This window comes from Rhizobium sp. No.120 (assembly GCF_054558365.1).
This window is the reverse complement of record NZ_BAAJNQ010000002.1, coordinates 279,475-390,638: the sequence shown is the minus strand read 5'-3', so window position 1 is coordinate 390,638 and position 111,164 is coordinate 279,475. Positions and strand designations below refer to the sequence as shown.

At 59.9% G+C, this 111,164-nt stretch carries 112 protein-coding genes and 1 tRNA gene; 43 read left to right on the top strand and 70 right to left on the bottom strand.

Translation table 11 applies throughout. From position 1 onward, the window contains the following. The first annotated feature begins 51 nt into the window (after window positions 1-51). Entirely contained in the window at window positions 52-447 is a 396-nt protein-coding gene (locus ACYJRZ_RS07625; protein WP_459457649.1) for a VOC family protein, read from the top strand. Window positions 448-504: 57 nt separating this feature from the next. Here the strand turns inward: ACYJRZ_RS07625 and ACYJRZ_RS07620 are convergent, their stop codons facing one another. Continuing rightward, window positions 505-897 carry a PRC-barrel domain-containing protein gene (locus tag ACYJRZ_RS07620; RefSeq protein ID WP_015338697.1) on the bottom strand — a complete coding sequence of 131 codons (393 nt, stop codon included), beginning with the start codon at window positions 895-897 and terminating at the stop codon, window positions 505-507. 346 nt (window positions 898-1,243) lie between these two features. Here ACYJRZ_RS07620 and ACYJRZ_RS07615 point away from each other — a divergent pair, with 346 nt between their 5' ends. Beyond that, window positions 1,244-2,941, top strand: a complete 1,698-nt coding sequence (locus ACYJRZ_RS07615; protein ID WP_459457646.1) for a long-chain-fatty-acid--CoA ligase — start codon at window positions 1,244-1,246, stop codon at window positions 2,939-2,941. 175 nt (window positions 2,942-3,116) lie between these two features. Then, entirely contained in the window at window positions 3,117-4,742 is a 1,626-nt protein-coding gene (pgi, locus tag ACYJRZ_RS07610) for a glucose-6-phosphate isomerase (protein WP_459457644.1), read from the top strand. An 81-nt stretch (window positions 4,743-4,823) separates the two neighbouring features. Here the strand turns inward: pgi and ACYJRZ_RS07605 are convergent, their stop codons facing one another. From ACYJRZ_RS07605 to ACYJRZ_RS07595, 3 genes are all read right to left on the bottom strand, one after another. Continuing rightward, the gene (locus tag ACYJRZ_RS07605; protein ID WP_459457642.1) at window positions 4,824-5,750 is read right to left on the bottom strand and encodes a carbohydrate kinase family protein; all 927 of its coding nucleotides are present in this window, start codon (window positions 5,748-5,750) and stop codon (window positions 4,824-4,826) included. 76 nt (window positions 5,751-5,826) lie between these two features. Beyond that, the gene (locus ACYJRZ_RS07600) at window positions 5,827-6,525 is read right to left on the bottom strand and encodes an orotate phosphoribosyltransferase (RefSeq protein WP_459457640.1); all 699 of its coding nucleotides are present in this window, start codon (window positions 6,523-6,525) and stop codon (window positions 5,827-5,829) included. Between the two features lie 125 nt (window positions 6,526-6,650). Continuing rightward, window positions 6,651-7,301 carry a TetR family transcriptional regulator gene (locus ACYJRZ_RS07595; RefSeq protein ID WP_459457638.1) on the bottom strand — a complete coding sequence of 217 codons (651 nt, stop codon included), beginning with the start codon at window positions 7,299-7,301 and terminating at the stop codon, window positions 6,651-6,653. 99 nt (window positions 7,302-7,400) lie between these two features. On the opposite strand from ACYJRZ_RS07595, the gene ACYJRZ_RS07590 reads away from it, so the two are divergent. Continuing rightward, on the top strand, window positions 7,401-8,231 hold the full coding sequence (locus tag ACYJRZ_RS07590; protein WP_459457636.1) for an NmrA family NAD(P)-binding protein: 831 nt from the start codon (window positions 7,401-7,403) through the stop codon (window positions 8,229-8,231). Then, on the top strand, window positions 8,228-8,707 hold the full coding sequence (locus tag ACYJRZ_RS07585; RefSeq protein WP_459457634.1) for an anthrone oxygenase family protein: 480 nt from the start codon (window positions 8,228-8,230) through the stop codon (window positions 8,705-8,707). Before ACYJRZ_RS07590 ends, ACYJRZ_RS07585 begins: the two co-directional genes overlap by 4 nt. Window positions 8,708-8,745: 38 nt before the next feature. On the opposite strand, the gene ACYJRZ_RS07580 is transcribed toward ACYJRZ_RS07585, so the two are convergent. The 6 genes from ACYJRZ_RS07580 to ACYJRZ_RS07555 form a co-directional block, all read right to left on the bottom strand. Next, window positions 8,746-9,897 carry a GGDEF domain-containing protein gene (locus ACYJRZ_RS07580; protein WP_459458685.1) on the bottom strand — a complete coding sequence of 384 codons (1,152 nt, stop codon included), beginning with the start codon at window positions 9,895-9,897 and terminating at the stop codon, window positions 8,746-8,748. 191 nt (window positions 9,898-10,088) lie between these two features. Continuing rightward, window positions 10,089-11,129, bottom strand: a complete 1,041-nt coding sequence (gene pyrC / locus ACYJRZ_RS07575; RefSeq protein ID WP_459457632.1) for a dihydroorotase — start codon at window positions 11,127-11,129, stop codon at window positions 10,089-10,091. 143 nt (window positions 11,130-11,272) lie between these two features. Then, entirely contained in the window at window positions 11,273-11,905 is a 633-nt protein-coding gene (locus ACYJRZ_RS07570) for a nucleoside triphosphate hydrolase (protein WP_459457630.1), read from the bottom strand. Beyond that, window positions 11,902-12,711 (bottom strand): ATP-binding cassette domain-containing protein, encoded by an 810-nt coding sequence (locus ACYJRZ_RS07565; RefSeq protein ID WP_459457628.1) that lies wholly within the window; start codon window positions 12,709-12,711, stop codon window positions 11,902-11,904. Before ACYJRZ_RS07565 ends, ACYJRZ_RS07570 begins: the two co-directional genes overlap by 4 nt. Next, on the bottom strand, window positions 12,687-13,751 hold the full coding sequence (locus ACYJRZ_RS07560; RefSeq protein ID WP_459457626.1) for an ABC transporter permease: 1,065 nt from the start codon (window positions 13,749-13,751) through the stop codon (window positions 12,687-12,689). Before ACYJRZ_RS07560 ends, ACYJRZ_RS07565 begins: the two co-directional genes overlap by 25 nt. A gap of 170 nt (window positions 13,752-13,921) precedes the next feature. Further along, window positions 13,922-14,947 carry a substrate-binding domain-containing protein gene (locus ACYJRZ_RS07555; RefSeq protein WP_459457624.1) on the bottom strand — a complete coding sequence of 342 codons (1,026 nt, stop codon included), beginning with the start codon at window positions 14,945-14,947 and terminating at the stop codon, window positions 13,922-13,924. Between the two features lie 245 nt (window positions 14,948-15,192). Between ACYJRZ_RS07555 and ACYJRZ_RS07550 the strand changes: the two genes are divergently transcribed. Then, window positions 15,193-16,440 (top strand): ROK family transcriptional regulator, encoded by a 1,248-nt coding sequence (locus ACYJRZ_RS07550; RefSeq protein ID WP_459457622.1) that lies wholly within the window; start codon window positions 15,193-15,195, stop codon window positions 16,438-16,440. Next, window positions 16,424-16,858 (top strand): RbsD/FucU family protein, encoded by a 435-nt coding sequence (locus ACYJRZ_RS07545; RefSeq protein WP_459457620.1) that lies wholly within the window; start codon window positions 16,424-16,426, stop codon window positions 16,856-16,858. Before ACYJRZ_RS07550 ends, ACYJRZ_RS07545 begins: the two co-directional genes overlap by 17 nt. Before the next feature lie 136 nt (window positions 16,859-16,994). Here the strand turns inward: ACYJRZ_RS07545 and ACYJRZ_RS07540 are convergent, their stop codons facing one another. The 5 genes from ACYJRZ_RS07540 to ACYJRZ_RS07520 all read right to left on the bottom strand — a co-directional run bounded on the left by ACYJRZ_RS07540 (window position 16,995) and on the right by ACYJRZ_RS07520 (window position 22,508). Beyond that, complete coding sequence (locus ACYJRZ_RS07540) at window positions 16,995-18,032, bottom strand: 4-hydroxyproline epimerase (RefSeq protein ID WP_459457618.1); 1,038 nt, start codon at window positions 18,030-18,032, stop codon at window positions 16,995-16,997. A gap of 175 nt (window positions 18,033-18,207) precedes the next feature. Further along, window positions 18,208-19,500, bottom strand: coding sequence for an alpha/beta hydrolase (locus ACYJRZ_RS07535; protein ID WP_459458683.1), 1,293 nt, complete (start codon window positions 19,498-19,500; stop codon window positions 18,208-18,210). A 562-nt stretch (window positions 19,501-20,062) separates the two neighbouring features. After that, window positions 20,063-20,944: an aldo/keto reductase gene (locus tag ACYJRZ_RS07530; RefSeq protein ID WP_459457616.1), complete on the bottom strand. Its 882-nt coding sequence runs from the start codon at window positions 20,942-20,944 to the stop codon at window positions 20,063-20,065. A 212-nt stretch (window positions 20,945-21,156) separates the two neighbouring features. After that, entirely contained in the window at window positions 21,157-21,801 is a 645-nt protein-coding gene (locus ACYJRZ_RS07525; protein WP_459457614.1) for a TetR family transcriptional regulator, read from the bottom strand. 59 nt (window positions 21,802-21,860) lie between these two features. Then, a complete protein-coding gene (locus ACYJRZ_RS07520; protein WP_459457612.1) occupies window positions 21,861-22,508 on the bottom strand; it encodes a class I SAM-dependent methyltransferase in 648 nt (215 codons plus the stop codon). 210 nt (window positions 22,509-22,718) lie between these two features. Between ACYJRZ_RS07520 and ACYJRZ_RS07515 the strand changes: the two genes are divergently transcribed. Next, complete coding sequence (locus tag ACYJRZ_RS07515) at window positions 22,719-23,639, top strand: oxidoreductase (RefSeq protein WP_459457610.1); 921 nt, start codon at window positions 22,719-22,721, stop codon at window positions 23,637-23,639. Between the two features lie 65 nt (window positions 23,640-23,704). Here the strand turns inward: ACYJRZ_RS07515 and ACYJRZ_RS07510 are convergent, their stop codons facing one another. Then, window positions 23,705-24,154 carry a BA14K family protein gene (locus tag ACYJRZ_RS07510; RefSeq protein ID WP_459457608.1) on the bottom strand — a complete coding sequence of 150 codons (450 nt, stop codon included), beginning with the start codon at window positions 24,152-24,154 and terminating at the stop codon, window positions 23,705-23,707. 147 nt (window positions 24,155-24,301) lie between these two features. Here ACYJRZ_RS07510 and ACYJRZ_RS07505 point away from each other — a divergent pair, with 147 nt between their 5' ends. Together ACYJRZ_RS07505 and ACYJRZ_RS07500 are read left to right on the top strand one after the other, a co-directional pair. Beyond that, the gene (locus ACYJRZ_RS07505; protein WP_459457606.1) at window positions 24,302-24,751 is read left to right on the top strand and encodes a MarR family winged helix-turn-helix transcriptional regulator; all 450 of its coding nucleotides are present in this window, start codon (window positions 24,302-24,304) and stop codon (window positions 24,749-24,751) included. Beyond that, window positions 24,748-26,304 (top strand): MDR family MFS transporter, encoded by a 1,557-nt coding sequence (locus ACYJRZ_RS07500; RefSeq protein WP_459457604.1) that lies wholly within the window; start codon window positions 24,748-24,750, stop codon window positions 26,302-26,304. Before ACYJRZ_RS07505 ends, ACYJRZ_RS07500 begins: the two co-directional genes overlap by 4 nt. Before the next feature lie 107 nt (window positions 26,305-26,411). Here the strand turns inward: ACYJRZ_RS07500 and ACYJRZ_RS07495 are convergent. From ACYJRZ_RS07495 to ACYJRZ_RS07485, 3 genes are all read right to left on the bottom strand, one after another. Beyond that, window positions 26,412-26,488, bottom strand: a tRNA-Arg gene (locus ACYJRZ_RS07495). Window positions 26,489-26,613: 125 nt separating this feature from the next. Continuing rightward, a complete protein-coding gene (locus ACYJRZ_RS07490) occupies window positions 26,614-28,134 on the bottom strand; it encodes an ATP-binding protein (RefSeq protein WP_459457602.1) in 1,521 nt (506 codons plus the stop codon). Window positions 28,135-28,292: 158 nt separating this feature from the next. Next, window positions 28,293-30,302 carry a methyl-accepting chemotaxis protein gene (locus tag ACYJRZ_RS07485; RefSeq protein WP_459457600.1) on the bottom strand — a complete coding sequence of 670 codons (2,010 nt, stop codon included), beginning with the start codon at window positions 30,300-30,302 and terminating at the stop codon, window positions 28,293-28,295. Between the two features lie 399 nt (window positions 30,303-30,701). On the opposite strand from ACYJRZ_RS07485, the gene rpmH reads away from it, so the two are divergent. From rpmH to yidC, 3 genes are read left to right on the top strand one after another with little or no spacing between them, the layout of a single operon-like run. Beyond that, a complete protein-coding gene (rpmH, locus tag ACYJRZ_RS07480; protein WP_041677194.1) occupies window positions 30,702-30,836 on the top strand; it encodes a 50S ribosomal protein L34 in 135 nt (44 codons plus the stop codon). Between the two features lie 25 nt (window positions 30,837-30,861). Continuing rightward, a complete protein-coding gene (gene rnpA / locus ACYJRZ_RS07475; RefSeq protein WP_015338668.1) occupies window positions 30,862-31,263 on the top strand; it encodes a ribonuclease P protein component in 402 nt (133 codons plus the stop codon). Continuing rightward, the gene (yidC, locus tag ACYJRZ_RS07470) at window positions 31,263-33,065 is read left to right on the top strand and encodes a membrane protein insertase YidC (RefSeq protein WP_459458681.1); all 1,803 of its coding nucleotides are present in this window, start codon (window positions 31,263-31,265) and stop codon (window positions 33,063-33,065) included. The genes rnpA and yidC overlap by 1 nt, the downstream gene beginning before the upstream one ends. Before the next feature lie 92 nt (window positions 33,066-33,157). On the opposite strand, the gene arsK is transcribed toward yidC, so the two are convergent. Genes arsK through ACYJRZ_RS07450 form a run of 4 tightly spaced genes read right to left on the bottom strand, consistent with a single transcriptional unit; the run spans window position 33,158 to window position 35,831 of the window. Then, window positions 33,158-34,369 (bottom strand): arsenite efflux MFS transporter ArsK, encoded by a 1,212-nt coding sequence (arsK, locus tag ACYJRZ_RS07465; RefSeq protein WP_459457597.1) that lies wholly within the window; start codon window positions 34,367-34,369, stop codon window positions 33,158-33,160. Beyond that, entirely contained in the window at window positions 34,326-34,754 is a 429-nt protein-coding gene (arsC, locus tag ACYJRZ_RS07460) for an arsenate reductase (glutaredoxin) (RefSeq protein WP_459457595.1), read from the bottom strand. The genes arsK and arsC (ACYJRZ_RS07460) overlap by 44 nt, the downstream gene beginning before the upstream one ends. Beyond that, a complete protein-coding gene (locus ACYJRZ_RS07455) occupies window positions 34,751-35,452 on the bottom strand; it encodes an aquaporin (RefSeq protein ID WP_459457593.1) in 702 nt (233 codons plus the stop codon). Before ACYJRZ_RS07455 ends, arsC (ACYJRZ_RS07460) begins: the two co-directional genes overlap by 4 nt. Window positions 35,453-35,477: 25 nt before the next feature. Continuing rightward, complete coding sequence (locus ACYJRZ_RS07450; RefSeq protein ID WP_459457591.1) at window positions 35,478-35,831, bottom strand: ArsR/SmtB family transcription factor; 354 nt, start codon at window positions 35,829-35,831, stop codon at window positions 35,478-35,480. A gap of 42 nt (window positions 35,832-35,873) precedes the next feature. Here ACYJRZ_RS07450 and ACYJRZ_RS07445 point away from each other — a divergent pair, with 42 nt between their 5' ends. Both ACYJRZ_RS07445 and yihA read left to right on the top strand, forming a co-directional pair. Then, a complete protein-coding gene (locus ACYJRZ_RS07445) occupies window positions 35,874-36,386 on the top strand; it encodes a DUF6428 family protein (RefSeq protein WP_459457589.1) in 513 nt (170 codons plus the stop codon). Window positions 36,387-36,510: 124 nt separating this feature from the next. Continuing rightward, complete coding sequence (gene yihA / locus ACYJRZ_RS07440; protein ID WP_459457587.1) at window positions 36,511-37,170, top strand: ribosome biogenesis GTP-binding protein YihA/YsxC; 660 nt, start codon at window positions 36,511-36,513, stop codon at window positions 37,168-37,170. A gap of 75 nt (window positions 37,171-37,245) precedes the next feature. Here yihA and ACYJRZ_RS07435 read toward each other — a convergent pair whose 3' ends face one another. From ACYJRZ_RS07435 to ACYJRZ_RS07425, 3 genes are all read right to left on the bottom strand, one after another. Continuing rightward, on the bottom strand, window positions 37,246-37,803 hold the full coding sequence (locus tag ACYJRZ_RS07435; RefSeq protein WP_459457585.1) for a fasciclin domain-containing protein: 558 nt from the start codon (window positions 37,801-37,803) through the stop codon (window positions 37,246-37,248). Between the two features lie 109 nt (window positions 37,804-37,912). After that, window positions 37,913-38,626 carry an anti-sigma factor gene (locus ACYJRZ_RS07430; protein WP_459457583.1) on the bottom strand — a complete coding sequence of 238 codons (714 nt, stop codon included), beginning with the start codon at window positions 38,624-38,626 and terminating at the stop codon, window positions 37,913-37,915. Beyond that, the gene (locus tag ACYJRZ_RS07425) at window positions 38,623-39,165 is read right to left on the bottom strand and encodes a sigma-70 family RNA polymerase sigma factor (RefSeq protein ID WP_459457581.1); all 543 of its coding nucleotides are present in this window, start codon (window positions 39,163-39,165) and stop codon (window positions 38,623-38,625) included. Before ACYJRZ_RS07425 ends, ACYJRZ_RS07430 begins: the two co-directional genes overlap by 4 nt. Window positions 39,166-39,345: 180 nt before the next feature. On the opposite strand from ACYJRZ_RS07425, the gene argB reads away from it, so the two are divergent. After that, window positions 39,346-40,233 carry an acetylglutamate kinase gene (argB, locus tag ACYJRZ_RS07420; RefSeq protein ID WP_095433831.1) on the top strand — a complete coding sequence of 296 codons (888 nt, stop codon included), beginning with the start codon at window positions 39,346-39,348 and terminating at the stop codon, window positions 40,231-40,233. A gap of 66 nt (window positions 40,234-40,299) precedes the next feature. On the opposite strand, the gene ACYJRZ_RS07415 is transcribed toward argB, so the two are convergent. After that, the gene (locus ACYJRZ_RS07415; RefSeq protein WP_459457579.1) at window positions 40,300-41,070 is read right to left on the bottom strand and encodes an isocitrate lyase/PEP mutase family protein; all 771 of its coding nucleotides are present in this window, start codon (window positions 41,068-41,070) and stop codon (window positions 40,300-40,302) included. Window positions 41,071-41,285: 215 nt separating this feature from the next. Here ACYJRZ_RS07415 and ACYJRZ_RS07410 point away from each other — a divergent pair, with 215 nt between their 5' ends. Beyond that, complete coding sequence (locus ACYJRZ_RS07410) at window positions 41,286-41,990, top strand: pyrimidine 5'-nucleotidase (RefSeq protein ID WP_459457577.1); 705 nt, start codon at window positions 41,286-41,288, stop codon at window positions 41,988-41,990. Window positions 41,991-42,103: 113 nt separating this feature from the next. Continuing rightward, the gene (locus ACYJRZ_RS07405; RefSeq protein ID WP_459457575.1) at window positions 42,104-42,766 is read left to right on the top strand and encodes an EF-hand domain-containing protein; all 663 of its coding nucleotides are present in this window, start codon (window positions 42,104-42,106) and stop codon (window positions 42,764-42,766) included. A gap of 72 nt (window positions 42,767-42,838) precedes the next feature. On the opposite strand, the gene ACYJRZ_RS07400 is transcribed toward ACYJRZ_RS07405, so the two are convergent. After that, entirely contained in the window at window positions 42,839-43,726 is an 888-nt protein-coding gene (locus tag ACYJRZ_RS07400) for an LOG family protein (RefSeq protein ID WP_459457574.1), read from the bottom strand. 215 nt (window positions 43,727-43,941) lie between these two features. Between ACYJRZ_RS07400 and dapD the strand changes: the two genes are divergently transcribed. The 3 genes from dapD to ACYJRZ_RS07385 all read left to right on the top strand — a co-directional run bounded on the left by dapD (window position 43,942) and on the right by ACYJRZ_RS07385 (window position 46,737). Next, the gene (dapD, locus tag ACYJRZ_RS07395) at window positions 43,942-44,799 is read left to right on the top strand and encodes a 2,3,4,5-tetrahydropyridine-2,6-dicarboxylate N-succinyltransferase (protein WP_459457572.1); all 858 of its coding nucleotides are present in this window, start codon (window positions 43,942-43,944) and stop codon (window positions 44,797-44,799) included. 158 nt (window positions 44,800-44,957) lie between these two features. After that, window positions 44,958-46,151 (top strand): succinyl-diaminopimelate desuccinylase, encoded by a 1,194-nt coding sequence (gene dapE, locus ACYJRZ_RS07390; RefSeq protein ID WP_459457570.1) that lies wholly within the window; start codon window positions 44,958-44,960, stop codon window positions 46,149-46,151. Further along, a complete protein-coding gene (locus tag ACYJRZ_RS07385) occupies window positions 46,138-46,737 on the top strand; it encodes a hypothetical protein (protein ID WP_459457568.1) in 600 nt (199 codons plus the stop codon). Before dapE ends, ACYJRZ_RS07385 begins: the two co-directional genes overlap by 14 nt. A 9-nt stretch (window positions 46,738-46,746) precedes the next feature. Here ACYJRZ_RS07385 and arsC (ACYJRZ_RS07380) read toward each other — a convergent pair whose 3' ends face one another. The 6 genes from arsC (ACYJRZ_RS07380) to def form a co-directional block, all read right to left on the bottom strand. Next, window positions 46,747-47,148, bottom strand: a complete 402-nt coding sequence (gene arsC / locus ACYJRZ_RS07380; RefSeq protein WP_459457566.1) for an arsenate reductase (glutaredoxin) — start codon at window positions 47,146-47,148, stop codon at window positions 46,747-46,749. Further along, the gene (gene truA, locus ACYJRZ_RS07375) at window positions 47,126-47,932 is read right to left on the bottom strand and encodes a tRNA pseudouridine(38-40) synthase TruA (RefSeq protein ID WP_459457564.1); all 807 of its coding nucleotides are present in this window, start codon (window positions 47,930-47,932) and stop codon (window positions 47,126-47,128) included. The genes arsC (ACYJRZ_RS07380) and truA overlap by 23 nt, the downstream gene beginning before the upstream one ends. Further along, window positions 47,932-48,879, bottom strand: a complete 948-nt coding sequence (fmt, locus tag ACYJRZ_RS07370) for a methionyl-tRNA formyltransferase (protein ID WP_459457562.1) — start codon at window positions 48,877-48,879, stop codon at window positions 47,932-47,934. Before fmt ends, truA begins: the two co-directional genes overlap by 1 nt. Before the next feature lie 71 nt (window positions 48,880-48,950). Beyond that, window positions 48,951-49,361, bottom strand: coding sequence for a PIN domain-containing protein (locus tag ACYJRZ_RS07365; RefSeq protein WP_459457560.1), 411 nt, complete (start codon window positions 49,359-49,361; stop codon window positions 48,951-48,953). Continuing rightward, window positions 49,358-49,660, bottom strand: a complete 303-nt coding sequence (locus ACYJRZ_RS07360; RefSeq protein ID WP_374429984.1) for a FitA-like ribbon-helix-helix domain-containing protein — start codon at window positions 49,658-49,660, stop codon at window positions 49,358-49,360. The genes ACYJRZ_RS07365 and ACYJRZ_RS07360 overlap by 4 nt, the downstream gene beginning before the upstream one ends. 53 nt (window positions 49,661-49,713) lie before the next feature. Continuing rightward, window positions 49,714-50,229, bottom strand: coding sequence for a peptide deformylase (gene def, locus ACYJRZ_RS07355; RefSeq protein ID WP_459457558.1), 516 nt, complete (start codon window positions 50,227-50,229; stop codon window positions 49,714-49,716). Between the two features lie 186 nt (window positions 50,230-50,415). Here def and ACYJRZ_RS07350 point away from each other — a divergent pair, with 186 nt between their 5' ends. The 3 genes from ACYJRZ_RS07350 to ACYJRZ_RS07340 all read left to right on the top strand — a co-directional run bounded on the left by ACYJRZ_RS07350 (window position 50,416) and on the right by ACYJRZ_RS07340 (window position 55,134). Next, complete coding sequence (locus ACYJRZ_RS07350) at window positions 50,416-51,594, top strand: DNA recombination protein RmuC (protein ID WP_459457556.1); 1,179 nt, start codon at window positions 50,416-50,418, stop codon at window positions 51,592-51,594. A 101-nt stretch (window positions 51,595-51,695) separates the two neighbouring features. Further along, window positions 51,696-52,595 carry a ribokinase gene (locus tag ACYJRZ_RS07345; protein ID WP_459457554.1) on the top strand — a complete coding sequence of 300 codons (900 nt, stop codon included), beginning with the start codon at window positions 51,696-51,698 and terminating at the stop codon, window positions 52,593-52,595. 193 nt (window positions 52,596-52,788) lie between these two features. After that, complete coding sequence (locus tag ACYJRZ_RS07340; RefSeq protein ID WP_459458679.1) at window positions 52,789-55,134, top strand: methyl-accepting chemotaxis protein; 2,346 nt, start codon at window positions 52,789-52,791, stop codon at window positions 55,132-55,134. Window positions 55,135-55,202: 68 nt separating this feature from the next. Here the strand turns inward: ACYJRZ_RS07340 and ACYJRZ_RS07335 are convergent, their stop codons facing one another. After that, entirely contained in the window at window positions 55,203-56,147 is a 945-nt protein-coding gene (locus ACYJRZ_RS07335) for a nucleoside hydrolase (RefSeq protein WP_459457552.1), read from the bottom strand. Window positions 56,148-56,377: 230 nt separating this feature from the next. Between ACYJRZ_RS07335 and ACYJRZ_RS07330 the strand changes: the two genes are divergently transcribed. Together ACYJRZ_RS07330 and ACYJRZ_RS07325 are read left to right on the top strand one after the other, a co-directional pair. Further along, a complete protein-coding gene (locus tag ACYJRZ_RS07330; protein WP_459457551.1) occupies window positions 56,378-56,809 on the top strand; it encodes an Hsp20 family protein in 432 nt (143 codons plus the stop codon). A 158-nt stretch (window positions 56,810-56,967) separates the two neighbouring features. Next, window positions 56,968-57,225 carry a BQ00720 family protein gene (locus ACYJRZ_RS07325; RefSeq protein ID WP_015338639.1) on the top strand — a complete coding sequence of 86 codons (258 nt, stop codon included), beginning with the start codon at window positions 56,968-56,970 and terminating at the stop codon, window positions 57,223-57,225. Between the two features lie 162 nt (window positions 57,226-57,387). On the opposite strand, the gene trmB is transcribed toward ACYJRZ_RS07325, so the two are convergent. The 20 genes from trmB to mutS all read right to left on the bottom strand — a co-directional run bounded on the left by trmB (window position 57,388) and on the right by mutS (window position 79,315). Further along, window positions 57,388-58,089, bottom strand: a complete 702-nt coding sequence (gene trmB, locus ACYJRZ_RS07320; protein WP_459457548.1) for a tRNA (guanine(46)-N(7))-methyltransferase TrmB — start codon at window positions 58,087-58,089, stop codon at window positions 57,388-57,390. Continuing rightward, window positions 58,086-59,339 (bottom strand): methionine adenosyltransferase, encoded by a 1,254-nt coding sequence (gene metK, locus ACYJRZ_RS07315; RefSeq protein WP_459457546.1) that lies wholly within the window; start codon window positions 59,337-59,339, stop codon window positions 58,086-58,088. The genes trmB and metK overlap by 4 nt, the downstream gene beginning before the upstream one ends. Window positions 59,340-59,531: 192 nt before the next feature. Continuing rightward, the gene (locus tag ACYJRZ_RS07310; RefSeq protein WP_047628819.1) at window positions 59,532-59,951 is read right to left on the bottom strand and encodes a helix-turn-helix domain-containing protein; all 420 of its coding nucleotides are present in this window, start codon (window positions 59,949-59,951) and stop codon (window positions 59,532-59,534) included. Between the two features lie 151 nt (window positions 59,952-60,102). Continuing rightward, window positions 60,103-61,704 (bottom strand): apolipoprotein N-acyltransferase, encoded by a 1,602-nt coding sequence (gene lnt / locus ACYJRZ_RS07305; RefSeq protein ID WP_459457544.1) that lies wholly within the window; start codon window positions 61,702-61,704, stop codon window positions 60,103-60,105. 78 nt (window positions 61,705-61,782) lie between these two features. Beyond that, entirely contained in the window at window positions 61,783-62,955 is a 1,173-nt protein-coding gene (locus ACYJRZ_RS07300) for a hemolysin family protein (RefSeq protein ID WP_459457542.1), read from the bottom strand. A 25-nt stretch (window positions 62,956-62,980) separates the two neighbouring features. Next, window positions 62,981-63,487, bottom strand: a complete 507-nt coding sequence (gene ybeY / locus ACYJRZ_RS07295; protein ID WP_459457540.1) for an rRNA maturation RNase YbeY — start codon at window positions 63,485-63,487, stop codon at window positions 62,981-62,983. An 18-nt stretch (window positions 63,488-63,505) separates the two neighbouring features. Continuing rightward, complete coding sequence (locus ACYJRZ_RS07290; protein WP_459457538.1) at window positions 63,506-64,558, bottom strand: PhoH family protein; 1,053 nt, start codon at window positions 64,556-64,558, stop codon at window positions 63,506-63,508. A 30-nt stretch (window positions 64,559-64,588) separates the two neighbouring features. After that, on the bottom strand, window positions 64,589-66,001 hold the full coding sequence (miaB, locus tag ACYJRZ_RS07285) for a tRNA (N6-isopentenyl adenosine(37)-C2)-methylthiotransferase MiaB (RefSeq protein ID WP_459457536.1): 1,413 nt from the start codon (window positions 65,999-66,001) through the stop codon (window positions 64,589-64,591). Window positions 66,002-66,062: 61 nt separating this feature from the next. Continuing rightward, window positions 66,063-66,860 (bottom strand): lyso-ornithine lipid O-acyltransferase, encoded by a 798-nt coding sequence (gene olsA, locus ACYJRZ_RS07280; protein WP_459457534.1) that lies wholly within the window; start codon window positions 66,858-66,860, stop codon window positions 66,063-66,065. A 30-nt stretch (window positions 66,861-66,890) separates the two neighbouring features. Continuing rightward, window positions 66,891-67,319 carry a Fur family transcriptional regulator gene (locus ACYJRZ_RS07275; RefSeq protein WP_459457532.1) on the bottom strand — a complete coding sequence of 143 codons (429 nt, stop codon included), beginning with the start codon at window positions 67,317-67,319 and terminating at the stop codon, window positions 66,891-66,893. 120 nt (window positions 67,320-67,439) lie between these two features. Next, complete coding sequence (locus ACYJRZ_RS07270) at window positions 67,440-67,934, bottom strand: GNAT family N-acetyltransferase (protein ID WP_459457530.1); 495 nt, start codon at window positions 67,932-67,934, stop codon at window positions 67,440-67,442. A gap of 2 nt (window positions 67,935-67,936) precedes the next feature. Next, window positions 67,937-68,593: a tRNA (adenosine(37)-N6)-threonylcarbamoyltransferase complex dimerization subunit type 1 TsaB gene (gene tsaB, locus ACYJRZ_RS07265; RefSeq protein ID WP_459457528.1), complete on the bottom strand. Its 657-nt coding sequence runs from the start codon at window positions 68,591-68,593 to the stop codon at window positions 67,937-67,939. Window positions 68,594-68,619: 26 nt separating this feature from the next. Further along, window positions 68,620-69,186, bottom strand: coding sequence for a NifU family protein (locus ACYJRZ_RS07260; protein ID WP_459457526.1), 567 nt, complete (start codon window positions 69,184-69,186; stop codon window positions 68,620-68,622). 117 nt (window positions 69,187-69,303) lie between these two features. Next, window positions 69,304-69,795 (bottom strand): universal stress protein, encoded by a 492-nt coding sequence (locus ACYJRZ_RS07255; RefSeq protein ID WP_459457524.1) that lies wholly within the window; start codon window positions 69,793-69,795, stop codon window positions 69,304-69,306. A 72-nt stretch (window positions 69,796-69,867) separates the two neighbouring features. Continuing rightward, a complete protein-coding gene (gene trpS, locus ACYJRZ_RS07250) occupies window positions 69,868-70,932 on the bottom strand; it encodes a tryptophan--tRNA ligase (protein ID WP_459457522.1) in 1,065 nt (354 codons plus the stop codon). A gap of 223 nt (window positions 70,933-71,155) precedes the next feature. Beyond that, window positions 71,156-71,548 (bottom strand): VOC family protein, encoded by a 393-nt coding sequence (locus ACYJRZ_RS07245; protein ID WP_459457520.1) that lies wholly within the window; start codon window positions 71,546-71,548, stop codon window positions 71,156-71,158. Between the two features lie 115 nt (window positions 71,549-71,663). Further along, window positions 71,664-73,265, bottom strand: a complete 1,602-nt coding sequence (murJ, locus tag ACYJRZ_RS07240; RefSeq protein ID WP_459457518.1) for a murein biosynthesis integral membrane protein MurJ — start codon at window positions 73,263-73,265, stop codon at window positions 71,664-71,666. Beyond that, window positions 73,262-76,177 (bottom strand): [protein-PII] uridylyltransferase, encoded by a 2,916-nt coding sequence (locus tag ACYJRZ_RS07235; RefSeq protein WP_459457516.1) that lies wholly within the window; start codon window positions 76,175-76,177, stop codon window positions 73,262-73,264. Before ACYJRZ_RS07235 ends, murJ begins: the two co-directional genes overlap by 4 nt. A gap of 158 nt (window positions 76,178-76,335) precedes the next feature. Beyond that, entirely contained in the window at window positions 76,336-76,632 is a 297-nt protein-coding gene (locus ACYJRZ_RS07230; protein WP_459457514.1) for a hypothetical protein, read from the bottom strand. Window positions 76,633-76,657: 25 nt separating this feature from the next. Next, entirely contained in the window at window positions 76,658-79,315 is a 2,658-nt protein-coding gene (mutS, locus tag ACYJRZ_RS07225) for a DNA mismatch repair protein MutS (RefSeq protein WP_459458677.1), read from the bottom strand. A 196-nt stretch (window positions 79,316-79,511) separates the two neighbouring features. On the opposite strand from mutS, the gene ACYJRZ_RS07220 reads away from it, so the two are divergent. Together ACYJRZ_RS07220 and ACYJRZ_RS07215 are read left to right on the top strand one after the other, a co-directional pair. Next, complete coding sequence (locus ACYJRZ_RS07220) at window positions 79,512-81,800, top strand: NADP-dependent malic enzyme (RefSeq protein ID WP_459457512.1); 2,289 nt, start codon at window positions 79,512-79,514, stop codon at window positions 81,798-81,800. Between the two features lie 77 nt (window positions 81,801-81,877). After that, window positions 81,878-83,287, top strand: coding sequence for a DUF5939 domain-containing protein (locus tag ACYJRZ_RS07215; protein WP_459457510.1), 1,410 nt, complete (start codon window positions 81,878-81,880; stop codon window positions 83,285-83,287). A 5-nt stretch (window positions 83,288-83,292) separates the two neighbouring features. On the opposite strand, the gene olsB is transcribed toward ACYJRZ_RS07215, so the two are convergent. From olsB to ACYJRZ_RS07190, 5 genes are all read right to left on the bottom strand, one after another. Further along, window positions 83,293-84,171 (bottom strand): l-ornithine N(alpha)-acyltransferase, encoded by an 879-nt coding sequence (gene olsB / locus ACYJRZ_RS07210; RefSeq protein ID WP_459457508.1) that lies wholly within the window; start codon window positions 84,169-84,171, stop codon window positions 83,293-83,295. Between the two features lie 232 nt (window positions 84,172-84,403). Next, on the bottom strand, window positions 84,404-86,686 hold the full coding sequence (locus ACYJRZ_RS07205; RefSeq protein ID WP_459457506.1) for a hybrid sensor histidine kinase/response regulator: 2,283 nt from the start codon (window positions 86,684-86,686) through the stop codon (window positions 84,404-84,406). Window positions 86,687-86,741: 55 nt separating this feature from the next. Then, window positions 86,742-87,260 carry a signal peptidase II gene (gene lspA / locus ACYJRZ_RS07200; RefSeq protein ID WP_459457504.1) on the bottom strand — a complete coding sequence of 173 codons (519 nt, stop codon included), beginning with the start codon at window positions 87,258-87,260 and terminating at the stop codon, window positions 86,742-86,744. Beyond that, window positions 87,257-88,117 carry a TrmH family RNA methyltransferase gene (locus ACYJRZ_RS07195; protein ID WP_459457502.1) on the bottom strand — a complete coding sequence of 287 codons (861 nt, stop codon included), beginning with the start codon at window positions 88,115-88,117 and terminating at the stop codon, window positions 87,257-87,259. Before ACYJRZ_RS07195 ends, lspA begins: the two co-directional genes overlap by 4 nt. Continuing rightward, complete coding sequence (locus tag ACYJRZ_RS07190) at window positions 88,114-89,241, bottom strand: class I SAM-dependent methyltransferase (protein WP_459458675.1); 1,128 nt, start codon at window positions 89,239-89,241, stop codon at window positions 88,114-88,116. Before ACYJRZ_RS07190 ends, ACYJRZ_RS07195 begins: the two co-directional genes overlap by 4 nt. 115 nt (window positions 89,242-89,356) lie before the next feature. Between ACYJRZ_RS07190 and ACYJRZ_RS07185 the strand changes: the two genes are divergently transcribed. Next, complete coding sequence (locus ACYJRZ_RS07185; protein ID WP_459457500.1) at window positions 89,357-89,809, top strand: SRPBCC family protein; 453 nt, start codon at window positions 89,357-89,359, stop codon at window positions 89,807-89,809. An 87-nt stretch (window positions 89,810-89,896) separates the two neighbouring features. Further along, entirely contained in the window at window positions 89,897-90,304 is a 408-nt protein-coding gene (locus tag ACYJRZ_RS07180) for a GNAT family N-acetyltransferase (protein ID WP_459457498.1), read from the top strand. Here the strand turns inward: ACYJRZ_RS07180 and ACYJRZ_RS07175 are convergent. The 3 genes from ACYJRZ_RS07175 to sppA all read right to left on the bottom strand — a co-directional run bounded on the left by ACYJRZ_RS07175 (window position 90,296) and on the right by sppA (window position 92,086). Then, entirely contained in the window at window positions 90,296-90,628 is a 333-nt protein-coding gene (locus tag ACYJRZ_RS07175) for a LapA family protein (protein WP_459457497.1), read from the bottom strand. The two genes, ACYJRZ_RS07180 and ACYJRZ_RS07175, sit on opposite strands and share 9 nt — an antisense overlap. A 169-nt stretch (window positions 90,629-90,797) precedes the next feature. Then, entirely contained in the window at window positions 90,798-91,103 is a 306-nt protein-coding gene (locus tag ACYJRZ_RS07170) for an integration host factor subunit beta (RefSeq protein WP_004120746.1), read from the bottom strand. 26 nt (window positions 91,104-91,129) lie between these two features. After that, complete coding sequence (gene sppA, locus ACYJRZ_RS07165) at window positions 91,130-92,086, bottom strand: signal peptide peptidase SppA (RefSeq protein WP_459457494.1); 957 nt, start codon at window positions 92,084-92,086, stop codon at window positions 91,130-91,132. 324 nt (window positions 92,087-92,410) lie between these two features. Here sppA and lptC point away from each other — a divergent pair, with 324 nt between their 5' ends. The 6 genes from lptC to ptsN all read left to right on the top strand — a co-directional run bounded on the left by lptC (window position 92,411) and on the right by ptsN (window position 97,704). Beyond that, window positions 92,411-93,097, top strand: a complete 687-nt coding sequence (gene lptC / locus ACYJRZ_RS07160) for an LPS export ABC transporter periplasmic protein LptC (protein WP_459457492.1) — start codon at window positions 92,411-92,413, stop codon at window positions 93,095-93,097. After that, window positions 93,094-93,744, top strand: coding sequence for an LptA/OstA family protein (locus ACYJRZ_RS07155; protein WP_459457490.1), 651 nt, complete (start codon window positions 93,094-93,096; stop codon window positions 93,742-93,744). Before lptC ends, ACYJRZ_RS07155 begins: the two co-directional genes overlap by 4 nt. Then, entirely contained in the window at window positions 93,674-94,570 is an 897-nt protein-coding gene (gene lptB, locus ACYJRZ_RS07150) for an LPS export ABC transporter ATP-binding protein (RefSeq protein WP_459457488.1), read from the top strand. Before ACYJRZ_RS07155 ends, lptB begins: the two co-directional genes overlap by 71 nt. Before the next feature lie 195 nt (window positions 94,571-94,765). Then, window positions 94,766-96,325, top strand: coding sequence for an RNA polymerase factor sigma-54 (gene rpoN, locus ACYJRZ_RS07145; RefSeq protein ID WP_459457486.1), 1,560 nt, complete (start codon window positions 94,766-94,768; stop codon window positions 96,323-96,325). 250 nt (window positions 96,326-96,575) lie between these two features. Next, the gene (gene hpf, locus ACYJRZ_RS07140; RefSeq protein ID WP_106996445.1) at window positions 96,576-97,151 is read left to right on the top strand and encodes a ribosome hibernation-promoting factor, HPF/YfiA family; all 576 of its coding nucleotides are present in this window, start codon (window positions 96,576-96,578) and stop codon (window positions 97,149-97,151) included. Between the two features lie 88 nt (window positions 97,152-97,239). Beyond that, entirely contained in the window at window positions 97,240-97,704 is a 465-nt protein-coding gene (gene ptsN / locus ACYJRZ_RS07135) for a PTS IIA-like nitrogen regulatory protein PtsN (RefSeq protein ID WP_015338601.1), read from the top strand. A 90-nt stretch (window positions 97,705-97,794) separates the two neighbouring features. Here ptsN and grpE read toward each other — a convergent pair whose 3' ends face one another. Further along, window positions 97,795-98,436: a nucleotide exchange factor GrpE gene (gene grpE / locus ACYJRZ_RS07130; RefSeq protein ID WP_459457483.1), complete on the bottom strand. Its 642-nt coding sequence runs from the start codon at window positions 98,434-98,436 to the stop codon at window positions 97,795-97,797. A gap of 215 nt (window positions 98,437-98,651) precedes the next feature. On the opposite strand from grpE, the gene ACYJRZ_RS07125 reads away from it, so the two are divergent. Then, window positions 98,652-99,086 carry a GFA family protein gene (locus tag ACYJRZ_RS07125; RefSeq protein ID WP_459457481.1) on the top strand — a complete coding sequence of 145 codons (435 nt, stop codon included), beginning with the start codon at window positions 98,652-98,654 and terminating at the stop codon, window positions 99,084-99,086. Between the two features lie 124 nt (window positions 99,087-99,210). Here the strand turns inward: ACYJRZ_RS07125 and hrcA are convergent, their stop codons facing one another. Next, a complete protein-coding gene (hrcA, locus tag ACYJRZ_RS07120; protein WP_459457479.1) occupies window positions 99,211-100,299 on the bottom strand; it encodes a heat-inducible transcriptional repressor HrcA in 1,089 nt (362 codons plus the stop codon). Between the two features lie 172 nt (window positions 100,300-100,471). Between hrcA and rph the strand changes: the two genes are divergently transcribed. The 4 genes from rph to hemW are packed head-to-tail and all read left to right on the top strand — an operon-like array spanning window position 100,472 to window position 103,484. Then, window positions 100,472-101,188 (top strand): ribonuclease PH, encoded by a 717-nt coding sequence (rph, locus tag ACYJRZ_RS07115; protein ID WP_015338597.1) that lies wholly within the window; start codon window positions 100,472-100,474, stop codon window positions 101,186-101,188. An 11-nt stretch (window positions 101,189-101,199) separates the two neighbouring features. Beyond that, the gene (locus ACYJRZ_RS07110) at window positions 101,200-101,616 is read left to right on the top strand and encodes a VOC family protein (protein WP_459457477.1); all 417 of its coding nucleotides are present in this window, start codon (window positions 101,200-101,202) and stop codon (window positions 101,614-101,616) included. A gap of 11 nt (window positions 101,617-101,627) precedes the next feature. Next, window positions 101,628-102,272 (top strand): RdgB/HAM1 family non-canonical purine NTP pyrophosphatase, encoded by a 645-nt coding sequence (gene rdgB / locus ACYJRZ_RS07105; RefSeq protein WP_459457475.1) that lies wholly within the window; start codon window positions 101,628-101,630, stop codon window positions 102,270-102,272. A gap of 36 nt (window positions 102,273-102,308) precedes the next feature. Beyond that, complete coding sequence (gene hemW / locus ACYJRZ_RS07100; protein ID WP_459458673.1) at window positions 102,309-103,484, top strand: radical SAM family heme chaperone HemW; 1,176 nt, start codon at window positions 102,309-102,311, stop codon at window positions 103,482-103,484. A 102-nt stretch (window positions 103,485-103,586) separates the two neighbouring features. Here the strand turns inward: hemW and ACYJRZ_RS07095 are convergent, their stop codons facing one another. Next, window positions 103,587-104,510, bottom strand: a complete 924-nt coding sequence (locus tag ACYJRZ_RS07095; protein WP_459457473.1) for a DMT family transporter — start codon at window positions 104,508-104,510, stop codon at window positions 103,587-103,589. 155 nt (window positions 104,511-104,665) lie between these two features. On the opposite strand from ACYJRZ_RS07095, the gene gcvA reads away from it, so the two are divergent. Then, on the top strand, window positions 104,666-105,562 hold the full coding sequence (gene gcvA, locus ACYJRZ_RS07090; RefSeq protein ID WP_459457471.1) for a transcriptional regulator GcvA: 897 nt from the start codon (window positions 104,666-104,668) through the stop codon (window positions 105,560-105,562). A gap of 78 nt (window positions 105,563-105,640) precedes the next feature. Here the strand turns inward: gcvA and dnaA are convergent, their stop codons facing one another. The 4 genes from dnaA to mutM all read right to left on the bottom strand — a co-directional run bounded on the left by dnaA (window position 105,641) and on the right by mutM (window position 110,228). Beyond that, the gene (gene dnaA / locus ACYJRZ_RS07085; protein WP_459457469.1) at window positions 105,641-107,191 is read right to left on the bottom strand and encodes a chromosomal replication initiator protein DnaA; all 1,551 of its coding nucleotides are present in this window, start codon (window positions 107,189-107,191) and stop codon (window positions 105,641-105,643) included. An 874-nt stretch (window positions 107,192-108,065) separates the two neighbouring features. After that, on the bottom strand, window positions 108,066-108,341 hold the full coding sequence (rpsT, locus tag ACYJRZ_RS07080; RefSeq protein ID WP_004108374.1) for a 30S ribosomal protein S20: 276 nt from the start codon (window positions 108,339-108,341) through the stop codon (window positions 108,066-108,068). A 193-nt stretch (window positions 108,342-108,534) separates the two neighbouring features. Next, window positions 108,535-109,308, bottom strand: a complete 774-nt coding sequence (locus ACYJRZ_RS07075; protein WP_459457467.1) for an enoyl-CoA hydratase — start codon at window positions 109,306-109,308, stop codon at window positions 108,535-108,537. Window positions 109,309-109,337: 29 nt separating this feature from the next. Beyond that, complete coding sequence (mutM, locus tag ACYJRZ_RS07070) at window positions 109,338-110,228, bottom strand: bifunctional DNA-formamidopyrimidine glycosylase/DNA-(apurinic or apyrimidinic site) lyase (RefSeq protein ID WP_459457465.1); 891 nt, start codon at window positions 110,226-110,228, stop codon at window positions 109,338-109,340. A gap of 142 nt (window positions 110,229-110,370) precedes the next feature. Between mutM and ubiE the strand changes: the two genes are divergently transcribed. Further along, window positions 110,371-111,147: a bifunctional demethylmenaquinone methyltransferase/2-methoxy-6-polyprenyl-1,4-benzoquinol methylase UbiE gene (ubiE, locus tag ACYJRZ_RS07065; protein ID WP_459457463.1), complete on the top strand. Its 777-nt coding sequence runs from the start codon at window positions 110,371-110,373 to the stop codon at window positions 111,145-111,147. The last annotated feature ends 17 nt before the right edge of the window (window positions 111,148-111,164 follow it).

Genomic DNA, 111,164 nt, shown 5'->3' with positions numbered 1-111,164 from the left:
GCCGATGGCATTGGCTACAACGACATGCCCTGACGATTTATGGAGATGCCGATGGCCAAGATGATTCACTCGATGATCCGCGTGCTGGACGAGGCGCGCTCGATAGAGTTCTACGACAAGGCTTTCGGCCTGAAGGTCGCCGACCGGATTGCCTTCGAAACCTTCGCCCTAATTTATCTCAGTAATGCCGAAACCGGGTTCGAACTGGAATTGACCGTCAATCAGGGCCGCATCGAGCCTTATGCGCAAGGGGATGCCTACGGCCACCTCGCGGTTTCGGTTTCAGAACTGAAGGACGAGCATGCGCGCATGACCAAGCTCGGGCTCAACCCTGGCAAGATCATCGAACTCAATCGTGATGGGAAGCTTTTTGCATTGCTGTTCTTCGTCACCGACCCCGATGGTTACAAGATCGAGGTAGTGCAAAGGCTTGGGCGGTTCAGCTAGCCCAAGCAAGGCGCCAGCCCCGCATCGGCGGGGCATCCGGCAGTTCCGCCAGCGCGTTCACATCCAATAGGGCGGCACGCCAAAATAATCGTGACTCTTGTGGCCATGATTCTTATGATCGTGATCGTCCTTGGCAGCGAAGCGGCACGCCTTTTCGATGTCGTTCTTGGTCATGCTGACGCGATAGCCGTCAATGCGAGCATCGTAGCGCAGCTTCTCCCACGGCAGCCGGTAGTGCTCCTGGCCAATGCCGAAGAAACCGCCGAAGCTCAGAATGACGAAAGCGATGCGTCCATCACTTTTTTCCATCATCAGCCGCTCGATATGACCAATCTGCTTGCCGTCCGAGCCGTACACTCTGGACCCTTCGACGCGGTCGCAGGCGACCAGCATCGACATGTCCTTGATATAAAGATCACGACCCGAGAAATCGGCACTCTCTTTATGCATATGCGCACCTCCTTTTGGATACGCGTCACATAAACTATGGAGCGTCCGATCTGCGTTTCAGGCAGCACGATGCTCCGATGGGTCTAAGCCCATGGCGCTATTAACGCTCCGTTGTCATAAAAGTTCCAGTACTTTTTTAAGGATTGTAAAAAAACGTGAGCGCACGACAAATATTGACGTTTACGTCAAGGTTATTGTAGCTTCTTTTATGCTCCAGTGATTTAATTGAGAGCAAGAAGGCGGCGATGCGAAAAGCGGGAGACTTTTTGATCGTCCAATGACACTCTGCAAAGCCGCCGCATATGACGGCGGAGCGTAGTGATGGTGCGTAGAGGAGGAAATGCGCATGAATTCAGTCTCCGCTCCTTCGGATAGACCGCAGGTCAAGAAAATATGGCTCGCTTCTTACCCGGATATCGTACCGGCGGAGCTGCCGCCGCTGGAGCATGCGTCGCTTGCCGAACTGCTGGAGGAAAGCTGCGCGCGCTATGCCGACAGACCCGCTTTCACCAGCATGGGCAAATCCATCATCTATCGGGATCTTGACCTGCAGACGCGCAAGATTGCCGCCTGGCTGCAGAGCCTCGGCCTGCAGAAGGGTGATCGCGTTGCCGTCATGATGCCGAACGTGCTGCAAAATCCGATCGCGGTTTACGGCATTCTTCGCGCCGGGCTCGTTGTCGTCAACGTCAACCCGCTCTACACGCCGCGCGAACTCGAGCACCAATTACGCGACTGCGGCGCTAAAGCGATCTTCGTTCTGGAAAACTTCGCCCATACGGTGGAGCAGGTTCTGGCCCATACGGATGTACGCCATGTCGTCGTAACCGCGCTCGGCGACATGCTGGGCGTCAAGGGCCACATCGTCAATCTGATCGTCCGTAAGGTGAAGAAGCTCGTTCCAGCCTGGTCCATTCCCGGCCACCGTCGCTTCAAAAGCGTGATCGCCGAGGGCTCGCGTCTGCCTTTGAAGCTGTCGGAGCTCACCGGCAGCGACATCGCCTTCCTGCAATATACCGGCGGCACGACCGGCGTTGCCAAAGGCGCGATCCTCACCCATGCCAACCTGCTCGCCAATCAGCTGCAATTGCTGCTCTGGCTGCAATCCGCCTATATCAACAAGCCGCGCCCGGAACAGCTAACCTTCGTCTGCGCGCTGCCGCTCTATCATATCTTCGCGCTGACGGTGAATTCTCTCATGGGCATGTCACTCGGCGGCCATAATGTGCTGATCGCCAATCCACGCGACATACCCGCCTTCATCAAGGAGCTCGGCAAATACAAGTTCGACATGTTCCCCGGCCTGAACACCCTCTTCAACGCGCTGATGAACAATCCGGATTTCGTCAAGCTCGACCTGTCCAATACGGCAACGCTCGCCGGCGGCATGGCGGTGCAACGGCCCGTCGCCGAGCGGTGGCAAAAGATGACGGGGGCCTGGATCACCGAGGGCTACGGTCTTTCCGAAACGTCTCCGGTGGCAAGCGCCAATCGTTTCGACAGCCCGGAATTTACCGGCACGATCGGTCTGCCGATCACCGGCACCGATTTCGATATTCGCGATGAGAACGGCAACTCCCTGCCGCTCGGCGAAGTCGGTGAAATCTGCATTCGCGGGCCGCAGGTCATGGCTGGCTATTGGAAGCAGCCGGCCGAAACGGCGCGCGTGATGACGCCGGACGGTTTCTTCCGTAGCGGCGACATGGGCTTCATGGACGAGCGCGGCTACACCAAGATCGTCGACCGCAAGAAGGACATGATCCTGGTCTCGGGCTTCAACGTCTATCCGAACGAGATCGAGGAAGTCGCCGTCATGCATCCGGGCGTTCTCGAGGCCGCGGCAATCGGGGTGCCCGACCCGCATTCCGGCGAAGCGGTGAAGCTCTTCATCGTCAAGAAGGACTCGGCTTTGACGGAGGCTGACGTCAAGGCCCATTGCGCTGAAAACCTGACCAATTACAAACGCCCGCGCTTCATCGAATTCCGCACCGAACTGCCGAAATCGAATGTCGGCAAGATCCTGCGTAAGGAGTTGCGCGGCTGACATAATTCCGTGTCATGGAGGAAGCCGCTCGTGCTTGTTTCACGAGCGGCTTTTTTCGTTTTGGGCGATAGGTGAACTTGATTTACGCCCTACATAGGGAATAGTTTTCGCGACCAAACTCAAAGCGCTTGGCCCGGTCTTGAAGGCCAGCAGCGCGAACCGCAAGGAGCCTCCCATGAACGCCCTCGTCGATCAACTGAAGAGCACCGCATCGGCAACGAAGGCCACGGATATTCGCGCCGCCTTCGCCGCCGATTCCAAACGCTTTTCCCGCTTCAGCGCCTCGTTCGACGACCTGCTGATGGATTACTCCAAGACGGCAGTTAACGACGACATTCTTGCTCTGCTCGAGAAGCTCGCAGCCGAGGGCGGCGTTGCCGCCAAGCGCGAGGAAATGTTCTCCGGCGTCGCGATCAACTTCACCGAAAACCGCGCCGTCCTGCACACCGCGCTGCGCAACCGCTCCAACAAGCCGGTGCTCGTCGAAGGCAAGGATGTCATGCTCGACGTCAATGCGGTTCTGGCCGCCATGGGCAAGTTTGCCGACGGCATCCGCTCGGGCGCACTGAAGGGCTCGACGGGCAAGACGATCACCGATGTCATCAACATCGGCATCGGCGGCTCCGATCTCGGACCGGTCATGGCGACGCTGGCACTCGCCCCCTATCACGACGGCCCGCGCTCGCATTTCATCTCCAACATCGACGGCGCCCATATCGCCGATATCCTGAAGCTGGTTAAGCCGGAAACGACGCTCTTCATCGTCGCTTCCAAGACCTTCACGACCATCGAAACGATGACGAACGCCCAGACTGCGCGCAAGTTCATCGCCGATGCACTCGGCGAAGCCGCCGTGCAACATCACTTCGCCGCCGTATCGACGGCGCTCGACAAGGTTGCCGCCTTCGGCATCGACAGCGAGCGCGTCTTCGGCTTCTGGGATTGGGTCGGCGGCCGCTACTCGATCTGGTCGGCCATCGGCCTGCCGCTGATGATCGCGATCGGCCCGGAAAACTTCGGCAAGTTCCTCGATGGCGCGCATGCGATGGACAATCATTTCCGCCAGGCGCCCTTCAAGGAAAACCTGCCGATGCTGCTCGGCCTCATCGGCTTCTATCACCGCAACGTGCTCGGCTATCCGACACGCGCGATCCTGCCCTATGACCAGCGCCTGTCGCGCTTCCCGGCCTATCTGCAGCAGCTGGATATGGAGTCGAACGGTAAGGGTGTCACCATCGACGGCACGCCGGTTGAAGGCAATTCCGGCCCGGTCGTCTGGGGCGAGCCAGGCACCAACGGCCAGCACGCCTTCTATCAGCTCATCCACCAGGGTACGAGCATCATCCCGGCCGAATTCATGATCGCCGCCAACGGCTTCGAGCCGGAGCTGCGCCACCAGCACGACCTGCTGATGGCCAACTGCCTGGCGCAGTCGGAAGCGCTGATGAAGGGCCGCACCTTCGAGGAAGCCAAGGCTCAGCTCACCTCCAAGGGCATGGACGACAAGAAGGCTGAATTCATCGCGCCGCACCGCGTCTTTACCGGCAACCGCCCGTCGATCACCTTCGTCTATGACAAGCTGACGCCCTTTGCGCTGGGACGCCTGATCGCGCTTTACGAACATCGCGTCTTCGTCGAGGGCGTGCTCTTCCGCATCAACTCCTTCGATCAATGGGGTGTCGAACTCGGCAAGGAACTGGCAACGGGTCTGCTGCCCGTCATCGAAGGCAAGGAAAGCGCCGCCGGCCACGACTCCTCGACGCAAGGGCTTGTGGCTGCGCTGGCAAGCCGCGCGAAGTAAAATACCCTCATCGGAAATGAAAAAATCCCGCCTGGCACGTCAGGCGGGATTTTTTATTGGAAGCGTTAAAAGTCGATCTGCTTAAAGACCGATCTCATGCGCCCAGGGCGGATTTGCACCCGCACGCGACACAGTCACCGCCGCAGCCTTGGCGCCCAGAGCCAGCGCATCTTGCAACGCCTTCTCGTTCAGCGAAGCTACCTGCGCCTTGGTCAGCAGATTGCTCATCTTCAACGATGCAAGAATGCCCGCATCGAAGGTATCGCCAGCCCCTACAGTATCGACGACGGTGACGCGCTCGCTCGGTACCGAGACCTTCAGCGACTTGGTGTAGCCGGTTGCGCCTTCCGCACCCTTGGTGATGACGACGAGCTTCGCGCCTTGGTTCAGCCAATGGGCGGCGAGTTCGTCGTGATTGCCTGCAATGCCGAACCATTCCAGATCCTCATCGGAGAATTTGAGAATGTCGGACATGGCAGCCATCCGGCTGATGCGGCCCATATGAGCCGCCTTGTCCTTGATGAAGCCTGGGCGGATGTTCGGATCGAGCGAGATGACGCGGCTCTGATGCTCGCGCTTCATCAGCGCCTCGTAGGTCGCGCCGCAGGGATCGGGGATGAGGCTGATCGCGCCGAAATGCAGAGCTTCGCAATCAGTACTGAGCGTCGGGAGATCCGCCTCGGTAATCATACGGCCAGCCGTGCCTTCATCGTAGAAGGCATAGGTCGCCTGACCATTGACGAGCTTGACGAAAGCAATCGTGCTTGGACGCGGCGTGATGGCGCAATAGCTGAAATCCACCTTGGCGGCCGCCAATGTGTCGCGCAGGATTTCGCCCATCATGTCGTCGGCAATGCCGGTGAAGAAGCCCGTGGGAATGCCAAGGCGGCCAAGCGCGATCGCGGTATTGAAAATCGCGCCGCCGGCATAGGGGGCAAAGCCCTTTTCACCCAGCGTCGTATCCCGCGGCAGCATGTCGATCAAAGCCTCGCCACAGCACAAAATCATTCCGGCCTCCCAAAGAGCGCGTCCATCGTGTCCATTACATAAATCGATTAGATAGATTCAGTGCAAAAGCAAAGCGTCAGTTTGTGGGCAGCTCCGAAATACCGCCGTTCCGGCCGGACCAGGCGAGCGGCGCATTGAGAAACGCCTCGACTTCCTCCAGCGTCTTGTCGTCGAACAGCTTCTGTTGCTTGGCGACTGCGAGCACTTCGCGCCAGGTCGTGATGTACTGCAGGTTCACCTTCCGGTTGGCAAAGCGTTCCACCGCCTCGGAGAAAATGCCGTAGTAGAACAGCGCCATGCCGTGATCGACGATGCCGCCGGCCGCGCGGATCGCGTCGATGAAGGTGAACATGCTGCCGCCGGCCGTCGTCAGATCCTCGATGACGAGCACGCGGGCGCCCTCCTTCATGTCGCCTTCGATCTGGGCATTGCGTCCGTGGCCCTTCGGCTGCTTGCGCACATAGATCATCGGCAGGTTCAGGCGCTCGGCCAGGAAGGCGGCGAAGGGGATGCCCGCCGTCTCGCCGCCGGCGACGCAATCGAACTGTTCGAAGCCGACATTGCGAACGATGAGGCTTGCGGCGAAATCCATGACCGTCGAGCGGATGCGCGGATAGGAAATCAGCTTGCGGCAATCGATATAGACCGGGCTCGCCATTCCGGACGCGAACTTATAGGGCTTGTCGGCGTTGAAGTGGACCGCCTTGATCTCCCAAAGCATCCTGGCCATCAGCTCAGCCATGACAGTGCGATCGGTGAATATCATCTGGGTCATGCGAGGCCTCCTTCGCGAGCGCTAATGTTCCAGCGGCAATAGCAGCAAGCGGCCCGAGTTTCCAGACGTATGAAAGCTTTTGCCGATATCCTCTCGGCGGCTCCCTGCAAGGTGACCGGAAGCAATCAGCGCAGTACTCCAAGATCGGCAGGGAGCATGGTCTTGAACAGCTCGATGACCTTATCGCCCTCTTCCCGCTCGATCGAAATCGCGTAGCGCACCGCAGCCGCAACAAGCTGCATGGTCAATCGGGCCGTTCTTGCAAGTTCGGAATCGTCGCGCTCCGGCCATAGGCGTTTTAGGACGGTCAGAAACGCCAGCGAATGCCATTCCATGTCTTCAGCATCGACCTGCTGCAGCAGCTTGTCGGCCTGAGTGGCATGCCAGATGTCGCGCATGACGGGCTCTTCCCGAAACATGGCGTAGTAGCCATCGACAATGCGGCCAAGAGCGGATTGGAGCTGATCGCGACTTTTGATTGCCGACAGCTCGTCTTCGACGCATTGCCGGCCCTGCTCGTTAAAGCGCTCGGCCAGTACGCGGATGATCGCCGTCTTGTCGGGGAAATATTGGTACAGCGAACCGAAGGAAACGCCCGCCTTTTCGACGATCTCGCCCATGCGTAGCGCATCGCTACCGTTTTTCGCAATCAGCTCCGATGCCACCGAAAGGATGAGGTCGACGCGCTCGCGACCACGCTGCTGACTGGGTATGCGTCGTGGTGTGCCCGCCTCATCCTTGCTGCGCCTGCGTCTCGCAATCGATTCTTGCGCCATGTCATTCCCTGCCTTGTGACTGTTGACAAGCAATATAAGAGAGTTTATCACATTTCGCAAATGAGAGAATTTATCACATTTTGAACGGAGGAGCTTGAAATGCAGACCTCGACAATTGCCATTATCGGTGGATTAGGAAAAACCGGCGGTCGGATCGCCGAGCGGCTGAAGAAGCGCGGCATCACGGCTCGCGCAGCCTCTCGCTCAACGACACCACGCTTCGATTGGCAGGATCGCAGTACCTGGCGGGAGGCACTGGACGGCGCTTCCACCGCTTACGTCACGTTCCAGCCGGACCTTTCAGTTGACTGGGCGGCGGAGACCATCGGCGCTCTAACAAAAACCGCTATCGAGGCGGGTGTGGAACACATCGTGCTGCTTTCCGGGCGCGGTGAAGAGGGAGCCGTTCGTAGCGAGGAAACCCTCAAGGCCACCGGCATCGGCTACACTGTGCTGCGCGCCAGCTGGTTCAACCAAAATTTCAGCGAGGGCGCCTTCGTGGACAGCCTTTTGCAGGGCAAGCTCGCTCTGCCGGCCGGCGATGTCCCTGAGCCTTTCATCAACGCAGACGACATCGCGGATGCGGCCGTCGAATGTCTTATCGATCCGCATCACCGCAACCAAACGTACGAACTGACGGGACCCCGCGCTTTAACCTTCCGCCAGGCGGTTTCCGAAATCGCGACGGCTTCGAACAGACCCATCGAATACGAACCGGTTCCGATCGACGTTTTCATCGCCGAGATGACGGCTTATGGCCTGCCACAGGAAACCACCGACCTCCTGCGTGAGCTTTTCACGCAGGTTCTTGACGGCCGCAATTCACCTGTCATGCACGGCATAAGCCAGATCCTCGGCAGGCAGCCTAAAGATTTTTCCAATTATGCACGTGAAACCGCCGCAACCGGCATCTGGAGTGTCCAGTCATGACCTTTCCGATCACGAATATCGCTCTCATCATCGCCGCGCTCAGCAGCGGCCTTCTCGCCGGCGTCTATTTCGCCTTCTCGACGTTCGTTATGCAGTCCCTTGCCCGCCTTCCGGTCGATCAAGGGATTGCTGCCATGCAATCGATCAACGTTACGATCGTGCGTTCGCCCTTCATCGTGCTGTTCCTGCTGACGGCCGCGCTGTCGCTCTTCATCGCCGTTATGGCCACCATCGATTGGCGGGGCAGCGTGAGCGTGATGATGCTGACAGGCGCCGCGCTCTATATCGGCGCGAGCTTTCTTTCGACCATGGTGTTCAACGTGCCCCTGAACGATGCACTCGATAAGGTCGACGGCCATTCACCCGAGGCGACACAATTTTGGTCGACCTATCTCAGCGACTGGATGCGATGGAACCATGTGCGCACGGTCGCCTCGCTGCTCGCCGCATGCGCCTTCGTGAAGGCCATGTTCTGAAAGCCTGGAAATGATGGGGCACCAGCCAAAACGGCCGGCTAGACCGCCCGCAGATAGGCCGCGACCTCCACACGGTTGCGGCCATTTCGCTTTGCCGCATAAAGCGCCTTGTCGGCGGCGCGTAGCACATCGTCGAAACCGAGCCCTTTGGCGGTACCGGTCGCGATACCGGCACTGACGGTGCAGGCGAAAGATTTGCCTTCGATGCTGATCTCACGTGCGGCAAAGGCATCACGCACCCGCTCTGCAACCTGCTCCGCGCGACCTGGTAGCACGTTGTCTAGAACAAGCGCAAATTCCTCGCCTCCCAGACGCGCCACCGTGTCGGAAGGCCGCAAACCGAAGGCGAGTTCCCGGCCGAAAAGCTTGAGCACGAGATCGCCGGCGGCATGGCCGTGCTGATCGTTGATCGCTTTGAAGCGATCGATATCGAAGATGATGACGGCCATCGAGGGACCGAAGGTCCGGCGGCCGTAGAGATCGAACAGCGCGCGGCGATTGAGTAGCCCGGTCAGGGAGTCGGTAATCGCCTCCCGTCGATGCAACGCAGCTTGGCGCCACTGGTGCAAAGCAAGCGATAGAGCCCCTATCCCGGTCATTCCAGCGATACAGACGGCGAGACTGACATCCTCCGCCCAGTTATCCGGCGCATGACCGAGCACGAGCCTGCCATCGACGATCAGCACGGCCGCGCACAAGGCAAAGGAAATCGCCGTCAGTGTGTAGAGCGCGGTAATGCCGTAAAGCGGCGTCGGCGCTTCGCGCCGGCTGAGCCAATATTCGCGCGCCGTCAGAAGCAGCAGCACGCAGATGACTAGGTTATCGGCGATGAAAGCCAGACCGTCATAACCGACAAGCATCGGTCCGATCGATGCTGTTATGCCAGACAAGCAACCAAGGGCAAAGCGGATCTTGGAAAGGCGACCCGTGCGAAACTGATAACCCGCCACCCAAATCGTCGCGAAGCCGAGGAAGAATAAGACGAACGTCAAAATGGCGAAAATCGGCCTGGGATGGTCAACATAGGCGCCATAGGTGAAGATTCCGCCGACGATAGGCACAAGGCCAGCGGAACACGTCAGGAGAAACGTATCGGGCCGACGTGAAAACCAGCTTCCGACCAACGTGACCGCAAGGCATGATGCGGAAACACCGAGGGCTAGAAGAAGCGAGTTGTAATCGACCAGCATCATGCTCTTTCGACGGTTTGGTTTCTACCGCAAGGTGTCACCGGCACACTAGGCCTTCAGGCGTATCAAATTAGTTACGGCAAATAATAAAGAAAATATATTTCAACAAAATATACGTTTCATATCGCGGCAAACACCAATTGGTTGCCGCAATATAGTTTTGTATTTGAATTTACTTATGTATGATCCTACTAAATCTCGACATCCCAATGCAATGGGAACATCGGATCGAAAACAGTGACCGGGCCGGCGCCGGTCTCGATCTTAGCCGGGAAAGTCACGGCCTCAGCCCGGCGTACAAGCGTGATGCTATCCTTATTGACGGGCAGGCCGTACCAGGCCGGGCCATTCAGCGACGCAAAAGCTTCAAGCTTATCCAATGCACCTTCCTGCTCGAAGACATGGGCAAGGCAGCTCATAGTATTGATCGACGTATAAATGCCCGCGCAACCGCAAGCACATTCCTTCAGCGGATCGACATGCGGAGCCGAATCCGTGCCCAGGAAGAACCTGGCGTCGCCGCTGGTTGCAGCCGCACGCAAGGCCAAACGATGGCTTTCGCGCTTGGCGACCGGCAAGCAGTAATAATGCGGGCGAATGCCGCCGACCAGTATGGCATTGCGATTGATGATCAGGTGATGCGTAGTGATCGAGCCGGCGAGGTTGGCCTTTGCCGATTTGATGTAGTTGACGCCATCCGACGTGGTCACATGTTCCATCGTGACCTTCAGTTCCGGTAGGCGCTGGCGCAAGGGATCGAGCACGGTTTCGATGAACACGGCCTCGCGATCGAAAATATCCACCTCCGGCGTGGTGACCTCACCATGAACGCAGAGCGGCAAGCCGATCTTCGCCATGCGCTCCAGCACGGGCATTGCCTTATTCAGATCGCGCACGCCGCCATGGGAGTTGGTCGTCGCACCGGCCGGATAGAGTTTGACGGCGGTAATGAGGCCGCTCTTCCTGCCCTCTTCGACATCGTCCGCGCTGGTGTGCTCGGTGAGATAGAGCGTCATTAATGGCTGGAAGCGATCGCCTGGTGGCAATGCCTTCAGAATACGCTCACGATAGGCAGCCGCATCTGCCGTCGTTACGACGGGCGGCACGAGATTGGGCATGATGATGGCCCGGGCGAAATGCCTGGAGGTATCGGCTATCACGCCTTCCAGCATGGCCCCGTCACGCAAATGCAGATGCCAGTCGTCAGGACGGCGGATGGTGAGCTTTTGCATGGGCGCGACCTCTGGAAATGTGAGCGCGATCTCTTCAGAAGGCTACTTCAGCCTTTTCGGGACCGTACTTCTGCTATCGCGCTTCGATAGCACCATCCGCCCCGGCAAAACAATCCGCGACGGCGGTTAAATGATGGGCGAGGTCAATCCTGTACGATATCGATAGTGACGTCTGCGCCGCGGCGGTTCTCAAGGATCAGCCGGCCGTTCGGCAGATCATTGCCATAGACCTTGGCCCGGGCGGCTTCTTCATCGAGATCATAGCCTCTCCAGCGCGCCCAAAGGCGCTCCTCGAGTACCTCCATCGGCGGCGCGAGCATGATCGAATAATCGAACATGCCTTCCAGCTCAGCCCATTTTCCCTGGCTGAACAGCAGATAATTGCCCTCGATCACGATGAAGCGGTGCTCGGCCGAGACGATGCGGGCAGACGCGATGGCAATCTCTCTCGAACGGTCGAAGACCGGAACCAGAACCTCCTGGTCGGCTGCGCGCACCGCTTTGACGATATCGAGAAAGGCGCGCACATCGAAGCTCTCAGGCACGCCCTTCCGCCTCAAAAGCCCCTTTTCAATGAGAACGGCGTTATCCATGTGGAAGCCGTCCATCGGCAGGACTTCGGCGCTTTCGCCTCTCGCCTTCAATGCCTTGGCGACATTATCGGCCAGGGTGGATTTGCCGGCGCCTGGCGGGCCGGCAATCGCAATCAGGAAGCGTTTCACGTTGCCGGCGCGCGCAATAATCTCGCCGGCAACATCGTCAAGGGATACACTCATGCAGCGACATTCTCGACCGGCGGAGCCTTGGCGCCGGTCATGAAGGCAACGGCGTCGGACATCGAATAATCCTTGGGATTGATGACGGTCAGGCGTCGTCCAAGGCGATGGATATGGATACGGTCCGCAACCTCGAAGACGTGCGGCATATTGTGCGAGATCAGCACGATCGGCAAGCCGCGGGCACGCACATCGAGGATAAGCTCCAGAACCTTGCGACTTTCCTTGACGCCGAGTGCGGCGGTCGGCTCGTCCATAATGACGACCTTGGAGCCGAAGGCGGCGGCACGGGCAACGGCAACACCCTGACGCTGACCGCCAGAGAGCGTTTCCACCGCCTGATTGATGTTCTGGATCGTCATCAGGCCGAGTTCTGAGAGCTTATCGCGGGCGCGCTTTTCCATGGCCGGCCGGTCGAGCATGCGGAAAACGGATCCGAGAATGCCGGGCCTGCGCACTTCGCGGCCGAGGAACATGTTGTCGGCGATCGAGAGCGCCGGCGACAGTGCCAGGTTCTGGTAGACCGTTTCGATACCGGCTTCCCGCGCTTCCATCGGCGAGCGGAAGTGGACGGCCTTGCCTTCCAGCTTGATCTCGCCTTCATCGGGCGTGACCGCACCGGAGATCGCCTTGATCAGCGAGGATTTTCCGGCGCCGTTGTCGCCGATGACGGCAAGGATCTCGCCGGGATAAAGATCGAAATCGGCGTTGTCGAGCGCGGTCACGCGGCCATAACGCTTGACGAGACCGCGGGCAGTGAGGATGGGTTCGACGGTTGTGGTCATGCCGATACCTTTCTGATCCATTGATCGATCGCGACGGCGCCGATGATGAGCACGCCGGTCAGAAGCACCTTCCATTGCGGGTCGGCGCCGAGCATGTTGAGGCCCATGGAGACGACGCCGACGATCATGGCGCCGAAGAGCGTGCCGAGGATCGAGCCACGGCCACCGAAGAGCGAGATGCCGCCGATCACGGTCGCGGTGATCGCCTGAAGATTGAAATCGGTCACCGCAGAAGACGGCGAGACCGAGCCGTTACGGCCGATGGAGACCCAGGCGGCAAGCGCGGCGATCAGCCCCGATACGCCATAGACCGCGAGAAGAACCTTCTTGGTCTGGATACCGGCGAGTTTCGCCGCTTCCGGATCGTCGCCGACGGCATAGACATGCCTACCCCCGGCCGTATGGTTAAGCACGTACCAGAGACCGATGACGAGGAGCACCATGGCGATAACGCCTAGGGTGAGCACCGCGCCACCGACACGGAAACTGGCGGCGAACAGATGCAGCAGCGGCGCCTTTTCATCGACATCGGTATCGCGGATGGTTTCGTTGGCGGAATAAATGAAGTTCGTCGCCATGACGATATTCCAAGTGCCGAGCGTCACGATGAACGGCGGCAGCTTCATATTGGCGACGAGGAAGCCGTTGAGCAGTCCGCAGAGGCCGCCCACCACCATGCCGGCCGCGATGGCAATCGGCGTCGGCAGGCCGTATGTCACGGCGACATTTCCCATGACGACCGAGGAGATGACCATGATGACGCCGATCGAGAGATCGATGCCCGCGGTCAGGATGACCAGTGTCTGGGCCGCGCCGAGAATACCGACGATGGCGATCTGCTGCAGGATGAGCGTCAGCGTATAGGCGGAAAAGAACCGCCCGCCGATCGCGATACCGAAGATCACGATGGCCATTACCAAGACGATGAGCGGCACCGCCGCCGGCGTCGAATGAAGGAAGTGCTGCACGCGCTTCAAAAGAGAGACATCGTTGTGCTCAAACGAAGCGACATTCTTATCGCTGCCGTCGAGAACACGTTCGAATTCCTGTGCTCCGGACATAATTATTCCTCCGCCACCGCGCACATGCGCGGAAACCGCCGGCTGTTGGGGGCCAGCCAGGATCTGAACCCGACCGACGTGACTGTTTCGATTGTCTGCTCCCTGCAAGAGAGCCGCGCCAGCAGGCGCATGACGCGGCTCCCGAAGGGACTATATCACTTGTGAGGGGCTTAGCCCCAGCACTTGTTCAGGCCTTCCTTGGTGTCGATGGACTTGAGACCGGAGACCGGCTTGTCAGTCACCAGAGAAACGCCAGTGTCGAAGAAGCTCTTGCCTTCGGTCGGCTTCGGCTTTTCGCCGCTATCGGCGAATTTCTTGATCGCCTCGACGCCGAGAGCCGCCATCATCAGCGGATACTGCTGAGCAGTTGCGCCGATCACGCCATCCTTGACCGACTTAACGCCGGGGCAGCCGCCGTCGATCGATACGATCAGGACCTGCTTTTCGAGGCCGACGGCCTTCAGAGCCTGATAGGCGCCGGTTGCAGCCGGCTCATTGATCGTGTGAATGACGTTGATGCTGGAGTCCTTCTGCAGAAGGTTTTCCATGGCCTTGCGACCGCCCTCTTCGTTGCCGTTGGTGACGTCATGGCCGACGATACGCGGATCGGTTTCGTCGCCGATCTTGTTCGGATCCTTCGGGTCGATGCCGAAGCCCATCATGAAGCCCTGGTCGCGCAGAACGTCGACGGAGGGCTGCGACGGCGTCAGATCGAGGAAGCCGATCTTCGCATCCTTGGCCTTGTCGCCCAGCGTTTCCTTGGCCCACTGTCCGACGAGCTTGCCAGCAAGGAGATTGTCCGTGGCGAAAGTGGCGTCAGCCGCATTGGCCGGCTCGAGCGGCGTGTCGAGCGCGATCACAAGCAGGCCGGCATCGCGTGCCTTCTTGACCGAAGGGACGATGCCCTTGGTGTCGGATGCGGTGATCAGGATACCCTTGGCGCCATCGGCGATACAGCTTTCGATCGCGGCAACCTGGCTTTCGCTGTCACCATCGATCTTGCCGGCGTAGGACTTCAGCGTCACGCCGAGTTCCTTGGCCTTGGCGGTCGCGCCTTCCTTCATCTTGACGAAGAAGGGGTTGGTATCGGTCTTGGTGATGAGGCAGGCGGATACGCCGGCGGCCTTAGCCGGAGCGGCAAACGCAACGCCGATCGCCAGAGCGGCGACTGCTGCGGAAATAACAGATTTCTTCATTCAATCCTCCCGATGTTTAAAAAGCCGGACCGTCCGGCAGCCCCGGGCCTCAACCCGGCTTGAAGGCGCGCCATGCCTGTCGGATTATTTCCAGTGGACCTCCTCCACGGCCATATGCGCATCTCCTACCCCATATCTGAGCTTAAAGATTTCCGGCTGTCAATAAATAAATCGGATTGAATTATTAATTCGATGTGGCATTCTGCAGCAAAATAGGGCATGGCCATGATGGAAGGAGCAGGCCCATGTCTCTCGTGCATGACCCGGAGGACACACCCACAACGCCAGCGATTCTCGACCCCTCCGGGGGCGCGAACCAGCTTGGCGTGCGCGCCCATAACGAACGGCTAGTGCTGTCGCTCGTGCGCCGCCACGGAGCGCTTTCAAAGGCCGATATTGCGCGGCGGAGCGGCCTTTCGGCGCAAACAGTATCCGTCATCATGCGGGAACTGGAAAAGGACGGGCTGCTATCGCGCGATGCCCCGGTCCGCGGACGCGTCGGTCAGCCTTCCATTCCAATGCGGCTCAATCCGGACGCCGTACTCTCCTTTGGCGTCAAGATCGGCCGACGCAGCGCCGACCTCGTGCTGATGGATTTCGTCGGCGGCATCCGGATGCAGCTTCATCAGATCTATCCCTATCCGCTGCCACAGGACATCATCGCCTTCATTGCGGCCGGCATCAAGGAACTGGAAGGGCGACTCAGTGAAGAGCAGCGCCGCAAGATCGCAGGAATGGGCGTTGCCGCCCCCTTCGAGCTCTGGAACTGGGCCGAGCAGGTGGGCGCGCCGCCAGGAGCGATGGATGCCTGGCGCGGCTTCGATCTAAGAGCCGAAATCGCCTCGCGCGTGGCTTACCCCGTCTTCCTGCAGAACGACGCTACCAGCGCCTGCGGTGCCGAACTGGTCTTCGGCGTCGGGCCGCATTATCCGGATTTCGTCTATTTCTTCATCGGCTCGTTCCTCGGCGGCGGCATCGTCCTGAATTCGTCCGTCTTCGTTGGCCGAACGGGGACAGCAGGGGCGCTCGGCCCCTTGCCCGTGCGCGGCCGCAACGGCGAGAACCGCCAGCTTCTTGAGATCGCTTCGATCTTCGTGCTGGAAAATCTATTGCGGGATTATGGTTTCGACCCTCGCCCCCTCTGGTACTCGGCCGACAACTGGATCGATTTCGGCGAACCGCTGGAGATCTGGATCCAAGATACGGCCAAGGCTCTCGCACAGGCGATCGTCGCCTCTGCATCCGTTCTTGATTTCAGCGCCGCCGTCATAGATGGCGGCTTTCCCGGCTGGGTACGGGAGCGCGTAGTGCGAGCAACGATCAAAGCAGCGGCGGAACTGGATCTTCAGGGTGTCGTCATGCCCGAGATCGTCGAGGGCGCCGTGGGGCCGCAGGCACGCGCCATCGGCGGCGCCAGCCTGCCGATCTTCGCGCGCTACCTCATCGACCAAAACGTTCTTTTCAAGGAGATTGAGCATGCTGAAGGGCATTGACCCGCTGTTGAGCCCGGAACTTCTGGCGACACTGCGCGCTATGGGACATGGCGACGAGATCGCCCTCGTGGACGGCAATTATCCCGGCCTTGAGCACGGCCGTCGCCTTATCCGCCTCGACGGGCACGGCGTTATCCCAGTACTCGATGCTGTGCTGAGCGTGCTGCCGATCGACGATTTCGTGCCGCAGGCGATATTCCGGGCGACCGTCAAGCAGGATCGCGATGCCGTCGATCCCGTTCATGCAGAGATGATCGAGTGCTGTGCCCGGCATGTGCCCGAAACCAAGGTCGTGCCGTTGCTGCCGGCGGAATTCTACGAGCGGGTGCAGCAGGCGCATGCGCTGATCCAGACCAGCGAGCCCCGGCTCTATGGAAACATCATCCTGCGCAAGGGTGTGATTTATCCGAAGGGATAGACCAGACCGCACCCAAAAGCCCCAGCCTTCCTTCCAAAAATTGCTCAGACGAGATCGAGAGATAGACCCCTCTCGCCGGCTGCGGGGAGAGGGGCTAAGCTGAAAACGCAGGCAATAGCTGCCGATACTCTGCCCCTCAAATCTCCCCAGCCGACGGCCCCCAGACATCCGTCATGGCAAAACCTTCCGCCATCGGGTCGAATGGATCGAGTGCCACCTGGCTCAAGCCGAAGGTGAAGCCGCGGCCGGTGATCGTCGGAATGATGGCTAGCTTGCCGGCGACTTCGGTCTCCGCCTGCAGTCCCACTTCGAACTCCGAACCAATGATCGAACGGGATTTGAAGACATCACCGACCTTGGCCATGCCGCGAGCATGCAGCGTTGCCAGATTGGCGGAATTGCCTGTGCCGCACGGCGAGCGGTCGGCGCGGCCCGGCCACATGGTCGTGCAGGTGCGGATGGCGCCATCGGCGTCGATATCGCGGAACATCACATAGGCGACGCCCGAGATGGCCGGAATTTCCGGATGAACCACGGTCATCGCCCGGTTGATCGCTTCTTTGATCACCATGCCGGCCTGGACAAGGGCGGCCGCATTTGCCTTTTCGATCTTCAAGCCGATCTGGGCAACGTCAACGAGTGCATAGAAGATGCCGCCATAGCAGAGATCGAGCTTGATCCTGCCCCATTGCGGCGTGTCGAGACCGACATCCAGCTCATGCACAAAGGACGGCACCATGGTCAGCCGCACCTTTTCGCAGCGGCCGTCACGGCAGGTCGCAGTGGCGCGGACGAGGCCAGCGGCTGTATCGAGCGTGACGACGGTTTCCGGCTCCTTCATTTCGACGATACCGGATTCGAGCAGTGCCGTGGTCACGCAGATGGAGTTCGACCCAGAGCTCGCATGCGCCTGATCGGGCTGCAGGATGATGAAACCGGCATCCGCCTCAGGATGCTTGGCCGGCAGCAGCAGATTGACGGAGCCGATCGGCGCACCGCGCGGCTCCAGCACGAGGAAACGGCGCAGCTCCTGGCCCTTCGGATCCGTGTTCAGCCAATGCAGCTGCTCGGCAATGCTGTTGCCGGGGATCTTTGGGACGCCGCCAATAGCAACCTTGCCGATTTCACCTTCGCAGTGAACATCCAGCAACTGGATCGTGCGCTTCCATCTCATTTCACAGGCTCCCATCGGACGTGTTGCGTCATGTCATCGCCAACGCGGGCATTCTGGCGGGTAAACCGAGCCAGCGCCATCCACATTTACCTGATATATCAGATCGAGCGGCGTGACTATGGCGTTTTGCGGCGGCGCCTGAAACGCCTCCGCTGAGGGACATGCCGTGAAAGCGCTATTGCTTCAAAGCGTCGCCGACATTGTTACCCGTCGCCTCGACGCTATCGCCGAGCGAGCCGACGGTATTGTTCGCCGATGCGCCGACGCGGCGCCATTGTTCGCCGTAATTCGCGCGGGTGCGAGGATCGAAAATGGCAATCGGGGCGCTGACGGCGGCACCCGCGACACTGCCGACCGTCTGGGCGGCTCCCATGGCGACCGCGCCGACGGCATCGCCGATGCCGACATCGGAATCAGTGATCGTCTGGCCGGCAATCAGCCGCGCACCGATCAGTTTCACCACTTCCGGGCTCTCGGCGAACTTACCGTGATTGAGGCCATCGCCGGTCTTGAGCTTGGTGAGATCGAGCACGGTGATCCCCTGCTTTTCCAGTTCGCTGCGATAGGGCTCCGCTGTCGGATCGATCTGACCAAGCCGGTCAATATTACCGGAAATGCGACGTGAGAGCGAGAGAGCGCGATCATCCCGCGAGACGAAGAGCGTGAAATGCGGCTTATCCTTGCCGAGCGCCGCAAACTGTCTTCCGAAAACATCGACGTCGAGATCCGGCGAAGCCAGGATGACATTGTTGATCTTCGGCGCGACGCCGCCGTGGCGGATCGCCATTTGCCGAAGCGATTCGACTGCGAGCCAGCTGCCCATCGAATGCGCCATGACAGTGATATCGCCCACAGCCGGATCGGCGGCGACGCGGCGCAACAATTCCTCAAGCGAGTCGCGGGAATAGTTGGTGCTTTCCTTGTCATAAGCATAGTCGAAAATGCTGGCGCGCGATGGCCAGGTAAAGACGATCGGTGCGACGTCGGCATGAGAATCGTGAACGATCTGCGCAAAGCGGTAGACGGCATCCTCATAGCGGTTGTTGAAACCGTGCACGAAGATCAGCACCCGCTTGTTTTTCGGCAGTTCCCCATGGAGCCAGGCGCGCCCGTCCGCCTCCGTTGCCAAAGGCTTGACGGCCGTCGTGACGAAATTCTTCAGCGGATTGCCTGGAAGGCGGCTCGGCCACTGCACCTGGCCAACCTTGCGATTGGCCTCCGGCGGAATGGAGACGCTGACGGCATCCACCTTGAGTCCGGGACCACGCTCGCCCGAAAACAGGATGGCCGGATCCTTGTCCGGTAGGCGGGTCGTGGCAACGAGCAGATCGACTTTGGATGTGCCAGGCACGTTTTCACTGATAGGCTGCATAACCCCGATGGGACGGCCACATGCGGCGAGCGACAATGTCGCAACGACGGCCATAGTTCGGAGAAACAGATTTCCCCACCGGCCCGAACCCGCCATGCGCTGCATCATGCAACCCTTCCTTACCGCCGTAACGTCGCGCCACTCTACGCATGCATGTCCACGGCGCAAGCGACTCCAGCGGTTCTTTGGCTCATGACGCAATGCTAATTCGCGACAGCATTGCAAAGGCGCAACGCAATCGTCCAACACCGCTAACGGATGATCCGGCTGAAAATAAAAAAAGAGCCCGATGCGGGAGGAGGATGCATCGGGCCCTTGATCCGGATTGGCAACTGGGAGGAGGAGGAGTGTTGCCAATCATTGAAGGAACGCTGGGAGGAGGAGTGCGCTGCCTTCGAGGGAGTAGATATAACGAGCGGATGGCGATGAACAGACCGGCTTTCGCAATGCAGCAATGCGCTGAGCGCATCGCTTTCTTCTCAGACGCCGAAAATATCGCATGCTGCTGGCGTTCTGAGCGTTTCGGCGCCTATTTTGCAGTCGTTATCGACCCTAATCCTCAGATTCACATGATTGTGATCGGCGTTTCTGCATGGGAAAGCGCCCGCGCCGACGCTTGTCCGGTTGGCTACAGCCCGCCGGACAAGCGAATTTCTGTTCAGGCCGCCTTGAACGCTTTCTTGCCTTCGGCATCGAGCGCAGCAAACTCCTCGTCGGACAGAACGATATCGACCGCTGCGGTGTTTTCTTCGAGGTGCCTGACCTTACCCGTTCCAGGAATCGGCAGCATCACAGGGCTGCGCTTCAACACCCATGCAAGCGCGATCTGGCTCGGAGCGGCATTGTGCTTCTTCGCGATGGTATCGAGCAGCGATCCTTCCCTGGCGAGATCACCGGCGGCCAGCGGGAACCAGGGGATGAAGCCGATACCGTGCTTTTCGCAATAGTCGAGCACGTCTTCGCTGGTGCGATCGACCAGATTGTAGCGGTTCTGCACCGTTACGACCTTGAAATGCTTCGAAGCGGCTTCGATATCGGCAACGGAGACTTCGCTCAAGCCCGCATGACGGATGATGCCGTCACTTAACAGCGACTTCACGGCATCGAATTGCTCGGCCGCCGGCACCTTGGGATCGATCCGATGCAGCTGCCAGAGATCGATGCGATGGACGCCGAGGTTGCGCAGGCTCTTGTGCGCCTGCTGGATCAGATATTCGGGGCGCCCCACAGGCACCCAGACATTCGGGCCGGTGCGGGTAAGACCGCCCTTGGTCGCGACCACGAGACCGTGGCCATAGGGATGGAGTGCTTCTTTGATCAGACGTTCGGAAACATCCGGACCATAGGAATCGGCGGTATCGATGAAATTGATGCCAAGTTCCGGCAGACGCCTCAGCGTGCGGACGGCTTCGTCATGATCCTCCGGCTCACCCCATATACCGGCGCCGGTAATGCGCATAGCGCCGAAACCCAGACGATGAACGGGAAGGTCACCACCGATCTTGAACTGACCGGACTTGGCTGCGTCGAATTCTGACATGGTTATAGTCCCTTTTGCTGATCTGAAATGTAGCTGACGTTTCCGGCATCCGAGGGGAGCCGAGATTCGAGGGGCAAATCGAGCGTTTCGCGAGGAGAGATACAGTCGCGACCCGATACTAAATGGGTCTGCATCGCGGCATATGCAATGCGTCGATTACGCGATGCGTCGCGACCGATGAGGGCGGTTTACCTTAGTCTAGTCTGGCGCCGTCATGTAGGCCGCTGCACCTGTTTGCCGAGATCGGCAAGCGTGGCCCAAAGCTCATCGAAGAGGTTGCGAGCGAACTGCTCGACGGAAACATCCTGCGGAGATTGCATCCAGCGCTCGCTGCCGATGCGCAGCATCGTGACGACCGCGGCCGCAAGCATTGCAAGACGAAGACGCTCCTCCTGGCTGCCGCTGCCACGGGCAGACAGCGCGTCCGTGAGCTTCTTCTCCAGTTTGGCGTATTTCAGCTGGTCGCGGGCTTGAAGCGTTGGCGTATTGTGAATCAAGGCAGCCAGAGCAAGGCTCTGCGGATCGGCGATCGCAGCACGAAGAGCAGAGTTAACAGCCGCCTCGATAACGTCGATGATCGAAGCATCTTCGGGCTGGACGGCGACCGCGTCGATCAGCTCGCGGGCAAAACCATCCTGCCAAGCGGCAACGACCTCCTCCTTGCTTGGGAAGTAATCGAAGAAACTCCGCTTGGAAACGTCGGCCGCCTCAGTGATGTCTTCGATTGTGGTGGCATCAAAGCCGCGCTCGAGGAAAAGCTTCAGCGCGGCGGCTTCGATGCGTTCGCGGGTTTGACGGCGCTTACGCTCGCGCCGGCCTTCCTTCACCGCGCTATCAACATCCGGCTTTTTCGCCATCCGCAACCCCCGGAACTCACTTTGGGCCGCCCCAAATCGGCCTTGCCGGCTTCGGGCGCCTAAGCGCTGATTCCGGCATTCTCTCCGGTGCTACGATATTTGGAGCCAGCAATCGAGAGCTCCAGAGGATTTTGCCGTGATATCCTGTAGACGCCGGCCGGTGGAATGTTGCGCACCGTACCGCCGATGCGCTTTGCCGTAAGCCCAAGGCTTTCGAGAATAGCTTTTTGCACCGGACAGCGGGGGCCGTAGGTGAACTGATAGAAAGCTCCCCCCGGCTTCATCGTTTCAAAGGCGCCACCGACAATGGCCACGACCTTGGAAGGCGGCATGGACAGCAGCGGCAGGCCGCTGATGACGGCGCCGAAAGGCGCGTCATCGAAAAGACCGCATTGGCCGAGCTGTGCCGCATCCATATGCACCACCCGCGCCGCCGGAAAACGCCCACGCAGGCGAACGGCAAATTCCTCACCGAATTCGACGAGCGTCAGCGCGCTTTCAGGAATGCCTCGCGCCAGCAGCGCCCGCGTGAATACGCCGGTGCCCGGACCGAGTTCGAGGATTGGACCATCGAACGGCTCGATCTCCTGGGTCATCAGCCTTGCCAGCCTCTCACCGGAGGGCGCCACGGCCGCAACGCGTAGCGGATCGCTGACCCAGGAGCGGAAGAACTGCACAAAATCAGCACATGAGGTCTTTGTCGTCATTCCGCAAATCCAATCTTCGGCCACAAAGCATGATGAGGGCCGAACAGCATGGCGATTCAAAGGCGCACCACGCCATTCGACCGTTGAAAGTCCCTGATACGCAAGCATTGTCGCGTATTTTCCGCTTATAAATTTTCATTTACTGCAAACTTGCATTTAGTATAGAAATTACCAGATACAAGGGGCAATGCCAAAGAGGAGCCCCCCGCAATGCCAGACTGGACAGTGAAAGATATTCCGCCGCAGACGGGCCGCATAGCAGTCATTACCGGTGCCAATAGCGGTATCGGCTATGAGGCGGCAAAGGCCCTCGCAAGCGCCGGTGCAAAGGTGGTCATCGCCTCACGGAACGAGGCCAGGGCCAAGGAGGCGATCACCAAGATTCGTGCAACGACACCCGGGGCAGACGCGACGTTCGAGGCACTCGACCTTGCCAGCCTCGATTCCGTCGCGCGCACGGCAACCCGTATCGCCGATAGGCTGCCACATATCGACCTGCTCATCAACAATGCCGGTGTCATGGCCATTCCGAACAGGCACGAGACCGAAGATGGTTTCGAGATGCAGATGGGCGCCAATTATATCGGCCATTTCGCCTGGACGATGCGGCTGCTGCCGAAGGTTTCTGCGGCCGAAAATCCACGGGTGGTCACGGTTAGCAGCCTGGCGCACCGCAGCGGCCGGATCAATTTCGACGACCTACAGTGGCGCAAACGCTATCGGCCCTGGCCCGCCTATTGCCAATCGAAGCTGGCAACGCTGCTCTTCAGCCTGGAACTCGATCGCATCGCACGCGCCGAAGGCTGGAAGCTTAAAAGCATTGCCGCCCATCCCGGCTATGCCGTCACGGGCCTGCAAACCACTGGTCCCCGCATGGGCAGAAACCGGCCAAGCCTATCCGAACTCGCCATGAAGTGGATGGAGCCGCTTGCCTCGCAATCGGCAGCGGCCGGCGCCCTGCCAACGCTCTTTGCCGCGACAGCGCCGGAAGCGGAAGGCGGCGCCATGTATGGCCCGAACGGTTTCTATGAACTCAAAGGTCCGCCGGTGCGGGCCAAGATTGCCGCTCATGCCCGTGATCAGGCGATCTGGCGGCGGTTGTGGGACGTCTCCGAACAATTGACCGGTTGAAGACAACCCTTCCCGCGACGGTCTGAAAAGAAATCCCCCTCCGCGAAACGGAGAGGGATTTCGTATTACGGGCTAACGCACTGCCGACGCGGACCATTGGTCGGCTGATAGGTATTGTCCGACGCACGATAGGTCTTGTAGCGGCTTGCACACCAGCGGACATGCGCACTGCCGCGCGGCGGCTGTGATACGGCCCCGCCGATGATTGCTCCGGCGGTAAAGGCGGCCATCGGATACCACCAGCCATCATGACGCCGATAGCCGGGACGATGATACCGATAGCCGCGATGGCCATGCCAATAACCCGGACGATAATGCGGACGGTGACGCCCGCGATAGTGCCTGTTGTGATGCCGATATTGAACTTCCGTCAGGCCGGCGGGCTGTTCACCCGTCTGCTGGATGGCCGGCTGGATCAGCGGCTGAATTGGCGCGGCCGCCGCCGGATCGAAAGAGGTGACGGCAAGCAACGCACTCAAGACGGTCACTGTTACGGTTGTCAGAAATCGTTTCACAGCTCTTCTCCTCCCGTCGAGTCGTAATACTGATGAACAACGCGCAATGATAGAAAACCTTTCACAATATTATTGCTTGCGCAAGTACATGCCGCGCGATAGGCCTATAGATAGGAAGCCTATCTATCTATTACCGAGCGAGACGCAATGAATGAAGCCGACCACCATCATGGCAGCGAAGATGCCTACGCGCTTGCCGAAGCGCTACGGCCTGCCCTTCATCGTCTCTATCGACAATTGCGACGCGAGAGCGACGAGGCCGAGTTGTCGCCGCTACATGCCCTGCTGCTGGTCACCATCATTAGCCGACCGGGCATCGGCGTTGCCGAACTGGCACGGATGGAGAGGCTGCGCGGACCGACAATATCAGGGCACGTGAAGGCGATGGAGCGGGACGGCCTTATTGCGCGCGCAGACCCCGATCCGAACGATCGGCGCCGCAATGGCCTGATTGCCACCGAGAAAGGGCAGGAATTCATTCGCCGCCTGAAACAACGGCGAACCGACTGGCTCGCCTCCGAACTCACCAAGCTGTCGCCGCAGCAGCGCGATGCCATTCGCGCCGCCATTGAACCGCTCATGGAGATCGGACGATGAATACCGCTCGCCCGAATGTTGTCCCACCATCCGCTCCGGCAGCAGATGCCCCGCCCGATCGTCGCGAGATCCGCGCCGTCATCCTCGGGCTGATGATCGTTCTCGGCCTCGGCGCCATAGACCAGAGCATCGTCGCGACGGCGCTGCCGCGTATCGTCAGCGATCTCGGCGGGCTGACGCACCTCTCCTGGGTGGTCAGCGCCTATGTGCTCGCCTCAACCAGCACCATGCCGCTCTACGGCAAGCTCAGCGACCAATATGGCCGCAAGCCGATGATCTATGCGGCAATCCTCATCTTTCTTCTCGGCTCAGTGCTGAGCGGCATGGCGCAGACGCTGATGCAGCTGATCATCTTCCGGGCGATCCAGGGCATCGGTGCAGGCGGATTGCTGCCGCTGGCGCAGATCATCATCGGCGACCTGGTGCCGCCGGCGAAACGCGGTCGCAATCAGGGTTCGATCGCCGCCGTCTTTGCGGTTTGCAGCGTCATCGGCCCGGTCGTCGGCGGCGTCATTACCGATCTACTGTCATGGCACTGGATCTTCTACGTCAACCTGCCGATCGGCGCCGTCGCCCTCGTCATGATCGGCCGGGCGCTTAAGCGGCCGCATCAGGCACGCAGCCGCCACATCGACTATCTCGGCGCGGCGCTGCTGACCGGCTGCACGACGAGCTTCCTGCTGGTGCTGGCGCTCGGCGGCAATGAATGGGCCTGGAACTCGCCCGAGATTTTCGGCCTTTCCGCCCTCGCATTGGTTCTCTTCATCTTTTTCATTCTGCATATCCGGCGTGAACCCGAGCCAGTGCTGCCGCCCGATCTCTTCCGCAACCGGCTCTTCGTCGTCGCCTGCATCGTGCTCGCCCTCACCTTCATGGGCATGCTGGGCGCAAGCCTTTTCTTTCCGTTGTTCTTTCAGATGGTCATGGGGGTCAGCGCCTCGCATTCCGGCCTGCTTACCGGCCCGCTGATGATCGGCGTCGTCATCTCCTCTATGGTCAACGGGCGCGTCCTGCTGCATCGCGTCGGGCGCTACAAGCCGGCGCAGCTCTGCGGCCTCAGCGTCGCGACCGCTGCCTTCGCCGTGCTCGCCTGGGCGGCCGCCACCAGCCAGGACTTCTGGATCATCGAGCCGACGATATTTGCTCTCGGTCTCGGCCTTGGCCTCGTCATGCCCACAATGACGATCGCGGTACAGAATGCCCTGCCCTTTGCCCATCGCGGCGTGGGAACGGCGACGCTCGCCTTCTTCCGCTCGCTCGGCGGCCTCATCGGCGTCACCGGCTCGGGGGCCATTCTTGCCTATCGCGTTCAGAATGCCGGCGGCGTCCTCGACGGGATGCGTGGTTCGTCATTGACGGAAGCCGGCATGAAGCAGCTCGCCACCGCCTCCCCCGAAGCGCATGCCGCCGCGATAGCGCTCTATCGTCACGCGATCGCCATGACCTTTGCGACGGGCACGGCGATTGTAGCGCTGGCACTGATCGTGCTGTTGTTTCTACCGGAATTGCCGCTGAAGATGGATCATGGGCCGGAAACGAAGCGGCAGGGTTGAGCGACGCAAAGCGACGTCAAGCCCCTCAATACTTGCCGCGATTATCCGACGGCAGGTCCATGGGGCACAAACATCATGCCATCAGTCAAAAATATAAATGGAAAAAATGGCGCACCCGAAGAGATTCGAACTCCTGACCCCCAGATTCGTAGTCTGGTGCTCTATCCAGCTGAGCTACGGGTGCGTGGCCGAAACGGAAGAAACCGTTGGCGTGGGCGGTTCTCTAAAGCGTCCCTCGAGGGAATGCAAGTGGATTTCTGAAAAAGATCGCAATTTTCGTGCATAGCGATCTCAAGCAACTGAAAACAATCAGTTTTCTTGCAAGCTTCTGCTGCGGTAATCATCGAGGGAAACCGGGCGGTCGGGAATCTCGATGCGAAACTGCGTGCCGGGCGCCGGTTTTTCGACGAGCGCAATGGTGCCGCCATGGGCGAGGACGAGTTCGCGGGCGATCGCCAGGCCAAGGCCGGTGCCGCCGGAGCGGGCCGAACCACGGAAGGCCGTAAACAAATTCTCCCTCGCCTTTTGCGGCATGCCCGGACCGGTGTCGTCGACGGTGATGCTGACGACGCTGCCGATCCGATGCGCCGAAACCGTGATCCGCCTGACACTGTCGGTCTCCGCCTCGCCGAAAGCGATCAGCGCCTGATGGGCATTGCGGCAGAGATTGTGGATGACACGGAAGAGTTGCTCGCTATCGGCATCGACCTCCAGATCCGGGCTGAGCTGTTCGATGAACTCGATGCCGCTATCCGGATCGATCGCCAGAATATCGCGAACCTCTTCGATCAGCTCGAATATGCGAATCTTGCGCCGGCGCGGCGCCGATTCGGAGGTCTGGCCAAAGGAAAGAACCTCGGTCGTATAGCCGACGGCGCGATCGATGGTGCGCAGCAGCTTCGGCGCGAAGCGCTTGACCATTGGATCGTCGACATCGACCAAACGGTCCGACATAAGCTGCGCGGCCGAGAGAATATTGCGCATGTCGTGGTTGATCTTCGACACGGCCAGCCCAAGCGCTGCCAAGTTCTTCTGCTGCTTCAAGGTCTTCTGCAATTGCGACTGCATCGCGGCGAGATGTCGCCCGGCGACGGCCAGCTCGTCGCGGCCCTTCTCCGGTACGAGAATACGGCCGGGATCCTCCGGATCGTCGGAATAGGACTGCATGCTATCCGTCAGACGGCGGATAGGACGGATCATCATGCGATTGATCGCAAAGAAGATCAGTGTCGCAGTGAACAGCGAGATGAGGATGGAGACGAAGAAGACGCTGGTCGAATAGGCAAGCATCGCATTGCGCAGCCGGGTATCCTTCAGCACCACCTCAATACCCGTATTGGCATCGCCGCCGACCGGACCGAAAACGCGGATGATGCGATTGCCACCGAACAGCAGCGTATCGAGCGCATCCTTGATGGCGGTGAGTTGGGACACGTCGCTCAGATCGTACTTCTCATCGACGGCGGCCGGCATCTCGGCTGTTGCCAGCAGCCGTGACGTGCCGTCCTTGCGCAGAACGATGGCCCGCGTGCCCGTCGCCATCAGCGTCTCCTTTTGCAGAGCGCGAGGCAGTTCGGCCGGCTGCAGGCCGTCGATCACGATAGCGGCGGCGGCGGCGGTGTTCAGCCGGTCCTGCAGCCAGCGTAGTCGCATATTGGCGACCGACGGCACGAAAATCAGCACTTCCGCCAACGAGATGAAAACAATGGTGAGGATGAGGAGCTTGCCGGAAAGGCCGCCGAAAATGCCTGTGGGTCGGCAAAGCTGTGACAGGCGGCCTTTTTCGACCTTGCCGTTCTTTACGGCATCCTTGTCCTGTCCACTGTCCATTTCAATTATCCCGCTCGCTGCAAAGCGATCCGATGCGACCTGATCGATACAAGATAATAGGCGATTGTGGAGTTTTTTCCAATCGGCTCGGGATTTCCGCAAAAGGCGAAAACCGGCAGCGACGCTTAGGCGCCGCAGCCGACCTCATATCTGACGGATCAGAACTCTTCCCAGCCCTGCGCCGCGGTGGCCGGAGCAAGCGCCCCGCCGCCGCCAAAGGCAGTCGCGACCCTGTCGATCATGCGGCGCGCCGGCGAGGCGGCCGGACGATGCGTATCGGCGCGGGCCGCAACGGGAGCGGAAGCATTGATTGCATCGACCTTGAAGCGGGAGACGAGTTGAACAAGCCCATCCGCCTCGGCCGCCAGCCGATGGGTTGCGGCTGAAGTCTCTTCGACCATGGCGGCATTGCGTTGCGTAACCTCATCCATCTGGTTGACGGCATTGTTCACCTCGGACAGGCCCGTTGCCTGCTCGCGCGCCGCCGTTGCGATCGAATGAATGTGATCGTTGATCTTGAGCACCCGGGCCTCAATGGACGACAGTGCCTCGCCGGTCGCCTGCACCAGCTTGACGCCGACCTGTACCTCGTTACCCGATTTGCCGATCAGCGCCTTGATGTCCTTGGCGGCAGTCGCAGAGCGCTGAGCAAGCTCACGCACTTCCTGGGCAACGACGGCAAAACCTTTGCCCGCCTCGCCGGCGCGCGCGGCCTCGACGCCCGCATTCAACGCCAGAAGATTGGTCTGGAAGGCGATGTCGTCGATCACACCGATGATCTGGCTGATCTCGCCGGATGCCTGCTCGATGCGCCCCATGGCGTCGATGGCGTTGCGCACGACCGTGCCGGAACGAGCCGCATCGTCCTTGGCCTCGCTCACCATGACGCTGGCTTCGCGCGCCCGCTCAGTGGAGTTCTGCACGACGGAGGTGATCTCGTCGAGCGCTGCCGAGGTCTCTTCCAGAGCTGCCGCCTGCTGTTCGGTACGCTTGGAAAGGTCGTCGCTGGCGTGACGGAGCTCGTTGGTATTGGAATTGATCGATCCTGTGGTCTCGCGCACTTCGCGCATTGTGGTTTTGAGCGTCTCGAACGTCGCATTGACATTCTGCTGCAGCTCGGCGAAGGCGCCCTGGAAATTGCCCTTCATCGCCTGGGTCAAGTCTCCCTCAGCCAAGCTCGCGATGACGCGGCGGACTTCGCCGATACCCGTGTCGACGCTCACAAGCAGCTCGTTCACATTGCCGGCGAAACGATTGAGGTTGACGTCGCCATAGTCCTTAGCGATACGCTGGCTGAAATCACCGGCCGCCGCGGCAGAGACTGCGAGAGACATGCTCGACTGAAGCTCATCGCTTTTTGCGCGCAAAGCAGCTTCTTCGGCGTTCATGCGGCGCACGGCCTTGCCGTTTTCCTTGAAGACATCGACGGCCGCCGCCATCTCGCCGATTTCGTCCTCGCGGCCGGCAAATGGCACTTCGATATCGAAATGGCCATCGGCGACATTCTTTATTGCATCGGTCACCTTACGGATCGGGCGGCTCAAATGGACTGTTCCAATATAGGCGCCGAGGCCGACACCCGCTACGATGCCGGCAATCATGATTCCGAGGACGACCCACAGGACGCTGCTGTGAAAGGCTGCAATCTCGGTCTCTGCCTTTGCAAGCTCCGCCTTGTCGGTTTGGACGATCGCATCGATCTCTGCCTGGAAAGCCTTGCGATTGGCGCGGTTGGCTTCATTGTTGCCCTGCTTGCCGGCGGCATCCGGGCCATCGGTCACGCCGAGCCTTGCCGTTTCCGTACGAAAGCCACGAAACTCCTGGGCACGGGCCTGCAGCTTGGTGAATTCTGCCTTTTGTGTCTCCGGCACCAACGGCGCCCAGCTTGCAAGCACCTTGTCGATTTCGTCGAGATCGGCCATCAATCCATCGGCAAAGGGCTTGGCATCCTTGGCTGCGGCGGCGGCATAAATGCCGCGCGCTTCCATGACCACCGCGGTCACGTAACGATTCAGGCGCTCGCCCATGAAGGCACGGCTCGCCGTCTGCTCATAGCTCTGTAATTTCTGGTCATATTGATGCAATGCATAGAGGGCAGTGACGCCAATCAGAAGCGCCGCTCCGGCCATGACAGATACAAGCAGATTTATTTTGCCGCGAATTCTCACAATACCCCTCCGACGCCGCCCCACCCCCAAAAATCGATGGGTTTCCGACTTTGACTAGATATCGACTAAATTAATTAACGTTCGCTTGAAGTACTTTTGGCGTATTCACAGATTGATTTTATGATGTATTTCAGGGCCCACTTAAATTCTTCTGGCGAATTATTCGGTCTGCAGCGACATGCAGCAACCGATCTTCCAAGGCCTTCAGCAGTGCGAATTTGCCTGATTTCAAGGAATCTGCGCTCCTATAATTGACTTCCGGGGCCTTGATCCGTATAAGCCCGCGCACGTCCGGTCATGGTGCCTGCATTTGCGGGCTAAGTCCGTTCGCCATAATCAACAGCGCTCGTTGCTCAAAGCAAAGCTCAAGAAGGGCCGCACTCCGCGGTGTTTAAATAAATGAAGCGTACCTACCAACCATCCAAGCTTGTCCGCAAGCGTCGTCACGGCTTCCGTGCGCGCATGGCCACCAAGGGCGGCCGTGCGGTTCTTTCCGCTCGCCGTAATCGCGGCCGCAAGCGTCTTTCGGCCTAAGGGCCGAAGTGCCCGATAATCCAGGATGGCGGGCAAATTGACGAATGAACGACCAAAAAAGACTGTCGGGCGGCTGAAAAGCCGGCCGCAGTTTCTTGCAGTCCGTGAAGGCGAGAAGCGCAGAGGCAGCTTCTTCCTCATTGAAATGCTGGACCGCAAGACCGCCGACGCCGAACCCCGCGTCGGTTTTACCGTTACCAAAAAACATGGCAACGCGGTGGAGCGCAACCGCATGCGGCGCAGGCTGAAAGAAGCCGTGCGGCTTCACGCCGGATTTGCAATGCAGCCCGGACACGACTATGTGGTTGTCGCGCGACGCGAGGTGCTGACAGCGCCTTTCGAAAAACTGGCGAGCGAACTCGTAAGCCGCATCGAAACCAGGCCGAAACACCGGCGGTCGGAAAAGGACCGCTCCAGGAAAGTATGATGGAAAACAACCGCAATTACTTCATTGCAATTGCACTGTCCGTGCTGATTGTTCTCGGCTGGCAGTTTTTCTACATGAACCCGCGCCTCGAAGCGCAGCGTCAGGCCGAGCAGGCCGCCAAGCAGCACCAGCAGGCGCAGCAGGCCCAGACGACGCAGCCAGCTCCTGCGGGCACTGCGGTCAACGGTTCGCTGCCGGCAAACGGCCAGACGACCTCGGCGGTCCTCACCCGTGACCAGTCGGTCGAAAAGACCGCATCCGCGCGCGTTGTCATCGATACGCCGGCCCTTGCCGGCTCCATCAACCTGGAAGGCGCCCGCCTCGACGATCTCCGTCTGAAGGCCTATCACGAGACTGTCGACAAGAGCAGCCCGATCATAACGTTGTTCAGCCCGGCCGACACCAAGGATGGCTATTTCACCGAACTCGGCTACGTCGGCAGCGACGCGACCGGTGCAGTCCCCGGCCCTTCGACGCTTTGGAAGCTCGCAAGCGGCGACAAGCTGACCGACAAGACGCCGGTGACGCTCTCCTACACCAATGACAAGGGCATCACCTTCAGCCGCACGATCTCCGTCGACGATCGCTATATGTTCACGATCACCGACAAGATCGCCAACGCCAGCCAGGCGCCGATTGCACTGTCGAGCTATGGCCGCGTCACCCGCTATAACAAGCCCGAGACGCCTTCCGCCTACGTCCTGCATGAAGGTTTCATCGGCGTTATCGGCGATGACGGCCTGATCGAGACCAAATATGCGTCTACCGAAAAGGAAGCCACGACGCCCGCCAAGGCGACCGGCGGCTGGCTCGGCATGACGGACAAGTATTGGGCCGCAACCATCGTGCCGCCGCAGTCGACCGCTTATGACGCCCGCTTCTCGCACTTCGCTGATGGCACGCCGCGTTATCAGGCAGATTACAAGCAGGATGCGATCACGGTAGCCCCCGGCCAGTCGATCGACCTGAAGAACCTCGTCTTCGCCGGCGCCAAGGAAGTTCCGGTCATCGACCGCTATGAGACCAGCTATTCGATCCCGCGCTTCGACCGCCTGATCGACTGGGGCTGGTTCTATTTCATCACCAAGCCGATGTTCAAGCTGATGGATTTCTTCTTCCGCTACTTCGGCAATTTCGGCGTCGCCATCCTCTGCACCACTATCGTCGTCAAGGCGCTCTTCTTCCCGCTCGCCAGCCGGCAATATGCCTCCATGGCGAACATGAAGCGCGTGCAGCCGAAGATGGAGGAACTGAAGGCCAAGTTTGGCGACGACCGCATGGCCCTGCAGCAGGCGACCATGCAGCTCTACAAGGAAGAGAAGATCAATCCGATCGCGGGCTGCTGGCCGGTGCTCTTGCAGATCCCGATCTTCTTCTCGCTCTACAAGGTGATCTACATCACCATCGAGATGCGCCACGCGCCGTTCTTCGGCTGGATCCAGGATCTTTCCGCGCCGGATCCGACCTCGATCGTCAACCTGTTCGGCCTGCTGCCCTTTGCGGCTCCGACCTTCCTGCATCTCGGCATCTGGCCGCTGATCATGGGCGTCACCATGTTCTTCCAGATGCGTATGAACCCGACGCCCCCCGATCCGACCCAGGCGATGATCTTCAACTGGATGCCGCTGGTCTTCATGTTCATGCTGGCAAGCTTCCCAGCCGGCCTTGTGATCTACTGGGCCTGGAACAACACGCTCTCGGTCATCCAGCAGTCGATCATCATGAAGCGCCACGGCGTGAAGGTGGAACTCTTCGACAATCTGAAGAGCCTCTTCAAACGAAAACCGGCGCCATCGAAATGACGACAAAAGCCTCGCTCCGGCGGGGCTTTTCTTTTTCCGGCGGCAGGTGCGTTCGACGCGACCTCCAGCACCGATGCGCCGCCCATCATGGCTCATCGCAATGCTGCGATGGAAGATAGCGCAACGATGGAAAGCCCGCCGAGAGCGGCCGTGATGGCGAGTGACGGCGTGATGCCGATATTCTCCATCGCGAAGGCCAGAGCGAACGGGGCAAGAGCTGAAAGCATCAGCCGCGCCGCCATCATCTTCCCCTGAAGCTTCCCGTAGCCGTCACTGCCGAAAAGATGCAGAGGCAACGTCCCGGTGACGATGCTGAGGAGGCCGTTGCCCATGCCGAAGATCATCGCGAAGGCCATGGCGCCGGGCAAGGAGGGAGCCGAAAGCATAAGCACCAGCACACCTGCCGGAATCAGCATCGAAGCGATCACGGCCAGATGGAGTGCTGGCAGGTTCTTGCCGAAAACCATATTGGTGAGGCGGCTGCCGACCTGCGATGGGCCGAAGAGCGTCCCTACGAGAGCGGCGGTCGCACTAAGACCGAGGCCGGATAGCAGTGGCACCAGATGCACCAGAACGGCCGAACTGACCAGCGACATCAGCGAAAAACCCGTAACCATGATTGCAAAGCCAAGGCGACGGCGAGCAGGTGGCAACACACCCTCTACGCGCCGAGCTACGGTCGATGCCTTCGCACCGCGCGAGACTCCCTGACGCGACAACCAGGCGTGGATTGGTAGGCAGATACTAAGGTTGAGCGCGGCGAAAGCCAAATAGACGTTCTGCCATGTGAGATGCGCATGAAGTGCCGTGGTCATCGGCCAGAAGATTGTCGAGGCGAATCCGCCGATCAGCGTCAGATAGGTAATGCTGCGGGAGGCGACCTGCGGTCGGATTTGCACGAGCAGCGCAAAGGCCGCGCCATACTGGACCAGGTTGGCGGAAGCTTCGATCGCAACAAGTGCGGCGACATAGGCTGCCTTGTTGGGCGCAAAGGCACAGGCGGCCAGGGCGACAGCCGCTATGAGGGAGCCGATCGTCATCACTCGGGCGGCGCCGATCCTGTCGAACAGCACGCCGAGCCATGGTGCGGTGAGGCCGCCGATCAGAAGCGCGGCTGACAGCGCGCCGAAAACCCATTCGCTCGACCACGCGAACTGCGCAGCCATATCGGGCGCGAGGATGCTGAAACTGTAGTAGAGAGTGCCGTACCCGATAATCTGCGTGATGCCGAGCGCAAGCACGGCAAGAAGAGGCACCCGTTCAGACAAGGCGCTTGCCGTCAGCATCGAGAACCTGCTCGCCATCTTCCTTTACGAACGGGCCTTTATGCGTATCTGGCAAGATATCCAGGACGACTTCCGAAGGCCGGGCCAGGCGCGTGCCTATGGGCGTGACGACGAACGGGCGGTTGATCAGGATCGGATCCTTCAACATGGCTTCGAGCAACTGGGCATCGGTCAGGTCCGGATTGTCGAGGTGGAGTTCGGCATAGGGCGTGCCATTTTGGCGGATCGCCTGCCGGACAGTCAAACCCGCATCGGCAATCATCTTGATGAGATCATCGCGACTTGGTGGATTGCTCAGATATTCGATGACGATGGGCTCGATGCCGGCATTGCGGATCATCGCCAGCGTATTGCGCGATGTGCCGCAGTCGGGATTGTGGTAGATCGTGACATCCATGGTCATGGGGCAAGTTCCGTTTCAGCGAGAGTTTGAGGATTGCGGGCTTCCATCAGTAGCCAGCTCGCGAGCAACACCGCCAGCAATGCGCCGAGGACTTCCGCGACGATGAAACCCGGCAGATCGACAGGGCGGATGCCGGCGAAGGTGTTCGTCAGCGAGCGGGCGATTGCGACAGCCGGATTGGCGAAAGAGGTGGAAGCGGTGAACCAGTACGCAGCCGTGATGTAGAGGCCGACCAGCCATGCCACGGCGTCGGCGCGAAACCGCAGCCCGGCGAGGATGACGAAGACAAGGCCGAAGGTGGCCGTCACCTCGGCCAGCCATTGCGCGCCGCCGCTGCGAATGGTCGTCGAGGCCTGCAGCAACGGCAGTTCGAACATGGCATGCGCAAGGATCGTTCCGAAAATCCCGCCAAGGATCTGGGCGACGACATAGCCCAAAGCCGACATCGAGGTCAGCTCGCGGCGTATCGCAAAGACCAACGACACGACCGGGTTGAAGTGAGCGCCGGATATCGGCCCCAGGACGGTGATCAGCACGACGAGGATCGCACCCGTAGGCAGCGTATTGGCGAGCAGCGCAAGCGCCGTATCGGTTGTCAGCCTGTCCGCCATGATGCCCGAACCGACCACCGTCGTGACCAGAAGACCCGTGCCCAAGGCCTCCGAGAAAAGACGGCGCGAAAGCGGAAAAGATGTCATGGTTTCAGGCCCCAGATCAGCATATTCAAGGAACGTTTCTCGCAGCTGGTACGCAGCAGGCAGCGACTTGTGTCGCCGGCGCGCAGACCTCCGGGTGCCCCGCGCAGCAGTCCTCCATCAGGAAGCGGACGAGACCTCCGAGCACATGGTAGTTGGCGGTGTAGACGATAGAGCGGGATTCCCGTTGCTGGCCCACGAGTCCGGCCCGATCCAGTTCCTTCAGATGGAACGAGACATTCGAGGGCGACACGTCGAGCTTTTCTGCAATCGCGCCCGCAGCCATGCCGTCAGGACCGGCAACGACGAGCATGCGGACGATCTGCAGGCGGGTCTCCTGAGAGAGAGCGCCGAACGAAGCGAGGGCTTGACCTTCATCCATATTTCAATAATCCTTGAAACGTTGAAATATGGAGTACCTCAAATGAACACGATCGACAAGACCCCAGCTTCGGATATCAGCATCGGCCTTCTGCTTGAGACCTTGGCCGCTTCCCGCGATCTGCCCCTTATATTCCGCTATGACGGACGGCCGGTGAGGCCGGGCTATCATGTCACAGAAGTCAAAGCCGGGCAGTTTTCGGCACTGGACTGCGGGGCCAATCCGGAAACATGGGCGGAGATTTTCGTGCAGCTTTGGGATATCGACGAAGGCAACCGCACGCATATGCCAGCGGGCAAATTCGCCGCTATCATCGGCAAAGTTTCCGAGCACGTGCAGCTCGACGGTTCCGCAAGGCTGACCTTTGAAGTAAGCGACGGGGTGCAGCCGATGCAGCTCTACTGTGCATCGACTCCCGCTATCGGTAACGGTGCGGTGCATGTCAACCTCATTCCCCGCGCAGCTAGCTGCAAGCCGCGTGACCGGTGGCTGGTCGGGCAAGCTCAAGCGGCCGCTTGCTGTGGCCCAGCAAATGCCGTCACGTGTTGCGGTTAGCCATTACCGACTCTTTGAGGCGGCATCGAAGCTCGGCGGCACGAAGCCAAATGCCGATCAAAACTTGACTTTCTTGAGCAAAACCTCGAAGCCAGACCATCAACGCAAGCAAAAGACTGAGCAAATGGCAGATCAGACGACAAAAGACGACAAGCCGCTTTTCGGGCGTCCGTGGATTTTCATTCGCGGCGTGCCGTCGATGAAATTTCTGCCGCCGGAAGGGCCGCCGGAAATCGCTTTTGCCGGCCGCTCCAATGTCGGCAAGTCGTCGCTGATCAATGCCCTGGTCGGGCATAAGGGGCTGGCGCGTACCTCGAATACGCCGGGGCGCACCCAGGAACTCAACTATTTCGTTCCCGATGGTTTTTCCGGCGAGAGCGGCGACCTGCCACCGATGGCTCTGGTTGACATGCCGGGTTACGGCTATGCCGAAGCACCGAAGGATCAGGTGGATGCCTGGACGAAACTGGTATTCGACTATCTGCGCGGACGCACGACGCTGAAGCGCGTCTATGTACTGATCGACAGCCGGCATGGTATCAAGAAGAACGATGCGGAGGTTCTGGACCTTCTCGACAAGGCGGCAGTTTCCTATCAGATCGTGCTGACCAAGACCGACAAGATCAAAGAGGCGGGCATACCGAAGCTGCTCGCCGATACCGCTGAAAAAATTCGTAAGCGCGCCGCCGCCTATCCCGGCATCCTTGCCACGTCATCGGAAAAGGGCGTTGGTCTTCAGGAGTTGCGCGAGGCCATTGGCGTGACGGTCGGCATCCAGGTTTGAGGATGGCATCGATCTAACGCAGCCGCCGCCCCCTGACCTCGTATCAGGAGACGACGACCGTGTTGCCGATGGGGATTACATCTTCGGCAACAACACTTTGTCGACGACATGGATTACGCCGTTCGACTGTTTGACGTCGGCGATGGTGATGTGAGCGGTGCCGCCCGCTTCGTCGGTCAACGTCAGCTTGCTGCCCTTGGCCATAGCCTTGATCGTGCAGCCACCGACGGTCTTCAGATCGTATTCACCGCCTTTGCTCTTTGCCCATTTATCGATGGCGGCCGCCATGTCGTCACCGGCCACGACATGGCAGGTCAGGATCTTGACCAACTTCTCCTTGTTCTCAGGCTTCAGCAATGTTTCGACCGTGCCCGCCGGCAATTGTTTGAACGCTTCATTGGTCGGCGCGAAGACGGTGAATGGGCCCTTGCCCTCAAGCGTATCGACGAGGCCAGCCGCCTTAACGGCTGCGACCAGGGTCGTGTGGTCCTTGGAGTTCACGGCATTCTGGATGATGTTCTTGCTGGCATACATCGCAGCGCCGCCGACCATCGGGTCCTTGGCATAGGCAAGACTGCTTGCAGCGGAGAGCATTGCAGCTGCGGCAGCAATGCGAAATACGGTCTTGATCATAACGTCTCCTCTTCCTCTATATTGCCCCGATCGGGCGGGGTCGGAAGAAGATACGGAGCGCGCTGGCAAACAGTTTCAGCGTCGATCGCTTTTCGCGAGCAGAAATTCCTCAGGGCAAATGGATAGTACCGGAAGCGACGACATCGCCCGTCGGTTTGCCGGTCGGCGAACCGCCAAAGGGCTCGACGCTGACGGCGATGATTGCGCCCTCCGTCAATTTAGCGTGAAGTTCCGACGGGAGGATGATTTCACCATCGCCGCCCTGCGGCAGAACGCCCAGCGCCTCGGCCGGATCGCTGCCGCGAATCAGCCAAAGCTCAAGCGACTTTTCTTCCGGTTTGCCGGCAGCGACCGGCGTCACCTTCAAGCGCCCATTGGCAGCGTCATAATTGGCGAGGAGCGTGATCGGGCTGTTCTGGCCGGAGAGGGATGCGGTCAATTGCTTGCCCGATGTCCCGCGCGGGACGCCCTCATTCGTGATCGCAAAGACGAGAACGCCGGCCGCCAAGAACAGCGAACCGAAGGCCACCGAACGCCAGATCAAAAGGGAATTCCAGAGCTGGGCACCGAATGCCACGTCACCGAAAATCCGCTTCTCGATCTTCGGATAGACCGAAGAAGAGGGCGTCACCGTTTCATATTCCTCGTTGAATTCCGAGAGGTTCTGCTCCCAGCGGCTGACGATGGCGGCAAACTGGCGGTCGCTGCGCATCCGGCGCTCGACCTTCTGCCGGTCCTCCAGGGAGAGCACGCCAAGCACATATTCTCCGGCCAGGACTTCATCGCGGGAGCGGCCTCCCTTGCTTTGATCGGGCGTACTCATCTGTCCATGCACTCTCTCAGTCTGATCAGGCTTCGACGCAGCCAGGTGCGCATCGTGTTCAATGGTACAGCGTGTTGGTCGGCGAGCTCCTGGTAGCTCAAGCCCTCGACATAGGCGCTGCGAACTGCCCGCGCGCGATCAGCTTCCAACTCTTCCATGCACCTGTCAATCCGCCTTCCCTCCCCCTTCACGATTGCTTGCTCTTCGGGGCCGGGTTCCAGGTCGGCGAGATCGTAGGCGCTATCTATTTCATCGGCTATCGGCTTGCGGGCACGAACGAAATCGATGGCTCGATTGCGCGCGATTGCCGTCAGCCAGGGCATCGCAGGCCCTTCCGCAACAGCAAATTGTTCGGCTCGCTGCCAGACCTTGATATAGACCTCCTGCAAAACCTCTTCCGCATCCGTTTTGTTGCCGACGATACGCAGGCAAACACCGAGAAGTTTCGGGCTGGTACGCTTGTAAAGCGCAGCAAAGGCTTTCTGATCACGCATGGCGACGCGGCCGATCAGCGCTTCCGTCTCCTCGCTCGCCGTCATCCAACACCCCACCCAGACGCCTGGCTCAACATTAAGACAAAAGTACGCCCAGGCAAGCTCACCGACGCGATCAATTTTGACAGCGCTATTGTGACACAGCATCAACTTATGCCGACATCATTATTCCCTCTGTCAAAAACTTGAGATAAAAGGCCCGCGAACAATTCCGAAGGGTGCACCATGTCCGAAGCCCAAAGCGAACTCCAAGCCAACCTGCTCGCACAGGCGCTGCCCTATATGCAGCGTTACGAAAACAAGACCATCGTCGTGAAATATGGTGGTCATGCCATGGGCAACGTCGAACTTGGCAAGGCCTTTGCGGCCGATATCGCTCTCCTGAAGCAGTCCGGCGTCAACCCGATCGTCGTCCATGGCGGTGGCCCGCAGATCGGCGCCATGCTGACGAAGATGGGCATCGAATCGAAGTTCGAAGGCGGGTTGCGCGTCACTGACCAGAAGACGGTCGAGATCGTCGAAATGGTGCTCGCCGGCTCGATCAACAAGGAAATCGTCGCGCTGATCAACCAGACCGGCGAATGGGCGATCGGCCTTTGCGGCAAGGACGGCAACATGGTCTTCGCCGAAAAGGCGCGCAAGACCATCAAGGACCCAGATTCCAACATCGAGCGCGTGCTCGATCTCGGTTTCGTGGGCGAAGTGGTCGAAGTCGACCGCACGCTGCTCGATCTGCTTGCCAAGTCCGAGATGATCCCGGTCATCGCCCCGGTTGCCCCCGGCCGCGACGGCGCGACCTACAACATCAACGCCGATACCTTTGCCGGCGCGATCGCCGGAGCGCTGAGCGCCACGCGCCTGCTTTTCCTCACGGATGTTCCGGGCGTCCTCGACAAGCAGGGCCAGCTCATCAAGGAATTGTCCGTCGCCCAGGCGCATGCCCTGATCGCCGACGGCACGATTTCCGGCGGCATGATCCCAAAGGTCGAGACCTGCATCGACGCCATCAAGGCCGGTGTTCAGGGCGTGGTTATCCTCAACGGCAAGACAGCCCATTCCGTGCTGCTCGAAATCTTCACCGAGCACGGCGCGGGCACGCTGATCGTTCCGTAAGGCAGCTTGGCCTGCAATGTCTCAAAGACGCTCCGCACATGCGATTGCGAAGCGTCGACAGGCGCGTCAGGACGGCCGATAGATCGCTTCGGCCTCGCTTTTCAGCATTCCCATGACCGAACGGTAAGGGGCCGGTCCATAGCTGATGCGGCTGACACCCAGCCTTGCCATGGTTTCATTGTCCGGCGTCGTCGGGCGCACCATGATGTTAACAGGCAGGGGCGAGCGTTCGCAGAGGGCGCCGATCAACTCCGGTTCCACCAGGCCCGGCGCGAAGAAACCGCTGGCACCAGCCTCGGCAAAAGCATCGGCGCGCTGATAGGCTTCATCCAGCAGGAGCTGATGATGTGCCGTATCGCTTTCCTGCAGGAAAAGATCGGTGCGGGCGTTGATGAACAAGGGCATTTCCCGGCGATCGGCCATTTCGCGGATGGCGCGGATGCGGGCCGCCTGCACCTCGATAGGATGAACGCCGTGGCCGCCGATCACCTGGTCTTCGAAATTGATGCCGATGGCGCCGTGGTCCATGATCTTTTCGACATTGGCGGCGACTTCATCGGGTTCGACTGCATAACCGCCCTCGAAATCGACCGACAGAGGCAACGGGCTCGTCACGGAAATTAGCCTGGCGGTTACCGCCAGCAGCGATAGCGGAATTGCCTGGCCATCCCCGAAACCATTGGCGGCGGCGACCGACCAACTCCCCGTTGCCAGCGCTTTGGCGCCGGCTTCGGTGACAGCCTTGGCAGAGCCAGCATCCCAGATATTGAAAAGGATCAGCGGCTCGCCCTTCTTGTGCAGCCGCGCGAATTCCTGCGCCTTTTCCACCTGACTCATCGCATCCCCTCCGAAAAGCCCTGACGGGTGATTTCCGCTCCTCGACCCGAAGAGCTTAAGCCCTCCCTCACACGGCAGATAGAGTAAAACCCGGGAAATCAATAGTAAAATCATAGCCGGCATTGAATCATCCGGCAATCTCGCCATCGTGACCTGCATGCTGCAGCATGAATATTTTCCTTCCCCTTTCAGGAAAGGGCATGCGATAAGGCCCTATGAACCAGACAAAAACTTTATCCGAACCATCCGATTTCTCTGATATCCGCGATTGGGTGTTCGATCTCGACAATACGCTCTATCCGCATCATGTCGATCTCTTCGCGCAGATCGACAAAAACATGACGGCCTATGTTTCGGCGCTGCTGCAGATGGAGCGCGAAGACGCTCGCAAGCTGCAGAAGCAATATTATCTCGATCACGGCACGACCCTGCAGGGATTGATGATCCACCACGGCATCGACCCTAACGACTTCCTGGAGAAGGCGCACGCAATCGACTATTCGGCGCTGGCGCCGCAGCCGGAGCTCGCCGCCGCCATCAAGGCATTGCCGGGCCGCAAGTTCATCTTCACCAACGGCAGCGTCAAACACGCCCAGGCGACGGCCGGCGCACTCGGCATCCTCGATGGCTTCGACGATATTTTCGATATCGTCGCGGCCGACTACGTGCCGAAACCCGCCGGCAGCACCTATGACAAGTTCATGAGCCTTCATCGCGTCGATACGACGAGAGCGGCCATGTTCGAGGACCTGCCGCGTAATCTTACTGTACCGAAGGCGCTCGGCATGAAGACGGTGCTTCTCGTGCCGCAAAATCTTGAGACGACGGTCGTCGAATGGTGGGAACGGACCACCGGTGAAGACGACCACATCGACTACGTGACCGACGACCTCACTACCTTCCTGAAGGCGCTGGTTTAACTCTCCATCAGGACCTGGTTACGAAAGTTTCATGCGCCTTACAGAGGTTTAATTGGTCGTTTTCGACCGCCAACCCTATCGTTTGACCATTCCTCGACACGAAAGGAAAAGCGATGAACGGGAAAAAACTTCTTCTGGCCGGACTTTCCGCAACCCTGCTTCTCGGCGGTGCCGCACAGGTGGCGCTCGCCGCTTCGCATGGTGGCGACCGTGGGGGCAGGCACCATCATCACGAAGGCCGGTGGCACAGACCGCATTTTTCACCTGAAGTCCTTTACGTGCGCATGCTGAAGGAATTCGGCAATCCCGGCGATACGAAGCTCACCAAGGATGAAGTGAAGGCCGGCGTCGACAAGATCTTCGACAAGGTCGACGTCGATCATGACGGTGAGATCACTCCCGGCGAATATCGCGCCTATCGCCAGGAGCAGATGAAGCAGTGGCAGGCCGAACACGCAAAGGCCGATGGCGATCAGGCTCCAAACGGCCAGGCGCAAAGCAATCAGGCCCAGGATAATCAGGCCCAGGATAATCAGGCTCCGGCCGACCAGGCTAAAAACGACAATGACACGGGCGGCGAAGGCCATCGCCATCACAGACCGCATGGCCGCTTCATGCATGAGGCGATGATCTTCCGCTTTGCCGATACCGATCAAAGCGGCCAGATCAGTAAGAAGGAGGCCGAAGACGCCATGAACAAAGTCTTCGACCGGCTGGACCGCAACCACGATGGTGTCGTCAACCTCGACGACATGCCGGGCCGCCCGCTGCTCTAAGCCCATCGCCCCGGCGATAGTCCGATGAATGAAAGCCCGCCCTCACCTAAGCGACGGCGGGCTTTCCATTTTTCAGTGACCGTTGTCGTGGTTACCGTTGTCGTGCTCGTAGAAATCGGCGACGATCTTCCAGGCTTCGTCGGCGGTATCGACAAAGCTGATAAGGTTCACATCGTCGGGCGCGATGGTGCCGAACTCCGCCAGCGCCTCGAAATTGATGATGTTGCGCCAGAATTTTTCGCCGAAGAGAATAAGCGGCAGGCGCTCCATGCGGCCGGTCTGGATGAGCGTCAGGCATTCGAACAGCTCGTCCATCGTGCCGAAGCCACCGGGGAACACAGCGATCGCCTTGGCGCGCACCATGAAGTGCATCTTGCGGATTGCGAAATAATGGAAGTTGAAGCTGAGTTCCGGCGTCACATAGGCGTTTGGCGCCTGCTCATGCGGCAGGACGATATTGAGGCCGATAGAGGGAGCCCCCTCTTCGGCCGCACCGCGATTGCCCGCTTCCATCACGCCAGGGCCACCGCCGGTGACGACGACATATTCATGGAAGCCGAAGCCGGCGGAATAGCGCGAGCAAAGCCGGGCGAACTTGCGTGCCTCTTCGTAATAAACCGATGCCGCCTCGAGATTGGCGCGCTGCACGTCGTTGCGGGCAGCCCAGGCATTGGTGCCGGGGGCGGGAATGCGCGCGCCACCGAACATGACGACGGTCGATTTGATGCCGCGCTCGGTAAGCGACATTTCGGTCTTCAGCAGTTCCAACTGCAGGCGGATCGGCCGTAGTTCCTCGCGGCACAGGAAATCTTCGTCCGCATAGGCAAGGCGGTAGGACGGCGACATCGACTGCGGCGTGCGCGGCACCGACTCGGCTCGCTGCTTGTCCGCCGAGCTCGTCTTCAACGGGTCCCAAACCCCGTCCTTGCGCCTCAGCCTGCCGTTCTTCCCCTTGCTCATCTACTGATGCCTTTCAAATCGATCATGACGGGCCGTTTCCGTCCGCGAACGGAAATAGCCAAGCTCTTGCATATGCCCCTACAACGCCTTGAATCCAAGCTCAATCGGCGCGGAAAAGACATTCCATTTTCGGCATCCATGCTATAGGACCAATCGACCGCATCCGGACCTTTCTCCGGAAATCACGATAGGCCCCGACGTTGTAAGGAATTCCCATGAGCGCTACCGACCTCGCCTCCCTCGAAAAGTCCATCGAGGCTGCCTTCGACAATCGCGACAATGTGAACACGTCGACGCGCGGCGAAGTCCGCGATGCCGTCGAAACGGCGCTCAATCTCCTCGATAGCGGCAAGGTCCGTGTGGCCGAGCGTGGGGCCGATGGGAGCTGGACTGTCAACCAGTGGCTTAAGAAAGCGGTTCTGCTCTCCTTTCGCCTGAACGACATGAAGATCGTCGAAGGCGGCTCCGGCGGCGCCACCTGGTGGGACAAGGTTCCCTCGAAGTTTGAAGGCTGGGGTGAAAACCGCTTCCGCGAAGCGGGTTTCCGCGCCGTACCGAACGCCGTCGTGCGTCATTCCGCCTATATCGCCCCCAATGCCATCCTGATGCCGTCCTTCGTCAATCTCGGCGCCTATGTCGGTGAAGGCACCATGGTCGACACCTGGGCGACGGTCGGCTCCTGCGCCCAGATCGGCAAGCATGTGCATCTTTCCGGTGGCGTCGGCATCGGCGGCGTGCTGGAGCCGATGCAGGCCGGCCCGACCATTATCGAAGACAATTGCTTCATCGGCGCCCGCTCCGAAGTCGTCGAAGGCTGCATCATCCGCGAAGGCTCCGTGCTCGGCATGGGCGTGTTCATCGGCAAATCCACCAAGATCGTCGATCGCGCCACCGGCGAGATCACCTATGGCGAAGTTCCGCCCTACTCGGTCGTCGTCGCCGGCGCGCTGCCGAGCGGCAACACCATGGCGAACGGCCAGCCAGCTCCGAGCCTCTATTGCGCCGTCATCGTCAAGCGCGTCGATGAGAAGACCCGCTCGAAGACCGGCATCAACGAGCTGCTGCGCGACTGATTTTGAAATTTTCGGAAGCGCGGTTGCCATATCGCGCTTCCCTCATGCTTGCCGGGTGAGCATGCCTGTGCGATTGCTGGAATCGCGGCAAAGATTTTCGAGTCGCCACTGATCCTTTGCCATCGCTTTGCCATTTCCCGCCGGATAAATTGCCTCCGATGACTGTTACCAATCCCATCACGAACCTGCAGACTCTGATCCGCTGCGCCTCCGTCACCCCGGCCGAAGGCGGCGCGCTGACCGCGCTTGCCGATATGCTGCAGCCACTCGGCTTCAAGATCGAGCGCATGACGGCGAGCGAGCCGGGAACGCCCGATATCGAAAATCTCTATGCGCGGCTCGGCACGGACGGACCGCATCTGATGTTTGCCGGCCATACGGATGTCGTGCCGGTCGGCGATGCCGCTTCCTGGAGCCATCCGCCTTTTGCTGCCGAAATCGCCAATGGCGAGCTTTTCGGCCGTGGCGCCGTCGACATGAAGGGCGGCATCGCCTGCTTCGTGGCAGCGGTTGCGCGTCACATCGAGAAGCATGGCAAACCCGCCGGCTCGATCTCCTTCCTGATCACCGGCGACGAAGAAGGACCCGCGATCAACGGCACGGTGAAGCTGCTGCAATGGGCGGCCGAGCGCGGCGAGACATGGGATGCCTCGCTCGTCGGCGAACCGACCAACCCTGACCGACTCGGCGACATGATCAAGATCGGTCGCCGCGGCTCGATCTCCGGTACCATCACGGTCCACGGGATTCAAGGCCACGCCGCCTATCCGCACCTTGCCGACAATCCCGTGCGCAGCATCATCAAGCTAACGGAAGCGCTGCTCGATCCACCCTTCGATGCCGGCACGGACAATTTCCAGCCGTCGAACCTCGAAGTGACGACGATCGACGTCGGCAATACCGCAACCAATGTCATTCCCGCCAAGGCGACTGCTGCCTTCAACATCCGATTCAACGACACCTGGACCGCCGATACGCTGAAGGCGGAAATCCTGGCACGCCTGGATGCGGCCGCCGCCGATGAGACGCTGCGGCCCGGGCGTCCGCCGGCGAAATACGAGATCGTCTGGTCGGAGCGCCCGAGCCAGGTCTTCCTGACGCGCAACAATGCGCTCATCGCCTCGCTCTCGTCCGCCATCGAAAACATCACCGGTCAAAGGCCGGCGCTGTCGACCACCGGCGGCACGTCCGATGCCCGCTTCATCAAGGACTACTGCCCCGTCGTGGAATTCGGGCTTGTCGGCCAGACCATGCATATGGTCGACGAACGCGTGGCGCTCTCAGATCTCGAAACGCTGACCGAGATCTACCGGGCCTTCATCCAACGCTGGTTCGAGAATGCCGAGCTTTAAGGAAGTCCAATACTACCTGTCCGGCCTGTGGCTGCTGATCCGGATGGACGCACGCGGATTCCAATATCTGGACATTTCGGATCGCGGCATGCTGCGCTCCTTCTGGGCGATTTTCTGGAGCCTTCCATCGATTGGCATTTCCTGGCTGTGGTGGCAGCAGGCCTATCTGCGTGCCATGCCGCCCGAAACAGCGACCGGCCTGGCCTTTTTCCTGAGGCTGGCGCTGGTCGAGGCGGCGAATTGGCTGATTCCGCTGGTTCTTGCCGGCGTATTGCTGCTGTTTTTCCGTTTTGGCGAGAAGTTCACGCCGATCGTTGTGGTGGTGAACTGGCTTGGCGTGCCGACATCCTATCTTAATGCACTGCTCATCGCTCTGATCGCCTTCGTTCCAGGTTCCAGTGGATTGGCGGCGCTGCTATGGCTCGTCCTGATGATCGCGATCATATTTTCGCTGGCCCGGATGCTTCGAATGATCTGCGGCACGCATCCGCTCTTCATCGGCGCGCTGACACTCGTGCTGCTGATCCCTACCATTCTGCTGACGGATTTTCTGCAACGCTTCCTCGGCGTCTATCCGCCGATCTGACGCCAACGTCTAACGAATGACGACTTCGCCGTCTTCCTTGATGAAGGGGCCGATATCGGGGTTCGGCAGAATATCGAGCACGAGTTCGGAGGGGCGGCAGAGGCGTACGCCTTTCTCGGTCACGACGATCGTGCGGTTGATCAGGATCGGGTGTTCGATCATCCGGTCAAGCAGTTGATCCTCAGTGAGATCAGGGTTGCTAAAGCCGAGTTCGTCATAGGGCGTCCCTTTCTGCCTGAGAATATCGCGAACGGTCAGGCCGATGGCTGCAAGGAGCGCCACCAGTTGTTCGCGGCTCGGCGGGGTCTTCAGATACTCGATGACAACGGGTTCCTCACCCGATTGGCGGATCATCGCCGGCGTATTGCGCGATGTGCCGCAAGCCGGATTATGATAGATCGTCACCGTCATCGATAGTCTCTCCTTCGCTGCCGGCCGAACCGGCACCGTCACGATAATCCACTTGCATGAAATAGAGCCCATCCGGCGGGGCGACAGGGCCGCAGGCCTTGCGATCTTTTGCTTCGAGCGCAGCACGCACATCGTCCGGCGACCATTTACCCTCGCCCGCGAGCTTCAATGTGCCGGCGAAGGAGCGGATCTGATTGTGCAGGAAGCTTTGCGCCGTGGCGCGGATCTCGATCAGCTCGCCGCTGCGCGTCACATCCAGCCGATCGAGCGTGCGCACCGGGCTGTTTGCCTGGCAATGCGCCGAGCGGAAGGTGGTGAAATCGTGCCGGCCCACAAGGGTCTGGGCCGCAGCATGCATGGCCTCGTGGTCCATATCCTTCGGCACCCACCAGGCGCGTCCAGCTTCCAGCGCAAGCGGCGCACGGCGCGCGATGATACGATAGAGATAGTGGCGGCGGATGGCTGAAAAGCGCGCATCGAAGCTTTGGTCGACCTCGACGATATCGAGAATGGCGATACGGTTACCGGCAAGCTTCAGGTGGGCGTTCAGGGCATTGCGCAGGGTATAGACCTTCCATTCCTTGGAAAGGTCGGCATGCATAACCTGCCCCATAGCATGGACGCCGGAATCGGTGCGCCCAGCGCCCCGGATCGAAACCGTTTCGCCGGTCAAGGACAGAATTGCGCCTTCGATCGCACCCTGCACAGAGGGACCGTTTTCCTGGCGCTGCCAGCCGACATAGGGGATGCCGTCATATTCGACGATCATCTTGTAACGCGGCATCAGGCTTGCTCCGAGGCGAGCACGGTGCCCGGCGAGATCGGCGTGCCACGCAGGAAATCAGCAGCAGCCAAGGGCTTGCCGCCGGCCTTCTGCAGCTTCGTCAATTTGACGGCGCCAGAAGCGCAGGCGATGACGAGATCATCCGTCAGGACCTGACCGGAGGCTCCGTTGCCCTCTGTCAATTCCGAACCCAAAACCTTGATGCGTTCGGGGCGGCCGGCAATGTCGGCCTCGAACCAGGCGCCGGGAAAAGGCGACAGGCCGCGAATGTGATTATGGACATCGGCTGCCGGCCTGCCGAAATCGATGCGCGTTTCGCCTTTGCCGATCTTTGCGGCATAAAGAACGCCTTCGGATGGCTGCACGGTCAATGGCAGCTCATCGTGCTCCAGCTTGTTCATGACCTCGGCCATGGCCTTTGCACCCACGAGCATCAGCTTGTCATGCAGTTCACCCGCGGTCATGGTGTCGCCGATCTCAACTTCGCGTGCCAGCGCGACCGGACCGGTATCGAGCCCCTTGTCCATCTTCATCACCATCATGCCGGTTTTTTTGTCGCCGGCCATGATCGCTCGCTGGATCGGTGCAGCGCCGCGCCAGCGCGGCAGCAGTGAGGCGTGACCGTTGTAGCAGCCGAGGCGCGTACCGGTCAGGATCGCTTCCGGTAGCAGCAGGCCATAAGCGACGACGACGGCGACATCGGCATTCAGATCGCGAAAACGCTGACGCTCGTCCGGATCCTTGAAGTTGATGGGCGTGAAAACCGGCAGGCCCAGCAATTCGGCCGCCTGATGCACCGGCGATTTCTGCAGGTCGAGCCCTCGCCGGCCGCCGGGACGTGGCGGCTGCGTATAAACGGCACGAATCTTGTGACCGGCATCGATCAGGGACCGCAATGTCGGCACGGAGAATTCGGGCGTTCCCATAAAGATGATGTTGAGCGACATGCGATCCATCCGGCTAAGATATCAGGTTTCGAATGACCCACCGGCGGAGACACGTGCCATCGGGTCCAACACTAGCCGCCTTCAAACGGGTTTACGAGCTTGAGATCAAGCCCCTCGAAGTCTTTTGTATTACGCGTCGCCAATGTCGCGCCATTCGCAAGGCAGATAGCGGCGATCATGGCGTCTTGTATGGAAATCTGATGTCCCGAACGTGCGCGAATGCGTCCTGTTTCAATAGCGGACTTTTGATCGAACCGAAGTATCCTACCTTGGAACGACGCAAGCAATGCATTGAAAATTTGCGCATAACGATCCGATCCGGTGCGGAGTAAGAAGCGCTCCGCACCGTAGGACTGCTCCATCACGACAACATCGCAAAGATAGAATTCCGTGCTGGATCGAGCCTTCATCCAAACACCAACATTTTGATCGGGTGCAGGTTTTTGCAATTCCGAAATGACATTTGTGTCGAGCAGGATCATTCAAAATCTTCCACCGGGCGGCCGAAGTCCTTCTTTCTCTCTGCTTCGATCTCATCCATGATACGGGCATATTCCGTTGCCGCCGCGTCATCGCCATCGTAGAGAATTGGCCGAAGAAAGTCCCAGGCAGACAATCGAGGGCTCTCCGTCGCGGCTTTCTCCGCGATCAGCGCCTTTTGCAAAAGCTCTTTTGCTTCTTCTGAGAGGCTGCGCCCCGCCTGCTTTGCCCGTTCTGCAATATCCTGCTTCATCGGTTCGGAAATATCGCGAATCAAAAGATCGCTCACTTGCGCCTCCATTTGATATCAATGATATCATAGGCATCGCAACTCGATCTTTCAATAGCCGGGGATCACAGAGCCTTGGACTTCGCGGCCTTGGTGAACTTCTTGATCACCATCTCGCGCTTCAAGCGCGAGATATAGTCGATGAAGAGCACGCCGTTCAGGTGGTCGATCTCATGCTGCACGCAGGTCGCCAGCAGACCATCCGCCTCGGTGAGCTGCTCCTTGCCGTTGCGGTCCAGATGCTTGACGGTGACGCGCGCCGGGCGCTCCACCTCGGCGTAATAATCCGGAATGGAGAGGCAGCCTTCCTCATAGACCGAACGATCGTCCGAAGACGCGACGATTTCCGGATTGATGAAAACCAGCGGCTTCTTCTCTTCGCCTTCGCGCGCGACATCGATGACGAGCATGCGGCGGGGGACGCCGATCTGGATCGCTGCAAGGCCAATGCCCGGCGCGTCATACATGGTTTCCAGCATGTCGTCGGCGAGGCGCTGAATTTCGGTATCGATCTGCTCGACGGGCTTGGAAGCCTGGCGGAGCAGCGGATCGGGCAAAATGATGAGTGGCTTGATCGTCATGACGTTTCCCATAACGCATCTTGTTGTGCGATGGAATCGCCAAGATGGCGGTGAGGCGGTGTTTTTTCAACGGCCGCCATTTCGATCTGCGTAACTGGTCTGGAAGTTATGTTCACGTTTTGATCTAGATATTCATATCATTTTTGCTATGGTGTCGATGAGAACTTCACCAGTGCGCCAGGTTTCATGTCTTTCATCATCTTCGGCCAAGCCATTTCCACGGTCCAGCTTCTGACCGGCCTCGTTATCCTGCTTGCGATGGCAGTCATCGTCCTTTTCGTCCGCGGCAGGGCACGGGCCGAGGACGATGAGCTCGATACCGAGCATACGATGGCGGCGCTGCTGCGGTCACAGGCGGAGATGCAGGGGCGGCTTGCCACCATGGCAGAAGTCTTCGGCTCCAGGCAGGCCGAGCTCAATCAGGCCATCGGCCAGCGTCTCGACGGCATGTCACAGCGAGTGACGGCGACGATCGGAGAGCAGACGCGCTCGACGCATGAAAACCTGCGCCGCCTGCAGGAAAGGCTTGCCGTCATCGATGCCGCCCAGACCAATATCCAGACGCTCGCCAAGGATGTGGTCGGCTTGCAGGCCATTCTCTCCAATAAGCAGACGCGCGGAGCCTTCGGACAGGCGCGCATGGAAACCATTATCGCCGACGGGCTGCCCATGGGTGCCTATGCATTTCAGACAACGCTTTCCAACGGCTCGCGGCCGGACTGCACCGTGCGCATGCCGAATGGATCGCCGCCGCTCGTTATCGATGCCAAGTTTCCACTGGAAGCCTGGAACGCCATTCGCAGCGCCACCAGCCCCGAACATGGCAAGATCGCCGCACAGCAGTTCCGGAGGGATCTGGAACTGCATATCCGCGATATCTCGGAAAAATATCTGCTTCCCGGCGAGACGCAGGACACGGCCTTTCTCTTCGTGCCGTCCGAGTCGATCTTTGCCGAGATCCACGAGAATTTCGAGGCAATCGTGCAGAAAGCCCAGCGCGCGCGCATCGTCATCGTTTCGCCCTCGCTGCTGATGCTGTCGATCCAGGTCATCCAAGCTGTCCTAAAGGACCAGCGCATGCGCGAGCAGGCTCATGTCATCCAGAGCGAAGTGGCTCATCTGATGGACGACCTGTCACGCCTCGACGAGCGGGTGCGCAAGCTGCAAGGGCATTTCGCTATGGCGCAGAAGGATGTCGACATGATCGTCACTTCTGCCGACAAGCTCGCGAGGCGCGGCGAGCGGATAGAGGCGCTGGAATTCGAGGCCGTGAAAGAGCCCGCCAAGGCGCGCGCGGAAGAACGGCCCAAGCCTGCCGACAACCGCACAAGCCAACTCAAGCTTAGGGTAGTTGACGAAGACTGATCGCTTCGGCAGTGTCGCGCCCAATCGATGCATGATCCGAAAAGACAAAGGCAGCCTTTGGGCAGGATCATGCAGGCGCAACACCCAGGGCAGGACATTGCATGATCACTATTTTCGGCTCCATCAACATGGACCTCATCGCCACCACGGATCGTTTGCCGAAGCCGGGCGAAACGGTTGCCGGCAACGGCTTTTCCACAGCCGCCGGCGGCAAGGGTGCCAACCAGGCACTGGCTGCACGCCGTGCCGGTGCGACGGTCCGCCTCAGTGGGGCGGTCGGCAATGATGCCTTCGCGGAGCCTGCGCTTGCCTTGCTCAATGCGGCGGAAACCGATCTTTCTACCGTCCGGCGTGTGTCCGAACCGACCGGTACGGCTCTCATCCTCGTGGGCGGCGACGGTGAGAACATGATCGCCGTTGTGCCGGGCGCCAATGGTACGAATACCGCCGAACACGCGGCCTCCGCCGTCGCTGCTCTGAATGCCGGCGATACGCTGATGCTTCAGCTCGAAATACCCGTCGCCGCCGTCGAAACCGCGCTCAACGCTGCGAAAGCAAAGGGTGTGCGCACCGTGCTCAATCTCGCCCCCCTTATCCCGGAGGCAGCCCGCCTTGGCCGGCTTGCCGATATCGTCATCGCCAACGAGACGGAATTCGAGAGACTGGCCGGGCAGGATAACATGTCGGCATCCGAGCGCGAGGCTGCCCTTGTCCGCCTTCATGGCGAAACCGGCCAGACGCTGATCGTCACGCTTGGCGGCGACGGCGTCATCGCCATTCGCGACGGCGAGCTCGCACGCGCCAAGGGCCTCGTGATCGAGCCGGTCGACACGGTCGGTGCAGGCGATACCTTCTGCGGCTATTTTGCCGCGAGCCTCGATCAGGGTCTGGATTTTGAAACCAGTCTGCGCCGCGCCGCCGTCGCCGGTTCGCTCGCCTGCCTGAAGCCGGGCGCACAGCCATCTATCCCGGTTGCGAGCGAAGTCGCCGAAGAACTTTAACGGTAAATTTCTTGACCCTTGCGAAGCGCAATTAATTAAATTTTTGCGCTTCGCTATCATTCTCCTCTGGCCTGGCGTGTATAGCCTTCCGGCCGCGGCAGGAATTTTCATGGCGGCTCCATGACAGGGCCATCCTGCGCCGACCCTGCATTCGGATAATGTGTATCCGACGCATCGCTTTTTCGAGGAAATGATGTTCATCTTTCGCATGAAGTCGCTTGCGGCCAAGCTCATCTTGGTCACCGGGCTGGCGATCGCACTCGTTCTGCTGGTTTCCAATTTTCTGCTGATTTCCCAGACCCGCGATCGCGTCGAGACGCTGACGATGGATCAGGCAAATACCGAGGCCAAATCCATTTCCAACGAGATCGCCGCCAATGTCGGCGAACTGGCTAGCGCCGCCCGCTCCATGGCTGGTATCCTCGCACGCGGTCACGAAGGCCATACCTTCGATCGCAAGGGCATCATCAATATCCTCAAGGCGAATGTCGAACAGAATGCCTTTGCCTTCGGCAGCTGGTTCTGCGAACAGCTCGGCACCTTCGACGGCAAGACGACGGAGCTCGCCAACAACAAGGACGAGGGCGTCAACGACAAGGGCGCCTTCACGCCCTATTGGTCGAAGACGAAGGATGGCGGCATCCAGTTCTCGACTTTCGATAATGATTACAGTGCTGCCTGGTGGAAGCTTGCTGCCGACAGCGGCAAAGGCGCGATCACCCCGCCTTATCTCGCGCAGGGCACCGACGTTCCGACGACCATGAGTTCGATCGCTTACCCGGTCTTGTCGGGCGGAAAGCTGATCGGCGTTGCGGGCGTCGACATCTCCCTCAATTCGCTTTCCGCGAAACTGCAGAAAATGCAGCCGTTCGGCAACGGTCGCGTCCTCCTCGTTTCCCAGGACAACAAGTGGCTGGTTGCGCCAAGCGCCGGCCTGCTGATGAAAGACTATAACGGCTCCGGTGCCGATGTGATCAAGGCGGCGCTGACAACCTCTTCCCCAAGCGTCCTTAAGAACCTCTCCGAAAATGGCAGCGAAGCGTTCGACCGCGTCGTCTATCCCTTCGCCGTTCCCGGGCTCAACGCCACCTGGGTTGTTCTCATCGACGTACCGCATAGCGCCATTGCAGCTCCGGTACGCGATCAGACCTATATGATGATCGTTGCCGGAATCCTCGTGCTGGCCGCCGTCATGCTCGCCCTCTACGTGGCCGTACGCGGTTTCGTGCAGAAGCCGCTCGCGGGTCTCGTTGCTAGCGTCAATCGCCTCAGCACCGGCAATTATGCCGAACCGGTCGTCGGCCAAGCGGGTGCAGATGAAGTTGGCTCGGTCGCCAAGGCTCTGGAAGGTTTCCGCTTTGCGCTTGCCGACACGAAGCGCCTCGAAGGTGAAGCCAACGATCAGCGCCTGGCTGCCGAAGGTGAGCGCCGTCGCTCTGAGAGCGAACGCAACGAGAGCGTCGCCCTGCAGCGCCATATCGTCAGCATTCTCGGCCAAAGCCTCGCTGAGCTCTCAAAGGGCAATCTCACTCAGCGGATCACGGACGACTTCCCCGGCGAATATGCCCAGCTCAAGCAGGACTTCAATGCCGCGCTGGCAAGTCTCGAAGAGACGGTTCATACCGTCAATGTCAGCGTCGGCAATATCGGCAGCGGCACCGGCGAAATCAGCAACAGCGCCTCGGACCTCGCCCGCCGCACCGAACAACAGGCGGCAAGCCTGGAAGAGACTGCCGCCGCCCTCAACGAGCTAACCGCGCAGGTCAATTCCAGCGCCGAGAACGCCCGTACGGCAGCCAGCAGCGTCAATGCCGCATCAGAGGATGCCGAGCATTCCGGCGAGATCGTGCAAAAGGCCATCGCCTCCATGCACGGCATCGAGCAATCGTCGCAGGAGGTGTCGCGCATTATCGGCGTCATCGACGAAATCGCCTTCCAGACCAACCTTCTCGCGCTTAATGCCGGCGTCGAAGCGGCCCGTGCCGGCGAGGCAGGCAAGGGCTTCGCCGTTGTCGCGCAGGAAGTGCGTGAACTGGCCCAACGCTCGGCCAATGCCGCCAAGGAGATCAAGACTTTGATCAATGCCTCTGCCGGACAGGTCAAGGAAGGCGTCGATCTGGTCGGCCGCACGGGCGATGCCCTGCACAAAATCGCCCAGCAGGTCATGGAGATCAACGGCCTGATCCGCCAGATCTCCGCCTCCGCCAGCGAGCAGGCCATCGGCCTGAAGGAAATCAACTCGGCCATGAACCAGATGGATCAGGTAACCCAGCAGAATGCCGCGATGGTCGAGGAAACCACGGCCTCAAGCGTCGCGCTTGCCGAAGAAGCCCAGTCGCTCAGAGCGCTCGTTGCGCGCTTCCGCACTGCACGCGCCGTTCAGGATAATGCCAGCGCGTTGCGGGCAACCGCTCAACAGATGCGGGCTCCGGTCGCTCCTCGCCGGGCACCAGCACCTGCGGCCGCACCGGCACGCAAAGCAGTTCCGCAGACCCAGGGCGCCAACGCACTCGCCCAGGACGACTGGGAAGAATTCTGAGCCCACCTTAGACGGATAAAATACGAAGGCCGCCGGATCGCTCCGGCGGCCTTTTGCGTGAATCTTGATCAGATGCGGGCAAACCGTTCCGTCAGCAGCGCGAAGAAGCCATCGGCATCGACATCGCGCATGACCTTGGCATTCCGCTTGCGATCGGTGACATGCCACCAGTCGACCACGGTCATGCCGACGGTCAGTTCCGATGTCACTTCTATTTCCACGTTGCATTCGCGGCCCTTGAAGAGCTCGGGCTTCAGAAGGTAGGCGATGACGGTCGGGTCATGCAGCGGACCGCCGTCCGAACCATATTTCTCAATATCAAAACGCTCGAAGAACTGCAGCATTTCGACCATGGCCTTGGCCGGCGGCGTGCCGACGGCGGCGATGCGCTCGACACGATCGCTGCGTGTCAGCAGCTTATGCGTGACGTCGAGCGGCATCATGACGATGGGAACGCCGGAACGGAACACCACGTCTGCCGCTTCGGGATCGACATAGATGTTGAACTCCGCCGCCGGCGTGATGTTGCCGCCCTCGAAGAAGCCGCCGCCCATCATCACGAGCTCGCGCACGCGGCCGACGATGTCGGGTGCCTTCTGGAAAGCCATTGCGATATTGGTCAGCGGGCCGAGCGTGCAGAGGGTCACGGTGCCCTCCGGCTCCTTGCGCAGCGTGTCGATGATGAAATCGACGGCGTGGCCGGGCTGCAGTTCCATCGTCGGCTCGGAGAGTTCGGGACCGTCGAGTCCAGTCTTGCCATGCACATGTTCGGCAGTGACCAACTTGCGCTTGAGCGGCGCATCGGCGCCTGCAAACACCTTGACGTCGCGGCGATTGCAGAGCTCGCAGACGATGCGGGCGTTGCGGCTGGTCAGCCGCAGCGGCACGTTGCCGGCAACCGTCGTGATGCCGAGCACCTCGATCTCCTCGCGGCTGCCGAAGGCGAGAAAGATCGCCGCAGCGTCGTCCTGACCGGGGTCGGTATCGATGATGATTTTTCTAGGTTCGGTCATGTCTTCAACTTTCCTCCGGTGCAGATCGAGAGGCTTTGTCGCGGGTCCGGTCCGGCTTTGTCAAGCGCTCGCTCGTCATGTCACGAAACGATTTTCACCGTGGATTTCGATCTCGCAAATGCGAAGACCTCATGGCTTGCACTCGAAGGCGCGTACTCCCATATTAGGGACAGCCGGGTGCTGAATATCAGGTCCGGAACGGTCGCTTGACACCCAAGGACTTTGAGACGATGAGCCGGACGACTCCCTTTGCCAGCCCGCTGCTTCTGGGCTTTGATACTATGGAAAAGACGCTTGAGCGGATTTCCAAGGTCAGCGACGGTTACCCTCCCTACAATATCGAACGCATGCGTGCGGACCGCCTGTCGGGCGAGCCGGAACGTCTCCGCATCACGCTGGCGGTCGCCGGCTTTTCCGAGGACGAGCTTGACGTCACCACGGAAGAGAACCAGCTGCTGATCCGCGGACGCCAGACGGAACAAGACGAGCGCGACTATCTCTATCGGGGCATCGCAGCCCGACAGTTCCAGCGCGTATTCGTTCTTGCCGACGGCATGCAGGTGCTCGGCGCCACATTGAAGAACGGTCTGCTCTCCGTCGATCTCATCCGGCCGGAACCTGCCCGCGTGGTAAAGAAAATTAACATTTCGGTCTCACAGTAGAACAACGGCCTAGAGCCGGTTGATTTCAGGCCGAATCAAGCTGAAGTCCGAATCGGCTCTAGAATCAAAGAACTAGAGCACGACGTCATCCGAAAGCCGCTCGCACTTTTGGTCATCATGCTCTGGAGCCGTTGGTCCCTCATACTGGAGGTACGAGCATGTTGTTGAAAGAAGCCACCGCCCGCCTGACCCCATCCGAGCTTGCCAATATCGGCACCGGTGAGGTCGCCTACATCAGAAAAATGGATTGGTCCGAAGTATCCCGCTGCTTCCCGGAAGCGCCGGATATTGATCCGGATGTCGATCTCTGGGCGCTTTTCGGCGCCGACGGCACCCCGATCCTTTTGACGGACAATCGCTCCAGCACCTTCTATCGTGCTGCCGAAGACGAATTGAAGACGGTCAGCCTGCACTGACCATGAGCGTCGTCTGACGGTGAGCGTCACCGTCCGCAAGGACCGCATCGAACCGGCCCCACGCGGCGACGCGCGCGCATGATCCAGACCGCCCAAGCGGCGGTCGTCAAACGGGATAGCACGAATATCTCAATCTGAAATCCTCGCCCGTCATTGGGGCAATCAGACTTTCTTGAAGGTCAGATAGGCCGATGAGCGCCCTTCGCGGCGGGCCTTTGCCTCGTAGCGCGTGCTCGGCCAGCCCTCATAGGGCGTCAGCCAGTCGGTGGCATTCTGCGCGGTCCACTCGAAGCCGCCATGCGCCTGGCAATGCTGCAGCGTCCAATTGACGTAGGTGTCGATATCGGAGGCGAAGCAGAAGCGCGCGCCGGGCTTCAGGACGCGGTGGAAGCGGGCAAGGTTGACCTGCGAAACGAAACGACGCTTCCAGTGCTTCTTCTTCGGCCAAGGATCGGGATAGAGCAGGTCGATCTGGTCCAGGCAGGCGTCGGGCAGCCAATCCAGCACCTGCGTCGCGTCATCATTATAGACACGGATATTGCGCGCGCCACCGTCGTCGACGCTAGCAAGCAGCTTCTGCATCGAATTGACGAAAGGTTCTACGCCGATGAAGCCGGTCTGCGGCTGCTCCAGCGCCCGGTGAATCAGATGTTCTCCACCGCCGAAACCGATCTCAAGGCGCAGACGCTCGGTCGGCACCGGGAAGAGATCGTTCAGCGGCTGCGGCGCCGGGGCGGAAAGATCGAGGATGAACTGCGGCAGCAATGCTTCCAGCTTTTCGGCCTGCTGGCCGCGCAAGGCTTTACCCTTGCGGCGGCCGAAGAATGCTTCCGTCGCCCGCGACCGGCGCTCAGTATCGGTCATGCGGCTTCCCGGAGCTTTACGGCTTCCTTGAGGGCCTTCACCAGGTCCGTACGCTCCCAGGAGAAGGAACCGTCACGGCCGGCCTTGCGGCCGAAGTGACCATAAGCCGAAGTCTTGGCATAGATCGGCTTGTTGAGATCGAGGTGGCGGCGAATGCCCGTTGGCGAGAGGTCCATGTTCTTGCGGATGGCCGCTTCGACTTGATCTTCGGTAACACCCTTGCCCGTGCCGTGCAGGTCGACATAGATCGACAGCGGTTGGGCAACGCCGATGGCGTATGAGAGCTGGATCGTGCAGCGATCGGAAAGACCGGCGGCAACGACGTTCTTGGCCAGATAGCGGGCGGCATAGGCAGCGGAACGGTCAACCTTGGTCGTGTCCTTGCCCGAGAAGGCACCGCCGCCATGCGGGGCTGCACCGCCATAGGTGTCGACGATGATCTTGCGGCCGGTGAGGCCGGCATCGCCGTCCGGGCCGCCGATGACGAACTTGCCCGTGGGATTGATGTACCACTTGCAATCGGAGGCAATCTTCAGGTCGCCGAGCGCCTCGCGGATATAGGGTTCGACGACGGCACGTACCTTCTTCGAATCCCAGCTGTCGTCGAGATGCTGGGTAGACAGCACGATCGAGGTCACTTCGGAGGGCTTGCCGTCGACATAGCGAACCGTCACCTGGCTCTTGGCGTCCGGGCCGAGCTTGGCAACTTCACCATCGCCCTTCTTGCGGGCGGCGGCGAGCAGCTGCAGGATCTTGTGGGAATAGTAGATCGGCGCCGGCATGAGGTCGGGCGTTTCCTTGCAGGCGTAACCGAACATGATGCCCTGGTCGCCCGCACCTTCGTCACCCTGCTGGTCGGCGGCATTGTCGACGCCCTGGGCGATATCGGCGGACTGCGAGTGCAGCAGCACGTCGATGCGGGCCTTCTTCCAATGGAACCCGTCCTGCTCGTAGCCGATATCCTTGATGGCGCGGCGAGCGGCAGCCTTGAACTTCGAAGGGTTGATGACGTCGTTGCCGTCCTTGTCCTTCTTCATCAGGCTCGGCGGAAGGCGAACCTCACCGGCGATGACGACCCGGTTGGTGGTGGCAAGGGTTTCACATGCGATGCGCACGCTCCAAGGGTTCACGCCGGTCTTTGTAGCCTCGCGGTAAACCAGATCGACGATTTCATCGGAAATGCGGTCACAAACTTTATCCGGGTGACCTTCGGCAACAGACTCACTCGTAAACAGATAATTCGCGCGCATACGGGATTCCCCTCAAAGAACAAATCTCTGCTTTTGATATTCGTCTCCGGCTCGAAAAACAAGTCGCACAAGGACATAAATATATCTTTATATCCCAGCCAAAGTGATAAAATTTTGCCTTAAATAGGGAAAAGGCGGCCAAAACGGCCGCCTCCCGACTTTCTCGATCTTCGCTTGCTTTCGAAATACCACTTACTCGGCGTCGGCCTCGGCCGCGAGCGCCTTGACCAGCTCGACAACCTTGCGGCGGACCTTGCCATCGGAAATCTTCACGAAGGCGCGGTTAAGCTGCAACCCTTCGGACGAGGACAGAAAGTCGACGACGTAATTGGAGCTGGATGCTTCGGCCATGCCACCCGCTGCGGCCGAATGTTCGCCCGGCGCATCCTCGAAAAAGAAGGACACCGGGACATTGAGGATACTGGAGATGTTCTGGAGGCGGCTGGCGCCAACGCGATTGGTGCCTTTTTCGTATTTCTGGATCTGCTGAAACGTAATTCCGAGGCTTTCGCCGAGCTTCTCCTGGCTCATGCCAAGCATCGTGCGGCGGAGGCGTATGCGGCTACCGACATGAATGTCGATGGGGTTCGGCTTCTTTTTATTCTCAATCATCATTTTACCCTAACATAGGTTGAATTCAGGACCTGCCACCCGGTACCCTTCTCCACCCCTATAACGCCACGTTGCAGCCGACGCCCCCAAGGCCTCCAGTCTACGTTCAAAAGGCGGATGTCTAGCACTATGCAATTTTAGGGTTTTTTGGTCAATTCACCCTAAAAATAAAACCCATGCGCGAAATCGCAGCTATCAATCCGGCCGCAGCGATGATCAACCAAAAGTATGTTTTTCTGGCCTTATCGTCGATGCGCGAAACGGTTGCGCCACCCAGAGTAGCATCAATAAAGCCTTGCTGGTTATAATCGATACCGGAAAGCAGACGTCCGTGTGCATCAACAAATGCTGAAATACCAGTATTGGCGCTCCGAATCAGCGGCAATCCCTGTTCCACCGCTCTCACTCTTGCCTGCAGAAAATGCTGGTACGGGCCTGGCGTATCGCCGAACCAGCCGTCATTCGTGACATTAAGGATGGCGTTGGCCTGCCTGATCTCCGGCGTCATCTCGTTCGGAAAAATGATCTCGTAGCAGATCAGCGGATAGAATTTCAGACCATCCGGCATGCTCAACAATTCCCGTTTGGTAGCCGCTGAAAACCCTCCCGGCAGTTCGATGACATTTTCGATGCCGAGATAGCCGAGAATATGTTCGAAGGGGACGTATTCGCCGAAGGGGACCAGATGAGTCTTGTCGGATGCACCGATGATCTGGCCTCGCCCATCGATGACGTAGATGGAATTGTAGTAGCGCGGCTCTACGCCCGGCCCCATGTCTTCGACGCGGACGGCGCCGGTGATCAGGATCTGATCGTCATCGAGCTGGTCCGCGATACGGGCGAGCGCATCGCGATTGTCGGTGAGGATGAACGGCACTGCCGTTTCCGGCCAAACGATGATGTCAGGCCGCTTGCCACCATTGGCAGGCGGCTGGACCGAGAGCGCCAGGTGTTTATCGAAGATGGCGGCGCGATCGGAGGCGGTGTCCATCTTGGCCTCCTGGTCTATGGAGGGCTGGACTATGCGCACGACAGGCACCGTCTTGGTACCTGCCAGCGGTGCTTCCGGCTGGCTCAGAGCATAATAACCATAGCCGAAATGAGCGACAGCTATGAGAACGGCAAGGCCGAGCCCCGGCACCCGGCCCTGGCGCGTGCCGAGCAATGCCGGCGCCGCGAAGACGAAAACGGCAAGCACGGTGACCCCGAGCACCCCAATCACATGCGCTGACTGCATCATCAGCGGAATTGGCATGGCGCCATAGCCGATGGCATTCCAGGGAAAGCCGGTAAAAAGGAAACTGCGCAGCCATTCGAGGATGCCGAAGCTGAAGGCAAGCGCAGCGATGCGTCCCAAGCCATCGGACCACAGGATGCGGGCCAGCATGGTCGCGACACCGTAGAAGACAGCGAGGAAGGCGGGAAGACCGAGGATCGCGAGCGGCAAGGCCCAGGCGAACTCGTCGGCATCGATCAGCAGCGCATGGCCGAGCCACCAGAGACCGGCGACAAAATAACCGAAGCCGAAAAGCCAGCCGGTGAAGAAGGCGGGCCACAGGCGCCCGAGCAGGCCGCTATCCGGCCCGGCGGCAACGCCATCCAGCAGCCAGACGAGCAGTGTGAACGAGGCGAACATCGCCGCGAAGAAGCCGAAGGGCGGCAATGCCAGCACGCCGACAGCTCCGGCTAGAATCGTAAGCAACGCACGTTTGAAACCCCAGACGAGGATCACCCTGCCCGAAAGCCACTCCATGCGCCAGCTCCGTCCAATCGCGAATCAATTGGGCGCAGTCTTTCAAAAATGCAGCGATTTGTCCCGCTTCCGCGCCATTTATTGACTGGCGGCGTTGCGCTCGATCGGCGTTTCCTCGGCGATCGCTTCCGGTGCCGGCAAATCGCGCTCCGGCGTACCTGCCTCACCTTCCAGCTTGACGGTCGGTCGGCGGCGGACTGCATGGCGCTTACGCGTGATACGCACCCGCTTGATACGGCGCGGATCGGCATCGAGAATATGAAACTCAAAGCCTGGAAGCGCCTGAACCACCTCGCCACGCACGGGAATGCGTCCGAGCGCGGAGAAGATCAGGCCACCAAGCGTGTCCACCTCGTCCACCTGTTCGGCGATGTCGAAATCCGGACCGATCGCGGCCGCGATCTCCTCGAGCTCGACACGGGCGTCGGCCACGAAGACGTCCTCGGAGACGCGCTTGAACATCACCTCTTCATCATCATGCTCATCGTCAATATCGCCAACCACCATTTCGACGATGTCTTCATGCGATGCCAAACCATCCGTGCCGCCATATTCGTCGATGACGAGGGCCATCTGCGTGCGGTTGACCTGCATGCGACGTAGCAGGTCGGAGGCTAGCATCGAAGGAGGAACGAAGAGGATCTTACGGATGATGCCGGCGTCCGCCAGCGTCTTCTGCAGATCGACGCGCGAGAGATCGAAATTCGGCTTGGCCGAGCGTGCCGGCTTTTCAGTCGCCGGCGCAGCGGTTGTTGCCGCGGCCGTCTTTGTGCTGCCGCCGCGACGCTTGTTGCGGGCCTGCTTGGCGACATAGGACAGCAAGTCGCGGATGTGCACCATGCCGCGCGGATCATCCAGCGTGTCGGCATAAACGGGCATACGGGACCGGCCGCTCTCCTCGAACAGAATCATCAGCTCGCCGATGGTGATGTTCTGATCCACGGCCTCGATGTCGGCACGCGGCACCATCACATCCTCGACGCGCACCTCGCGGAAGCGCAGGATATTATGCAGCATCGCCCGCTCATCTGCGGAGAAGGCGTCATCACCGGCGGCGTTGGTCATCAGCGCGTCGGCGAGGTCCTCGCGCAAGCGGGCGGCGTCCTGTGTCGGGCGCAGAATGCGCGCAGCACGTGCCCAGAATGAAGAGTGGGATCGCTTGCCGTTGCTACTACTGCCTACCTCATCGGAGGAGGCGGCATCGGCTCCGTCTTTGGCCTCGGGGGCCGATCTCGTCGTAAAGTCGCTCATTGTTCCTGGTCAGACAGGGTTCAAATCAAATGGGGTCTTGTCCCGCATAGGGATCAGATAGGCCAAGACTAGCCAAAATGCGAGTCTCCAGCCCCTCCATTCTTTCGGCTTCGCTATTATTCATATGGTCGTAGCCGAAGAGATGCAAGAAACCATGCACCATCAAATGCGTCAGATGGTCGTCAAAACTCTTTTCGAGATCGACCGCCTCACGCTCCACCGTTTCCCTGGCGATGATGATATCGCCAAGCATCGGACCGGGCTTGCCGCCGGGTTCAAGCGGAAAAGCCGGAAAGGAAAGAACGTTCGTCGCCTTGTCCTGGGAGCGCCACTCCGCATTGATCTCGCGAATCGAGGCATCGTCGGTAAAGACCAGCGACAATTCCGGCGCAGTCTTTGGAAATGGCTGCTTCTCGTGTTTCCTGAGATAATTCGCAGCTTCGCCCAGCACGCGCTCGGCAAGCGACTGCAATATGTCTTCGGAGGGCCAATCGCCCTCCTCCACGCTGATCTGTATATCGAGTTCGGCCATGAGCTTTCGTGCCGCAGATCAGATCTGCGGATCGCTTTCCTCTGCCTTGGCGGCATAGGTGGAATCGTAGGCCCGGACGATACGTGCCACCAGCGGATGACGAACAACGTCCGTATCCTTGAAGCGGACGATGGTGATGCCCTCGACGCCGTTCAGCAGCTCGAGCGCCTCCACCAGGCCGGACTTGACGCCGCGCGGCAAGTCGATCTGGCTTGGATCGCCCGTCACGATCATCCGTGAATTTTCGCCCAGGCGGGTCAGGAACATCTTCATCTGCATGGATGTCGTGTTCTGTGCCTCGTCGAGGATGACGGCGGCGTTGGAGAGCGTACGGCCACGCATGAAGGCAAGCGGCGCGATCTCGATGACGCCTGCGGTGATGGCGCGTTCGACCTTATCGCCGGGCATCATGTCGTAAAGCGCGTCATAGAGCGGGCGAAGATAAGGATCGACCTTTTCCTTCATGTCGCCGGGCAGGAAGCCCAGACGCTCGCCGGCTTCGACGGCAGGGCGCGACAGGATAATTTTTTCCACGGCACCCCGCTCCAGAAGCTGGGCGGCGTGTGCTACAGCGAGGTAAGTCTTGCCCGTACCGGCCGGGCCGACACCGAGCACGAGTTCGGAGCGCTCCAGCGCCCGCATATAGGCATCCTGCGTCGGCGTGCGCGCGATGATCGTCTTCTTGCGCGTCGAGATCTGCGCCATCGTCAACTTGGCTTTTCTCTCCATGGTCGGCAGCGTCAATTGGTCGTCGGCGGCAACCGCCATGCGGATTGCCCCTTCCACGTCGGAACGCTCTACATTGCCGCCTTTTTGCAGCTTGTCATAGAGGTAATCGAGCGTGCGGCGCGCCTGATTGGTGGCCAGCACATCGCCGGTGATGACGACGGAGTTGCCGCGGGCGCGAGCATCGATACCGAGGCGCTCCTCAAGCAGCTTCAAATTCTGGTCGAACTGCCCGAAAAGCTCACTGGCGAACCGATTATTCTCGAACGTCAGGGTGAAGTGATTGGCGTCGCTCGCGATGCGGGGCTGGCGCGATGAAGAAGAAACCAATTCCTGTCCGTTCAAGCGGTGCGGCTCCTTTGGTCCGTCCGGAACCTAGAGCAATTCAGCAAAAAGGCTGTTGGTGCTGGTCCCGGTGATTCGTACGTTAATAATGTCACCGATTTGCGATGCTTTTGCATCAACATTCACAGATTGCAGCCAGGGAGAGCGTCCAATCAACTGGCCCGGCATCCGGCCTGGCTTTTCCAGGAGGATATCCACTGTTTTGCCCACGCAAGCCTCGGCAAACGCATGCTGCTGCCGCAGCAACAATGCCTGCAATCGCTCCAGCCGCTCGGTCTTGACCTCTTCGGGCACTTGATCCTTCAGCTCCGCACCGGGCGTGCCCGGCCGCGTGGAATATTTGAACGAGAAGGCCTGGGCATAATTCACCTCCTCAATAAGCCTCAGTGTATCCTCAAAATCCCGGTCTGTCTCCCCCGGGAAGCCGACGATGAAATCGCCCGAAAGGGCAATATCCGGGCGCGCAGTACGGATCTTCTCGATGAGGGCAAGGTATTCCGCGGCCGTATGCCGCCGATTCATAGCTTTCAGGATGCGATCCGAGCCGGCCTGAACGGGCAGATGCAGATAAGGCATCAGCGTGCGCAGGTCGCGATGGGCACCGATAAGGCGGTCGTCCATGTCGCGGGGGTGACTGGTCGTATAGCGCAGTCGGGCGAGGCCGGGAATTTCCGCTAGGCGATAAAGGAGATCGCCGAGGCTCCAGGCTTCGCCCTTCGGGCCGGCGCCGTGCCATGCGTTGACGTTCTGGCCGAGCAGCGTGATCTCGCGCACGCCGCCATCCACAAGCTTCTCGGCTTCCTCGACGATCTGGGCGACCGGGCGCGAGACTTCGGAGCCGCGGGTATAGGGCACGACGCAGAAGGTGCAGAACTTGTCACAGCCTTCCTGCACCGTCAAAAAGGCGGTGACGCCGCGGGCGCGGATCTTCGTCTTCTCTGCGATCGGCAGATGCTCGAACTTGTCCTCGATCGCATATTCCGTATCGACGACGCGCTGGCCTTCCTTGGCGCGGCGAAGCGCATCCGGCAGGCGATGATAGGTCTGCGGGCCGATGACGACATCGACGGCCGGTGCGCGCCGCAGGATTTCCTCGCCTTCAGCTTGGGCAACGCAGCCGGTAACGCCGATCATCATCTCGCGGCCGTCGGCGGCCTTGCGCTTCTTCATCTCGCGCAGACGGCCGAGTGCGGAATAGACCTTTTCGGCCGCCTTCTCGCGGATATGGCAGGTGTTCAAAAGGACGAGATCGGCCTCTTCCATGTCCTCGGTCGGCTCGTAGCCGTCGCGGGAGAGCGCATCACTCATCCGCGTGGAATCATAGACGTTCATCTGGCAGCCGTAGGTCTTGATGAAGACCTTGCGGCTATTGGAGCCATCGCGGGGGCCGAGCTGAAGAGCGTCGGTCGCCGGGGCGTCGAGGGTCAGGCTATCCTTAGTCATGCGCCGCTATGTAGTGGCTTTTGCTTTCGGAGAAAATGAAAAAGTTGGAATCACCTGGAAATCAGGCGATCTCGCGCCCGAGCAGGCGGCTGGCAAGCATATTGCGGATGCGCCTGGCGATAGTGGCGCTGACTTCCTTGCGATTGGTGCCGGCGCGATAATCCACCGCCTCGCCGAAACAGACGTCGACATCGATGGCACCGCACTGGATGATGCCCTTCAGGTGCGGCACAAGCTCGATATCACCAGGCCATGCCGTCAGCGGACGATAATAGCGGCCCATCGGTGTTCCATGGACACGGGTATAGGCGACCGCAACCGGCTGGACATGCACGACTGCATCCGGCGCCTTCGGCAAGGCAGCGGCAGCGGCGCCGAACAGCGAGGATTTGACTTCGAGCAGGCGATTGCCATCCGAAGTCGTGCCTTCGGGGAAAAGCACCATGATCTCGCCATCGGCCATGCGGTCGGCGATCTCGTTCACCTGATCGCCCGTCTTGCGCTTCTGCTCGCGCTCGACGAAGACGCTCTTCTGCCACTGGGCGAATTGACCAAAGATCGGCCAATCCCGAACTTCCGATTTGGCGATAAAGGCAACATCGGCGACTGCCGATAGAACGAGAATATCCAGCCAGGATGAGTGATTGGCCGCAAGCATCAAGGGCCGGCTCGTCTCCATCTTGCCGATCACATGAATGCGCACACCAAGCCAATAGCAGACGACGCGATGCCAGTAGCGCGGCAGATAGCGCCGGAGCTTCCAGTCAAAGCGCAGGCAGAGGATCTGCAACGGCAGCATCACCGCGCTAACAACGCAGATGACCACGGCGGCACAGCCGATGCGCAGCCAGGTCGTCAAATCGCTCGCTCCTGCATGAAAGCCTTCACGTCAACCTTCGTCCTTCTTCAGCGGGATGCCGTAAAGCTCCAGCCGGTGGTCGACGAGTTTGAAGCCATGTTCGCGGGCGATGCGCTCCTGCAGAGCCTCGATCTCCGGCGAGTGGAATTCAATCACCTGGCCGCTCTTCAGGTCGATCAGGTGATCGTGATGCTCCTCCGGCACTGTTTCGTAGCGGGAACGTCCGTCGCGAAAATCGTGGCGGGCAAGAAGGCCTGCATCCTCGAAAAGCTTTACCGTGCGATAGACCGTGGAAATCGAGATTTTCGCATCCACCTGCACAGAACGCCGATAGAGCTCTTCAACATCCGGATGATCTTCGGAACTCTCGATGATGCGCGCAATAATCCGGCGCTGGTCCGTCATGCGCATGCCGCGCTCGGCGCAAAGCTCCTCCAGGGATTTTACGGCATCATCCATCGATTGCTGTCTTCGGTCTGTTTGACTGTGACAAGAGATAGAGCGCCGAATTGCCGCTCTATTTACTTGTTTTGCCGCATTTGTGCGACGCCAGGTGATGCTACCTGGCTGCAAAGTGCTCTAGCGAAGAACGCGGCGCATGACAAGCGCCGTCGACTTCTGGCCGTTTTCGCCGGCATAATAGGCCTTTCGCTCACCGACCGTTTCGAAACCGAGCTTGCGGTAGAGGCCGAGGGCCGGCTGATTGCTGCCATCGACTTCGAGAAACATCGTTTCGCCGCCGCGATTGCGGGTTTCTCGCAAAGCCGCCTGCATGAGGCGCCAGCCAAGGCCGGAGCGTGCGAGCTTAGCGTTAACCGCGATCGTCAGGATTTCGCCCTCGCCCGCCACATGCCGGGCCAGCACGAAGCCGGGAAGCGCCTTTTTGAGGATGGCATTGGTCTGGCGGGCAACGAAGCCGAAGGTGGTTTCCTGTCCGAGGAGGCTCTGAAATTCAGTCTCGTCCCAAACCCGCGGGAAGCGTTCGCCGTGCAGGAGTGCTACTTCGGCGCAGTCCTTCAGTTCCATCGGGACAATTTCGTATTCGGCTTTCAAGGTGAGATAAGATTCGAGCATGTCTATTGCCTGGCAACTGCGTATCCGGCCTGCGGTCTGGCATCGGGTCCGCGAAGATAAAGCGGCTTCGGCTTTTCGCCAGCAGGCTTGCCAGCGCCCAGCCGGGCGACGATGGCTATCGGAAATGCGTCTGGCCGCTCCGCAGGCGGCGCGTCGCTCAACCGTGCGACGGCCGTTCCGGTGACGATGCCATCGAATGCGCCGGCGATTGCCCGCGCTTCATCGATCGTCACGGCTCGAGCCTCGTCCAGCGGGTTGCCATCGGCAGCGAAGCTCTGGAGATAAATCTCCTCGCGCTTGGCATCGATGGCAGCCAGAACCGACTTGCCCGGATTCTGCGCTCTGGCAGTCGCGGCCATGACCTCGAGGGTCGTGACGCCAACCGCTGGAGCATTAAGGGAAAGTGCAAAACCGCGCGCGGCTGCAACGCCGATGCGAATGCCGGTGAAAGAACCGGGACCGACGGTCACGACAACACGCTCAATGGCCGAAAGCGCCACACCGGCTTTTGCCAGCGCCTCGTCAACAACGTGCATCAGATGCTCGGCATGCCCCCGTCCGATCGTTTCCGTGACCTCCCCCATCACAGAATCACTGCCGCTATCATACACAGCGGCAGCGCAATCCACACCTGCCGTGTCGAGCGCCAGTACGATCATGTCAAATTTTCCGAAAAGCCTTAGTATTAAACGGCTTCGACTTCCTGAACTTCGGGCACGAAATGGCGCAGCAGGTTCTGCACGCCATGCTTCAGCGTCGCCGTGGAGGACGGGCAACCGGCGCAGGAACCCTTCATGTTGAGGTAGACCTTGCCGTCGCGGAAACCGCGGAAGGTGATATCGCCGCCATCCTGGGCAACAGCCGGACGAACACGGGTATCCAGCAGTTCCTTGATGGTGAGCACGATCGATTCATCGCCCTCATCGAAGAATTCGCCGCCGGCATCCTGCACTTCCGAGGAAACCGAAGAAGAGCCCATGACCGGCTTGCCAGACATGAAGTGCTCCATGATCGAACCGAGGATGGCGGGCTTCAAATGCTGCCATTCCTGGCTCTCCTTGGAAACGGAGATGAAGTCGTAGCCGAAATAGACGCCGGTTACGCCCGGGACTTCGAAAAGGCGCGCAGCGAGCGGCGAAGCTTCAGCTTCCTCGGCGCTGCGGAACTCGGCCGTACCGTTTTCCATCACCACTTTGCCCGGCAGGAACTTGAGGGTCGCGGGGTTCGGCGTCGCTTCGGTCTGAATGAACATCTTGATCTCCATGCGGCGGGCGAAAACCCAGTCCCGACTTTAGAATATTTCAAAAGAAGATAGGCCTTTTGCCCGTTCTATTCAAGAGAATGTTTCTCAAGAAATGGCCTCTGTCCATCAGCTCAACGCGTCGATTTCCTCGTTGCTCAGCGTATCCGGAAGCACCGTCACCGGGATCGGAAAAGCGGCTGCGCGACCGGCGATCGACGAAACCAGCGGACCGGGGCCTTCCTTGGCAGAACCCGCCGCAAGCACGAGGAGCGCGATATCCCGATCCTCTTCAATCACGGCATTGATCTGCTCGGCGGCCGATCCTTCGCGAATGACGATTTCAGCGTCGATCCCGACATTCTCGCGCACGGCCTGCGCCGCCTTTGCGGTTGCGGCTTCGGCCTCCTCGCGCGCCTCCGCCCGCATGATCTCCTCGACCCCTAGCCATTGCTGGAAATCGCCTTCGGGGATCACATAGAGCAAGACGAGGCCGCCATTGGAATTCTTGGCACGCCGGCCGGCATAATGGACAGCGCGCTGGCATTCTGGTGTGCCGTCGATAACCGCCATGAACTTGCGGCGATGACCTTCGAGCCGTGAGAGACGTTTTGAAACCATGCAGCGATTCTGACACCCGGAGGCGACGTTTTGCAAGCCCCCGATTTTAGGCGGAAGGCTTGCATGGTGATATCAGTAGAGAAAGCCGATGATATCGCGGACCTGCTTCATGGTCACGTCGGCGCGGGCGCGGGCACGGGCGCTGCCATCACGCAGAACGGCGTCGATATGGCCGGGATCGGCCATCAGGCGGCGCATTTCTATGGTGATCGGCGAGAGCACATGCACGGCCAGATCGACCAGCGCCGGCTTGAAGACCGAGAATTGCTGGCCGCCGAATTCGGAAAGAACCTCGGCCTTCGACTTGTCGGCAAGGGCCGCGTAGATGCCCACCAGATTGTCAGCCTCGGGACGGCCGGCAAGACCGGCGGTTTCGCTCGGCAAACCATCCGGATCGGTCTTGGCTTTGCGAATCTTCTTCGAGATGTTTTCCTCGTCGTCGAGTAGATTGATGCGCGAGAGGTCCGATGCGTCGGATTTCGACATCTTCTTCGTGCCATCGCGTAGCGACATGACGCGCGGCGCCGGGCCATCGATCAGCGGATCGACCATCGGGAAATAGGCATGCACCGGCTCGTCGCCGACGGTGATGTCGATGCCGTAACCCGTGCGGCGGATATGCTCCATGTAGTCCAGATTGAACTTCATGGCGATGTCGCGGGTCAGCTCCAGATGCTGCTTCTGATCGTCACCGACGGGAACATGGGTGGCGCGATAGAGCAGAATGTCGGCAGCCATCAAGCTCGGATAGGCGTAAAGCCCGAGCGAAGCCTGTTCGCGATCCTTGCCGGCCTTGTCCTTGAACTGCGTCATGCGGTTCATCCAGCCGATACGGGCGACGCAGTTGAAGATCCAGGCAAGCTCGGCATGGCCGGGCACGGCAGACTGATTGAAGACGATGTGCTTTTCCGGGTCGATGCCTGCGGCGAGGAAGGCCGCGGTGATCGAACGCGTCTGGTTCGGCATGTCCTCATGGACGAGCTGCGCCGTCAACGCATGCATGTCGACCACGCAGTAGATGCAGTCGTTGTTGGCCTGCAGCGCCACGAACTTGCGGATTGCGCCGAGATAGTTGCCGAGGTGGAGATTGCCGGTGGGCTGAACGCCGGAGAATACGAGCGGCTTGAATTCGGTCATGTCGTCCTCAAAAGGCTTGTGGAGGGCCCAGAGCATGATGCCGAAAAGTGTATGCGGTTTTCGGACGACATCATGCTCTATTTCTTTAGATTTTAGAGCCGGATGATTTTCGGTCAAAGCGACCGAAAATCATCCGGCTCTAGGTGAGCTCGCGCTCGACCCTTGGTTTCGAGCGGCTTATGCACGGCGGATAGGTTGGGATCAAGAGGTTATATGGGCAGTCTCAGGAAGAATGCTGGATCAGGTCCCAGGTGTTACCGTAGGGATCGGCAAAGACTACCACGGTGCCATAGACTTCATGGCGAGGCTCCTCCAGAAAACGCACACCCTTTGCCTTCATCGCAGCATGATCGCGGGCGAAATCATCGGTCTTTAAGAAGAATCCGACGCGGCCGCCGGTCTGGTTGCCGATCGCTGCGCGCTGGCTGTCGCCGGCGGCCCGGGCGAGCAACAGCGCGGCGCCCTCGGTGCCTTTCGGCCGGACGACAACCCAGCGCTTGCCCTCCGGCTGCACCTCGTCAGCCAAGCACTCGAAGCCGAGGGCATCGCAGTAGAAGGCTTTGGCGCGGTCGTAGTCATCGATGACGAGGGTAACGAGGAAGAGGGATTGCGACATGGGGACTCCGTGTTATTTCCTGGCACGCAGCATTAACTACGATTCTCGGCTCGAAATAAAAAACCTATAAAACGGATCCAATCTCGCACCGTTCGATCGGGCAAAGGAGCCTTTGTTATTCCCCGTTCGCCACCTCGGCATCTGGAGCAGTCGCGGCCCGCTTGCGCTTCAAATTGCGGCGTACCATGCCCAAATCCACGCCGCCGATCAGGAAGGCGACAATGAAATACACCGCCATCGCAATCACTATCAGCAGGCCCAGGACGCTGGTTTTGGTGAGCAGCGACGAGCTCCCCCCTAGAAGCGGCTCCCAGCGGTCAGACAAATATACGATAACGCCCCCCATGATGGCCGAGGAGACGAGCAGCATGACGGTGCGGCGCGCTAGCGACCATTCCCAGGCAAGATGTCCGCGGCGATAGAGCGTAACGAAGAGCTGCACGGCGTTCAGCCATCCGGCAACCGCCTCGGCGAGCGCAATGCCGCGCTCGGCCAGCACCGGGAAAAGCAGGATGGAAAGCGCCGAATTGACGAAGACGGCGACCGCCGTATAGCGCATGGGTGATTTCGTATCTTCGCGGGCATAAAAGCCGGGCTGCAAGGCCTTGATCAGCACGAAAGCCGGCAGGCCCAGGCCGAAGATGGCGAGGATGGAGCCGACCAGTGTTGTATTGTTCGCGTTAAAGGCGCCGCGCTCATAAAGCACGCGGATGATATCGTCGGATAGAAGCCAAAGAGCGACAGCGGCCGGCAGGGTCAGGAACAGCACGAATTCAATCGAGCGGTTCTGGATATTGGCCGCCTCCTTGATATGGCCCGACTTCAGCGAACGCGCCAGTTCGGGCAGAAGCACGATTCCGACCGCGACGCCGACGACGCCGAGCGGCAACTGGTAGATGCGGTCTGCATATTGCAAGGCGGCGATCGCGCCCTCCTTGCCAGAGGCAATCGCCTGGCCGATCACCAGATTGATCTGGGTTACGCCGCCAGTGATGGCTGCCGGGATCGCAAGAAGCAGGAGCCGCTTGACATTGGGCGTGAAGCGCGGAAAGCGCAGGCCGATACTGATGCCGGCATGACGCACGCCGATATAAACGACTGCCAGTTGCAGCACGCCTGCCACCAGCACCGACCAGGACAGGTACCAGGCGGTGGTCAGCGGATCGGCGCCGAAGTAGATCGCGTAGAACAGTGCGCTAATCATCACCAGGTTGAGAAAGATCGGAGCCACGGCCGCGGCGAAGAAATGATGCAGCGAATTCAGCATGCCGCTCATCATCGCCGTCAGCGACATCGACATGAGATAGGGGAACATCACGGCCGCCAACCGGACCGTCAGGTCGAATTTCTCAGCATCGTCGGCGAAACCAGGAGCGATGATCCAACGCACCAGGAGCGGCATGGCCAGTTCCATGACGATGGTGATCAGCAGCAGGACCGAAAAGAGAACGCCGAACACCTCTTCAGAAAAACGCTTGGCGCCGTCGATGCCATTCGCCTCGATTTCCTTGGCAAAGAGCGGCACGAAGGCGGCGTTGAAGGCGCCTTCGGCAAACAGGCGGCGGAAGAGGTTCGGAAAGCGGAAGGCCGCATAGAAGACGTCTGCCATCGGCCCCGTGCCGAGTGCTGCGGCCATCAGCGTTTCGCGAGCGAAGCCGAAGATGCGGCTGCCAAGCGTCGCGCCACCGACCGTGATGAATTTCTTGACTAGGCTCATGCGGCTGAACCGGCTTTCTTCTCGGTGTCTGACTTTTCGACGGCGACGCCGCGCGTGGCGGCGGGAGCAATGATGCCGGAGGGCATGCGCTCGCGCATTTCATCCTCTTCGCCGGCCATCACGGCTTTCAGGCGGGCCGTGATATAGGCTCGCCTGTTCTCGTTGGAAATCTTCTGGCCCACCAGGTCGGCGACATAGAAGGTATCGATGACCTTTTCGCCGAAGGTGGTGATGCGCGCAGACTGGATATCGAGCGACAGGTCCGAAAGGACGGCCGTGATTTCCGATAGCAAGCCGGGGCGATCGAGGCATTCGACTTCGATGACCGTGAACTTGTTGGAGAGGCCGTTGGTGATGATCACCGACGGCGGGATGACGAAAGCCTTGTTCTTGCGGCGGTTCTTCGTCCGCGTCGCGATAACCTCCGGCAGCCGTTTGCGGCCGGCGAGCACATCCTCGATCATCTTGCCGATGGTAGCGGCACGGCGCAGTTCGTCCGCGTCGTCGGGAAATTCGCGGCTGACATGGATGGTGTCGAGCGCGCGGCCATCCGATGTCGTGAAGATCTGCGCATCGGCAATATTGGCCCCGGCCGCGGCACAGGCGCCGGCGATCACGGTCAACAGACGCGGATGGTCGGGCGAGAGCACGGTGATCTCGGTGATGGCGTGGAAGCTGTCGGTGCGCACCATGGTGGCGAGAACCTTCCCCGCCTTGTCGGATTCACGCATGAACTGCGTGTGGCGGATCTGATCTTCCAGCGGCACGGACAGCAGATAGGGCTGATAGTGCAGCTTGACGTAGGCCTTGCGCTCCTTCTGGCTCCAATCCGAAAGGGCCTGTTCCAGCGCCTCGGCCGCAGCCTCCGCCCGTTCCTTGCGCGGCACTTCGGAGAACCCGCCTGACAACAGCAGCTCGGTTTCATAATAGAGCGTGCGCAGCAGCTGGCCCTTCCAGCCGTTCCAGACGCCGGGGCCGACGGCACGGATGTCACAGACGGTCAGGATCAGCAGCATCTTCAACCGGTCGAGCGACTGCACCCGGTCGGCGAAATCGATGATGGTCTTGCGGTCGGTCAAGTCACGCGTCTGGGCGACCATCGACATGGTCAGATGTTCCGCGATCAGCCAGACCACCAGCTCCGTCTGCTTCGGCGAAAGGCCGAAGCGCGGGCAAAGCTTGCGTGCAACTGCGGCACCGGCTTCCGAGTGATCCTCCTCACGGCCCTTGGCAATATCGTGCAACAGAACGGCGACATAGAGCGCATCGCGATCCTCGATATTGGGCATCAGCTTGTTGGTGAGCGGATGAATATCCTCGGCCTTGCCCTTGTCGATCTCCGACAACACTTCGACGGCGCGGATCAGATGCTCGTCCACCGTGTAGTGGTGATACATGTTGAACTGCATCATCGAGACGATCTTGCCGAATTCCGGAATGAAGCGGCCGAGCACGCCGGCCTCGTTCATGCGGCGCAGGATCAGCGCGGGATCGCGCTTCGAGGTGAGGATGGAGAGGAAGAGCCGGTTCGCCTCTTCGTTCTCGCGCAGATCGTTATCGATTAGGTTCAGCGAGCGGGTGACGCGCTTCAACGCGTCCGGATGGAATTCCAGCCCATTGATATCGGCAACGAAGAACAGCCGGATGAGACTGACCGGATCGCGCTTGAAGACATCGGGATTGGCAAGCGCGATGCGGCCGCGATCCTCAACGAATTCGACGGTGCCGGGGATCTTGCGCGAGCGATTGGCAAAGCGGCTGATGACGCCGGTGAGCCCCGGAGTGGCCTTCGCCTGCTGATCCTCCAATGCCGCACAGAGGATGCGGGTGAGATCGCCGACATCCTTGGCGACGAGGAAATAGTGCTTCATGAAGCGCTCGACGGCCGAAAGGCCCGGGCGGGCTTTATAGTCGAGGGCTGCGGCGATATCGCGCTGGATATCGAAGGAAAGCCGCTCCTCCGCCTTGCCGGTCAGGAAATGCATGTGGCAGCGCACGGCCCAGAGGAAATCCTCGGCCTTTTCGAAGAGGCGGTACTCCTGTTTCGAGAGCACGCCGAGCTTCACCAGCTCGGCTGGATCGCGGACGTGATAATAATATTTCGAGATCCAGAACAGCGTGTGCAGGTCGCGCAGGCCACCCTTGCCTTCCTTGACGTTCGGCTCGACCAGATAGCGGGTGTCGCCGGCCTTGCGGTGGCGCTCGTCACGTTCGGCGAGCTTGGCGGCGATGAATTCCGGGCCGGTATTGGTGACAATCTCCTTGTCGAAGCGCGCCTGCAGCTCGCGCTCCAACGCGATGTTGCCGCAGATATAGCGGGTTTCGAGAATGGCGGTGCGCACCGTCATATCAGACTTGGCCTCGCGGATGCATTCCTCGACCGTGCGCGTGGCATGGCCGACTTTGAAGCCCATGTCCCAAAGCATATAGAGGATGAATTCGACCGCCTTGTGCGTCTCGCTCTCCGGCTTCGGCTGGAAGAGGAAGAGAAGATCGATATCGGAGCCCGGCGCCAGCGTATCGCGGCCATAACCGCCGACGGCGGTGACGGAAAAGGCGCCAGCCTGTTTCGGATAGACGTGACGGACGGTAAAATCGTAAAGGATGGTGATGATCTGGTCCTGCAGCCAGGAAATCCGGTGCGCGCAATTGAGCCCGCTGCCGTCGGCGATCAGCAATCGCCGTGCTTCCTCCCGTCCATCCAGGCTTGCCTTTTTCAACAGCGCCAGCAGCGCCGAGCGCTCTTCATTCTTATCCAGGCCGCGTTTGGCAAGGGCCTCGCACTCCGCCTTCAGCGCAGATACATCGAGAATTGTCGAAAAATCGATATGATGCGTTTCCATGCTCTGCCGATCGGCTTTCTCTTCGCGGACCGCGGCCCGTTGCCGGCGCGCCTGTCTTTTCGTCTGCATGCGCTATAGCCTCTTTGCCCGGCGATTGACACAGGCATTCTACGCCCGAACCTCTCGAAACCAGCCAGCGCCGACCATCCCGAATCGGCGATTCTCAAGATTTCTATCGAGCCAAAGTTGACGAAGCGTGACGGCAATCGACGTAGAAACCGGCGGTTTTAGGGCCTTGCCGGCTCGAGCGCCCGCCTGAGCTCGTTCAAGCTATACAATATGTTTCGCGACTGGGCGCCGATCTGCGTCACCATTTCGCGCTCGCATTCCCAATAACCTGCCTTGGCGATCTTCGAGCAAATGTCGGAAATGCGGCTGCAGGACAGCGTAATATCGAGCAGGCCTCGATCGGATTCACAATCCGGGGCTTCGCCCTCGCCGCAGATCTTGCCGCGCGCGGCGATCGGAGAGAAGCGCTCACCCAGAGTGCGGACTTCGGCGAGAAGAACTTCGAGATACATCATATTGCCTTTGGAATATCGCCTGCGGTCAACTGGTCTTGGTAAGCATTTTCTTCAGTTCATAGAGCACATCCAGCGCGGCTCGTGGCGTCAGATCGTCCAGATCCAGTGTTTTCAGCCGCTCCTCGACCTTGGACGGCTCGCGCCGGCCACCGGCCTCTTCCCGGCGGACGGCCACTTGGAAGAGAGGCAGATCATCGATGAGCTGGCTTGCGGGATTCTTGCGATCGGCATCTTCAAGCCGCGTCAGGACGTCGCGGGCGCGCGCCACCACGGAAGCCGGCAGGCCGGCGAGACGCGCCACCTGAATGCCGTAGGAACGATCGGCGGCTCCCGGTCCGACCTCATGCAGGAAGATGACGTCGCCATCCCATTCCTTGACGCGCATGGTGGCATTGGAAAGCCGGCCGAGCTTCTCCGAGAGCACGGTCAGCTCATGGAAATGCGTGGCGAAGAGGCCGCGGCATCGGTTGGCCTCATGCAGATGCTCGACGGCGGCCCAGGCGATGGAAAGTCCGTCGAAGGTCGCGGTGCCGCGGCCGATCTCGTCGAGGATGACCAGGGAACGTTCTGTCGCCTGGTTGAGGATCGCCGCCGTCTCGACCATCTCGACCATGAAGGTCGAGCGGCCACGGGCCAGATCGTCGGAAGCGCCGACGCGCGAGAAGAGGCGATCGACGATGCCGATATGGGCCGAAGCGGCGGGCACGAAGGAACCCATTTGCGCGAGAATGGCGATCAAAGCATTCTGGCGCAGGAAGGTGGACTTACCACCCATGTTCGGACCGGTCAGGAGCCAGATGGCGCCATCCTTGCCGTCGGATTTCGGCGAAAGATCGCAATTGTTGGCAACGAACGGACCGCCGGCCTGGCGACGCAGCGCCTGTTCGACCACCGGATGGCGACCGCCTTCGATGGCAAACATTCGGCTGCCATCGACCACGGGCCGGCAATAAGCCTGCTCTTCGGCAAGAAGCGCAAGGCCGGCCGCAACATCGATCACCGATAGCGCGCGGGCGCCAGCCTTGATCGCCTCGGCAGCGGCCACCACGGCTGCGACCATGCGGTCGAAGGCCTCGAGCTCGATCGCCAGCGCCTTGTCGGCAGCATTGGCGATGCGGCTTTCGAGATCGGCAAGTTCTGTTGTGGTGAAGCGCATGGCATTCGCCATGGTCTGGCGGTGGATGAAGCGCGCCTTAGCTTCACTCGTGTCTGTCATCGGACCGGCATTGCCGGCCGTGACCTCGATAAAATAGCCGAGCACATTATTGTGCTTGATCTTCAGCGACTTGATGCCGGTCTCCTCGGCATATTGCAGCTGCAGGCCAGCGATGACGCGGCGCGACTGATCGCGCAATGCCCGCACTTCGTCGAGCTCGGCATTCGCCCCTTCCCGCAGGAAACCGCCGTCACGCTTCAGCAGGGGCAGCTCGTCGGCAAGTGTCGCGGCGAGCATCGCCTCAAGGTCGGCGGGCAAGGCAACGAGCCCGGTCAATGCAGCCTGCAGCTCTTCCGGCAGAAGTGCAGTTCCGAGCATGCGGGCAACGTCGGCCGCAGCGGCCAGCCCCTGTCGGATCGCCCAGAGATCGCGCGGGCCGCCGCGATCGAGTGCGAGGCGTGACAATGCACGCGGCATGTCAGGCACATGCTTCAATGCCGAACGCAAATCGCTGCAGAGCGACGGCTCCTCGGTCAAAAAGCCGATCGAATCCAGACGCTCATTGATGCGCTGAGGATCGGTCAGCGGCGACATCAGCCGCTCGGCGAGAAGGCGGGCACCCCCACCGGTCACGGTACGATCGATTGCCTTTAGCAGCGAACCATTGCGATCGCCTGAGAGCGTGCGCACCAGCTCGAGATTGGCACGGGTGGCGGGATCGATGAAAAGTGTCGAGGCGCCGCTTTCGCGCTCCGGCAGCCCCAGCGGGGGCCGCTCGGCGAGCTGGGTCTTTTCGACATAGGCGATGGCAGCCGCGGCCGCAGCCAATTCGGCGCGGCTGAACGTGCCGAAACCATCGAGTGTCGACACGCCGAAGTAACGGGTGATCCGTCCCTCGGCGCTGGCGCTGTCGAAGAGCACCGCCGGCTGCGGAACGGCGGTCCGGCCGAGGATATCGAAAACCGGCCTCAACTCCGGATCGTGGAACATCGTATCCGGCAGGATGAGTTCTCTCGGATCGATGCGCAGGATATCGGCCAGCAGCCTTGAGGCTTCCGTCTCCGCGAGGCGAAAGACGCCCGTCGAAATATCGATCCAGGCAAGCGCCAGCTGCGGTTCGGCGCCGCCGCGGATGCGGGTGAGCGCCATGAGGTAATTGGATTCCGAGGGAGAAAGCAGCTTTTCCTCGGTGATGGTGCCCGGCGTCACCAGCCGCACGACATCGCGGCGTACCACCGATTTGCCGCCGCGCTTCTTGGCTTCGGCCGGATCTTCCACCTGCTCGCAGACAGCAACGCGAAAGCCGAGACCGATCAGTTTCTGCAGATAATCATCGGCGGCATGAACGGGCACGCCGCACATCGGGATATCTTGCCCCATGTGCTGGCCGCGCTTCGTCAGCGTAATCCCAAGCGCACGCGACGCATCGACAGCGTCTTCGAAGAAGAGCTCGTAGAAGTCGCCCATGCGGTAGAATAACAGCGAACCGGGATTGTTCGCCTTGATCTCGATATATTGCTCCATCATCGGAGTGGCCGAAGCACGGCTTTCCTCCGAGGCAAGCTCGGCGGCCGAGAAAGCATCGATGCTGGCGTTAATACGTTCGTTCACGGAGGTGCAGTTTTTCCAAAAAATGAGGTGCCACCCTATCCGCGCGCCGCTATAGAAGACAACAGCTATCGGACAAGAGGGACCGGTCGCCCACAGGAGGTTTGGAGGAACAATGGCTGACAGCAAGAGCAAGTCGCGTCCGGGAACGGGGATCACCGATCAGGAAGCACTGGACTTCCACAAGAACGGCCGCCCCGGCAAGCTTGAGATCAACCCGACCAAGCCGATGGCGACTCAGCGCGATCTCTCCCTTGCCTATTCGCCCGGGGTCGCTGTCCCTGTGAAGGCGATCGCCGCCGATCCGGCCACCGCCTACGACTATACCTCGCGTGGCAATATGGTCGCCGTCATTTCCAACGGCACGGCCATCCTGGGCCTCGGCAATCTCGGCGCGCTCGCCTCTAAACCGGTCATGGAAGGCAAATCGGTCCTCTTCAAGCGCTTCGCCGACGTCGATTCGATCGATCTCGAGATCGACACCGAGAATGTCGACGAATTCATCAATTGCGTGCGCTATCTCGGGCCCTCCTTCGGCGGCATCAATCTGGAAGACATCAAGGCACCGGACTGCTTCATCATCGAGCAGCGGCTGCGTGAGCTCATGGATATCCCCGTATTCCATGACGACCAGCACGGCACCGCCATCATCGCCGCCGCTGGCCTCATCAATGCGCTCGAGCTGACAGGGCGCGACCTGAAGACCACCAAGCTCGTCTGCAACGGCGCGGGTGCGGCCGCCATCGCCTGCATCGAGCTGATCAAGTCGATGGGCTTCAATCCGGAGAACGTCACCCTTTGCGACACGAAAGGCGTGATCTATCAGGGCCGCAGCGAAGGCATGAACCAGTGGAAGTCGGCACATGCGGTCAAGACCGACAAGCGCACTCTGGCGGAAGCGATGAAGGGCGCCGACGTCGTATTCGGCCTGTCGCAGAAGGGTGCCTTCTCCGAAGAGATGATCCGCTCCATGGCCGACCGGCCAATTATCTTCGCCATGGCCAACCCCGATCCGGAAATCACGCCGGAGGAAGTCGCTCGCATCCGCGATGACGCCATCATGGCGACGGGGCGCTCGGACTATCCGAACCAGGTCAACAATGTCCTCGGCTTCCCCTATATCTTCCGCGGCGCGCTCGACGTGCGCGCCACGACCATCAATGACGAGATGAAGATCGCAGCCGTCAACGCACTGGCAAGCCTTGCGCGCGAAGACGTGCCCGATGATGTCGTTGCCGCCTATCAAGGCGCGCGGCCGCGCTTCGGTGCACAATATATCATTCCCGTGCCCTTCGACCCGAGGCTCATCTCGGCAATCCCGGTGGCTGTCGCAAAAGCCGCGATCGAGAGCGGCGTCTCGCGCCGCGAAATAGCCGACATGGCTGCCTATGCGCGCGAACTCTCTGCCCGGCGCGATCCGATTGCTTCAACACTGGCGCAGCTCTACGAGCGTGTCCGCCGGCACCAGAAGCGCATCGTCTTTGCCGAAGCGGAAGAAGAGCAGGTCATGCGCGCCGCCCTCTCCTACGCCAATCAGGGGCTCGGCACCGCCGTCCTTCTCGGCCGCGAGGATCTGATCCAGGCGACCGCCGAACGCGCCGGCATCGATCTCAACCGTCCAGGCCTCGAGATCGTCAATGCCCGCATCTCGAAGCGCGGCGATGCCTATATCGATTATCTCTATGCCCGGCTGCAGCGCCAGGGCTACCTGCATCGTGACGTCACCCGCCTGATCCACAATGACCGCAATCACTTTGCCGCCTGCATGGTCGCACTGGGCGATGCAGACGGCATGGTGACGGGCGTGACACGCAACTATTCGACCGCACTCGGCGATGTGCGCCGCTGCATCGACGCCAAGCCGGGACACCGGGTCATCGGCATATCGATCGTGCTTGCCCGCGGCCGAACCGTCTTCGTTGCCGATACCGCCGTCCACGACATGCCGACTTCCGAAGAATTGGCCGATATCGCCGAGGAAGCTGCCGGATTTGCCCGTCGCATGGGCTATGAGCCTCGCGTCGCCATGCTCGCTTATTCCACCTTCGGCCACCCCCCGGGCGAACGCTCCGAGCGGGTGCGTGAAGCGGTTGATATTCTCGACAAGCGCTATGTCAATTTTGAATTCGACGGGGAAATGGCGGCGGACGTGGCGCTGGACCGTAAGCTCATGGAAAGCCTCTATCCCTTCTCGCGGCTTTCCGGACCGGCAAACGTGCTTGTCATGCCCGCTTTCCACTCTGCCGCGATTTCCACCAAGATGCTGCAGGAACTCGGTGGCTCGACGGTCATCGGGCCGTTGCTCGTCGGCCTAGATAAGCCCGTACAGATCACGTCGATGGGTGCAAAGGATTCCGACATCGTCAATATGGCCGCCATCGCGGCGTATGGTGCGGGATCATAGGCGCCCTCTCATAAAACTACGCCGGAGAACCAACAAAGGTGATGGGCTCCGGTATCAATTCAGTGTAAAATGGAAGGATGAGTGAAGCTCAGGTCCTGTTTGGAGTCCTGCGCCATTCCGCGCAGGCGGATATCGTCGATGCTATCGAGCGGCTCGTCCTTGAGGCACCCGACCGCAAGCTTAACCGCGTGAATGCACTGGCCTTCGCCGCCGCTCATGACTTCGATGAAGAGCAGACCGTCAATGCCTTCCTGCACGCATCGCGCCTCGGCCTGTTCGAGATGTCGTGGAATGTTCTTTGCCCCGGCTGCGGCGGAGTGTTGGATGCCAATACCTCGCTGAAAACCGTACAAAGCGACACCTATAATTGCACGCTTTGCGCAGCCGGATACGAGCCGACACTCGATGAGATGGTGGAAGTTACCTTCACCATCAGTCCGCGCGTGCGCCACATAGAAGCGCACAATCCGCACGACCTGCCGCCGCTTGAATATTTCCGTCAGATCTATTGGGGCTCGGGTATCGACCTCCCTGATGACGGGTATGAAGAAAAAGTCGATCAGTTCGTGCTGGAGTCCCTGGAACTGCCGCCCGGCGAGAAAGCGGTCATATCGCTTCAATTGCCGGCGGAATTCACCATCATCTTCGAGCCTGTCACGCATGCGGCGCAATTTCTTGACGTGAAGGGAGAGCCGTCTAGGGAAAGGCAGACCCTCTCAATCGTTTTCGATCGCATGCACCGCCACAGCGAGGCCATAGAATTACGGCCCGGGCCTTTGCGCATCCAGATGGAGAACCACACGGACCTTCGCGTGCTGCCATCGATCTGCGTAGCCAACGAGGCTCTTCACACGTTGCTTGGACAGCGCCGGCCATTTTTGACCGCCAAGCACCTGCTTTCCAACCAGACCTTCCGTGACATCTATCGCACGGATACGATCGACATCGATCAGCGGCTGAAGATCACCAGCCTTACTTTTCTGTTTACCGACCTGCGCGGTTCCACGGAATTATACGAAAGGGTCGGCGATCTCGCTGCCTTCGATCTGGTCAAGACGCATTTCGGTATTCTGCATGAGATCGTGGCGGCAGAGGCGGGCGCGGTCGTCAAGACCATCGGCGATGCGGTCATGGCGACCTTCCCGACGCCCGACCGGGCGCTCACCGCGGCGATGCGGATGCGCGACGCCATGCTCAACCTCAATGAAGAGCGCGGCAATGACGATCTTCTCCTGAAAATCGGCATCCATGAGGGGCCATGCATCGCCGTGAGCCTCAACGAACGGCAGGATTATTTCGGGCAGACGGTCAATATCGCATCCCGCGTTCAGCATCTCGCCACATCACGCGAGATCTTCGCCACAAGCTCGGTGCTCGATCATCCCCGCGCCGCCGAACTGATGACAAGACGCGGCCTCACGCCGCAATCGCATCATGTTGCGCTGCGCGGCATCACCGACGCGATCGATATTTTTGCGATCCCTTAATATTATCAGCTGGCGAAGCGACCGGCATCCGCGCCGTAATAATTGACGTAGCGGTCCGAGATGCTGGCGATCGGCAAGACGATCAGCACATCCGTCGTGTTGAAGGCGTGATCGACAACGGCCGTCGAGCCGACCATCGCACCAAGGCGCAGATAGCCCTTGATCAAAGGCGGCATCGCCATCAGCGCCTTTTTCGGATTAACGGCCTCAACCGGCATCAGGTCCATGTTGCGGGCAAGGGACGGCAAAGCACCGACTGTCCATTCGTCCTTGGCGACAACATTGTGATAGAGGAAGGACAAGGCTAGCGCATGCTGCTCCGGCAGGATGCCGGGGAAAGAGGCGCAACCGATCATCGCGCCCATGCCGTGCTTCAGAGCATAGGCCCAATTACCTTGCCACAGCAATTCCACCGTGCGCTTGTTCCGGTAAGCCGGCAGCACGCAAGAACGGCCAAGCTCCATGAAACGCTTGTCGGGGTGACGAGCAAGCAGTGCGTCGATGTCGAATTCCGAAGAGGAATAGAAGCCGCCGTTGGCCATGGCCACTTCCTGTCGCAGCAAACGATAGGTGCCGACGATCTGATCTTCCGGATCACCTTCGATCGAACGATCCAGCACCAGAAGATGGTCGCAAATGGCGTCCCAGCTGTCGACGTCGCGCTGGCGACGCATGGCGTCAGCCGGCAGTTGCGCGTTCATCTCCTCGACGAAAACGCGGTAGCGTACAGCCTGAGCGGCATCGATTTCGCGCACTGTACGGGCAAGGCGCGTTTCGAGATTTCCGATGCGTCCGAGCACATCGCTGGCAACTGGCTCAACCGTTGCCTTTGAAGACTGAACCATTTCGCCCTGAGCTTCGCGATTCAAGATTTCGATGGACATGGCGATTCTCCCCCTGCGGGCCGATATAGCGCCATAAACCAAATTCGTGCGACAGGAAAGTGACACGCAGCTTGGGTAAATGCAAGAACCGTGCCCATTGCAATTTTCGAATAAGCGTGCCGTCCCCAACTTAGCGGCCTGCAGATGCCACAAGTTGAGCTATTTTCCCTACCTCTATCCAACATTGATGAGCCGGCTTCCCTATTCTTCACTCGAAGATCGAAAATGATCTTTAGGCGTGTTCGAAAACCGAGCGCGACAGGCCCTTCAGCACTGTCTTCAGCTTCTCAGGATCGACCGGCTTTATGATGACGGCATCGGCACCGGCCAACAGCGCCTGACGGCGGATCGAATCGCGGCTGTCTGCGGTCAATACGACGATCGGGAGCGCCGGCAGACCTTGCCTGCGTTCTTGGGCCCGCAATTGCGCAAGCACGGCCGCACCCGTGCCGCCTGGCATATTGAAATCCGTCACCAGCACTTCCGGCCGCGTTTCGGCCTTTTCGATGCGGGCTCGAAGGCCATCGAAATCCTCGACGAGGCGGACCCGGTGGCCGGCCTTCGACAGCATGGCCCGAACCAGCATCGCATTGACCGGGTCATCCTCGCCCAGCAGGATATCGAGCGCACGTTCTTCCTCCGCCTCCGGCGTCGTTATGCCGATCTCGGAGACGGCCTCGATCAAGGCATCGCGTTTCTCCATGCCGCGCATGCGGCCTCTCAGCACATCGATCAGCGACTGCTCGCGCAGCGGACGGATGAGCCAGGCATCGAAAAGGTCGAGCGGATGGGTGTTGCGCTCCTCGGGATTAACGAGGAAGATCTTGCGCAGCCGGGGCACGGCAAGCGCATTTCCCTCGCTGAAGTACCAGGGCGCCATACGGTGATCGACGATGAGGTCCGTCCAGACACCGCCCTCGCCCATCGGGAAGGACGGCAGCAGATCGTCCATATCGCCGGGGCCGATCAGCCGGCAGCGGCCGCCGAGCGTCTGTATGGTCCGCATGATGGCCGTACTTGCCGCACCTTCGGGGGCGAGCAGCAGGATACGGGAGCCCCTGAGCATGGTATTGCGCCGATCGTTTCCGTTCTCTCCGGCAATCAGGCCGACCGGGAAGGAGATGACGAACTCGCTGCCCTTGCCGCGCTCGCTCGCAACGCTGAGCCCGCCGCCGAATTCGCGCAGGATGCGGGCGGAGATGGCAAGGCCGAGACCGGTGCCGGCGCTCCTTTCCAACGTGGTGCCGGCTTGCTCGAACTCGCCGAAGATCCGGGCCTGCTCCTCCTCGGTCATGCCGGGACCGCTATCACGCACCGATATTGTCAAATCCCGGCCATTGAGATCGACGCCGACAAGAACGCCACCGGTCTGTGTGAACTTCACCGCGTTGCCGATGACATTGAACAGGATCTGGCGCAGACGGGCGGGATCGAATTCCAAAGTCCCTGGAACATCTGCGGCAACGCTTGCAGCGATTTCGATGCCCTTTTCATGAGCTCGATGTGCGAGCATCTCGATGACGCCTTCCAGCAGCGGCCGCAAAGCCTCCTGTCGTGGATGCAACTGGAAGCGACCGACTTCGATCGTGGAAAAATCCAGGAGATCTTCGACCAGCTGCACCAGCGCGTGACCCGACTGGCGAATGCCGGTGAGGTAATTTGCCTGCTCCAGGGTCAGCGGGGTCTGAGCAAGCAGATGGTTCATGCCGAGAATGCCAGACAGCGGCGTGCGGATCTCATGGCTGACGGTGGCGAGCAGGCGGGATTTGGCGGCACTGTTATACTCGGCCTTCAATCTGGCATCTTCGCGCAGACGGGCAACCTGGCGCTCCTCCGTCACGTCGCGTGCGATGCTCTGTATGCATAATTGCCCGGTCGCCGCATCGCGGAACATGACGTCGTGCCAGGCGAAAATGCGCCGCCCCTCGGGGGTTGCGATTTCCGCATCCTGATGCTTCGCATCGGTGACGGCACGGAATACGAGGCCGGCCTCCTCCAGCGTCAGGCCTTCCGGATGCGACCTGCCGGTCAATCTGCTGAACGTGGCGTTGGCGCGCAGAATCCGCCGATCGATGCTGCGTGTAACGGTGATATCTCCGAGCGCATCATGGATGGTGGCAAGGAGATTGGCGCTTTCCCTGTGCTCCCACAGGCGATCATGCTCGCTCTCGCTAACATCGGCAGCGACGATCTCGGGCTCGTTGGCAGCACCTCGGGCTTTGACGATGCTGGCGGCGGCAAGCGCAAGGGCCACAAGGCCAAATAAGCTCAAGAGCAACAGCGGGCCTCCGGAAAAGCTGATCGCAAGAAAGCCCGCGCCGGCCACGAGACCGCCGCCATTCAGCCAATGCCCCTGCAGCCACCGGGCCTGCGCGAGCAACGGCGATTGGCGGGCCGCCTCCCGCGATGTTGTCGCAGGCGACGACTCGTCCGCAGCCGGTCCTTCGATCGGGTCTGTTTGGCCGCGAACTGCCGCCGCAGCAAGCTTATCCTGCAGATCTGCCAGAGTGCTCATGCAGTCTGGCTATCATGGGCAGTCTTCCCGATGCCTTCAGGGATTCGATAGAATTTTACGCTTTTGCCTTTTTCGGCATGAGAAGCTCGTCGAGAATGACGCAGCCTGCCCCGATGGTGATGAAGCTGTCGGCAAGATTGAAGACGGCAAAAGACCACGTCTGCGTATGAAAGAGGATGTAATCGATCACGTGGCCGTAGAGAAAGCGGTCAAGCAGGTTGCCGAGAGCGCCGGCGATGATCAGGGCAAAGCCCGTATGCGCAAGCCAACGATGATTGGGCGTGCGTCGCCAAAGCCACAACACGAAGGCAACGATGACGAGGCGCATGCCGACGATAAACCAGCCATCCATGCCCGAGAGCATCGAAAAGGCCACGCCGAGATTATAGGTACGATAGAGCGCCAGCATCGGAATGACCGGCACCATTTCCTGCAACGGCAGCCAATTGTCGACCATGATCTTGATGGCCTGGTCGAGGATGACTGCAACCACGATGAAGATCAGGATCGGCAGGGGCCGTGAAAACAGGGCCGGCTTTGCAGTCGGCTGCTCATGGGTCTCACTATCGGTCATCGGGTCTCGCTCAAGGTCAGGATATGGCGGCGGGCTTCGAACAGCATGACTGCTGTCGCGACTGCCAGATTGAGGCTGTCGGCGCGACCGGCCTGCGGGATGCGGGCGAGCGCATCGGCCTCTTTCGCCAGGACATCCGGCAGGCCGGACTGCTCGTTGCCCATCAAGATGACGACGGGCTTCTTCTTGTAATCGATGGTGCGATAGTCGACCGCGCCAGCCAGATGGGTGGCGACGACGGAAACCTCAGCTTTCTTCTTCCAGGCCAGAAACTCTTCCGGCGTCGCCTTGACAACGGGAACGGCGAAGACCGAGCCCATGGTGGCGCGCACGGTTTCCAGCGAAAACGGATCTGTGGTCTCACCAACGAGGATGACGCCGGAAGCGCCGGCCGCATCGGCGGTGCGGATGATCGTGCCAAGATTGCCGGGATCGCGCACACGGTCGAGCGCGACCCAAGTTTCGCCGGCCTTCGGCTTGACATCGCGAAGCTGCTGCCAGCACTGCTCGAAGACGCCGACCACCATCTGCGGATTGTCGCGGCGGGTGATGGAGCCGATAACCTTTTCGCTGACCTCCAGCACCAGCCCGCCGGCCGCAACGGTCTTGGCGGCGACCTGCTCGACGAGAGGCTTGCCCTTTGCGGCCTTGGCGTAGACCAGCGTGCGGATCGTCCAGCCGAGCTCGAGCGCGTCGATGACGAGCTTCAGGCCCTCGGCCAGGAAAGCACCGCTTTCCTCGCGGGACTTCTTGACCGTCAGCGCCTTGATATCCTTGACGATCGGATTGGCAAGCGAGGTGACCTCCTTGACCTGTCCGACCTTGCGCGGGCCGTCGTTACGGAAATCCTGGTTCATTTCGGCACCCAGCGGCTGAAGAGAGAGGTGGAGAGCGCCCTGCCCGGCGTGCGGCCATCGAGACCGGCCTCGCGGATGACCAGTTCGCCGGATTCGACAACACCGCCGACCCCGCGCATGGTCTCGCGCATCAGCTCATGGATCGAATAGAAGCTGGCGCGGATCGAATAGGCCGTCAGCACGAGACCCAGAGCTTTCGGTGATAGGATCTCGCGGCAAATATCGAGCATCAGCGGCAGATGCTCGAACAGATGCCAGACTTCGCCATTCGGCCCGCGGCCGAACTTCGGCGGATCGGTGAGGATAATATCGTATTTGTTGCCGCGCCGCTCTTCGCGCAGGATGAACTTCATCGCATCCTCGCAGATCCAGCGGATCGGCAGTTTTTCCATGCGGCCCAAAGCCTGGTTTTCGCGCGCCCAGCCGATCGCCTTCTTGGAGGCGTCGACATGCGTCACTTCCGCGCCGGCAGCGGCTGCCACCAGCGAAGCGACGCCGGTGTAACCGAAGAGATTGAGGACCTTGAGCGGCCTTTTTGCCGTCTCGACCTGTTCCTTCATCCAGGCCCAATGGACGATCTGCTCGGGAAAGACGCCGACATGGCGAAACGCGGTGAAGCGGCCGAGAAAATCGACGCCAAGCAGCTGCAACGGCCAGGTCTCACCCAGCGCCTCGCGGGGGAAGCGCCAGCGGCCCATGCCGTCCTCGTCCGTGTCGCCGGTGAAGATCGCCTCGGCGTTGTCCCACACATGCGAGGCAAGCGTCGGCGGCCACAGCGCCTGCGCTTCCGGGCGGACGATCCGATACGGTCCGTATTGCTCAAGCTTCAGGCCATTGCCGCTGTCGATGAGGTGAAAATCTCCGGCACCGAGCGACTCGAGGATAACCGGCACGCGCTCAGGCGGCCGCTCACCGTTTCTGACGATCAGCGGACGCTCGGGCGCCGCGGCTGCAGGCGCAGCGACGCGCGGCTCGGCTGTTCGCTCGCTATGATCGCGTGAAGGCTTGGCCGGCCTCGAAGCATGCGCAGGCTTTGCCGGCGGCTTGCCGGGCATATCACGCCGGGGCTTTGCCCCAAGGCCGCCCGTACTTTTCTGGCCGGGCCGGCTTTCCCTATGTTTCACCATGCTTGTCTCAAAATTGATATGTGCGTGCAAATAGCATCTGGCCGCCACTTGGCAAAGCGCTTTCCGATCTGCGATGATCCATGCACAAAATGTCACATTGGGAGGATTGCGCATGGACATGACCGGCGAGGAGCGGATCGCAGCACCCAGGGACGCCGTATGGGCGGCGCTGAACGATCCGGAGATCCTCAAACAATGTATTCCGGGCTGCCAAAGCCTCGAAAAGATCTCACCGACGGAATTGACCGCAACCGTGAAGCTGAAGATCGGCCCGGTTTCGGCCTCCTTCAACGGCGAGGTCAAGCTTTCCAACATCAACGCGCCGGAAAGCTACACGATATCAGGCGAAGGAAAGGGCGGAATTGCCGGTTTCGCCAAGGGCGGCGCCGATGTAGTGCTCAAGGAAGACGGCGACGAGACCATCCTGCAATATGAGGCCAAGGCGCAGGTCGGCGGCAAGATCGCACAGCTCGGCTCGCGGCTGGTCGATTCCAGCGCCAAGAAGCTGGCGCAACAGTTTTTTGCCGATTTCACCGCGGCGATCAACGGTCAGTCCGGCGCCTGATTGCCGAGCGCATATTTGACGCCCATATAGTCGATCATGACATCGCGATTTCAGACATGGGCCATCCGGCCTGCACACGAACAGGATATGCACAAGCTCGCGGAGATTTATCTCCAAGTTCGCCGCGAGACATTCCGCTGGGTCGACCCCGATCGCTTTACATTGGAAGATTTCGCCACCCACACGAACGGCGAGCGTTTGTTCGTTTGCGAAGATGGGCATGGCACGATCGCCGGCTTCGCCGCGATTTGGGAGCCGGACGATTTCATTCACATGCTCTATATCCTGCCGGCCTTCCAGGGCCGCGGCGCGGGCAAGGCACTGCTTGCCGCACTGCCGGATTGGCCACGGCGCCATTATCGGCTGAAGTGCCTGGTCAAAAACATCCGGGCCATGGCGTTCTACCGAATGCTCGGCTTCGAGATCATCGGCGATGGCGCATCGCCGGAGGGTGACTATAAAGAGATGCGGCTTGCCGACCTCACCTCACTTTGACGGCAACTGCCCGGCGATCTCTTCGGCGCGTGTGCGATGCTTGTCGGCTTCGGCCTGCCAGCGCACCGCTTCCCGCGACTGGTTACGTGCGCGCTTGCGATGCTTTCCCTGATTGAACCAGGTGGCCGCGGCCCCAACGATCATACCAAGGATCAGCGCCACAAACAGCAAAACGAACAGGGGCGCATTCAAGGACAGCACCTGATCCTCCGGCCGGAAGGGATTGAGGGCCAAGGTCACGGCTTGCCTGTTGGCGACGCAGAATATGATGAGAATTATGCCGAGCGGCAGCAATATCAGCAGATTGACGATCTTCTTGGCCATTGCCGCAGCTCCTTTATCCGCAGCCCCGCGTGCACCGCACTCAGGCTGCCTTCAGCCGCAGAATAGAAAAGAGGCGGCTGAATTCAAGTGCCACTGCGTCGCGGCACAATCATGTCCGACAACTAATTCTGTCGAAGCATTCTGGTAAATTCGGCCGAATGGCCGGTGATCAATTGTCGTCTTCTTCATCGCCGGCGCCTGGATTCAGGCGCTCGCGCAATTCCTTGCCTGTCTTGAAGAAGGGAACCCATTTCTCCTCGACGAAGACGGTATCGCCGGTGCGCGGGTTGCGGCCGGAGCGTGAAGGCCGGTTCTTGACGGAAAAAGCACCGAAGCCGCGAAGCTCAACTCGGTTTCCCGCTGCGAGCGCATCGGTGATCTCATCCAAGACAGCATTGACGATATTTTCGACGTCGCGGTGATAGAGATGCGGGTTGCGGGCGGCAACAATCTGCACCAGTTCCGACTTAATCACAGCTATCCCCTTAAATCATTGATTTATCAATTGGCTGCACCCTGCCAAACAGAAAGCAGGCCGTCAAGAAACAACTTATCGGTCATGATTTTCTGGAGGCTCTCTCCCTTGATAAAATCATCATAACCAAGGCGATTTAGCAACCAGGAAGCGGCACCCGGCCAAAAGAAGGGTGAAGTTTTGTCTTCCGGCTTCCAATCGACGATCGGCAGGTCCTTCTTGACATTGCGCGTTTCGAGATAGCCGAGGATTTCGTCCTCGCCGCCGAGCGTGTCGACCAGCTTGTTCTGCAGCGCCTGGCGGCCGGTGAAGATGCTGCCGTCGGCCAGCTTCAGCACTTGGTCACGCGGTAACTTGCGGCGCTCGGCGACCAGATCCACGAACCAGGCGTAGCTGTCCATGACCATGCTGCGGATCATGTTCTTGGCGTCTTCGCTGGCGGGATGGAACGGCGACGGCTCGGCCTTTAGCGGTGCCGACTTGATCTCGTCGAGCGAAACGCCGACCTTGTCGAGCAGGTCCTTGACCTGCGGGTACTGGAAGATGACGCCGATCGACCCGGTGATGGAGGTATCGCCGGCAACGATATCGTCGCCGGCCGTCGCGATCATGTAGCCGGCCGAGGCTGCGACGGTGCGAATGTCTGATACGACCGGCTTTTTGGCGGCGACCGCACGGATCGCCTTGAAGATCCGCTCGCCGCCATAGGTCGTTCCGCCCGTCGAGGAAATCGACACGATCAGCGCTTTGACCTGGTCATTGTCGCGGATTTTCTTCAGCCGCTCCAGAAGCTCCGGATCGTCCTGAATGAGCCCGGAAATCTTGACGCGGGCGATCTGCGGACCGCGCGCATCCGGCAGATCGGCAGAGACGAAGCGATAAAGCGCAAAGCCCAATGCCACCAGGAGCAAAACGGCAACAATGCGCCAGAAACCGAGCTTGCGGCGCAATTGTCGCCGATCCGCGATTGCAGAACTGTCCATCACGCCTTATTTCTCCCCGCAACAAATTGAAAGCGCTACCAACCGGATGTATGACACCTTGAAACGGGCACAATCCTCAGAGAAAAGCGTCTCCCGTTTTCGATGTCGGCGGCGGGACGTCCCTCTGTCGTTCATCAGATAGGACATCGCCCGACCTGATGAAACCGGCCTATGGCATATTTTTCTGCTAAAATTCGCCCGTAGCAGGGAAAAATCCATATTGGCAAGCCAATGCAATAATGCGAAACGATCCGATAGGCTTTTTGGCACAGCCTCGCATAGCGTGAATGCGGTTTTCCGGATCATAGAAGACGGACCAGTTGCATGCTCAATACGATCGAGCCCCCCGGCGAGGCAATGCGTTCGGTGCCGGAACGGAACGCATATAAAGACGCGATTTTCCACTCTAACCGCGTAAAGCGGCTCAGAGTATTGTTGCCGCTTGCCGCCATCGTCGTCTCGCTCCTCTTTATCGCCGTCTCGGTCATCCGCGCCTATCTGCCGGCCGATATCCAGATCGAGGGCGCCAAGATCGAGGATGGCAAGGTGGTCATGGAGCGCCCCGCCATCTCCGGTCGCAATAAGGACGGCATCAGCTATTCGTTGCTAGCCGAGAAAGCGCTGCAGGATATCAAGAACCCGAATATGATCACGCTGAAGACCATCAAGGCTTCCATGCCGGTCAATACTGACGTGATCGCCCACGTTACGGCCCAGAGCGCGGATTTCGATCGCCAGGCCGATACGCTGAAGCTGACCGAACCCTTCACCATCATCATGGACAATGGCCTGCGTGCCGAATTCAAGACCGCCTTCCTGGACGTGAAGAAGGGAGACCTTTCCAGCCAGGACCAGGTTGCAATCAACCGAGGCGGCATGTCGGTTGTTGCGCGTTCGCTCAAGATGACGGATAAGGGGAGCGTAATCGAATTCAACGGGCAGGTTCGGATGAACATCGAACCTGCCACTCTCCATAATTCAGATAGCCAACAGAAGCCGGGCGGTTCATGATAAAGTATTGGCCTAATTCAATTTTTAACTCCGGCTTGCGCAAGGCAGGCCTTCTATGTGCCTTTGGCGCCGTGGCCTTTTTCGCCGCTGCCGAGGCTGGCGCACAGTCGACGACCAGCTCGATGCCGGGTCTTGCCCTTTCCAAGGATCAGCCGATCCAGATCGAAAGCGACAAACTTGAGATCCACGACCAGGAAAGCCAGGCCGTCTTCACTGGCAACGTCAAGGTTGTGCAGGGCACGACGACCATGCAGGCCGGCAAGATGACGGTTTTCTACAAGAAGAAGCAGGCGGGTGACGCCAAGCAGGCCGACAATCCGGTCGCGAAGGCCGCCAAGGAACAGAACCAGTCGCTGGTGTCTGGCGATGCCAACATCGACCACATTCTGGTCACCGACAAGGTCTACCTCGTTTCCGGAACGCAAACGGCAACGGCGGAGGACGGATCCTTCGACATGACCAACCAGCTCGCCATTCTCAAGGGCAAGAAAGTGGTTCTGACCGACGGGCCGAATGTTTTCACCGGCTGCCAGCTCACCGTGCATATGGCGACGGGCGAAGCTCAGCTGGATTCCTGTGGCGGCCGCGTCCAGATCCAGCTCGACCCGAAGTCGCAGCAAGTGCAGCAACAACAGAAGAAAAACTGATACCGGTCCCCTCGTGACGACATCGACAACCTCCACTTTGCCCGGTGTGCCCGGGCCGTCTTCTGCGGCATCCGGCGCACCGGCAGCCGATAAGGCACGCTATAAGGGCACGCTGATCGCCCGTGGCCTCACCAAGACCTATGGCCGGCGTCGCGTCGTCAATGGCGTTTCGCTGGTGGTACGGCGTGGCGAGGCTGTTGGCCTGCTCGGGCCGAACGGCGCCGGCAAAACGACCTGTTTCTACATGATCACCGGGCTGGTGCCGGTCGATGAGGGCACGATCGAGATTGACGGCAACAACGTCACGTCGATGCCGATGTACCGCCGCGCGCGGCTCGGCGTCGGCTACCTGCCCCAGGAAGCCTCGATCTTCCGCGGCCTGACCGTGGAGGAAAACATACGCGCCGTGCTCGAAGTCCATGAAAAGGACAAGACGAAGCGGGAGCGCAAGATCGACGAATTGCTGGAGGAATTCCACATTCGCAATCTGCGCACCATGCCGGCAATTGCGTTGTCGGGCGGTGAACGGCGCCGCCTCGAAATCGCCCGCGCATTGGCGACGGACCCGACCTTCATGCTGCTCGACGAGCCTTTCGCCGGCGTCGATCCGATTTCGGTCGCGGATATCCAGAACCTCGTGCATCACTTGACCGCACGCGGCATCGGCGTGCTGATCACGGACCACAATGTTCGCGAAACGCTCGGCCTGATCGACCGTGCCTATATCATCCATGCAGGTGAGGTGCTGACGCACGGCAGGGCGAATGATATCGTCAGCAATCCGGAAGTACGCAAGCTGTATCTCGGTGACAATTTCAGCCTCTGATAGGCTGAAATGCCATCTTCTTATCCGCCAATATTAGTGGATGCTATCGCGTACCGGAAATTTACTTCGGCTTCACAGTTCCGCTTGACCAAATCCAATAAAAAAGCAATTTTTGGGCCAGTTGGAATTTCGCGAGAATTTTAGTGATAAGAGGCGCGAATTCCCGAGGAGTTCAAGGGGAGTCCTGCGTCCGCCATGGCACTATCGGCCAATCTTTTCCTGCGCCAAAGCCAAAGCCTGGTGATGACACCGCAACTGATGCAATCCATTCAGTTGCTGCAGATGACGCATTTCGAGCTCAACCAATTCATCGCGCAGGAAGTCGAGAAGAATCCGCTGCTGGAATTTGCGTCAAATGACGAGGATCTAGGCAGTACCAGTGATCGCGAGCCGAAGGACGAACGGTTTGAGGTCATGGAGGAAACCCATGGCGAAGATGGCTCCGAACGCAATGCCGGCGACCTCGCGAGCGACTGGTATGAGAGCGACAATACCGGCAATGCCAATCGGCTGAGTGATGAGCTCGACACCAATTTCAGCGATGTCTTTCCCGACGACGGCAGCCCGCAGCGCGCCGATGCGCCGGAGCTGCTCAGCCAATGGAAGTCCATGCCGGGAGGCGAAGCCGGTGAGGGTTACGATCTTGACGACTTCGTCGCCGGCCAGGTGTCGCTGCGCGATCACCTCAACGAACAGATCCCCTTTTCGCTTCCCGCAATGGGAGACCGGCTGATTGCCCAGCATCTTGTCGACCAGCTCGACGACACCGGCTATCTGCGCGCCGAGCTCAACGAAACGGCCGAACGGCTCGGCACGACGCTTGCCGATGTGGAACGGGTATTGGATACCCTGCAGCAGCTCGACCCTCCCGGCGTCTTCGCCCGCTGCCTCAGCGAATGCCTGGCAATTCAGCTTCGGCAGAAGGATCGCTACGATCCCGCCATGGAGCGGCTGATCGACAATCTCGAACTGCTCGCGCGGCGCGATTTTGCTACGCTGAAGCGGGTCTGCGGCGTCGATGAGGAAGATCTGCTCGATATGATGGCGGAAATCCGTCAGCTCAACCCCAAGCCCGGCAGCGGCTTCGAAACCGACATATCGGAGGCGATCATGCCCGATATCGTCGTGCGCCCCTCTGCGGACGGGAGTTGGCTGGTGGAACTCAATCCCGATGCGCTGCCGCGGGTATTGGTGAGCCAGTCCTATTTCGCCTCCGTCTCCAAGACCAGTCAGGACCATGCCTTCCTGTCGGAATGCCTGCAGAACGCCAATTGGCTGACCCGCAGCCTGGACCAGCGCGCCAAGACGATCATGAAGGTGGCAAGCGAAATCGTGCGGCAACAGGACGCGTTCCTGCTTCATGGCGTCGACCATTTGCGGCCGCTCAACCTGAAAACCGTTGCGGACGCCATCAAGATGCATGAATCGACGGTCAGCCGCGTGACCTCGAACAAATACATGCTGACGCCGCGCGGGCTGTTCGAGCTCAAATATTTCTTCACGGTATCGATCGGCGCCGTCGAGGGCGGCGACAGTCATTCCGCGGAGGCCGTGCGTCACAAGATCCGCCTGCTGATCACGAATGAGAGCCCGGATGCGGTTCTGTCCGACGACGATATCGTCGATACGCTGAAGAAGAGCGGAATAGAGCTTGCTCGCCGCACGGTTGCAAAATATCGCGAAGCCATGAACATCCCCTCTTCCGTGCAACGGCGCCGGGAGAAGCGGGCTCTGGCCAAAGTTTCCGGTTTCTGACAGGCGGCGCCTCTCAACCACAGGCTGCCGAACTCCTAACAGTCCGTTAAGACGCAGTTGACTTTCCGATGTGGCAGGGCTAGAAGCCCGCCGCAATCGCTGCAGGACAGCACGACCATGAAACTTATCCCCACCATCCAAAAGGCGGTCAATATACGCAATTTGCCTTTGACTGCGTGAAGTGCTTGGATGAGCTTGAGGCTTGGCGTAAACTGATACGCGCAATAACCACTACAAGAAGGGAAACTCCATGAGTGTGCGTGTCTCCGGTAAACATATGGAAATTGGTGACTCCTTCCGCCAGCGGATAGAAGACCAGATCGGTATGGCCGTGACCAAATACTTCGACGGGGGGTATTCAGGTCAGGTAACTGTGCAGAAGTCCAGTTCGCGCTTCGCGGCCGATTGCAAGCTTCATCTCGATAGCGGCGTGGTATTGCATGCTGCCGGCGAAGCCATGGACCCGCAGCTTGCTTTCGACGCTGCGTCCGAGCGCATCGAAAAGCGCCTGCGCCGTTATAAGCGCAAACTCAAGGACCATCAGGCCGGCAACCATGTGAACGGGCAGGCGGAAGTCGCCTATACGGTCATGGACGGCGTTCCGGACGATGATGAGGAGGTTCCTTCCGATTTCGCGCCGGCGATCGTCGCAGAAAGCACGAAGCAATTGAAGACCATGTCGGTGGCGACTGCCGTGATGGCACTCGACATGACCGACGAGCCGCTGCTGCTCTTCCGCAGCCCCGGCAACGAACACTTGAATATCGTCTACCGCCGTCAGGACGGCAACATTGGCTGGATCGACGCAGCCAATATCAAAGGCTGAGAATAGAAGATAAGCGGCGGCTGCGCATTATAGCAGCTGGCCGCCGCTTGCCCGTCATCGGTTCTCGGCGACACGAAGGATAAAGAGAATGGCATTGGCAGATTTGCTACAGCAAGATGCGATCATCCCCGCCTTGAAGGCAAATTCCAAAAAACAACTGCTTCAGGAGCTGGCCGCCAAAGCCTCCAAGCTCACCGGATTGCCTGAGCGCGAAATCTTCGACGTCGTGCTGCAGCGCGAGCGCCTGGGCTCCACCGGCGTCGGCAATGGCATCGCCATTCCGCACGGCAAACTCGCCAGCATCAAGTCCATCGCCGGTATTTTCGCGCGCCTTGAAGCGCCTGTCGATTTCGAAGCGCTGGACGACCAGCCCGTCGATCTCGTCTTCCTGCTGCTCGCACCCGAAGGTGCCGGCGCAGACCACTTGAAGGCGCTCTCGCGCATCGCCCGCGTTTTGCGAGACCAGGATCTGGTCGCGAAGCTCCGCGCCACCGATTCCGCCTCCGCCATCTATGCATTCCTTAACGAGGAGCAGGCATCCAACGCCGCGTGACGACCTGCGTCGCATCGGACTAAGGCAAAAATAAGAGCCGGATGATCTCAGATCATCCGGCTCTTTCTTTTTCGTTATCGCTCTGAAAGATCAGGCGTCTTTCTCATCCAGCGGGCTGTTGGCGCCCTGCTCGGCATTTTCCACGATCTTCGGGCCACCCTTGGCAACGCCGACCATGGCCGGGCGCAGAACGCGGTCACCGATGACGAAGCCGGCCTGAACCACCTGGACGACTGTGTTGTTCGGCACTTCCGGGTTCGGCACTTCGAACATGGCCTGGTGGAAATTGGGGTCGAACTTCTGGCCGACCGGCTCGAGCTGGCGTACGCCGTGGCGCTCGAGGGCCGAGAGCATGGAACGCTCGGTCATCTCGACACCTTCGATCAGTGTCTTCAGGCCGGCATCGGCGCCATCACGGGCGTCGGCCGGAATGGCATCCAGCGTGCGGCGCAGATTGTCTGCCACAGAGAGCATGTCGCGGGCAAAGCTTGCCACGGAATAGGACTTTGCATCCTTCACATCGCGCTCGGTGCGGCGACGGAGGTTGTCCATCTCGGCAGCGAGACGAAGATAGCGATCGCGCAGTTCGCCGTTCTCGGCCTTCAGCAGCTCAACCGGATCTGGCTGAGACGGCTCGGCCGCATCAACGGTTTCCGCTGCATCCTGCGCGAAATCCGCTGACGTGTCGGCCGCCGTGGCGTCAGGTCCGGTTTTTGTTGTTTCGTCGGTCATGACGGTCTCCGAATTGCTTGGTCTTTGGATGTGCCCGATATCGAGGTTTGATCGGAAAAAATCAAGGCTTTGTCGAGAAGAACAGCCAATTCGCGGCTTTGCGACGGCAGCAATATCTTTCCCTCCGCATTGCCGCCGCTTGCGACATTGACTGTTCAGCCCTCCCTACCAGTAGTATGCTGAAATATATGTCAGCACAGCGTGAGGTGACATCAATGTCTAATGGCAAATCCCTTTCAGGCAAGTGTTTCTGTGGCGCGGTGGAAATCGCAGTCAATGGCGAGCCAATGGCAATGGGCTACTGTCATTGCGACTCCTGTCGGGAATGGTCGGCAGGGCCTGTCAACGCCTTCTCGCTCTGGGCGCCGGAAGCCGTTCACGTCACCAAGGGCGCAGACAAGATCGGCAGTTATCAGAAAACCGAGAAGAGCGTGCGCAAGTGGTGCACGGTCTGCGGCGGCCATCTTTTGACCGAGCATCCGCCGTGGGGCGTGACCGATGTCTACGCGGCCGTCCTTCCCGACCTCGATTTTCAGCCCGGCATGCATGTCAACTACGAGACGACGGTGCTGCATCTGAGAGACGGGCTGCCGAAGCAGAAGGATTTTCCAGCCGAAATGGGCGGATCGGGAACCTTGCTTCCCGATTGACGACAACCGCTAGAGTGGTTCAGTTTTCCATGGAATCCCTGAACCGCTCTAGCACTTTGTTGCCTCGCAATTCCGGACGGAAAACCGCTGCGCACTTTTCCTGGAATTGCTCGAGATCCTCTCCTCAGATTCCAGGCCGTGACAGCCGCGAAATCAGCTGCGCCGTATAATCGACCATGGGCACGATGCGGGCGTAGTTCAGCCTCGTGGGGCCGATGACACCGACGGCGCCGACGATGCGGTCATCATCATCGCGATAGGGCGCAACGATCAGCGAAGAGCCCGACAGCGAGAAGAGCTTGTTTTCCGAGCCGATGAAGATGCGCACGCCCGGTCCGCTTTCGGCGAGATTGAGGATCTCGATGAGGCTGTCCTTCTTCTCGAGATCGTCAAAAAGCAGCCGCAGGCGATCCAGATCCTCCGCACCACCGATTTCAGCGAGTAGATTGGAATGGCCGCGCACGATGAGCTGCGTCGGCTTGCCGTCGTCATCGCCGCCGGACCAGACGGCAATGCCGCGCTCGACCAGCTGATGCGATAGGCTGTCCAACTCCTGGCGTACGTTTTCCTTGAGGCTCTGCAATTGCCGCCTCAACTCCGGCATCGTCTGGCCGGTCATATGGGCGTTGAGGAAGTTGGCGGCTTCCGTCAGCTGCGACGAGGTCGTGCCGGCCGGCAGCTCGATGATGCGGTTTTCGACCTGATCGTGCTCGCCGACGAGCACGGCGAGCGCCTTGGTCGGCTCCAGCCGGATGAATTCCACATGCTTGAGAACGGGATCGCTCTTGGAGGTGATGACGAGACCGGCGCCGCGCGAAATGCCCGACAGTACCCGGCTTGCCTCCGACATCATCGATTCCACCGGCTGATCGCGATTGCTGCCGCGCACCTGCCGATCGATATTGGCCCGATCCTCGGCGGAGAGATCGCCGACCTGCATGAAGGCATCGACGAAGAAGCGCAGGCCGACCTGGGTCGGCAGTCGCCCGGCGCTGACATGCGGCGAATAGATGAGCCCGAGTTCTTCCAGATCGCTCATGACATTGCGCACAGAAGCCGGCGACAGCGACATGGGCAGCAGGCGCGACAGATTGCGCGAACCCAGCGGCTCGCCGTTTTCGAGATAGCCTTCGACGATGCGGCGGAAGATTTCCTTGGAGCGTTCGTCCAGTGCAGCAATGACATCCGAGACCGACGATGTCGTGAATACCATTTCGCTGTCAGATCCATTCCGTTGAGCCTTAGGCAAAATATAATCATTCAGTTAGCAATGGCAAAAGGGAAAAATGTCGCCGCCGCCGCCGAGCGTCTTTCCGGCCTGCTTTTCCTTTGCAAAAGCGGCCTGCGGGTCGTAGAAGCGGTCAACGAACATTCAGGAGAGTGGAATGAGGCCTTCAGGCAGAAAAACCGACCAGATGCGCAAGGTGTCGTTCGAGCGCAATTTTTCCAAGCATGCGGAAGGCTCCTGCCTGGTAAAATTCGGCGATACGCATGTGCTCTGCACGGCAAGCCTGGAAGACAAGACGCCGCCATGGCTGCGCAACAGCGGCAAGGGCTGGGTCACGGCCGAATATGGCATGCTGCCGCGCGCGACCGGCGAGCGCATGAAGCGCGAAGCCGCGGCCGGCAAGCAGGGCGGCCGCACGCAGGAAATCCAGCGCCTCATCGGCCGGTCGCTGCGCGCCGTCGTCGACCTCAAGGAACTGGGCGAACGCCAGATCACCGTCGACTGCGATGTCATCCAGGCGGATGGCGGCACGCGCACGGCCTCGATCACCGGCGGCTGGATCGCGCTCTACGACTGCCTGAAGTGGATGGAAAGCCGCAACATGGTGAAGGTCGAGCGCGTCCTGAAGGATCACATCGCCGCCATCTCCTGCGGCATCTTTGCCGATCAGCCTGTCATCGATCTCGATTATCTCGAGGATTCTTCGGCTGAGACGGACGCCAATTTCGTCATGACCGGCAAGGGCGGCATCGTCGAGATCCAGGGAACGGCTGAAGGCGCGCCCTTCAGCGAAGAGGAATTCGCCACGCTGATGCATCTGGCCAAGAACGGCATTGCCGAACTGGTGGAGCTGCAGAAGCAGGCCATCGCCTGAGGATATCTTGAATGGCTGACCCGGCCCTCGCAGGCATTCTTGAAACTGCCCTCTATGCAGACGATCTCGATGCCGTCGAAGCCTTTTATGGCGGCATACTCGGGTTGGAAAAGATATCGCGAGGCGGCAACCGTCATGTCTTCTATCGCTGCGGGCCAGGCGTGCTCCTGATCTTCAACAGTGAAGAAACGGTCAAGCCGCACGAGCCGGGCGCCCTGCCCGTACCGCCGCATGGGACTGAGGGTCATGGTCACGTTTGCTTCCGTGTCGATGGCAACGAGATCGAAGCCATGGCCGAGCGGCTGAAGGCAGCCGGTGTCGATATCGAAGCCGATTTCCACTGGCCGAATGGCGGCCGTTCGATCTATTTCCGCGATCCGGCGGGCAACAGCCTGGAATGCGCCGAACCCCGGATCTGGGGCCTATGACAGGACAGCACATGCGCAAGCTCGATACCAAGACCATCGTCGTCGCCAGCCATAATGCTGGCAAGATCCAGGAAATCCGCGATCTGATCGGTCCGCTCGGCTTTACAGCCAAGTCCGCAGCCGATCTCAACTTCATCGAACCGGACGAAACGGGCACGACTTTCGAGGAAAATGCGACGATTAAGGCGCTTGCCTCGGCCAATGCCTCGGGCCTACCGGCACTTTCGGACGATTCCGGCCTGGTGATCGATGCGCTTGGCGGCGGCCCTGGCGTCTATACCGCCAATTGGGCCGAGACGGCCGATGGCACACGCGACTTCGCGATGGCGATGCGGAAGGTCGAAGCCGCCCTGGAAAAGGCCGGCGCCAACACGCCGGAGAGCCGCACGGCTCGCTTTGTCAGCGTTCTCTGCCTCGCCTGGCCGGACGGACATACCGAACTTTTCCGCGGCGAAGTCGAAGGCACCGTCGCCTGGCCGCCGCGCGGCAGCCAAGGCTTCGGCTACGACCCGATCTTCCAGCCCAGGGGCTACGAGACCACATTCGGCGAAATGAGCGCCGAGCAGAAGCATGGCTGGAAGCCCGGCGACGAGCAGGCGCTGTCGCACCGCGCCCGCGCCTTCAAGATCTTTGTCGAAACCTGCCTGGAGGCGTAAGCTAATCCCGTGGAAATCGTGGACACACAGGATCTGATGCACGGCGCGCAATTGCTGCCCGATACCGGCGAACCCGGTTTCGGTGTCTATGTGCATTGGCCTTTCTGCGCAGCCAAATGTCCCTACTGCGATTTCAACAGCCATGTCCGCCATCAGCCGGTCGATCAGGAACGTTTTGCTGCCGCCTTTCTGAAGGAAATGGCGACGATGCGCATGATCAGCGGCCCGAAGACAGTGACCAGCGTCTTCCTCGGCGGCGGTACGCCTTCGCTGATGAAACCGGAAACGGTGGGTGCGGTGCTCGATGGCATTGCTAGGACATGGCATGTGCCTGATGGCATCGAGATCACCATGGAGGCCAATCCGTCGAGCGTCGAGGCGGAGCGCTTTCGCGGCTATCGCGCCGCCGGGGTCAATCGCGTATCGATGGGCGTACAGGCGCTGAACGACCGCGACCTCAAATTCCTCGGACGGCTGCACAATGTCGAGGATGCGCTTAAGGCGATCAAGCTTGCGCGCGAAATCTTCCCGCGTATGTCCTTCGACCTCATCTATGCCCGCCCCAACCAGACCGTCGAGGAATGGGAACGCGAGCTGAGACAAGCAATCTCCTACGCGGTCGATCACCTCTCGCTCTATCAGCTGACGATCGAGGAGGGCACGCCCTTCTACGGCCTTCACAAGGCCGGAAAGTTGATTGTGCCCGATGGCGATCAATCGGCGCTGCTCTATGAGGCGACGCAGGAGATCACCGAGCGCGAGGGCATGCCGGCCTATGAGGTTTCCAATCACGCGCGGCCCGGCGCCGAGAGCCGGCACAATCTCACCTATTGGCGCTATGGCGACTATGCCGGCATCGGCCCCGGCGCTCACGGCCGCTTGACCAGAGGCCCGCAGAAACTGGCGACGGCGACCGAGCGCAAGCCGGAGAGCTGGCTCGAGATGGTCGAGCGCGACGGCCACGGCATGATTGACCAGGAAATGCTTGGTTTCGACGAACAGGCCGACGAATTGCTGCTGATGGGCCTGCGGCTGCGGGAGGGCGTCGATCTCGCCCGCTGGCAGCAATTGTCCGGGCGCGATCCCGATCCGCAGCGCGAGGCGTTTTTACTGGAACACGGTTTCATAGAGCGCATCGGCAATTCCCGCCTGCGCTGCACGCCGGCGGGAATGCTGGTACTCGATTCCGTGGTCGCCGATCTCGCTTGTTAGCACCTCCCCTTTAGGCGCATGTCGCCGTAACGCGGCGGGTGGGGTGATCCCCGTGTGTACGATGATATTTCGGTTGTTGCCCAGATCACCCCACCCCGGCACTTACGTGCCGACCCTCCCCCTCAAGGGGCGGGTAAGTAAGCGTCCATCGATTGCGGCAAGGCCAACCGCGATCAGCGCCATGCCAATAAAATGCTTCGGCTGCAGGCTTTCGCTGAGAATGAGCGCGCCAAGCAGGATGGCGCTGACGGGAATGAGAAAGGTCACCAGCATCAGATTGGTCGCGCCGGCCGTCGCCAAGATACGGAAGAACAGCACATAGGCGATGGCGGTCGACAGGATGGCCAAGCCCAAAAGCGCCAGCCAGGTCTCAGTGGAAGGCATTGCCAGCGCCCAGGGGCGATCGACGAAGAGCGCGATTGGCAGAAGCATTATCGCCGAGCCCGTCACCTGGCCGGCAGCGGGAATGATCGGTGCCAGCCCCATGCGGCGGAAGCGCCGACCGAAAATGCCTGCGAGCGAGTAGCTGAAAGCGGCGCCCAATACAGCCAGCTGCGCCAGCAGGTTGGAGCCGAGGCTCGCAAGCACCGAAGGGCCGATCATCAGCGCCACACCGGCAAAGCCAACGATAACGCCGATAAGGCGGTTGCCGGTCATCTTCTCATCCTCCGTCAGGAAATGGGCGACGACGACGGCAAAGAGCGGCGTGGTGGCGTTAAGGATCGAGGCGAGCCCGCTGGCGATATGGGTTTGCCCCCAGACGATCAGCAGGAAGGGAATGACATTGTTGAGGAAGCCCATGGCGAAGAAGGCGAACCAGGTCTGGCGGTCTCTCGGCATCGCATGTCCGGTGGCACGCACGATGACATGCAGAGCAATGGCAGCGAGCGCGACACGCGCGGTAACGATGGTGAAGGGCGGCAGTTCGCGCACCAGAATGCCGTTGAACAGGAAGGAGCCGCCCCACAGAATGGATAGCCCCACCAGCATGCCCCATTCGACCGCGCCCATGGATTTCTGTGCCATCTGATCATCTCCAGCATCAGCGGATTGAGTTTTGCTTATTGGTGGCCAATCGCGACATGATTGCCAACCATCGCCATTGCTGGAATAATCTCGCCATATCGAGCCTCTGGCAAACGAGTCTTTTTCAAATCATGATTTAGCTGAGCTCAATCATTATGGATCAACTGCCATCCCTTTCGGCGCTGCGCGCCTTCGAAGCCTCCGCCCGGCATCTCAGCATGACGCTGGCTGCGAACGAGCTGCATGTGACGCCCGGCGCCATCAGCCTGCAGATCCGTGACCTCGAAAGCGCCCTCGGGGTACGGCTTTTCGAGCGGCGAGCCCGCAGCTTAGCGCTGACGAGTGAAGGCGCCGAATATTTCGCGACGATGCGAACGGCTTTCCGCCTCATGCGCGAGGCGACAGCGGCTCTCGCTATGCGCTCCAAGGATACGGTGCTGACCCTTACCTGCACCGCCGGCTTTGCCACGCATTGGCTGGTGCCGCGACTGCGGCGCTTCGAGGAGGCCCATCCCGATATCGATCTGCGCATCAGCGCGTCCTATCGCATGATGGATTTCCAGCGGGATGGGATCGATCTTGCCATCCGCCACGGCCTCGGCGGCTATGAGGGCCTGGCAAGCGAGAGATTTCTCGATGACGAATATGTTCCGGTGTGCACGCCGGAAATGGCGGCGGCGCTTGGCCCTTCACCCGCAGTCGATGACTTAGCTGGCCTGACACTGATCCATGATGTCTACCGGCGCGACTGGGAGCTCTGGCTGAAGGCCGTCGGGGCCACGCGGGTGGACGCCATGCACGGACCGGTCTTCACCGATGGCATGGGCGCTTATCACGCCATGAAGGCAGGCCTCGGCATCGCGCTGATGCGCCGCTCTTTCGTGGAGCAGGAATTGGCTGACGGCACGCTCGTTGCGCCCTTCCCAACCGGATTTGCGAGCGCGCTTGCCTATCATCTCGTCTATCAGCCGGGTGCGCTGGAGAGGCCTGCCGTCGCGGCACTGCGTGCCTGGCTATTTTCCGAGGTCTCACGCACGACGCCGCCGACCTAAAGCGCGCTTGGAGCGCAAAAAGAAACGGCCGGCGATCAAGCCGGCCGTAGACGATGTGGCGAATGCCGATCGCTCGGCTTACTCGTTGATAAGGCGCTTCAGCAGCTCGATCTCGTGCGACAGCTTGCTGTCGCCGGAGATCAGTTCCTCGATCTTGCGCACAGCGTGCAGGACCGTGGTGTGATCGCGGCCACCGAAGCGACGGCCGATTTCCGGGAAGGAGCGCGGCGTCAGCGTCTTCGACAGATACATGGCGATCTGGCGCGGCTTGACGATGACGCGCGTACGGCGGTTCGAAACCAGTTCCTGGCGCGACACGTTGTAGTGGCGTGCGACGATGCGCTGGATGTCCTCGATGCGGACGCGGCGCGGCTCGCCGGAGCCGACCAGATGCGCCAGCAATTCGTCGACGCGCTCGACCGTCAGGTTCGGCTCGAAGGAACGACGGAAGATAAGCTGGTTGAAGGCTCCTTCCAGTTCGCGGCCGCTCGCGGTCACGTTGCGGGCGACATGCGAGAGGATTTCGGCCGGGATTTCCAGCGACGGATCATCCTGACGGGCAGCATCGAGACGGCGCTTGAGGATCTCAAGACGCATTTCATAGTCCGGTGCCTCGACTTCGATCGCTACACCGCCCTGCAGACGCGAACGCACGCGCGGATCGAGCGATTCCAGTTCCCAGGGAGCGCGATCGGCAGCAACGACGACCTGCTTGGCGCTGTCGAGCAGCATGTTCAACAGGTGGCAGAACTCATGCTGGATCATCTTGCCCTGCAAGAACTGCATGTCGTCGATGATGAGCAGGTCGATGTTACGCAGCGAGTCCTTCAGCGTCAGTGCATCATTATCGCGGATCGCGGTTGCGAAGCGCCACATGAAGTATTCCGCCGTCAGGTAGACGACCCGCAGACCGCGTGGATTCTGCACGGCTGCATTGGCGATCGCCTGCAGAAGGTGGGTCTTGCCGAGACCAACAGTTGCATGAACGAAGAGCGGGTTGAAGCGCACAGCGCCGGAGCCGGCTTCGGCGATGGTCTTTGCCGCGGCAAGGCTGACGCGGTTCGAGCTGCCTTCGACGAACGTATCGAAGGTGAAGCGGGAATCGAGCGGAGAGCCGAAGAGCGGCGAACCTGCCGTCGCGGGCCGGGCAGCCGCAGCCGCACTCACCGCCTGGGCAACCACCTGGCCGGCCGGCTGGGCGACGGCGCGACGGATCGGCGCGACAGCCGCTTGATCAGGCACCACCGGCTGCTCGTCCGCACCGGGCTTCGTGCCCTGCCGGGTCGCGGTGCGCACCAGAATTTCGACCTTGAGGATCTCGGCATCCTCAGCCTGAAACAGGCTGGTGATGAGATCGAGATAGCGATTGTTGATCCAGGACTTCAGAAATGTCGTCGGGACCGTGAGGCGAACGACGCTCTTCGATACCGAATGAAGCTTGAGCCGCGCAAACCAGCTGGCATAGACATCGGGTCCGACCTGCGCCTTCAAGCGCGCGCTGACGCGCTCGAACAAATTATTTTGCGCCACGTCGCCCTTTTCCCCCGCCGCTTCTAAGCAAACCGCACCGAACGCCTGCGCATTGTCCCCATTTTCCAACGCACCTGTCGCCCTCGTATGTATCTGCATATAGTGCCGCCTTCCACAGTCTCTTATGGGGCGAAACAGTGTGACACCACCGCCCCTAGGTCTTCGCCATGGCATGACGATCGCGCTCGATGTCCAAGCTGCGCCGCATACCGGTTCATCAGCCACGCCCGGCCAACGGGCCTTACAAGAACACTGTGGCGAAAACCGCTCTTTAAAGCAGCCTTCGTCTCGGCGTCTGTAAGCGGAACGTCAATCGGCCCTCGTACTCCGATCGACTGCCCCAGCGGCTGTCAATTTTTCTCCCCTCCCCACAGCCACGCCATAGACTTAAGGCTGCAAAGGACAGACAAGCTTCCTCGTTCCGCAAGCGTCGCCGCTTCCGGTTCTTACTCGTCAACTGTTTGAAAAAACGGAACTGAACTGCTCCGTCACAAGAGACAAAATCACCCACGCCGTCTTAAGTGACGGTGTTTTGCCGAAGCCGTTTAAGGTGATGTCCGCGCCCCTTGTTGAAATGCATTTAGGCAGGATCGCGGGCAGATATCAACGATGAATTTTACACAAAATTAAGAGGCGGCCATTGACTCTGGAGGCCAATTTTGACTGTCACAAGCCCTTCAAAAAAGAATCGCTGTTGAATCAAAGAGATTCCCGTTCGGCGCGATTCTCACAGCTTTCAAAACAAAAAAATAAAAAATACGCTTGACTCAGTTGTGAGCCGGCAATGCGTCATGCAGATCACCCATAGCTGAGATATCCTGTCGCAAGCTATTGTTTTTAAATATATATTTCTGTCACTTCAATGACATGTTCGGACGGCCATTTTTGGCAATGCGGCATTTTTTTGGCCGAATCCAAAAAGCCCGGCACAAGGGCCGGGCTTAAGCGTAACGACTAAATCGTTAATTGAAAGTTATGCGGTCGGGGCCGAAAGGGCCTTCACACGCTTGGCAAGGCGCGAAACCTTGCGGGAAGCAGTATTGGCGTGAAGCACGCCCTTGGTGGCTGCGCGAGCCAGTTCCGGCTGAGCAGCAACGAAAGCTGCCTTTGCGCGATCTGCATCACCCGATGCAATGGCTTCTTCGACCTGACGAACGAACGTGCGAACGCGCGAGCGACGAGCCTTGTTGACATCGGTGCGGCGGGCGATCTTGCGGGTCGCTTTTTTCGCCGAGGTAGTATTGGCCATGTATGCCTCTCTTAGAATTCGAACAAAACTCCATCGTTGCGGCGCGGGCCCCATGGCCACTTCATCCAGCAATGCGGGAGCAATTGCGGAAAACCAGAGCGGCTTTCCAAACTGTGGCGGGCATATAACCGGAATGAGCCGCGGCGTCAACGCGGATTCTCGCCAAACCCGCGTAATTCCGGAATCTTGGCTCTCACCGGTTCCTGAAGGCCGGCTTGCGCTTCTCGACGAAGGCAGCCATGCCCTCCTTCTGATCCTCCGTGGCGAACAGGCTATGGAACAGACGGCGTTCGAAACGCAATCCTTCCTCGAGCGTGGTTTCGAAAGCGCGGTTGACCGCCTCCTTGGCCATCAGCACCGAGGGCCGCGACAGCGATGCGATCTTGGCGGCAGCAGCCAGCGCCTCGTCCAAGAGCTTGTCTGCCGGCACGACGCGCGCCACAAGGCCGGAACGCTCCGCTTCCGCCGCGTCCATCATTCTGCCGGTCAATACCAGATCCATCGCCTTGGCCTTGCCGACGGCCCGCGTCAGGCGCTGCGAGCCGCCCATACCGGGGATGACGCCGAGGGTGATTTCCGGCTGGCCGAATTTGGCCGTTTCCGAGGCGATGATGAAATCGCACATCATCGCCACCTCGCAGCCGCCGCCGAGCGCGAAGCCACTGACCGCCGCGATAACGGGCTTGCGGGCATTGGCGATCTCGGCCCAACCGCTGAAGAAGTCATTCTTGTAAGCGTCGACGAAATCGAGCGACTGCATTTCCTTGATGTCGGCGCCGGCGGCAAAGGCTTTTTCCGAGCCCGTGAGCACGATCGCGCCGATGGCATCATCAAGATGAAGGGCGGCATAGGCTTGCTTCAGCTCGGAGAGGACCGTTGAGTTCAGCGCATTCAGCGCGTGCGGCCGATTGATCCGGACGAGACCGACGGCCCCATGAGTTTCGACGATGAGGGTTTCGTAAGCCATTTCTCTCTCCCTTTATCAGCTTTGGCCTTTCAGCCTTGGCAGGAGGCGCAATAGAAAGAAGAGCGTCCCGCCTGGACGATGCGACTGACCGTACCGCCGCAGCCGGGCGTACTGCAAGGCTGCGCTTCACGATCGTAGACGGAAAAGGAGTGCTGGAAATAGCCGAGCGAGCCGTCGGTCTGGATATGATCGCGCAGTGACGAGCCGCCAGCGGCGATCGCATCGGCAATGACCTCGCGGATAGCATCGACGAGCGTGAACAGCGCTTCGGTCGGCTCGCCGGTATCCGTGACTAGTGTCCCGGCGGCGCGCAACGGGGACAGGTGGGAGCGCCACAGGGCCTCACATACATAGATATTGCCGAGGCCCGCGATGTTCTTCTGGTCGAGCAGCGCGCTCTTCAGCGGTTGCGCCTTTCCGCCAAAGCGCTTAGCCAGATAATCGGCATCGAGTTCATTGCCTGTGGGTTCCGGGCCAAGGTCGCGGAAGAAGGGATGGCTGGCCATATCGACCCGCCGGACGAGATCCATGAAGCCGAAGCGGCGTGGGTCATTGTAGATAACCCGCACGTCGCCGCCAGCACCTGTCAGATGAAAGAGGACGTGGTCGTGCTTCTCATCCTTGGAGCGGGGATGATGGAAGGTTCCGCGCGTTTCGGCTGCCGCCCCCTCCTCCACTCGAAACGAGCCGGACATGCCGAGATGCGCGACGATTGTCTTGCCTTCGTCGAGATCGATCAGCAGGTATTTGGCGCGGCGTGACAGGGACGTGATGCCGCGGCCCGAAACAGCCTCAGCAAAATCGACAGGGAACGGAAAGCGCAGATCGTTGCGGCGCAGCTCCAACTCTCTTAGAACGGCCCCCTCCATGGAAGGCGCGAGGCCCCGTCTGACGGTTTCGACCTCTGGTAATTCCGGCATGGCTATCCATCTTTATGTTTCAACTGCTTATGATCTGAGCTATAGCCCAAGGCATTGCGGGTGGTGATCAAGCTGATGAGATAGCGTGGCAAACGCGATTTCGCTATGGTCCGCCGCTGAATTGTGTAACGGAGTTGAGCCGATGGCAGAAAGCCGCACCTCCGCCGATGGCGGCATGGAAACATCCTATGGCTTCCGCGAAGTCGCCGATGGCGAAAAGCAGGGCCTCGTCAATGAGGTGTTCCATAAGGTCGCCAAGCGCTACGATGTCATGAACGACGTCATGTCCATGGGCATGCACCGCGTCTGGAAGGATGCGATGATAGCTGCGCTCAACCCGCGCAAGGACCCTGCCTACAAGGTGCTCGACGTTGCCGGCGGCACGGGCGATATCGCCTTCCGCATCGTCGAAGCATCGAACCGGTTGGCGCATGCGACGGTTCTTGACATCAACGGCTCGATGCTTGCCGTCGGCGCCGAGCGGGCAGAAAAGAAGAAGCTTTCCGACAATCTCACCTTCGTCGAGGCTAATGCCGAAGAACTGCCGTTCGAACCCAACTCGTTCGATGCCTATACAATTGCGTTCGGTATCCGCAACGTGCCGCATATCGACGTCGCGCTGAAGGAAGCCTATCGGGTGCTGAAACGCGGCGGCCGGCTGCTGGTGCTCGAATTCTCCGAAGTCGATCTGCCGCTGCTCGACCGTGTCTATGATTCATGGTCTTTCAATGCCATTCCGAAGTTCGGTAAGGCGATCACCGGCGATGCCGAGCCCTATCAGTATCTGGTCGAATCGATCCGCAAGTTCCCGAACCAGCAGGACTTCGCGACGATGATCCGCGAGGCCGGCTTCTCGCGCGTGAGCTTCACCAATTACACCGGCGGCATCGCCGCGCTGCACTCCGGCTGGAAGCTCTGAAGCATGATATCCAGTCA

Excerpts from the sequence above, each read along its gene's own strand:
- ACYJRZ_RS07490 (WP_459457602.1), bottom strand. The coding sequence starts at position 28,134 with ATGGACAGTGGACAGGACAAGGATGCCGTAAAGAACGGCAAGGTCGAA.
- ACYJRZ_RS07275 (WP_459457532.1), bottom strand. The coding sequence starts at position 67,319 with ATGGATGATGCCGTAAAATCCCTGGAGGAGCTTTGCGCCGAGCGCGGC.
- ACYJRZ_RS07515 (WP_459457610.1), top strand. The coding sequence starts at position 22,719 with ATGCCAGACTGGACAGTGAAAGATATTCCGCCGCAGACGGGCCGCATA.
- ACYJRZ_RS07205 (WP_459457506.1), bottom strand. The coding sequence starts at position 86,686 with ATGAGCACTCTGGCAGATCTGCAGGATAAGCTTGCTGCGGCGGCAGTT.
- arsK (WP_459457597.1), bottom strand. The coding sequence starts at position 34,369 with ATGGCGAGCAGGTTCTCGATGCTGACGGCAAGCGCCTTGTCTGAACGG.
- rpsT (WP_004108374.1), bottom strand. The coding sequence starts at position 108,341 with ATGGCCAATACTACCTCGGCGAAAAAAGCGACCCGCAAGATCGCCCGC.
- dapD (WP_459457572.1), top strand. The coding sequence starts at position 43,942 with ATGAGCGCTACCGACCTCGCCTCCCTCGAAAAGTCCATCGAGGCTGCC.
- yidC (WP_459458681.1), top strand. The coding sequence starts at position 31,263 with ATGGAAAACAACCGCAATTACTTCATTGCAATTGCACTGTCCGTGCTG.
- ACYJRZ_RS07075 (WP_459457467.1), bottom strand. The coding sequence starts at position 109,308 with ATGGCTTACGAAACCCTCATCGTCGAAACTCATGGGGCCGTCGGTCTC.
- gcvA (WP_459457471.1), top strand. The coding sequence starts at position 104,666 with ATGGATCAACTGCCATCCCTTTCGGCGCTGCGCGCCTTCGAAGCCTCC.
- ACYJRZ_RS07230 (WP_459457514.1), bottom strand. The coding sequence starts at position 76,632 with ATGATGTATCTCGAAGTTCTTCTCGCCGAAGTCCGCACTCTGGGTGAG.
- ACYJRZ_RS07570 (WP_459457630.1), bottom strand. The coding sequence starts at position 11,905 with ATGAGTGTATCCCTTGACGATGTTGCCGGCGAGATTATTGCGCGCGCC.
- ACYJRZ_RS07400 (WP_459457574.1), bottom strand. The coding sequence starts at position 43,726 with ATGAGCAAGGGGAAGAACGGCAGGCTGAGGCGCAAGGACGGGGTTTGG.
- hrcA (WP_459457479.1), bottom strand. The coding sequence starts at position 100,299 with ATGGTATTCACGACATCGTCGGTCTCGGATGTCATTGCTGCACTGGAC.
- mutS (WP_459458677.1), bottom strand. The coding sequence starts at position 79,315 with ATGATGGAGCAATATATCGAGATCAAGGCGAACAATCCCGGTTCGCTG.
- ACYJRZ_RS07555 (WP_459457624.1), bottom strand. The coding sequence starts at position 14,947 with ATGAAGAAATCTGTTATTTCCGCAGCAGTCGCCGCTCTGGCGATCGGC.
- ACYJRZ_RS07560 (WP_459457626.1), bottom strand. The coding sequence starts at position 13,751 with ATGTCCGGAGCACAGGAATTCGAACGTGTTCTCGACGGCAGCGATAAG.
- arsC (WP_459457566.1), bottom strand. The coding sequence starts at position 47,148 with ATGACGGTGACGATCTATCATAATCCGGCTTGCGGCACATCGCGCAAT.
- olsB (WP_459457508.1), bottom strand. The coding sequence starts at position 84,171 with ATGTCCATCGAAATCTTGAATCGCGAAGCTCAGGGCGAAATGGTTCAG.
- ACYJRZ_RS07520 (WP_459457612.1), bottom strand. The coding sequence starts at position 22,508 with ATGACGACAAAGACCTCATGTGCTGATTTTGTGCAGTTCTTCCGCTCC.
- ACYJRZ_RS07350 (WP_459457556.1), top strand. The coding sequence starts at position 50,416 with ATGTCTTTCATCATCTTCGGCCAAGCCATTTCCACGGTCCAGCTTCTG.
- ACYJRZ_RS07435 (WP_459457585.1), bottom strand. The coding sequence starts at position 37,803 with ATGATCAAGACCGTATTTCGCATTGCTGCCGCAGCTGCAATGCTCTCC.
- ACYJRZ_RS07540 (WP_459457618.1), bottom strand. The coding sequence starts at position 18,032 with ATGAGATGGAAGCGCACGATCCAGTTGCTGGATGTTCACTGCGAAGGT.
- ACYJRZ_RS07110 (WP_459457477.1), top strand. The coding sequence starts at position 101,200 with ATGGCTGACCCGGCCCTCGCAGGCATTCTTGAAACTGCCCTCTATGCA.
- ACYJRZ_RS07450 (WP_459457591.1), bottom strand. The coding sequence starts at position 35,831 with ATGGATGAAGGTCAAGCCCTCGCTTCGTTCGGCGCTCTCTCTCAGGAG.
- rnpA (WP_015338668.1), top strand. The coding sequence starts at position 30,862 with ATGGCGGGCAAATTGACGAATGAACGACCAAAAAAGACTGTCGGGCGG.
- ACYJRZ_RS07270 (WP_459457530.1), bottom strand. The coding sequence starts at position 67,934 with ATGCTCGAATCTTATCTCACCTTGAAAGCCGAATACGAAATTGTCCCG.
- ACYJRZ_RS07590 (WP_459457636.1), top strand. The coding sequence starts at position 7,401 with ATGCAGACCTCGACAATTGCCATTATCGGTGGATTAGGAAAAACCGGC.
- ACYJRZ_RS07405 (WP_459457575.1), top strand. The coding sequence starts at position 42,104 with ATGAACGGGAAAAAACTTCTTCTGGCCGGACTTTCCGCAACCCTGCTT.
- ACYJRZ_RS07235 (WP_459457516.1), bottom strand. The coding sequence starts at position 76,177 with ATGCAGACGAAAAGACAGGCGCGCCGGCAACGGGCCGCGGTCCGCGAA.
- ACYJRZ_RS07185 (WP_459457500.1), top strand. The coding sequence starts at position 89,357 with ATGGACATGACCGGCGAGGAGCGGATCGCAGCACCCAGGGACGCCGTA.
- hemW (WP_459458673.1), top strand. The coding sequence starts at position 102,309 with ATGCACGGCGCGCAATTGCTGCCCGATACCGGCGAACCCGGTTTCGGT.
- ACYJRZ_RS07255 (WP_459457524.1), bottom strand. The coding sequence starts at position 69,795 with ATGGTTTCAAAACGTCTCTCACGGCTCGAAGGTCATCGCCGCAAGTTC.
- dapE (WP_459457570.1), top strand. The coding sequence starts at position 44,958 with ATGACTGTTACCAATCCCATCACGAACCTGCAGACTCTGATCCGCTGC.
- ACYJRZ_RS07525 (WP_459457614.1), bottom strand. The coding sequence starts at position 21,801 with ATGGCGAAAAAGCCGGATGTTGATAGCGCGGTGAAGGAAGGCCGGCGC.
- rph (WP_015338597.1), top strand. The coding sequence starts at position 100,472 with ATGAGGCCTTCAGGCAGAAAAACCGACCAGATGCGCAAGGTGTCGTTC.
- murJ (WP_459457518.1), bottom strand. The coding sequence starts at position 73,265 with ATGAGCCTAGTCAAGAAATTCATCACGGTCGGTGGCGCGACGCTTGGC.
- ACYJRZ_RS07580 (WP_459458685.1), bottom strand. The coding sequence starts at position 9,897 with ATGCTGGTCGATTACAACTCGCTTCTTCTAGCCCTCGGTGTTTCCGCA.
- trmB (WP_459457548.1), bottom strand. The coding sequence starts at position 58,089 with ATGACCGATACTGAGCGCCGGTCGCGGGCGACGGAAGCATTCTTCGGC.
- dnaA (WP_459457469.1), bottom strand. The coding sequence starts at position 107,191 with ATGCAGATACATACGAGGGCGACAGGTGCGTTGGAAAATGGGGACAAT.
- rpmH (WP_041677194.1), top strand. The coding sequence starts at position 30,702 with ATGAAGCGTACCTACCAACCATCCAAGCTTGTCCGCAAGCGTCGTCAC.
- hpf (WP_106996445.1), top strand. The coding sequence starts at position 96,576 with ATGAGTGTGCGTGTCTCCGGTAAACATATGGAAATTGGTGACTCCTTC.
- ACYJRZ_RS07365 (WP_459457560.1), bottom strand. The coding sequence starts at position 49,361 with ATGATCCTGCTCGACACAAATGTCATTTCGGAATTGCAAAAACCTGCA.
- ACYJRZ_RS07125 (WP_459457481.1), top strand. The coding sequence starts at position 98,652 with ATGTCTAATGGCAAATCCCTTTCAGGCAAGTGTTTCTGTGGCGCGGTG.
- lptC (WP_459457492.1), top strand. The coding sequence starts at position 92,411 with ATGCTCAATACGATCGAGCCCCCCGGCGAGGCAATGCGTTCGGTGCCG.
- ACYJRZ_RS07310 (WP_047628819.1), bottom strand. The coding sequence starts at position 59,951 with ATGATTGAGAATAAAAAGAAGCCGAACCCCATCGACATTCATGTCGGT.
- ybeY (WP_459457540.1), bottom strand. The coding sequence starts at position 63,487 with ATGGCCGAACTCGATATACAGATCAGCGTGGAGGAGGGCGATTGGCCC.
- ubiE (WP_459457463.1), top strand. The coding sequence starts at position 110,371 with ATGGCAGAAAGCCGCACCTCCGCCGATGGCGGCATGGAAACATCCTAT.
- ACYJRZ_RS07455 (WP_459457593.1), bottom strand. The coding sequence starts at position 35,452 with ATGACATCTTTTCCGCTTTCGCGCCGTCTTTTCTCGGAGGCCTTGGGC.
- ACYJRZ_RS07600 (WP_459457640.1), bottom strand. The coding sequence starts at position 6,525 with ATGACCCAGATGATATTCACCGATCGCACTGTCATGGCTGAGCTGATG.
- ACYJRZ_RS07360 (WP_374429984.1), bottom strand. The coding sequence starts at position 49,660 with ATGGAGGCGCAAGTGAGCGATCTTTTGATTCGCGATATTTCCGAACCG.
- lspA (WP_459457504.1), bottom strand. The coding sequence starts at position 87,260 with ATGACCGATAGTGAGACCCATGAGCAGCCGACTGCAAAGCCGGCCCTG.
- ACYJRZ_RS07220 (WP_459457512.1), top strand. The coding sequence starts at position 79,512 with ATGGCTGACAGCAAGAGCAAGTCGCGTCCGGGAACGGGGATCACCGAT.
- mutM (WP_459457465.1), bottom strand. The coding sequence starts at position 110,228 with ATGCCGGAATTACCAGAGGTCGAAACCGTCAGACGGGGCCTCGCGCCT.
- ACYJRZ_RS07260 (WP_459457526.1), bottom strand. The coding sequence starts at position 69,186 with ATGTTCATTCAGACCGAAGCGACGCCGAACCCCGCGACCCTCAAGTTC.
- ACYJRZ_RS07505 (WP_459457606.1), top strand. The coding sequence starts at position 24,302 with ATGAATGAAGCCGACCACCATCATGGCAGCGAAGATGCCTACGCGCTT.
- ACYJRZ_RS07330 (WP_459457551.1), top strand. The coding sequence starts at position 56,378 with ATGAGCCGGACGACTCCCTTTGCCAGCCCGCTGCTTCTGGGCTTTGAT.
- ACYJRZ_RS07155 (WP_459457490.1), top strand. The coding sequence starts at position 93,094 with ATGATAAAGTATTGGCCTAATTCAATTTTTAACTCCGGCTTGCGCAAG.
- ACYJRZ_RS07445 (WP_459457589.1), top strand. The coding sequence starts at position 35,874 with ATGAACACGATCGACAAGACCCCAGCTTCGGATATCAGCATCGGCCTT.
- ACYJRZ_RS07385 (WP_459457568.1), top strand. The coding sequence starts at position 46,138 with ATGCCGAGCTTTAAGGAAGTCCAATACTACCTGTCCGGCCTGTGGCTG.
- ACYJRZ_RS07545 (WP_459457620.1), top strand. The coding sequence starts at position 16,424 with ATGCTGAAGGGCATTGACCCGCTGTTGAGCCCGGAACTTCTGGCGACA.
- rpoN (WP_459457486.1), top strand. The coding sequence starts at position 94,766 with ATGGCACTATCGGCCAATCTTTTCCTGCGCCAAAGCCAAAGCCTGGTG.
- ACYJRZ_RS07335 (WP_459457552.1), bottom strand. The coding sequence starts at position 56,147 with ATGACCGAACCTAGAAAAATCATCATCGATACCGACCCCGGTCAGGAC.
- rdgB (WP_459457475.1), top strand. The coding sequence starts at position 101,628 with ATGCGCAAGCTCGATACCAAGACCATCGTCGTCGCCAGCCATAATGCT.
- trpS (WP_459457522.1), bottom strand. The coding sequence starts at position 70,932 with ATGACCGAATTCAAGCCGCTCGTATTCTCCGGCGTTCAGCCCACCGGC.
- ACYJRZ_RS07410 (WP_459457577.1), top strand. The coding sequence starts at position 41,286 with ATGAACCAGACAAAAACTTTATCCGAACCATCCGATTTCTCTGATATC.
- pgi (WP_459457644.1), top strand. The coding sequence starts at position 3,117 with ATGAACGCCCTCGTCGATCAACTGAAGAGCACCGCATCGGCAACGAAG.
- ACYJRZ_RS07625 (WP_459457649.1), top strand. The coding sequence starts at position 52 with ATGGCCAAGATGATTCACTCGATGATCCGCGTGCTGGACGAGGCGCGC.
- ACYJRZ_RS07500 (WP_459457604.1), top strand. The coding sequence starts at position 24,748 with ATGAATACCGCTCGCCCGAATGTTGTCCCACCATCCGCTCCGGCAGCA.
- ACYJRZ_RS07595 (WP_459457638.1), bottom strand. The coding sequence starts at position 7,301 with ATGGCGCAAGAATCGATTGCGAGACGCAGGCGCAGCAAGGATGAGGCG.
- miaB (WP_459457536.1), bottom strand. The coding sequence starts at position 66,001 with ATGACTAAGGATAGCCTGACCCTCGACGCCCCGGCGACCGACGCTCTT.
- ACYJRZ_RS07430 (WP_459457583.1), bottom strand. The coding sequence starts at position 38,626 with ATGAGTACGCCCGATCAAAGCAAGGGAGGCCGCTCCCGCGATGAAGTC.
- ACYJRZ_RS07535 (WP_459458683.1), bottom strand. The coding sequence starts at position 19,500 with ATGGCGGGTTCGGGCCGGTGGGGAAATCTGTTTCTCCGAACTATGGCC.
- argB (WP_095433831.1), top strand. The coding sequence starts at position 39,346 with ATGTCCGAAGCCCAAAGCGAACTCCAAGCCAACCTGCTCGCACAGGCG.
- ACYJRZ_RS07620 (WP_015338697.1), bottom strand. The coding sequence starts at position 897 with ATGCATAAAGAGAGTGCCGATTTCTCGGGTCGTGATCTTTATATCAAG.
- pyrC (WP_459457632.1), bottom strand. The coding sequence starts at position 11,129 with ATGCAAAAGCTCACCATCCGCCGTCCTGACGACTGGCATCTGCATTTG.
- ACYJRZ_RS07180 (WP_459457498.1), top strand. The coding sequence starts at position 89,897 with ATGCACAAGCTCGCGGAGATTTATCTCCAAGTTCGCCGCGAGACATTC.
- sppA (WP_459457494.1), bottom strand. The coding sequence starts at position 92,086 with ATGGACAGTTCTGCAATCGCGGATCGGCGACAATTGCGCCGCAAGCTC.
- ACYJRZ_RS07325 (WP_015338639.1), top strand. The coding sequence starts at position 56,968 with ATGTTGTTGAAAGAAGCCACCGCCCGCCTGACCCCATCCGAGCTTGCC.
- lnt (WP_459457544.1), bottom strand. The coding sequence starts at position 61,704 with ATGGAGTGGCTTTCGGGCAGGGTGATCCTCGTCTGGGGTTTCAAACGT.
- grpE (WP_459457483.1), bottom strand. The coding sequence starts at position 98,436 with ATGACCGACGAAACAACAAAAACCGGACCTGACGCCACGGCGGCCGAC.
- ACYJRZ_RS07615 (WP_459457646.1), top strand. The coding sequence starts at position 1,244 with ATGAATTCAGTCTCCGCTCCTTCGGATAGACCGCAGGTCAAGAAAATA.
- ACYJRZ_RS07345 (WP_459457554.1), top strand. The coding sequence starts at position 51,696 with ATGATCACTATTTTCGGCTCCATCAACATGGACCTCATCGCCACCACG.
- ACYJRZ_RS07195 (WP_459457502.1), bottom strand. The coding sequence starts at position 88,117 with ATGAACCAGGATTTCCGTAACGACGGCCCGCGCAAGGTCGGACAGGTC.
- ACYJRZ_RS07605 (WP_459457642.1), bottom strand. The coding sequence starts at position 5,750 with ATGATTTTGTGCTGTGGCGAGGCTTTGATCGACATGCTGCCGCGGGAT.
- ACYJRZ_RS07550 (WP_459457622.1), top strand. The coding sequence starts at position 15,193 with ATGTCTCTCGTGCATGACCCGGAGGACACACCCACAACGCCAGCGATT.
- ACYJRZ_RS07585 (WP_459457634.1), top strand. The coding sequence starts at position 8,228 with ATGACCTTTCCGATCACGAATATCGCTCTCATCATCGCCGCGCTCAGC.
- ACYJRZ_RS07245 (WP_459457520.1), bottom strand. The coding sequence starts at position 71,548 with ATGTCGCAATCCCTCTTCCTCGTTACCCTCGTCATCGATGACTACGAC.
- ptsN (WP_015338601.1), top strand. The coding sequence starts at position 97,240 with ATGGCATTGGCAGATTTGCTACAGCAAGATGCGATCATCCCCGCCTTG.
- ACYJRZ_RS07415 (WP_459457579.1), bottom strand. The coding sequence starts at position 41,070 with ATGAGTCAGGTGGAAAAGGCGCAGGAATTCGCGCGGCTGCACAAGAAG.
- arsC (WP_459457595.1), bottom strand. The coding sequence starts at position 34,754 with ATGACCATGGATGTCACGATCTACCACAATCCCGACTGCGGCACATCG.
- ACYJRZ_RS07215 (WP_459457510.1), top strand. The coding sequence starts at position 81,878 with ATGAGTGAAGCTCAGGTCCTGTTTGGAGTCCTGCGCCATTCCGCGCAG.
- metK (WP_459457546.1), bottom strand. The coding sequence starts at position 59,339 with ATGCGCGCGAATTATCTGTTTACGAGTGAGTCTGTTGCCGAAGGTCAC.
- ACYJRZ_RS07175 (WP_459457497.1), bottom strand. The coding sequence starts at position 90,628 with ATGGCCAAGAAGATCGTCAATCTGCTGATATTGCTGCCGCTCGGCATA.
- ACYJRZ_RS07300 (WP_459457542.1), bottom strand. The coding sequence starts at position 62,955 with ATGAGCGACTTTACGACGAGATCGGCCCCCGAGGCCAAAGACGGAGCC.
- fmt (WP_459457562.1), bottom strand. The coding sequence starts at position 48,879 with ATGTCGCTCAACATCATCTTTATGGGAACGCCCGAATTCTCCGTGCCG.
- ACYJRZ_RS07425 (WP_459457581.1), bottom strand. The coding sequence starts at position 39,165 with ATGACGGCGAGCGAGGAGACGGAAGCGCTGATCGGCCGCGTCGCCATG.
- ACYJRZ_RS07095 (WP_459457473.1), bottom strand. The coding sequence starts at position 104,510 with ATGGCACAGAAATCCATGGGCGCGGTCGAATGGGGCATGCTGGTGGGG.
- ACYJRZ_RS07530 (WP_459457616.1), bottom strand. The coding sequence starts at position 20,944 with ATGTCAGAATTCGACGCAGCCAAGTCCGGTCAGTTCAAGATCGGTGGT.
- ACYJRZ_RS07565 (WP_459457628.1), bottom strand. The coding sequence starts at position 12,711 with ATGGATCAGAAAGGTATCGGCATGACCACAACCGTCGAACCCATCCTC.
- tsaB (WP_459457528.1), bottom strand. The coding sequence starts at position 68,593 with ATGATCGTACTGGCGCTCGACACGGCAGGTGTGGATTGCGCTGCCGCT.
- def (WP_459457558.1), bottom strand. The coding sequence starts at position 50,229 with ATGACGATCAAGCCACTCATCATTTTGCCCGATCCGCTGCTCCGCCAG.
- truA (WP_459457564.1), bottom strand. The coding sequence starts at position 47,932 with ATGCCGCGTTACAAGATGATCGTCGAATATGACGGCATCCCCTATGTC.
- yihA (WP_459457587.1), top strand. The coding sequence starts at position 36,511 with ATGGCAGATCAGACGACAAAAGACGACAAGCCGCTTTTCGGGCGTCCG.
- ACYJRZ_RS07340 (WP_459458679.1), top strand. The coding sequence starts at position 52,789 with ATGTTCATCTTTCGCATGAAGTCGCTTGCGGCCAAGCTCATCTTGGTC.